Below are 114705 nucleotides of genomic sequence, written 5' to 3'. Positions count from 1 at the left end.
CAGGACGACCTTGATGTCGAGCCAGAGCGACCAGTTCTCGATGTAGTAGTTGTCGAACCGCGCCCGGTCGGAGATCGGCGTGTCACCACGCAGACCACTGACCTGGGCGAGCCCGGTCAACCCCACGGGGACGCGGTGCCGCATCGCGTAGTTCGGGTACTCCGCGGAGAACTTCTCCACGAAGTACGGCCGCTCCGGCCGCGGCCCGACGACGCTCATGTCGCCGCGCAGAATGTTCCACAGTTGGGGAAGCTCGTCCAGGGACGTGCGGCGCATGAACCGGCCGATCGGGCCGACCCGTCGGTCGTTCGCGATCGACCAGTTCGTCTGCGACTCGGTCTCGTCGACCGGGCGCATCGATCGGAACTTGACGACGTTGAACGGCTTCCCGAACCGGCCGATCCGCTCCTGGTAGAAGAAAATCCCGCGACCCCCGTCGATGAACGTCGCAAGCGCACACAGCAGCAGCACCGGGCTCAGCAGGAACAGGGCCAGGCCGGAGAACGCCACGTCGGAAGCCCGCTTGATCGCCCAACGCGGACCGGAGAGCGAGATGTCACCGACCTTCACGATCGGGATCGCCCCGATGTGGTCGGGATACCCGCCCTGCGAGCGGGAACCCCACAAGCGCGGCACCTCCCACAGGTCGCAACGCGAGCTGTGGGGCAGCAGGAGAGTGTCCATCAGTTCCGACTCCCGGCAGTCCGGGTCGGCGATGACCAGCACCTCACACTTCAGCACCCGGACCAGCTTCTCCAGCTCGTTGAGGCTGCCGAGCAGCGGAAGTACAGCCGAATCCTGCTGTGCCGTCACGTCGACGCAGCCCACGAAACGCAGGCCGTACCGCGGGTAACGACGCAGCAACCGGGCCAGCTCCAAGGCGACCGGGCCGCTGCCGATGATGATGGCGTTGTGCTCCACCCAACGACGCTTGCGCACCAGGATGGTGAGTGCCCGGCTGAGCGCCCGACCAACGATCACCAGGCCGGCGGAGATGGCGACGCCCCGCATGAAACCGCCGACATACTCAACCGAGGAGTGACGCTCCGCAGCGATGATGGCCACCACTGCGGCGGACGCCAGTAGGCGCCCGACGATGCTCGGCAGCTCATCGAGGATGCTCACGTGCCGGCGGGCCTGGTAGAGCCCGCCGGCCGCGAAGATGGCCATGGTGAGCCCGGCGTTGACGAGGGTGCCGCGCCAATAGTCCTGCGATATCAGCAAAGGAAATAGCAGCGCCACGATGTCGATCGGAACCGTCATCATCCAGGCCCGTAGCAAGCGCGTCCGCGATGACGTCCGGGTTGCCGCGTACGGCAGGACCGCGGTCGTTTCCAGACCGGGCCGGGGCACCGGTGCGGTCTTGGGTGTCGTCGCCGGCTCGACCGAGCCGGGTTGTTCGCCCGTCCATGGCGTGGGTGTGCCGGGACGACTCGTCGTTGAATGACCTGACATGGTCAACCTTCCCCGTTGGTCCTTCGCGCTGGGCACTATCGAGCCGAAGGGCGAAGGAAGGATATGACCAGGTCAGAACCGCCGCCATAGACGAAAGGGCGAATCTGGTCGTCTACTTTGCTGCGGCGGCAATTTCCTCCACCGAGTCGCGACGCACCGCGTCGAACACACGCTCGGCCTTCGGCTTGTCAACGAAAACGACGCTCTCGGTGCCAACCCGGCCGGTGCCGCCCGTGGGGCAGGTGAGGAAGGCGAGCTGGCCGCTGCGCAGGTGCCGCAGCTGCATTGCCAGGTCGACCAGGGACATCGACTCGTCCACCGCGACGGCGTCGGCGGTGGCCCGGACGAATGAGTTCAACTTGGTGGGGCTGGCCAGCGTGCCCCCGGAAGCGGCCTTGTCCAGGATCGCCTTGATGACCTGCTGCTGGTGCTTGATCCGGGTGAAGTCGCCCTCGGCGAACGCGTACCGCTCGCGGGCGTAGTCCAGCGAGGCCGCTCCGTCCATGGTCTGCCGGCCCGCGACGAACTCCCGTCGGCCGTCCGGGTTCAACGAGTGCTTCGACGTGAAGCCCTTGTCCACGGTGATGTCGATGCCACCGAGCGCGTCCACGATCTCCTTGAAACCCGCGAAGTCAACGATCGCCACGTGGTCGATGCGGACGCCGGTGAACTTCTCCAGGGTCTGCACCATGAGCGGAACGCCACCCCAGGCGAACGCCGCGTTGATCTTGGCGTCCCGCCCGCCCCGCCCCTGTGGCGACTTCGGCACGCTGATCCAGCTGTCCCGGGGGATCGAGATGAGCTGTGCGCTCTGCCGGTCCTTCGGAAGGTGGGCCAGGATGATGGTGTCGGTCCGGGAGCCGGACTCATTCTCCGGATCGCGTGAGTCGCTGCCGAGGATCATGATGTTCATGGCACCCTTGGCGTCCTCGACCACCTGTGGGCGGTCGGCCTCCGGGACACCCTCGAACGCGTCGACGCGTTCGATTCCCGAGTTGATCGAACGGAAGTACAGGCCTCCGGCGACCATGCCACCACCACCGAGCAACGCAAAGACCACGAAGGTGATCAGCGCGATCTTCCGCCACCGGCGACGCCGCGGACGCGTCGCCTCAGTCGGCTCAGGTGGTGGCTGCGCGTCAATAAACTGGGTCTCGGGCTCCGCGTACTCCTGGCGATACTGCATGCCGCGATGCTACTGATTGCGGGTTACAGCCATGTACCCCCATCCGGGCCAAACGGTGCAACATCCTGACCGAAAGACTTTTCCTACGAACGGTGGCCTGAACCTGCTGTGAAGCATCGGTGGACGCTACACAGCTCCGCCGAGCCATCGCCCGCACTCGACTCGCCCCCCGTCGCCGCGTTCCCCAAGCGGCTCGCCCGGGTGGCCCGCCACGACGCCAAGGTGCTGCGCATCTCGGCCCGTTGGCTGGTCACCTCCCGCGAACATCACAACTACACGTACGAGCTGACCACACTCAGCCGCCACCACCTGGCCTGGTTCGTCAGCGTGGTCTGCGACGGGCCGGTGCGGCAGGTCCGTGGCTGGCTCGACGAGGTCGAGTCCGACCAGACGCTGCGGCGACACATCGAGCAGGCGACCGCCCCGGCCGCGCGTCGGGGCCTCGTCGACCTGGCGATCGGCGACTCGATCGCCTCGATCGGCGCACTGGAACGCCACGTCGACCTGTTTCTGAACGACAGCGACCACAGCCGCACCCACGAGAAGCGCGAGTTCGACGCCGTCGAGTCGAAGCTCGCCCCCGGGGCGACCCTGCTCACCGACAACGTCACCAGCACCAACGTGCTCGCCGAGCGCACCGACCGGCGGTTCCTCGCCTACCGGGAGAGTCCCGCCAACCACTGGTACCCGGGCGACGGGATCGGCGTGGCATGGTGACCGGGTGCGGCTGACCTCGATTCACACGTACCCGGTCAAGGGTTGTCACCGGGTCGACCACGACGGCGCGTTCGTGCAGCCGTGGGGCCTGGCGGGGGACCGACGCTGGATGGTCGTGGACGCCGACGGCGTCGGCGTCACCCAGCGGGAAACCACCCGGCTGGTCGGTCTGCGTGCCAGCGTGCGCCCTGGGGGCCTGTCGCTGCGCGCCGACGGGCAGCCCGACCTCGACGTGCCCGAGCCGACCGACGGTGAGCCGGTCGGGGTGCGTACCTTCCGTAGTCGCACGTTCCCGGTCCCGGCTCTGCCGGCCGGTCCGGCGGCCGACGACTGGCTCGGCGCGCTGCTCGGCCGACCGGTCCGACTGGTCTGGTTGGCCCAGCCGACCCGCCACCTGGCCGCCGAGGCCCGCGAACACGACACCGGCGACCAGGTCAGCTTCGCCGACGCCTACCCGCTGCTGCTGGCGAACGCCGCCTCCCTCGACGTCCTCAACGACTGGCTGGCCGAGGCGGGGGAGGAGCCGGTGCCGATGACCCGGTTCCGACCCAACCTGGTGGTCGAAGGGGCGCCGGCCTGGGCCGAGGACGACTGGGTCGGCCGGTCGCTGCGCATCGGCGACCTGCGGTTCCGCGCCGCCGGGCCGTGTGACCGCTGCGTGGTGACCACGACGGACCAGGAGACCGGGGTACGCGCCAAGGAACCACTGCGCACCCTCGGACGACACCGCAACGTCAAGCAGAAACTCCTCTTCGGACTGCACCTGGTGCCGCTCGACAGCGGCCAACTGGCGGTGGGTGCGCCGATCAGCACCGCGCCCTGACCGGGGTCGTCGACCGGCGATCGGTACGCGCCGATCACCGTCCGTCGATGTTGTCTTAGCTTTGGCTTAGCCGGCTTGTCCGCCCGCGCCCGGGTCCGGCAGCATCGCCGTCGTGACGGACGGAAGCGTTGTCGACATCGACATCGACATCGACCTGGACCATGCTCCCGAGGCCCGGCCCGCATCGTCGTCCAGGCCGATGCCCTGGTTGGTCGCCACCGGCGTCACCGTTCTCGCGGCCGCACTCGGGGTCACCCTGACCCTGCGGTCCGGCTCCGCCCCGGCCTGCGCCGCCGGTCGGACGCTCGCAGCCGCGCCGCCCACCGGTAACGCCACGCACAGCGGCAAGGCGAGCTTCTACGACTCGAACGGCGCCGGCGGCAACTGCTCGAATCCCGCTGCCCCAGCCAACCGGCTCTACGTCGCGCTCGGCCCGACGGAATACTCCGCAGGTGCCGCCTGCGGTGGATTTCTCGACGTGACCGGTCCGAAGGGCACGGTCCGAGTGCTGATCATGGATCGGTGTCCAGAGTGCGCGCCCGGGCATCTCGACCTGTCCCGCGAGGCATTCGCCCGGATCGCCGACCCGGTCCAGGGTCTCGTCGCCGTGACCTACCGGGCGGTGGTCAACCCGCCGCTGCCCGGACCACTCACCTTCCGCATCAAGGAGGGCGCGTCGCAGTGGTGGTTCGCCGTCCGCGTCGGTAACCACGGCAACCCGTTGCGTTCCGTCGAGGTGCGGCAGGGTGACAGCGGTCCGTGGCGGTCGGCCGCCCGGCAGGAGTACAACTACTGGCTGCTTGCCTCCGGCGCCGGGCCCGGCCCGTTCAGCGTCCGCGTCAGCGACGTGTACGGAAACCGGGCCACCGTGGACGGCATCCGCATGGCACCCGGGCAGGTACAGAACAGCGCGGTCCGGATGTACGCGCGCGGCGCCGTCGCGGCCACCCCGCGCCAATCCGCGACGACCCGGCCGCCGGGCAACCGGCCCACCGGTACGCCGACGCCGGCCCGTCGTCCGGTCGAGGTGGCGAGGGCGAGCGCCGCGGCCACCGACCCACCGGCCACCAGCCCGGCCGCGGCGAACGCCCGTTGGTGCGCAGCCTGACCGCTCAGTCGACAGGCGTCAGGTCGAGCCACATCAGGATCTCGTCCCGGTCGTCGTCGGCCGCCAACCGCAACGCGCCCGGCAGGCGGCCGATCTCCCGATACCCGAGGCGGCCGTAGAACTTGTCCAACCCCAACCCGTCGCGCAGCGTGACGTGCAGCGCCTCGTGGCCGAACTCCCTGCCCAGCCGGGCGGCCTCGGTCATCAGCGCCGAGCCGTAGCCGGCGCCCTGGGTGTCCGGATGGACCATCACCCGCTTCAGCACGCACCAGTGAGCCTTGAGCGGGAAACGGTTGTCACCGAAGATCAGCATGGCCACCAGCCGGTCGCCGGAGTATCCGACCAGCAGCCGATCCGGTCCGTCGGCAATGCCGGCGAAGGTCGGGTCGGCGGTGGCCTGGACGTCGGCGGCGGTCACCGGCGGGACGAACCCGACCGCGCCGCCAGCGTTGCTGACATCCGCCCAGAGGTCGACGATCTCGGCGCGCAGCTGTGGGGTCAGATCGGGGTCGAGGACGAAGCGCAGACTCACGCTCGCCATCCTGACTCAGCGACCAGGCCCGCGACCCGCGACAGTGACGCGCCCGACAACGTCGCTCGTCGAGCCGCGTTGCCTGGTCAGGCCGACGATAAGTGGGGCCGACGGGATTCGAACCCGCACTGGTGCGGACCTAAACCGCATGCCTCCTGCCGTTGGGCTACGGCCCCTTGATGCTGTACTCCACCAACGTCCACGGCCACTCGCGTTGCCGAGGCAGTCGCCTACCTATCCGGAAGCCGGTCGGAGTAACCGCATCAGGATCGTAGACCACCCCAGGCTCGATCCGGGCGGGCCGTCGTTGACCAGCGTACGTGGAGGTCTGGCTGTGACAGTTAGGGCACAACAGTCGGAGATTGCGTGGCCGGTTGTCGAGGAAATCGCCATTGATGTGGTCCACGTGCAGCGTCAGCTTGCAGCCTTGCCACGTTGACCCGGTGCCGCAAACCTCGCAGCTCTCGGGGAGACCGATTGTTGCCAGGGCGCGTTTGAGGCGGATCCCGGGGATTCGGCGAGAGCCCTCCGGCAGCACGACCAGCAGCTCTGTGGGGGACATCCGTCGCCAACGAACCCCTCGGTTGTGTGCCTGGCCAGTGAAATGCGACGTGTCGATGTTGAAGCGTTTGAGCTGGCGACTGATGTGTGCGTGCGAGCCGCCGCTGACGTGTACGCCGAGCAGCCGCATCACCTCGGTGATGTTCCGTGCGGCGGCTGCCGCGGCGGCGAGCGCTTCGGGAGTGTATTTGTATCGGACCACTGACAGAACGTATCGGCCCGGTACGACAGGTCAGTCCAGGCCGAGGTCGCGGCGGAGCTTGGCGACGTGCCCGGTGGCCTTGACGTTGTAGAGCGCGCGCTCGATCTTGCCGTCGGCGTCGATCACGAACGTCGAGCGGATCACGCCGGTGACGGTTTTGCCGTACAGCTGCTTCTCGCCGTACGCGCCGTAGGCGGTCAGCACCGCCTTGTCCACGTCCGACACCAGCGGAAAGGTGATCGCGTCGCGCTCGCGGAACTTCGCCAGCTTCTCCGGCTTGTCCGGGGAGATGCCGACGACCTCGTAGCCGGCGGCCTGGAGCGAGGCGAGCGAGTCGCGGAAGTCGCAGGCCTGCTTGGTGCAGCCGGGGGTCATCGCGGCGGGGTAGGCGTACAGGACCACCTTGCGGCCTCGCAGGCCGGCGAGCGAGAGCTGGTCGCCGGTGTCGGTGGTGAGGGTGAACTCGGGCGCGGGATCACCGGGGGAGAGACGGTCGGGCACGGTCATGGCCCGACGATACCGCCGGCCCGGTGGCTGACGTCGCCGGCAACGCGCGGTGGTGGCGCACCCGTCACCGACCGGCAGAGTGATCATCACCTCGCGTTGTTGCCAGAGTCTGGCAACAACGAGGTTTGGGAAATAGGCTGACGCACGCTGGCCCGGCCGGGCCCGCTGACGTGTGGGAGGTCGCGTGGAAACACTGGCGATGCACATCTCGAACGGGATCATCGACGGTCCCGTCGCGGCGATCTTCGCTGCGCTCGCTCTTGCCGCGCTCACCGCCTGCGTCCTGCGCGGCCGGCGCGACCTGGACGACCGGCTGGCCCCGATGGCGGGCCTGGTGGCCGCGTTCATCTTCGCCGTCCAGATGCTCAACTTCCCGATCTTCACGGCCGGCGTGAGCGGCCACCTGCTCGGTGGCGCGCTCGCCGCCATGCTGGTCGGCCCGTGGGTCGGCGCGCTCTGCGTGTCCGTGGTCCTGGTCGTGCAGGCACTGATCTTCGGTGACGGCGGCGTGGCGATGCTCGGCCTCAACATCACCAACATGGCGCTGATCGGCACCGCCGCGGCGTACGTGCTGATCGCGGTGCTGCTGCGGGTGCTGCCCCGCACACGGGCCGGGCTGGCCGTCACCGCGTTCGTCGCGGCCACGCTCAGCGTGGTGGTCGCGTCGCAGGGGTTCGTCCTGGAGTACTGGCTGGGCGGCACCACCGACCTGGGCAACAACCTGACCGGCCTGGCCGGCACGATGGCCGGCGTCCACCTGCTGATCGGCATCGGCGAGGGCCTGATCACCGCGACCACCGTGCTCACCGTCGCCAAGGTGCGACCCGACCTGGTGTACGCGCTGCGCTCCCTGCGCGCGCCCGCCACCCCCGCTGTCCCGGTCGCCGGAGGTGTTCGATGAAGAATCGCTCGTGGGCCTTCCTGGCCGGTGGCCTGTTGGTCGCCCTGCTGCTCGCCGGTGTGGTCAGCAACTACGCCTCATCCCACCCGGACGGGTTGGATTCGTCCCTGCTCAAGGGCTGCACGGTCGACGCCGACGACAACATCGTCGGCGGCAGTTGCCCGGCTCAGCAGGCACGGGACCACGAGTTCGCCGACAGCCCGCTCGCCGACTACGGCGTGCGGGGTGTGCAGAACAGCTTCGTCTCGACCGGCCTCTCCGGGGTGCTCGGGGTGCTTGTCACCTTCGCGATCGGCGCTGGCGGCTTCTGGCTGCTGCGCCGTCGGGGCACCACGCCCACCGGCGGCGACGCGACGACGTCCGCCGAGGGCGCGACGCCCGCCGCGGACGACGCGGCGACGTCCCGCGCCGGCACGGCCGGCTGAGCAGGGGGTACGCGTCATGGGTGCCGGTCACGGGCACGTGCTGTACCGCGAGTCGGACTCTCCGGTGCACCGGCTCCCGCCCGAGGTCAAGATCGTGGCGATGGTGGTCTTCACCATCGCCGTGGTGGCCACCCCACGCACGGCGTTCTGGGCTTTCGGCGCGTACGCCGTGCTGGTGGCGGCGGTGGCGGCGCTGGCCCGGGTGGGGCCGCGGTGGTTGCTCAGCCGGGCGCTCATCGAGTTGCCGTTCGTGCTGTTCGCCGTCGCGCTGCCGTTCCTCGGCAGTGGCGAACGGGTCGACGTGTGGGGCCTGCGGCTGTCCGAGGACGGGCTGCACGGCGCGTGGAACATCCTGGCCAAGGGCACCCTGGGCGTGCTCGCCTCGCTGCTGCTCGCTGCGACCACCAGCACCCGGGACCTGATCGTGGGGCTGGACCGGTTGCACTGCCCGCAGGTGCTCACCCAGATCGCCACGTTCATGCTGCGCTACCTCGACGTGCTGGTCGGCGAGGCGCGGAGGATGCGGGTGGCCCGGATCTCCCGGGGCGACGACCCGCGCTTCCTGTGGCAGCTGCGCGGCTTCGCCGCCGGGATCGGGGCGTTGTTCCTGCGCGCCTTCGAGCGTGGTGAGCGGGTCTATCTGGCGATGGTGTCGCGGGGTTACACCGGGCGGATGCCCGCCGTGTGGCAGGGCGATGGCGCGGCGAGCGTCGGTCAGTGGCTGGTCGCGGCGACCGTGCCGGTGTTGGCGGCCTCCATCGCCGCCACGGCCCTCGTGCTGACATGATCGGTGTCGTGCAGACCGCTGTCTCCCTGGACGTTCGTGGCGTTCGGTACGCGTATCCGGACGGGCACGTGGCCCTGCACGGGGTGGACCTGAACGTGTCGCGCGGTGCGCGGGTGGCGCTGCTCGGGCCCAACGGCGCGGGCAAGACCACGCTGGTGCTGCATCTCAACGGCATCCTCAGCCCGACCGAGGGCAGCGTGAGTGTCGGCGGGCTGACGGTCACCCCGGACCGGGCGACCCTGGCCGAGGTGCGTCGCCGGGTGGGCATCGTCTTCCAGGACCCGGACGACCAGTTGTTCCTGCCCACGGTGGCGGAGGACGTGGCGTTCGGGCCGGCGAACCTGGGTCTGCGCGGGGCCGAGCTGGCCGCCCGGGTGGACGAGGCGCTCGCCGCGGTGGGGATGGGTGAGCACCGGGACCGGGCCCCGCAGCATCTCTCGTTCGGGCAGCGCCGGCGGGTGGCGGTGGCCACCGTGCTCGCCATGCACCCGGAGATCCTGGTGCTCGACGAGCCGTCGTCGAATCTGGACCCGGCGGCCCGCCGTGAGCTGGCCGAGATCCTGCGCGACCTGCCGGTGACCCTGCTGATGGTCACGCACGACCTGCCGTACGCGGCGGAGCTGTGCGAACGTTCGGTGATCCTCGACGGTGGCCGGATCGTCGCCGACGCCCCCACCCTCGACCTGCTGAATGACGCCCCCCTGCTGACCCAACACCGCCTGGAACTCCCCTACGGCTTCACCCCACCCCGGTAACCCCACCCCATCCTGGTTGATCATGGGGTTATTGCCCTCATCCCGGCGTGTCGGGGGCAATAACCTCATGATCAACGCGGGCCGGTGGGGGCCGGTGGGGGCCGGTGGGGCGGGTCAGGTGCGGGTTGGGGTTGGGGTTGGGGTTTTGGCGGCCGCGTGGAGGCGGAGGACGCCTGCGGCTGTCGCTCCGGTGCCGGTGATCAACACCAGCGCGACCATGACCCGGGCGATCTCGGGTGACCAGGGCACCGGGGCGATGGACCGGGCGAACACGGCGGCGTTCGCCGCCCCGGCGAAGAGCGCCAGGCAGGCCCCGGCCAGCGCCACCGCGAAGTCGGCGGCCGGGCGGCGGGCCAGCGCGTACCACCCGGCGGCGATCGCGCCGACGCCGGTGAGCAGTGACCAGATCTGCCCGGACAGCAGCCCGAGCGCCACCGGGCCCAACCCCTGGGCGCCCGCGTCCAGCTCCCGCCCCACCGGGTACACGACGGCCACCACGCCGCCGGCGACCAGCAACGCGCCCAGCGCGGACAACGCGCGGGCACCAGCCGGTGCCGCGGCGGCGAGCAGGCCGAGCGCGCCCACCGCGAGCAGCCCCACGATGGTCACCGCCCACCAGGTGTACGCGTCCGGCGGCGGCACCCAGTCCAGCGTGCCGTTGATCATCACTGGGTCGGCACCGTCGCGTAGTGGGACCGCCCAGTCCCGGACCCGGTGCTCGCGGTTCGGCGCGGCGCGTACCTCCGCGGGTGGAGCCGACTCCTGCCACAGCGCGCGCTGGTCGTGCCAGCGCACGGTGGTCCCGTCGGCGATCCGCCGCCAGGTCGGCGGGGCGGCCGGGTCGGCCTCGGCCGGGAGCGCGGTGTCGCCGGCGATGGTGCGGTTCAGGTAGGTGGCGGGGGAGCGGCTGTTCTCGAAGACCCCGTCCGGGCCGACCCGCAGGTACGGCTCGCCGGAGTAGCCGATGACCTCGACGGCCCGGCCGGTGCGGTTGCTCAACTCGAGCCGGGCGCCCGCCTCGACGACGCGTACCGCCAACCCTGGCCGCGCCGGCGCGACCCCGGTCGCCCGGGTGCGGTAGTCGGTGCCGTCCGGTGCGTCCGCGCCGTGCGCGGCGGCGGGCGCCGCGGTGCTCAGGGTGACCACGCAGGCTGCGGCGGCGATCAGGCCGGCGCGGGCCAGCAGGGTACGGATCACTTGCCGGCCGCCGCCACGGCTGCGGTGAGAGCTTCCGGGGTGGGGTTGTCGAGCGGCTGACCGTTGACCATGACGGTCGGTGTGCCGGTGACGTTGCTCCGGCTGGCCTCGTCGGTGACGTGTTCGGTCCAGTTCTTGTACGTGCCGTCCTTGACGCAGCCGCCGAACGAGCCCCGGTCGAGGCCCACACCGGTGCCGATGTCGATCAGCTGGTCGTCGGGGAGCCCGGCGCTGCCCTCCGGCGGCTGCCTGTCGAAGAGCGCTTTCGCGTACTCGCGGAACTTGCCACCGGCAGCGGCGCAGCCGGAAGCGGCCGAGGAACGGGTGGAGTACTCGGTGGTGGAGAAGCGGTTGAGGTACGCGACCGGGTGGTAGACCACCTTCGCCTTGTTCTCGGCCACCAACTGTTCGAGGGTCGCCCCGGTGCTTCCCTCGAACTGCTTGCAGACCGGGCATTGGAAGTCTTCGTAGATGTCGACGGTGACCGGCCCACCACCGGTGACGATGCCGGTGCCGGCCGCGTTGGCGCCAGGCGGGGTGGTGAAGGTGTCGGAGCGCTGGTTGGACCAGACGGCCCAGCCGACGACACCGGCGATGATCAGGACGACGACCGCGGCGGCGGAGACCCAGATCGTGCGTCGGCGCCGCCGCTCGCGGGCGAGCTGCTCGCGGACCACCCGGGCGGCGTCCCGCTGCCCCTTACGACTACTCATCCTCGTCCTCCACAGCGGGTTCGCCGGACAACCAACCGTCCACCGATACCGGCGTACGCGGCCAGATCAGCAGAAATCCGGCTAATACCAAGAATCCCAGGTCCCGCAGGATCTCCGGGAGGTAACTGGGGGCCTGCCCCTCGGCCAACTGCCCGCCGCTGCCGAAGCAGCCGCAGTCGATGGCCAGCCCTCGCGCCCAGGCCGAGGCGATTCCCACGATGAAGACCACCAGCAGCGCGGCCGACACCCCGGCGACAAGCCGGGTGGCCAGCCCGAGCAGCAGCAGCACGCCCAGCGCCAGCTCGACGAAGGGCAGGGCTGCGCCGATCACCGTCGCCACGTCGTACGGCAGCACCTGGTACGCGTTGACGGCCCGCCCGGAGGCGGCGAGGTCACCGACCTTCGACGCGCCGGCGACGAGCCAGACGGCGGCGAGACCGAGTCGGGCCGCGGTGCCGAGCCAGGGCCGGACGACAGGCCAACGGCCGGCCCGGGTGGGAGGTGCAGTCACGCTCATTTGTCGTCCCGTCTCCGCCGGAAGTTCCGCGCTCAGCCGGTCAGGGCGTCGCCGACCGCCTCGACCAGCTCGTCTCGGGCCCGAGCGACCCGGGAACGGATGGTGCCCACCGGCACCCCTTCGACGGCGGCGGCCTCGGCGTACGACAGGCCGAGCAGTTGGGTCAGCACGAACGCGGCACGCCGCTCGGCGCTGAGCCTGCGGACCAGGTCCGCGGCGCCGAACTGGCCGGCCGGGTCCGGGTGCGGGCGGTCGGTGTACGCGTTCGCCGCCAGGCGCTCGTCGAGCCGGCGGCGGCGGATCACCGTGCGCAGGTGGTCCGCGCAGGCCCGCCGGGCGATGCCGAGCAGCCAGGTGCGGGCGCTCGATCGACCCTCGAACGCGGGCAGGGCCCGAAACGCCCGCAGGTACGTTTCCTGGGTCAGATCGTCGGCGCTGTCCGGGTCGACCAGGGCGGCGGCGAACCGCCAGACCTCGACCTGGGTCAGCCGGACGAACGCCGCCTGGGCGGTCGGGTCACCGTCACGCGCGGTCAACGCCCACTCGGTCGCCGGGTCCCGGGTGGCAGCGTCGGCCGGCTCTACCGGACCGGCGGCACCGGTGTCACGCGGGACAGGGATCACGACAAACCAGGTTACGCGTCGCCTGGCGGGGCGTCCGGGTCCTTCGGGCCTTGGATGGTCTGCGACACGTCGGGAACTTTTCCCCGAGGCGAGCCGACTACCTTCCCATGACACGCGATCCCTCACGCGCGGCACTGGCGGCTGAGCAGAGTTGAGCCGTTTGCCCGACTCGGGTCGCCGAGATCCACAGCGGTCGGCGACCATGGCTGGCATGACTGTCGCCCCCCGCCGCTGGCTCAGCAGGCTGGCTGCCGCCGCCGGCCTCCTGATCACCGTCGTTGCCTTGTTGATCGCGCCAGCCACCCCGGCCAGCGCCCACGCGGTGCTGGAGAGCAGCAGCCCGGCCGCCGCCGCGGTCGTGTCGAGCGGGCCGTCCGAGGTGGTCCTCACGTTCAGCGAAGCGGTCCGCAAGGTTCCCGGCAAGATCCGGGTCATCGCCCCGGACGGCTCCCGGGCCGACCGGGGCGAGCCGTCGTTCGCCGGCACGGCGGTGACCATTCCGGTGGACCCGGGCGGTGCGCGCGGCACCTACCTGGTCAGCTTCCGGGTGATCTCCGCCGACAGTCACCCGGTGTCCGGGGCGTTCACCTACTCGGTCGGCGCACCCTCGACGCCCCCCGTCGACGACGGCGCGGACAGCCGCGCCAACCCGGTGGTGGACACGGCGGTGAAGGTGGCCCGTTTCCTCGGCTACCTCGGCCTGGTGCTGCTGGTCGGGCCGGCGCTGGTGCTCGCCGCGCTGTGGCCACGACGGCTCTCCCGACGGGGACCGGCCCGGGTGGCCTGGGCCAGCCTCGGTCTGGTGGCCGTCGCCACCCTCGCCGACCTGTGGTTGCAGGTGCCCTACACGGCCGGCGGTGGTCTCTTCGAGGTCACCGGCGGGGGGTTCGGCAGCGTGTTCGGCAGCGCCTTCGGTGCCGCCCACCTGGTCCGGCTCGGCCTGCTGGCAGCCTCCGTCTTCCTGCTCCGGCCGCTGCTGGCCCGGCCTGTCGGCCGCGCTGACGCGATCATCCTGGCCGTGCTCGGCGGCGCGGCCCTGCTGACCTGGCCGCTGGCCGGGCACCCGGCGGCCTCCCCGGCGCCGGCGGTCTCCGTGGTGGTGGACGCGGTCCACCTGGGCAGCATGGCGGTCTGGCTGGGCGGCCTGCTCATGCTCGCCGGGTTCCTGCTGCGTCAGGCGGACGAGCGGGAGTTGGGCGCGATCCTGCCGATCTGGTCACGCTGGGCGGCGCTCGCCGTCTCGGCGCTGCTGCTGGCCGGCACCGTCCAGGCGTTGATCGAGGTGGCCACCCTCAAGGCGCTGTTCAACACCACCTACGGGCGGTTGCTGCTGGCCAAGATCGTGCTGTTCGCGCTGGTGATCGCCGTGGCCGCGTACTCCCGGCAGTTGGTGCGTCGGCGCATCGCGGCGCAGCGCCCGGCGCCGGTCCGCCGGGCGGTCTGGGTGGAGTTGGCCGTGACCGTGGTGGTGCTGGCCCTGTCCGCCACGCTCGTGCAGACCACGCCCGCCCGGACCGCCGTGGCCGGGCCGTCGGCCGCCGAGGCCGGCGAATTCAGCACCAGGCTGTCCAGCCCGCTCTATTCGCTGGAGGTCGAGCTGAGTCCGGCCGAGCGCGGCAACAACACGGTTCATCTGTACGCCTACGGCAAGGACAACCTGCCGCTGCCGGTCGTGGAGTGGAAGGCGACCGCCGCGCTGCCGTCGGCCGGGATCGAACCGATCGACGTCCCGCTGCTGCCGTTGACGGACAACCACGCCTACGGCGACATCAGCCTGCCGTCCGCTGGCGACTGGCAACTGAAGATCACCGCCCGCACGACCGACATCGACCAGGCCACGGTGACCGCCACCGTGCCCATCCGTTAGAGAGGCTCGCGAAAGCCATGACCCGATTCCGGCGTACCGCAACCGCCGCTGCCGCCCTGGCGTTCACCGCCGCCGCCACCGCTGTGCTCGGCTTCGCCGGACCGGCGTCCGCTCACGTCACGGTGAACCCGAAGGAGGCGACGCAGGGCGGCTACGCCCGGGTGGCGTTCCGGGTGCCCAACGAGAGTGACACCGCCTCGACCACCAAGCTGGAGGTGACGCTGCCGGCCGACGCCCCGCTCGGTTCGGTGTCGACCATGCCGGTGCCCGGCTGGACGGTTGCCACGGAGAAGCGCAAGGTGGACCCGCCGATCGAGGTGCATGGCAGCCAGCTCACCGAGGCGGTTTCCAAGATCACCTGGACGGCCACCGGCGACGCCGCGGTGAAGCCGGGCCAGTTCCAGGAGTTCCCCGTCTCGATGGGGCCGCTGCCGCAGGTCGACTCGATGGTCTTCAAGATCCTGCAGACCTACTCGGACGGCGAGATCTCGCGCTGGATCGACCCGCCGACGCCGGGTGCCGAGGAGCCGGAGCACCCGGCCCCGGTGCTCGCCCTGGCCGCCGCCGCGGCACCGGCTGGTTCGGCCGCGCCCACCGCTACCGGCACGGCCGTCGCGTCGTCCAAGGACGACGATGACGACGATGGCAACGGGCTCGCGGTCGGCCTGGGTGTGGCCGGTCTCGTCGCCGGTCTGGCCGGCCTGGTGCTGGGTGGGTTGGCGTTCGCCCGGAGCCGCCGAGAGCCGGTCGTCAAGGCCTGACCCCCGCCACACACGTTGGCCCGCCGGACCATCCGGCGGGCCAACGCGCTTTCCGCGGTCGGGGCTGACCGTGCCGTGGATATCCCCTGATCAGAGCGCCCACGTCGGTAAGGTCGGCCGGGTATCTGGCTACGGAAGGGGACGGTGCGAATGCGTTTCGTGCGGGCGATCGTCGGAGTACTGCTGTTGGTCGTAGGGATTCCGGCGCTGCTCGCCGGTGGCGCGTTGTGGTTGGTGACCCGACACGCCGACCCCGATGGGGCCTTCGCCGCCCGCTTCGAGACGATCCGCACGCCCGGTCACGCGGTCGTGGTCACCGACCTGGACCGGTTGCTGCGGCAGGCGGCGCCCTTCACGCGTACCGGCCAGACCCAGCTGCGACTGGACGCCCGCACCGCGGACGGCCCGGCCTTCCTCGGACTGGCGCCCACCGCCGAGGTGAGCCGCTGGCTGGAGTCGGTGCCACACGCCTCGGTGCGCCGGGTGACGCTGGCCCAGGGCCCGCTGCCGGTCCGGCTGGATCCGGTCGGTCCCACCGCCGGCGGCCCGGCTGGTCCGGCCGGACCAACCGCTGGCAGCCCGGCCGCCGCCGGGCCGGTCAGCCCGCTGGAACGGGCGTCCTGGACGCGCCAGGGGGTCGGCTCGCTTAAGTGGAGTGCGGACGACCTGGCCGGGGAGCCCATGAGCCTGGTGGTGATGCGCCCCGACGGCGGCGCCGACCTGGCCCTGGACCTGCGCGCCGAGTTGCGGGCAGGGTGGACCGGCCCGGCCACCTGGGGTCTGCTGGCCGCCGGCGTCCTGCTGGTGGTGTGTGCGCTGCTGCTCCTGCTCCGACCACTGCGTCCGCGCGAGGTGATCTTCGTGGTCGAGCCGGATCAGGTGCCGGTGCTCGCCGGGCGGCTCGGGGTCACCTCGCTGAGTGACCTGGGCGCGCGGGATCCCGGGTCGATCTCGCGGTTCCCGGCCGTACGACAGCTCACCTCGGTGGGCTCTGCGGCGGGGGAGCGGCCTCGGTCCGCGATCGGCGCCGAGCCGGGCCGGCCGACCACCCTCGCCGACCTGGACGCGCCGGTCCGGATGCCCCGAGCACCGGCGGCGACACTGAGTCTCGCCTGGCCCCCAGCCGGCGCGGAGACCACGGCCCGGCCGGTGGCGTTGGACGAAACGGCGAGCGGCCCTCCGCGCTGCCGACGCGGAGGGCCACCCTCACCGGGGGATCGGTGCTACCCGAGCGACGCTTGAGGTAGATGAGGCCAGATTAGCGCCGATGGCGGCTACTGGGGAGATCTGTCCATTTGGTGCGATTTTTCCTCAGGCTGCCTCGAGCGCAGCGGCCCCAGGCGCAGGCTGCCCGAGCGCACCGGCAGGGCCACCAGCAGCAGCACACTGAGCAGCACGTAGCCGTTGCGCAGGACGAAGGCCGCCGGGTTGTCGGTGCGGACCGGTTCCACGCCCCAGTCGTGGAACGTCACCATGCCGTAGATGATCAGCGCGGCGGTGCCCAGCGCCAGCCCGGCCAGCCACCGGCGTCGGCGTGCCTCGTCCGGGCGGTTGGCACTCAACGCCGCGTCCGCGAGCAGCACCACCGCCGGCACGAACCAGTAGATGTGGTGGGTCCAGGTGATCGGGCTCGCCAGGGCGCCGACCAGCCCGGTCAGCGTCAGACCCGTCAACAGGTCACCGGCCCGAGCCGCACGGGCGGCCCGCCACAGCCCGTAGACGGCGACCACGGCGACCAGCAGCAGCCAGAGCAGCCAGAGCAGTCGGTCCGGCTTCTCCGGTGCGGTGAACCGGCTGATCAGTCCGAACAGTGACTGGTTGCCGACGTAGTCGGTGCGCCCCACCCGGTCGGTGGCCCAGAGTTCGTGGGTCCAGAACCGCCACGAGTCACCCGGGGCGACCGCCGCCGCGAGCAGGGTCGCCGCCGCCGCGGTCACGCTCGCCACCGCCGCGGCCCGCCACCGCCGGGTGGCCAGCAGGTACACGATGAAGATGCCGGGGAAGAGCTTGAGCGCCGTCGCCAGCCCCACGCCCACCCCGGCCCAGCGCCGCGCCTGCGGCACCGCGTACAGCAGGTCACCCAGGATGAGTACGACCAGCAGCATGTTGATCTGGCCGAAGGTGATCGTCTCGCGGGTGCTCTCCACCGCCAGCACCAGCAGTACTGCGGCGACCAGGGTGAACGCTCGCGGCAGGTCGTGTCGGGCGATGATCGGTGTCACCAGCCATCGGGTGGTCAGCACCACGGCCAGCACGGTGAGCACCGTGAAGATCGCCACAGTGGCACCCAGCTTCAGCAGCCCGAACGGCCACAGCAGCAGCGCGCTGAATGGCGGGTAGGTGAAGTACAACTCGCCCTGCACCCGGTCGGGTTGGACGTAGTCGTAGAGCGGGTGGCCGGCACGCCACCAGTCCACCGCCGACATGTAGATCTTGAGGTCGAGGAACTTGTGGTTCAGGCCCGGTAGGTAGAGCGCTGGCAGCACAGCGATGAGGGCCACCACCGCGACCAGGCGACGGACCGTACGGCCGCCGGGGTCGTCGTCGGTGACGGCGGGCGGTGCGACGGGTTCTGCTGGCACCCCGAAACCCTAGCGGGCTGGTCCGCTGAGAGCGCGCAGCCGCGAGGTGTGGGCTGCGCGTAGGCTGTCCCGGTGGCTGATCTCCTCGTTTGGATCGACTGTGAGATGACCGGGTTGGACCTCAGCAGGGACAAGCTGATCGAGGTTGCGGCACTGGTCACCGATCCCGACCTCAACGTGCTGGGTGACGGGGTCGACGTGGTGATCCACGCCGATGAGGCGGCACTGGAGGGGATGCCCGAGATCGTCCAGACGATGCACGCCAAGTCCGGGCTCACCGAAGAGGTCCGTCGTTCGGCGGTCACCCTCGCCGAGGCGGAAGACCTGGTCCTGGAGTACGTCCGCACCTTCGTCAAGGACCCGCGCACGGCCCCGCTGTGTGGCAACTCGATCGCCACCGACCGGGGCTTCATCGCCCGGGACATGCCCCGCCTCGACGCGCACCTGCACTACCGGATGATCGACGTCTCGTCGATCAAGGAACTCTGCCGTCGCTGGTACCCCCGGGTGTACTTCGGCCAGCCGCAGAAGGGCCTCGCACACCGGGCGCTGGCCGACATCCAGGAGAGCATCCGGGAATTGGAGTACTACCGGCGCACACTCTTCGTCCCGCTGCCCGGCCCGGACGTCGAGACCGCCAAGGCGATCGCCGCCGAACTCTGACCCGGGCAGCCGTCACCGGGAGCAGGGAACCCGCTAGACGTGGTGCGCGGCGGTGTGGCTATTATTGGTCCGCACCCCGCCCGGGGCGATCGACCGGGCGACGGCGGCATGGTGGCTGTAGCTCAGTTGGCAGAGCACCGGGTTGTGGTCCCGGTTGTCGTGGGTTCAATTCCCATCAGTCACCCAGTTGGTCTCACGACTCAGGCCCCCTCTCCGGAGGGGGCCTGAGTCGTTTCAGGGGCGAGGTAGGGGCCTACGCGAAAGCCCCCTCCGAGGAGGGGGCTTTCGGAAGGTGGCTCAGGCGGTCGGGGTGGGCGTCGGCGTGGCGGCGCCGTCCGGGGCCGGGGTGGCGTCCGGGTCGGCCGGCGGCTCGTACGGGAGGGCGCTGCCCTTGACGTACTCGTCCCAGCTCATGTTCCAGTCGGTCCAGCCGTTGCCGTTCTGCAGCTTGCGCTCGGTGCCCTTGACCGTGATCGGGTCGCCGATCTGGGTGTTCTTGAACAGCCAGTCGCCGTTGGCCATCGACACGTTCACGCAACCGTGCGAGACGTTCACGCTGCCCTGCTGGCCCTCCGACCAGGGCGCCGCGTGGATGAACTCGCCGCCCCAGGTGAGTCGCTGCGCAAAGTCGATGTTGGTGCGGTAGCCCTCCTCGGGGCCCAACTCCTCCATCGTGTCGAACACGGTCTTGCGCAGCTTCTCGATGACCACCATCGTCCCGCTGGACGAGGGGGTGGACTTCTTGCCGAGACTGACCGGGATGGTCTTGACCACGGAGCCGTTACGGGTCACCGTCATCCGCTTGGTCTTGTTGTCCACCGTCATGATCAGCGAAGCGCCGATCTTGATGTCCACCGCGAGGTCGGCGCGGCCGTACCAACCCGCACCCATCGGCAGGCCACCGGCCTGCACCCGGTAGGAGATCTTGCTGTCGGCCTTCCAGAACTCCTTCGGCCGGTACCGGATCTCGGTCGGGCTGACCCAGTGCCAGATGCCCTCCTGGGCCGGTGTCGAGGTCACCGTCATCCGGCGCTGTACGTCGTCGCGGTAGTCCTCCGGAATGCCCCGGCTGAACTTCACGATCAGCGGCATTCCGACCCCGACCACCTGGTTGTCGCCGAGGAAGCTGCTCACCCGTACCTGATTGCCCGGCTTGGCCATGGTGGTGAAGGTGCTGGTCGCGGTGGCCGGGCGATCATCGTCGCCGGTGGCGGTCACGGTCGCCGTGTAGCTCGTGCCATACGCCAGCGCGCCGGCCGGCAACCAGGTCTTGCCATCCGTGGCGAGGGTGCCCTCGACCGCCTTGCCGGCCGCGTCCTTGAGCTCGACGGTGGTCTTCACGGCATCCTTCGTGGTGAAGGTGATGCCGGTGGACGCTGGCACGTCCTTGGCATCGGCCGCAGGCTCGCTGATGGTCGCCGCCGCCTTCGGCGGCGGGCTCTCATCGCCGCCGTGCCACGAGGACGGCTTGCCGCCGTCGCCGTTGGTACAGGCGGAGGTGAAGGCCAGCGCCACGGCGAGGAGGCCCGCCGCGAACACGCGCCGTCGCCCACCGGGCCTGATCAGCTGGTCCTGGCTAGCTCGCATGATTCCCTCACAGTCGTGGTCGCTGCCCCATCGTCTCCTACTGACGCGCCAGAGCCGGCCCCGGTTGCCGAGGGTGAACCGAAACACGCCGACCATCGTGCCGGAATTTTGCTACTATCCGGCGTTTCGTGAGCGTGGCTCGTCTCCGTACCGGGGCTGAGGGGTCGCCGCGGCATTGTCGCGTCGCGGGAGTGCAAGGGTACGCGCCGGCCCGGCCATCGGCAGGGCCGGCGCGAGGAGACCGACGGCTCAGAGCGCCGGGCCGGCCCCACCACTGGGCACCGGCAGCGCGCTGCCCTTGATGAACTGCGACCAGCTCAGGCTCCACGCCGTCCAGCCGTTGCCGGCGGCGAGCCGGCGCTCGGTGCCCTTGATCGTGATCGGGTCACCGATCCTCGTCTTGCCGAACAGCCACTTGGCGTTCGCCATGGACACGTTCACGCAGCCGTGCGAGACGTTCTGCCGGCCCTGCACGTGCTCCGACCAGGGTGCGGCGTGGATGTACTCGCCACCCCAGGTGAGCCGCTGGGCGAACTCGATGTCGGTGACGTAGCGGTTGGCCGGGTCCGGGTCGTCGCGGGTGTCGAAGGTCGTGGCTTCCTTCTTCTCCATCACGACCATCGTGCCGCTGGACGACGGTGTGCTCTTCTTGCCGAGGCTCACCGGAATGGTGCGTACCAGCGCGCCGTTCTCGAACACCGTCATCTTCTTGTTGGCGTTGTCGACCTTCATCACGAAGGACCGGCCGATCTTGGCGGTGGCCTTCCGGTCGACGTCGCCGTACTTGCCGTTGCTCAGCGGCATGCCAGCCAGCGCGATCCGCACCGTGATCGTGGTGCCGGGCTTCCAGTACTCGGGTGCCCGGTAGTAGGCCTGCGTGCCGTTGTCGACCCAGTGCCACGCCCCCGGCTGCGGCGGGTCGGTGCGGACGAACATCCGCTTCTGCACCGCCGCCCGGTCCTTCTTCGGGATCCCCGGGTGGAACTCGGTGACCACCGGCATGGCCACGCCGTAGCTCTTGTCGTCGAAGAGGTACAGGCCGGAACCAACAGTCGACTTCGGCTTGGCCATCGTGGTGAAGCTGCTGGTGCCCTGGCTGCTCGTGCCGTCGGCAGCGCTCGCCGTCACCGAGGCGGTGTAGCGGGTGCCGTACTTCAACGGGGCGGACGGCACCCAGGCGGAACCGTCGGTGCGCAGCTTGCCCTCCACCGCGCCCCCGCCGTCCGCCGTCAGGGTGACCGCGGAAACCTTCCCGCCGTCCGGAAGCTTCGCGCTGATCTCCGTGCTCACCGGCCGGTTGTTCGCGCCGTCGGCCGGGCTCAGGGTGAGCGGGGGCCCGCTCGGCGTGCTCGACCCGCCCGGTCCCGAGGGCGCGGACGCGTCTGGTGCGGCGCTCGCGTCTGACGACGACGCCCCGCCAACGAATTCCGGCTTCTTCTGCTTGTCGCCGCACCCGGTCAGTGCCAGCGACGCCACCAGAGTCAGAGCGCCCAGCACCGCCCCGGCTCGCGTGAACCGTGTCATCCCCACCTCTGTTCTCGCGTACCTGGCGGACATCGTGCCGTATCAACGCCGCAACTCACCCCCCTGTCCTGAGCGCGATGGTGGTTTTGTGCACTCTTGCCCGCAAAGCTCGACCGAAGGGTGGAGCCGGGTAACCGGATTGGAGCCCTCCTCGCAGGGGTGCTAGTGTTCTCTCCGTTGCCGAATGAGCGCCGCTAGCTCAACTGGCAGAGCAGCGGACTCTTAATCCGCGGGTTCGGGGTTCGAGTCCCTGGCGGCGCACCAACGAGCAAGGCCCCGACCTGGCAGAACTCTGCCGGTCGGGGCCTTTTTCGTGTACGTCGGTGGTGGGTGGTCGCTCGGTGGGTGCTCGGAAGCCGCACCTCTGGATGTCTTACGAAATCTCCCGGATCTGACTCCAGCCGGCCTTACAAAGTCACCCGCAAAAATCAGCGCTGCTCGCCTGATGCTCCTGGCGTCCGCGTCCGGGTGCGGGTCTCCCACGCCCAGTGGGCGATACCGACGCGATTTCGCACCTTCAGCTTGCGTTGGATGCTCGCGAGGTGCGTCTTGACGGTTCCGGGGGTGATGTACAGTTTGGCGCCGATCTCGGGGTTGGTCAGGCCGTCAGCCACCAGGAGGACGATTTCCCTCTCCCGGTCGGACAGTGGCGGCTCCGGCTTGCGGGCGGGCTCGACGGCGGTGCGGGAAAGCTCGCGCAGCAGCCGGACCGTCACGGTGGGGCTGATCAGCGCGTCGCCGGCCACCGCGGCACGGACTGCCTCGGTGAGCAGGGCGGGCCCGGCGTGTTTGACGAGGAATCCGCTGGCGCCGTGCCGGAGCGCGGTGTGCACGTACGCGTCGAGGTCGTAGGTGGTCACCACCACGACGCGAGCGGAAACCGGAGCATCAGCGGCGCAGAGTCTCCGCGTCAGTTCGAGTCCGTCCAGCCCCGGCATGCGAATGTCGGCGATGACGACGTCGGGACGCAGCCGCCGAGTCAGGGCCAGTGCCGTCTCACCGTCGGCGGCTTCGCCGACGACCTCGATGTCCGCGGCGGCAGTCAGGATGGTACGGAACCCGAAACGGACGGAATCCTGGTCATCGGCGACGAGCACGCGGATGGTCATGACGCGGTCCGCAGCACGTCGGCGGGCAGGGCGACGTGCAATTGCCATCCGGCCGGCGATCGGGGTCCGTAGTCGAGCGTGCCACCGAGCATCTCCACTCGCTCGGCCAGGCCGGCCAGCCCGGTGCCGCCGTGACGTCGCACGGGATCGCGTCGGCTCTGGAGCGGAACAGGGCTCTGGTGGTCGGCATCCGGTCCGGAACATCTGTTCGTGACGACCAGGGCGACGCCGCCGGCGCTGCGGTGCAGGCGGACGTCAACGGCCGCGCCGGGGCGGGCGTGGCGGCGCACGTTCGTGAGTGCTTCGACAACCACGCGGTAGACGGTCGTGCTTGCCTCGGGCAGCAACGAGGATTCGAGCCCTGGATCGAGGGCGACCGTGACGGGTCCGTCCCAGGCGGCCGCGTACCGCTGGATCAGCTCCGGCAACTCGGTGGCATCCGGCAGGGGCGTACGGGTCGCGCTGGCGGCGTCCTCGAGTTCCCGCAGCAGCCGGATGGTGCGATCCATGGCGTTCAGTGCTCGGGTGCCATCCGCCTCGATGGCCCCGAGTACGTCGGCGACGTCGGCGGCACGCTCGCTGAGCAGGATTCGCGCCGCCTGCGCCTGGATCACCATGGCGCTGACGTCATGGGCGACGAAATCGTGGAGATCGGTGGCGAGTTGGACGCGCTGCGCCCGGCGAGCCTGCGCAACCGCGCGTATCCGAGCCTCGTCGAGGCGGCGCAGGTACAAGCCGGCGGCAATGCCGGCGAAACCGGCCAGCGACCAGAAGACGCACACCGCGACACGGTCCCGCCACCCCAGCGCGGCGGCGCCGGTGATCGGAACGGCCAGGACACTCTCCGCGAGGATCGCCACGGCGACCGTCAGGGTAGAGACCCGTGACGTCGCCGTCCGGCACAACAGTGCGAGGTCGACGATCAGGACTGCGGTGGTCAGCAGGGGCCAGGGCCCTGCGGGCATAGGAGCGCCCACGTGGTGCCACAGCCCCGTCGCGCCGAGCGACAACAGGGACACCACGCCGGTGCTCACGCCGATCAGCCGGCGGGTGCGCGGCCACATCGCCGCGTGCCCAGCGAGCGTCGCGGCGGCCAACGCGGCGGCGAGCGCGAACGGCGGGTGGCTGCGCGATCCCCATACGCCGGCCGGCACGACGACACCGAGGCAGGCGCCGAGCGCCACGGTCGCCCGCACCGTACGTCCACGGAAATGCCGCCCGGAACGGGCTCCCGGCGCGTTCAGCGAGATCACGGGCCCACCGTAGCCGCGCCGCGCCGACAACCGGTATCTACCGATCGGCAGATGGTGACCGGCTCCTGAACCTGGAGATCCTGGCGTCATCACGCCGGCCGCGAGAAGCGTGGCCGGCTCACCCAGGGGAGGGCAACGATGAACGAGGCACCGACGGACGACGCCCCGGCATTACGGCACCATCGATACGTCGCCGGCTGGCCGGAGGTCGGTGTCCTGGTCGGCTCCCTACTGCTGATCGGTGTCGGGTTCCTGTGGTGGCTACGCCCGAGCAGCTACCCGTTCGGCCCGCAGGACCGGTTCGCGGACCTGTCCCTGATGACCTACGTACCTGCGGATACGGCTGTGGTGCTCGCCCTGACAGCCGGCGCCGTCGGAGTGGCGCTGGCCGGTCTGCTGCTCGACGGCCGGACGGGCGCACCGATCCGGGTCGGCGGGATCGCGGTGGCGGCCGTCGCGGCGCTCGTACTCGGCTTTCTGGTACCCGACATCCAGGTTCTCACCATCACTGGGTACCTGATGACTCTGGCAGTGCCGGCCGCGATCGTCGCCGCGCTGACCACGCGTCTGGTCAGGCGCGCGAGCCCACACCACGGCAGCGCGGCGGGCGCCGCTGGGATAGCCGTCGGAGCGGCGGCCTTCGTCACTCTGCTGCTGTGGCTGAACTACATCGCACGCGACGCCGAGCCCATCGGATACCGGCCGCTGGTCGTGTTCGGCTCCCTGGCGATCGGCGCCTGCTGGGCCGTGGTGCTGGTACGCCTCCTGCGGCACCATCGGCGCCACTGCCAATCCTGCGGACGGCCGGGAGCCCTGTGGACGACACCGGCCTCCGCGTCATCGTGGGGTCGCATCCTGACCTGGTCCGCCGCGCTGTGCCCACTGCCGTACGTGGTGACCCGGCTGAGTTGGCTGACGCCCTGGCCCATCGGTGAAAGCGCCGAGACCCTCGCCGAACACCCCGGTCTACGCATCTTCGGACTGGCCCTCGCGGTCGCCGGCGAGGGTGGTACCTGGCTGACCCTCGGATTGATCCGGCCCCGTGGCGAGGTCTTCCCACGCTCGCTGCCCTTTCTCGGGGGTCGGCCGGTACCCGTCTACGCCGCGGTCGTGCCGGGACTGATCGTGTCCCTCATGATGTGCATAGCCGGTCATTCGCTGGTACAACAATCCTTCGGGGCCGGCACCGACCTCTCGGACCATCTCCTGGTCCTGCTGATGCCCTTCCCGCTCTGGGGGCCGCTGCTCGCCGCAGCCACCCTCGCCTACTGGTACCGGCGACGCCCCGAATGCCGCGTCGTGGGCTGCCGGCGACTATCCGGCCATGGCACGGCGGCTGATGCCGGTCGCCGAAGCGGTGGTGGCAGCCGCCGCGATACGGCCGGATGACCGGGTGCTCGATGTGGCCACCGGTACGGGCGACGCGGCGATTCTGGCCGCACGGTGCGGGGCCCGTACCGTCGGGGTGGATCTGGAGCCCGCGCTGTTGGAATTGGCCCGGCGTCGAGCCGTGGATGACGGCCTGGCGGTCGATTGGCGGGTCGGCGATGCGAGCCGGCTACCGCTTCGAGACGACTCGGCCGACGTGGTCCTATCCGTGTTCGGCGTGATCTACGCGAATGACCACGAGGCGGCGGCCCGAGAGCTGAGTCGGGTGGGTGCCCCATCGGGCCGGGTCTCGCTGGCTGCTTGGACACCGGGCAGCCTATTGCCGGCCATGGGGCAGGTCCTCGGCGAATATCTGCCGCCGCCTCCGGCCGCAGGCGCCCCACCGAGCCGGTGGGGCGACCGCAAGTCGGTCGGACGGCTCCTGGCAGCCGCCGACCTGCGGATCACATCGGCGGTCGTTCACCGGTTGGGCTTGAGCTTCGCCAACGCCGACGCGGCGACCAGCCTGCTCATCGACACCGCAGGGCACGTCGTCGGCGAACGGGATCGGCTCGTGGCGCAGTGCCGGTGGGAGGCATTACGCGCGGACCTGCGCTCGTTCGTCGACGACCGTGGGGTAGCCGACGGCGGTCGTTTCCGGCTGGAGCTCGAATACCTGCTCAGCCGCTACCGGAGCATGCTGACGGGCCTGCGAGATGGTCATCGGGGGCGGTCGCTTTTCTGCTACCTCGACGTGTCCCTGCCCGAAACCCTGCGCCGGCACCTCGCGCGCCCCCGGTCCCGATCGTCCCGTAGCCCGCCTCGCTGCAGTGAATTTGGGTACCACGACGGGGATGTTGATCTCGTAGGATGCCGGCCATGATCGCCTCGCCGACTGCCCTCACGACGGACCCGGCCGTTGCCAACCCGGAGCTGGTGCCGCTGCGTGAGGCGGTGCGCGCAGGTGATTGGCCCGCCGTACAGGACCAGCTCGCCGCCTGGGTGGGTGACGCCCGAACCCGGGCGATCTTCACCGTGTCACAGAAGGCCCCGACCGGTTTCCTGGAGTCCGTCCTCAGGGCCAACCCGGCGGACACCGCCGCAGCGGCGATGCTCGCTGATCGGCTCACCGAGAAGGCGTGGGCGGTACGAACCCGCAAGATGGCACGGGACGTCAGTCCTGAGCAGTTCAAGCGGTTCCACGAGATGCTCGCCGAGGCGGAACGGGTAACGGCGGACTCCGTGGCGCACGACGGCAGCGACCCGGCGGTGTGGACGGTGCGGCTCATGATCGCCCGCGGCCTTGAGATGGGGGAGGCGGAGACCCGGAGGCGGTACGAGCAGGTCGCCGCGCGGGACCCACACCACCTGTCGGCGCAGAGCCAGCTGCTTCAGCAACTCTGCCCGAAATGGGGTGGGTCGGTCGAGGCCATGCACGAATTTGCCCGGCAGTGCGCCGCAGCGGCGCCCGACGGTGCCCACAACGCCGTCCTGATCGCGGAAGCGCACCTCGAGCACGCGTTGTCGCCGTCCGGAGGCGGGCAGGCGTACCTCAGACGGCGTGAGGTGGTAGCCGAACTCCAGGAGGCGTTGGGGCGCACCGTGCTCCACCCGGCCTTCCAGCGCACCGCAGGATGGGTTGGCGTCTACCACTCGTTCGCCCTGCTGTTCGGTCTGATCGGTGACCGCAAGACCGCTCGGCCGCTGTTCGAGGCGACCGGGAACCTGGTCAGCGAGTCGCCCTGGAGATATTTCGGCGACCCGGTCGACGTCTTCCAGGAGCACCGCGCCCGGGCATTGCGGAAGTGGCGGTTGTGGTGATCGAGCGGACCGAGGTGGACGGCGTCCCCACCGTCGTCGCCCCCACGAGCGGCCCCGCCCGGGCCGGCCTGCTGTTCCGGGTCGGCCAAGCTGACGAGACGCTCGCCAGACGAGGCATCACCCACCTGCTCGAACATCTGGCACTGCACCCGCTCGGCCAGGCGGATTACCACTACAACGGCTCGACGGGGAACGTCGTCACCCACTTCCACCTCCAGGGCCCGGTCGATTCCGTCACCGACTTCCTCGCCAGCGTCTGCCGGTCCCTGCAGAACATCGACGACGCGCGGATCGCGATCGAGAAGTCCATCGTGTCGACCGAGGAGAGCGGTCGTGTCACAGGTCCTCTCGATGAGATGCCGCTGTGGCGCTACGGAGCCCGTGACCACGGCCTGGTCAGCTTTCCCCAATGGGGCCTGCACAACGTCACCGCGGGCGATCTGCGGGAGTGGGCTGCTCGGTACTTCACCAGGGGTAACGCCGTCCTGTGGTTCGCCGGCGCGGAGCCTCCCTCGGGGCTGAAACTCGACCTGCCGGATGGTGCCCGCCGTCCCGTACCCTCGCCGTCGTCGGCGCTGCCCAGCACGCCGGCGTTCTTCGCGGGCAGCTCACACGCGACGGCGCTCGACGCGGTGGTCCGCGATGGCGCGGCCGGCAGGGTGCTCGCCGGGGTGCTGGAGCGCCGGCTCTTCCGCGCGCTACGTCAGGAAGCCGGCCTGTCGTATACGGCTGCCACCAACTACGACTCACGTGGCGACGGATTCGCCGTGCTCAGCGCCCTCGCGGACGCGCTGCCCGGCAAGCAGGACGCCGTGCTCGGCGGCTTCCTGGACGTCTTGGCCGCCCTGCGGGTGGGCCGGATCGACGACGACGACATCGCGTCGGTGGTGAATCGGGCGACGGCCGCTCTCGAGGGTGACGACGCCGACGCTGCCCGCCTTCCCAGCGTCGCGTTCCAACTGCTGACCGACCAGCCGGTCCTGGACCGCGACCAGCTCGTCCGCGAGCTGAAAGCGGTCGACGCCGCGGCGGTCAGGGAGGCGGCTGCCGAGGCACTGGCGTCGGCGTTGCTCATGACGCCCCTCGGGACCACGGCCGAGTGGGCCGGTTTCACGGCTGCACCGACCGGGTCCGCCGCCGCGCCGGCACCCGCCGCCGGCGACAAGCACCACGCCTCTGGCGCCGATCCCGAGGAACGACTCACGGTGGGATTAGAGCACGTCAGCCGGGTGCATCCGGACCGGCGAGCGACGACGGTACGGTTCGACAACTGCGTCGCGCTGCTCGCCTATCCCGATGGCGGGCGCCTGATGGTCGGCAACGACGCCGTGTCGGTACGCATCGAGCCGACGATCTATCTCGGCGTGGATACCGCAGCCATCGATGCTCGGGTCCCCGCTGAGCGGCGAGTCGCCATGCCCGCTCGGGAACCGGGTCAGATTCCTCAGCCGCGACGGCCGGGGGCGATGGGGACCCAGGCACCTCTCGTGCGGGCACGACAGTTGGACGTCAAGCAGAAGGTGACCCTCGGCGTCTTCGCCGTCCTCACCGTGGTGATGGGTGGCGTGGCCCTGGCCGTGTCGATCGCCATGGCCGTCGGGGCTATGCCGCTGCGCCCGCTCCCCGCTATCGGTGCCTGGATTGCCGCTGGCTATTTCGCTCGCAAGCTTCGTACGCAATGGACCGATGCATGATTCATCGGCATTCCTAGGAGCCAGGCCCCGCGGATCTCCGGGTTGCGGACCACCGCCGGCCATGCGCCCCGCGTGAGTCCAGCTCTGTGGGCCGTGGCGTCATCGATCGGCGTACGTCCATGGTTGCGCGGATCAGTGGACGCCTGACGTACGACACGAGGAGAGCCGCATGCGGAGCTGGCGCCTCCGGCTACGGGCTGTCGTACACCCGTTTTCGGTACGGCCAGCCCCGCACCCGCTGCCCAGACCGCGAAGGTCGCGTGGTTGTGCTGGGCGTGCCGGCGAATGACAGGCGGGTGAGACCGGACAACAAGTGGGTAATGGTGGGTGATGAAGTCAACCTGGAAGCCCCACGAGAAGCACGGCGGCCTGTCGGACAAGGACAAGCGCGAGCTGCCGGAGAGCGTCTTCGCGTTCCCCGACAAACGCAAGGAGCCGATGACCGATGCGGGTCACGTCCGCAATGCCATCGCCCGCTTCGATCAGGTGCAGGGCGTCACCGACAAGGACCGCGACCTGGCCTTCCAGAACATCCTGGCCGCTGCGGCTCATTACGGCGTCGATGTCGCGGAGACGAACTGGCACCAACTCGGTCGATTGCCGCACACGCCGAACCCCGCTCACTGAGCGAATCACACCGGGGCCCCGACCCGGTTCGGTCCCTGGACGGGTCCGAGAGCCAAATCGGAGACGTGTTAGCGTGCTCGTCGTTGTCAGCGAGCGCCGCTAGCTCAACTGGCAGAGCAGCGGACTCTTAATCCGCGGGTTCGGGGTTCGAGTCCCTGGCGGCGCACCAACGATCAAGGCCCCGACCTGGCAGAACTCTGCCGGTCGGGGCCTTTTTCGCGTCCCGGTCCGCTGCTGTCAGCCGGCGAGCACGCCGGGAGCGGGGTACGGCTCGCGAAGCGTGAACGCCGCTGCCGAGGGGCCGTCGCGGCCCAATAGGTCGAGTCGCTCGGCAGCCTCGCCGAGGGTCGGCAGGACGTCGGCGGGGAGCCACCACAGCACCAGGTGCGGCCCGTCGAGGGGGACGAACCACTCCCGGCGCCGACGCATCGGCTCCAGGTGCACCGTCCGGTACACGAAGGCGTGTAGCGATTCGACCGACTGCCACACCGTCAGGTTGACGATGACGTCCGTTCCGAAGGGCCGCAGCGCGGTCGCGTCGCCGGCCTCGTCCTGGAGTCGCCAGACGAAGCCGGGCGAGTCATCGGCGAGGCCGTTGATCTCGGGCAGCCGGGCGACGAAGTCGGCAAGCTCGGGGCTGTCGAGCGGGGCGCGCAGCCGGGCGATGTTCAGTTGCGCGAGGTGATGTTCGGCCATGTGGCCAAACTACTGTCTATGTCAAGCTTCATTGTCTTTAGAGCGGATCGCCACGCAGCACCCGGTCGGCCCCGGGTCGAGCCGCACGACATGACCCTCACCCAGCACGCCTTCAAGCAACGCAAGATTCAACCCGCAGACCAGCCCGGCATGGGACTGGGCCACCGCGTCGAACGGGCAGTTGCGTAGCCGGATCGTCCGGTCGGCGTCCTCGAACGGCTCGTAGCCCAGCTCCACCAGGCGCGGCATTGCCGCACCCCCGGCGAGCTTCGCGCCCTGCTCACGGGCAGCCGCGTAGGCCGCCGGCTCCGCGCCGACCCGCTCGATCGCGCTCGCCAACATGCCGGCCAGCAGCCGGTAGTCGCGCGGCGGCAGCACGACTGCGTGCTCCACGGACGACCGGCGGTACAGCTTCGCCGGCCGCCCGGCCCCCGGCCCGCCGGCGCGCGCTGCGAAGGTCACCTCCAACAGGCCGACCGAGGCCAGCTTGTCCAGATGAAACGCTGCGAGGGTACGACCGATGGCCACCGCCTCGCCCACCTCGTTGCGGCTCACCGGCTCCGCTCGCGCGACCACATACTCGTACACCGTCCGGCGAACCTGCTCCCGCAGTGCACCGATCGCCTCCAACGACATGGCTTCGACGCTACCCGCCGGATGGTCCTCCGCCCCCGAGCGAGCCAGCCCCGCCGCCGCGTCCAGGCGGCGTGGCCTGATCTCGTCCCGTTGTCGGGAGGTGGGAAGCGACCCGGTATGGTGCTCACCGTTGTCAGCGAGCGCCGCTAGCTCAACTGGCAGAGCAGCGGACTCTTAATCCGCGGGTTCGGGGTTCGAGTCCCTGGCGGCGCACCAACGATCAAGGCCCTGACCTGGTGGTTCACACTGGGTCGGGGCCTTTTTCGGGTACGCGGGCGTTGGGTGGTCGCTCGGCGGGTGTCGGGTCGGGCGGGGGTGGACCCGGCCGGCCGGGCCCACCCCACGTGTCCTGTCCCGGCGGGCTGGCAACCGGCCCGCCGCTCCGACTACTCGGACTTGCCGAACGCGTCGACGCCGGTCAACTCGGCCGACAGAGCCCAGAGCCGCTCGGCCGCTTCCCGGTCGGCGGGGCCATCGAAGGTCCTGACCACCGCGCAAGCCTGGCAGTAGCCGCCGCCCGCATCCGCCAGTCGCGGTGACGTCGCGGCCCAGACCTGGGTCGCGGCGCCCTGCTCGGGTGCCCGGAACTCGGGCAGCAGTGCGGTGCCGTTCTCGTCGATCCAGCCGGCGCCGACCATCTCCTCCTTGGAGAGGTGCCGCTGCAACGGGGTGAGGATGTAGCCGGGGTTCACCGAGAAGGCCCGCACCCCGGCTGCCCGGCCCAGCCGGTCGAGTTCGGCGGCGAAGAGGATGTTGGCCGACTTCGACTGGCTGTACGCCGCCCACTTGTCGTAGCCGTTCTCGAAGTGCACGTCGTCCCAGTTGATGCGCGGGGTCTCCCCGGCGCCCGAGGCGAGGACGACGACGCGCGCGCCGCCGTCCGCGGTGAGCGCCGGCCAGAGCCGGTTGACCAGGGCGTAGTGCCCCAGGTGGTTGGTCGCGAACTGGGCCTCCCAGCCCTCGCCCACCCGGGTCAGCGGGGCGGCCATGATGCCCGCGTTGTTGATCAGGATGTCGATGGGGCGACCCGCGTCGAGGACGCGGTCGGCGAAGTTCCGGACGCTGCCGAGGTCGGCGAGGTCGAGCTCGTCGACCTCCACGCCGGCGACCCCCGCGAGCGCCTCCCGCGCGACGTCCGTACGGCGGGCCGGAACGAGGACCCGGGCGCCGGCGGCGGCGAGAGCGCGGGTGGTCGCCAGACCCAGGCCGGAGTATCCGCCGGTGACAATGGCGAACCGACCGGAGAGGTCGATGCCGGCGAGTACCTCGGTCGCTGTGCTGTCGATACCGAAACCCAGGTCGTCAGGCTGATCAGAAAGAGTCATGTTCAACTTTCCGGTCGGGCACCGTTGATGCTGGCGCGTGGGGTCAGGCGGGGTTCTCGACGCGGTAGAGTCGCTGCGTCATGCGTGGGAACAGCAGCCCCTGCAGAATGCCGATGCCAGCGGCCACCGCCGAGGTGAGCGTCACCAATAGGTGAAGCACCGTGAATCGTAGTCCAAAAAGGATTCCGTGGTGACGATAGGCGTAGCCGTAGGTGCGCTTGTCGAGCCCGATGCCGATCCCGGTCAGCACCGCGGCGGCGAGGAGAGCCCAGGGGCCGAGGAGCACCGACGAGACCAGCGCGATCACCGCCGCGAGAAGGACGGCACTGCCCAGTGCCCGATATCCGGTGCCGGCACCACCCGGGAGCTTGTTCAGCCGCAGCCAGTTCGGCGCGCCGAGCCGGGTACGGTTGAACACCTTGGTCAGCATCACCCGCAGCGTGCCGTCGTGGTCGTGTCGTCCCCGGATGGTGGGTACGGCTTTGACCTCGTACCGGGCGTTGAGCCGGAAGCCGTAGTCCTGCTCCTCGGTCCAGCGGAGTCGGTCGTTGAACTCGCCGATCTCCAGGAACGTCTCCTTCTTTATCGCGAACAGAGCCGAGTGCAGACCCGGGATGGCGCCCTCGACCTCGCAGAACCAGACGTACTGCTGGATGGCACGGTAGCGCTTGACCAGGCTGTCGGGGAACATCGGCTCGGCCCGGTACATGCCGCAGATCGCGCCGAGTCGCGGCTCTTCCCGCAGGTGGTCGACCGCCCGCTCGACCGCGTCGGAATCGAGCGCGACGTCCGAGTCCACAAAGAACAACACCTCGCCCTTGGCGTGCCGGGCGCCCAGGTTCCGCGCCGTGGAGACGCCGCTGTTGACCGGCACCTGCAGCACCGTGACGTCGAGCGCCCTGGCGATCGCCACCGAGTCGTCCGTACTCGCGTCGTCGGCCACGATCACCTCGACGGTCGGGTACGTCTGGTTCTTCGCCGCTCTGATGCACTCGCCGATGGTGCTGGCATAGTTGTAGTTCGGAATGATCACGGAGACGAGTGGCTGCTCATTCATCGGGCTTCGACCTTTCTTTGTCTCATCGGTGTTGTCGTGCCGCGGTGCGTCCGCGAAGGCTGCTGAAGAGAACCTCGTACGCATCCAGCGACGCCGCCACGGAGAAACGCGCCCGTGCCGCCCGGGCCTTCTGCTCCTTCCAATGCCGCGGCACCGCCGCCAGTTCGGAGATGGCCCGTTCCAGCGCCTGTGGATCCCGGGGCGGAACCACTCGGCCGAATCCGGTCGCGGCCACGGGGTAACGGTTGCCGGGAAGATTGGTCGTCACCGACGGGATGCCGCTCATCATCGCCTCGGCCAGTACGGTGCCGAACGAACTGGCGACCGCCGGCAACGCGAACACGTCGACCGAGGCGTAGAAATCGTTGACCTCTCGGCCGCGCAGCTCGCCGAGGATCCGTACCCGACTGTCCCGGTCGATCTCGGACTGCACGGCCGTCAGATCGCCACCGGTCACCTCGTGGTAGTTGCCCGCGATCAACAGCCGGGCGTCGGGGTCGACGATCCGCTGGAACGCCCGGACCAGGTAGCCGATGCCCATGTCCGCCACGATCCGGCCCAGGAAACCGACGTGCAGGCCGCCGGTCTCCCGGTAACGAGGCTCACCGCCCCGCCGGTCCAGGCACGGTGGCGCGATCGGGGTGAAGTTGCGGTTACGGATGACCGGCCATAACCGCGAGGCGTGTGCCTGATCGTGGCTGCTCGCCACCACGGCGGCCGAGCGGCGGATGGCCGCTCGGGAGGCGACGTCCGAGGCGCGCGCGAAGGCCCGGCCCGACCAGCCCGCCGGCAGGTGCGGGTCGCTGTGCAGCATGCTCACCACCGGTACGCGGCGGGCCAGCGGCACCAGCAGGGCCGCCTCCGGCATCGGCAGGTTGAGGTGCAGCACCGACGAGCTGCGCGCCACCTGGCCGGCCAGGATCGGGTAGCGAGGGGCGACGAACGCCCGGCCCGCCCGCATCAGCACCGGGGAGCGGTAGATGTCCACCCCGCCGACGGTGTCCCGCAGCGGCAGTTCGGGATCGTGCTGGGCGGTGACGACGGCGACCCGCCAACCCCGATTGGCCATTCCCTCGGCGATGCTGCGTGCGGTCTGCGTGAATCCACTGACGTACGGCTCGTAGTGGGTGGCCGCTAGTGTCAGATCGTATTTCCTGTCCGGCATGGGTACCGCATTCTCTGAGGTATCGCTACGGCCGACTACCTAATCCCTGAGCACATTAGTGGTTCGCCTGTGGCCATTTTCTTGGCGATTTCTTGGGAGCCGGTGAGTCGGCATTCGTGTGCTCTGGACCCATCGCCGCCGCCGTGGGCACGGCAGGAGCTGCCGTCGCCGGGCGCCGCCGGATGATCGCCGCGGTCACCAGCAGGCCGACCCCGGCGGTGGCGAGTTCGCTCAGCGTCACCACGACCCGGCTGACCAGCGCCACCACCCCGGCCACCGGAACCGGCAGGATGACACTGAGCGCGGCCGTCACCACCACCTCCCGGACGCCGATGCCGTCCGGGGCGAAGACGGCGATCACCCCGGCGACCGCGCCGAGGCCGAACGCGCCGAGGCAGAGCGGCAGCGCACGCAGCGGCGGCGCCCCCATCGCCACGGCGAGGACCCACAGGTGGGCGCCCCCGATCACCCACGCCAGCAGTTGGGCGACGACCGCCTGCCGGATGCCGGTGCCGCAGATCGCCGTCGACGGCTCCGGGCGGCGGCGCAGCCGGCCGAGCAGGGTGGCCGCCCCGCCCACCAGACCGGGGCGGACCAGGACCGCGACCACCGGCAGGACGGCCAACAGGAGCCAGCCGGACGACGCGCCGAAGACCTCCGGCCCGGCGGCCAGCCCCACGGTGGCACCGGTCAGCAGGCTCACCACCAGGGCCAGCAGCCAGGCCGCGCTCATCCGACCCGCCGGTACGCCGATGGCCCTGCCCATCTCGACGCTGACCAGGAAACCCATCACCTTGCCGGGCACGTATTTGACGAGCTGTCCGAAGTAGAAGATCCGGGCCGCGTCCACGGCCGAGACCCGCTCGCCGACGCCGGCGAGCATGGCCCTCCAGGAGACCATCGTGGCGATCAGGCCGGCGGCATTGGCCAGGACGGCCAGCGCCGCCATCGTCACGACGAAGCCGGGCCGCTGCCCGCGTAGCGTGCCGGCCACCGTGGACCAGTCCTGACCACGCAGCGCGAGCACGATGAAGACTCCGGTGACCGCCAGCAGCAGGCCCACGAGTACCCGGCGGGCCACCGGACGCCAACGCTTCTGGGGCATGGCGGTCACTGTTACGGCGATTCCCGGGAAGGCCTGCGGTGCGTCCAGTTCTTTTGTTGACACGCGGCACCTTCTCCGATCATGGAAAGGAATCGAGCTGGTGACTCACGCTAACCGCGAACCGCTTGCTTCTTCCTTGTCCGACAGTTCGCCGGTCATTTCTCCCTCGGGCCCGCCGAAGCGTTCCCGGGCGTACAGCCGCAGCAGTTCACCCATTCGGTAACTGCCCGGCGTCGAGGTCTCCAACAGTTGCGCGTCGACCAGACGCTCCAGGATGCGTTCGGTGTGTGCCTCCGAGCGGGCGAGCACCTGGGCGGCGGTCGACCGGCTGAGTTCCGTCATCGGCGACGTGCCCAGCAACTTGAACGCCTCGGCGATGGCGCGCTCGGAGCGGTCCGAGCTGCCGGAGAGACGGTCGTAGGAGCCGGCCATGCTGGCCCGTAGGCCGACACCGTCGAACTCGAGATTGTCCAGCCGGCGGCGCTCGTCGGCGAGCCGGTCGCGCAGCTCGGCGAGCGGCCATCCGGGGCGGGCCACGAGGCGGGCGCCGACGATGCGCAGCGCCAGCGGCAGGCATTCGCACCACTCGGCGATCGCGGTCGCGGCCTCCGGCTCCGCCGCCACCCGTTCGGCGCCGACCCAGTGGCTCAGCAGCGCGATGGCGTCCGGGACGGTGAGTGGTCCGACGCGTAGCTGGCGCACGTCGCTGAGCCCCGCCAGGGGCTGACGGCTGGTCACCAGCGTCCGGCAGCCGGCGCCGCTGGGCAGCAACGGGCGCACCTGGGCGGCGTCGACGGCGTTGTCGAGGACCAGTAACAGCCGCCGCCCGGCGACGACCGAGCGGAACAGGGCCGCGGCCTCGTCGACCTGCTCCTGGTCGCAGCTCATGCTGACCCCGAGGGTGCGCAGCAGCCGGGCGAGTGCGTCGACCGGCGTCAGCGGCTCCGCGTCCACGCTGGTGCCGCGCAGGGCGATGTACAACTGGCCGTCCGGGTACCGCCTGGTGAGCTTGTGCGCGGCGTGGATGGCCAGGGTGGACTTCCCCACCCCGGCGGCCCCGTAGATCGACACGACCGGAGCCGATTCCCTTGTGCTGGCGGGGTTCAGCCAGCTCAGGATCGGCGCGAGGTCGCCGTGCCGGCCGGAGAACCGGACGATGTCGGCGGGTAGCTGCCGCGGAACGTGCCGGATCGGGGTGGAGACCGGGCCGGCGTTGCCCGGGTACGGCTCGTCGAGTTCGCCGCGGAGGATGGCGACGTGCAGGTTGCGCAGCTCGGGGCCGGGCTCCGCGCCGAACTGCTCGACGACCTGCGCGCGGGTGTCGACGTAGTACTGCAACGCCTCGGGGGTACGTCCCATCGCGCAGAGCGCCCGCATCTGCAGCGACACGAGCGGTTCGGCGAGCGGGTACGAGCCGAGGATCCGGGCCAGCCGCTCGGCGACCGCTTCCGGGTTGCCGAGTCGTAGCTCCTCGGCGCCCCAGGCGCCGGCCAAGCTGATCAACTGCGATGCCACGCTGCGCCTGACCCGGTTGGCCCAGTCACTGGCCAGGGTGGCGAGTGGATCCCCCCGCCACAGGTCCATCGCCTCGCGCAGCGCGGCGATCGGCTTTTCGTCGCTGATCCGCGTCGCCGCGCGGCCGGTGTCGATGAGACGGTTCAACCGGTGCAGGTCCACCTGCTGGCGCTCGACGTCCAGCACGTAGCCGTCCCCGTGGCGACTCAGGCCGATGGGTCTGCCGGAGCCGTCGTCGACCTGCGCCAGGGCCCGGCGCAGCCGGGCGACGTGGGCGTAGAGGGCGCTGCGGGGCGCCTCCGGAGCCGCCGGCCCCCACACCCGTTCGGTCAGGGTGTCGATCGACACCGGCGTGCCGGCGTCCACGGCCAGGGCCGCCAGGACCGCGCGACGCTGACGTGGCCCCACATCCAGCGGGCCACCCGCTGACTCCACCTCGATGGGTCCCAGTAGTCGGATCCTCACATGCTCTCCCCGTCATCACGTCTGACGCAGGCCGGCGTACTAATGGACGCCGGCGGGTGTCCGGTACCTCTGTCGGAAGCGGGCGTCGAGCACGTAGCGCAGGCCACCACTCAACGCGCCCGCGGAAATCGCGAGACTGTACAGAAAACTGAGTAGGGCGCTCGGCGGGACCATCCGCCAGCCCGCGGTGCGTCGGACGTAGCTCAGCAGGGGGAGGTCGACGCCGATGAACCACGTCAGGAAGGCGACCGGGACGACCGCCAGGTAGGGGGAGAACAGCACCAGGGGGAGGCTGGTGGTGGCCAGGAAGGCGGCCGCGACCTCGGCGGGCCGGTGGGTGGCCTCCCGCTCGGGCTTCAGCTCGCGTTGCTTGAGGACGAGGGGAACCAGTGAGCCAGCCCGCCGGTAGAGCTTCCGCAGGATCGAGGACAGTTGGTCGTCGTCGTCGTGGTAACCGACCACGGACAGGGTGCGGGTGACCGGGTAGTGCTCCGCGATCCGGAGGCTGAACTCATGGTCCTCGTTGGCGTACTGGCCGAGCAGCCGCTCGTCGAACGCCCCGATGTCGTCGATGACCCGGCGGGGTACGGCGCCGCTGGCGAAGTGGCCGGTCCGTGCCGGCCCGAGCTTGCGGGTGGCGCGGTAGTGGCCGTAGAGCACCTGCACCCACTCCACCACGCCGTCGTCGACCAGGGGGCGGTCGCCGTAGACACCCCAGACGGCTCCGTAGGACGGGTTCTCCTCGAAGATCTTCACGGCGTTGGCGACCGCGTCGGGGGCGAGGGCGACATCGGAGTCGAGGAAGAAGAGGATGTCGCCGCTACTTGCGGCTATGCCGCGGTTGCGGGCGGGGCCGGCGCCGACATTGTCGGCCAGTTCGATGAGCGTGCAGCCGAGCTTTCCGACGATCCCCGGCGTCTCGTCGGTGCTGGCGTCGTCGACGACGATGACCTCGATCGACGGGTGGGTCTGGTGCAATGCCGAGAGCACGCTCAGGGCGATGGTCTTCCGGCTGTTGTGGCAGGGGATTACCACTGACACCAGTGGCGTCTTGGCGGGCTTCATCGATGCTCCTCGGGCAGGAATTCGGCTGCGCTGGGAGGTGGACGACACCTACTCGTCGGTTTCTCGTCGTCGAGAAGACCCGTCGACCACCTTAGTGCCTGATCGACATCGGCAGACAATAGTCGATCGGTTTCATGCTCGTTAAATGCTCGGGATTGCCCGCTGCCGCGTGTTTCGCGTCAATGTGCCGCTCATCTCGGTCAGGGTGCGGAGATGACGAACTGCTGGGCCTTGTGGTCGGACAGACCCTTGGGGAGGGTCAGGTCATAATTGTGCACCTTGATGTCCGGAGTGGTGAAGAGCCAATCGATACGCCACATTCGTGGCTTGTCGCCCACGGGCCAGGTGACCGGGTAGAGCGAGGAGAGCGCCCTGCTCTGGTCGACCAGTCGGTCGGAGACCATGTCGAGGAGATTCATCGACGGTGAGGTGTTCAGGTCGCCGGCCATCACCGCCCGGTTCGGGTTCTTCTTCAGGTCGGCGGCGATGGCCCGGTAGCTGGCCTGTCGGATCTCGAAGTTGAGCCGGTCGATCTCGAACATGTTCCGGTCGTCGTCGCTACGCAGCAGCAGGATCCGCACCGGCGGCTGGAAGATGTGGGAGTTGTAAAACGACACGACCTGGCCGTTGACCCGGATGTCGGTACGCAGCGCCTGTGACCTGTAGAACAGCGGTCGGTCGACGAGGGCCGGCGGCACCGGTTTCAGATCGTCCGGCAGGTACGGCTGCGAGTCGAGCCATGCGTGCCCGACCACCGGCAGCCGGGTGAGCGTGATGTTGCGCCCCTCGCGGACGATCGTGTAGCCGGGGAACGCGGCGTTCAACTGCGCCGTCTGGTCGATCTCGTACGCCTGCGCGAAGACGTCGACCAGCGAGTCGTCGACGTTGGCGTACTCGTGCAGCAGGTAGACGTCGGCGTCCATCTCGCGCAGGAAGTCGTAGAACTGCCCCGTGGTGGTGCGCTGCTCCCCGCCGTTGCGCCGGTCCTGGTCCCAGTACTCGGTGTTCCAGGTCACCACCTTGACGGCGTCGGCGGGCGCCGGTGGCGGGGTGTAGAACACCGTCGCGAAGTTGATTCCGCTGTAGCCGATGCCGAGCACGAGGGCGAGCAGTGCCGCCCCGACCAGCCGCCTGCGCATCGGCCGCGCCAGCCAGGCGATGGGCAGCAGCACCACCGGGACCGCCGCCCAGGCGATCGGCGGGAGCAGGTCCACCGGTCCCCACACGTACGTCCGGGCGCTGAGTAGATGGTGCAGCACGACGACGACCAGCCAGCCCACGCAGGACACGGCCGCGAGGCGCACCCCCCAACGGGCCCGGCGGGACCGGGTAGAAGGCTCCGGCGACAACTCCGGATCCTTTTCGTCCATTATTGCGGTCGTTCTTGCCGCCGCTTCCGTCATGGCAACTCCTTTACGTGGCTCCGGTTCCCGCCGAGGTCGGTACCGGCCGGGAAAAGGTATCGATCGGCACCTTGCTCGAAGCTTGTTCCGCACACCAAGGAGGGGGCAATCGTCACTCACTAGCGTCACGAGTGCTAATACCGGATTCACCACCGAGGAAGGAGCCGCCGGATGGGCACGCGCAGCCTATCGACGATCGCACGGAGCTGGCGTCGGCAGGGCGGGCGGGATCGGTCCGGTATGCGACTTGCCCGGCATTTGGCGGGCCGGCCCGATTGGTCGGTAACGGTGACCGGCGGATGGTCGGTCGGTGAATATCCGATAAAGGCGAATTCCGGAAACGTGGCCGCTGTGCAGTCGTGACACTGCCGTCGAGAGCGCGGCATTTCTTCGAAACGGGAGGTGGAAGTGCACGTTGTGGTGACCGGAGCCGCCGGCATGTTGGGCACCGCGCTGTTGGCGCGCCCCTGGCCGGGAGTGACCTGGACCGGAGTGGACATCCGTCCACTCGCGCCCCGGGTGCGAGGGCGGGCGACCTTCGTCCGGGCCGACGTCCGGGACGTCGAGGCGATGACCCGCGCCTTCCGCTCCGCCGACGTGGTCATCCACTCCGCCGCCGCGTTGCCCAGCCACCGGGCGGCGGAGATCCGATCGGTGGACGTGGAGGGCACCGGGTCGGCGCTGGCCGCGGCGCGGCGGGCCGGTGTGGACCGGTTCGTGCACATCTCGTCCACCGCCGTCTACGGACTGCCCCGGGACTGCCCCACGCCGGAGGACTACCCGTGCGAACCGGTGGACCCCTACTCGGCCGCGAAGCTCGGCGCCGAGACCGCCGTGCTCCGGCATCGCGAACAGGGCCTCTGTGCCCCGATCGTGCGGCCCAAGACCTTCCTCGGCGAGGAGCGTCTCGGTCTCTTCGCCATGCTCTTCGAGTGGGCTGACGAGGGCCGGCACTTCCCGCTGATCGGCGGCGGCGATGTCGCCACCCAGATGCTCGACGTCGAGGACCTCTGTGCGGCGATTCAGCTGATCTGCGAGGCGCCCGACGACATGGCCAACGACACGTTCAACATCGGCGCGCGTGAGTTCCGCACCCTACGGGAGGACTTCCAGGCGGTCCTGGACGCCGCCGGCCACGGCAGGCGGGTCCTGGCCATGCCGGTGGGGCCCGCCGTCGCCGCGCTGCGCGTACTCGCCGCGACGCGCCTCTCCCCGGTCTACAAGCGACTCGTGCACAAGCTCACCCGAGACTCGTACGTCTCGATCGACCGGGCGACGCAGCGGCTCGGATTCAGTCCGCGGTTCAGCAACGAACAGGCGTTGTTGAAGACGTACGAGTGGTGGCGGGCGAACGCCGCCGGGGCGCGGCGCAGCGCCGGACGTACTCACCGCGATCCCTGGAAGCAGGGCGCCCTGAGCCTGGCGAAGGCGCTGTTCTGACACTCCATGGAGCAAGGAGAGGTCCGCCATGAATCACGCCCTGGAAGTCCCGAACCCCACCTCGCCGGACCTGCCCGTGGTCTCCGTCGACCCGGCGGCCGCCGTACAGGCGCTGAAACCACTGGCCCGCCTCACCGGACTGTTCGTCCTGCTGCGGCCCCGCCAGTGGGTCAAGGGCGGCCTGGTGCTGGCGGCACCGCTCGTGGCGGCCCCCGGCGCCGCGGTGACCCATCTCGTGCCGCTGCTCGGCACGCTACTGAGCTTCCTGTCCGCCGCCTCGGCCGTGTACGTCTTCAACGACCTGAGGGACCGGGAGCGCGACCGGGTGCACCCGGTCAAACGAAACCGTCCACTGGCCAGCGGGCGGGTGAGCACGACCGCCGCGGTCGTACTCCTCGTCGGCCTGCTCGCCGGCACCGCCGCCCTGACCACCCTGCTACCCGCCCTGGCCGGCGTCGTCGTCGCCGGCTACCTCGCCCTCAACCTCTGGTACTGCCTGGCGCTCAAGCACCAGCCCCTGGTCGACGTGTCGGTCGTCTCCATCGGATTCGTCCTGCGGGTGCTGGCCGGCACCATCGCCGTCGGCGCGGCCGTCCATCCGGCGCTGCTGATCGGGGTCTACTGCGCGTGCCTCGCGCTCTCCCTCGGCAAGCGACGCCACGAACTCGCCGCCCTGTCGGCGGCGGGTGGTGAGGCCGGCGAGCACCGGCCGGCGCTGCGCGCGTACTCGGTCCACTTCCTGGACCAGGTCGTGGTGGTGAACCTGGTGGCGGCGCTGATCGGCTACGTCGGCTTCGTCTGGACCCAGACCCCGCCGTACGGGCCGGTCACCGCGGGGCTGACCTTCCCGTTCGCCGCGTTCGCGGTACACCGCTACCTGCAGATGATCGCCATGGGCGGCTCCGGTGGTGATCCGGTCGAGGACCTCGTCCGGGACCGCGCGCTGCTGGTCAACCTCGGCCTCTGGGCCGCGGTGCTGGCGCAGGCGATGGTGGCCAGCGCCTGGCACGTCTGGTAACCGATCGACACCTCTTGGAGAAGCGCGTGAGCAGCAAGGACTCCCACGAATACGACCTCTGCGTCGCGGTCAACTACTACTCGCCCTACGTCAGCGGGCTGACCGAGGTGGCCCGGGTGCTCGCCGAGGGCCTCGCCGGGCGGGGCTGGCGGGTGGCGGTGGTCGCTGTCCGGCACGACCCGGCGCTTCCGCTGCGGGAGAGCCGCAACGGCGTCGACGTCTACCGCAGCCCGGTGGTCGCCTCGATCGGCCGTGGCCCGGTCAGTCCCGGCTTCGCGTCCCTGGTGCGCCGGGTCGCCCGGCGTTCGCGGGTGGTCAACCTGCACCTGCCGATGCTGGAGGGAGCGCTGATCACCGCCCTGCCGCTGCGGGTACCGGTGGTGACCACGTACCACATCGACCTCTGGCTGCCGCCCACCCTGGTGACCCGGGCGGCGATGGCCGCGGTGCGGGTGTCGTCGCGGGTCACGCTGCGCCGCTCGGACGCCGTCGTCGTCAACAGCGACGACCAGGCGCAGTACTCGGAACTCTGGTCGATCCTGCGGTCCAGCCAGCGGTCCGCGATCCCGGCGCCCTGCCTCGACCGGCGCGGCGGGGAGGCGGCATACCGGGAGACCGGTGGCCCGCACATCGGCTTCCTCGGCCGGATCGTGCCGGACAAGGGCCTGGACTACCTGGTCGCCGCGTTCGCCGAGATCCCGGATCCCGAGGCGCGGCTGCTGGTCGGCGGCGACTATCTGACCGTCGCGGGCGGTAGCGTGATCGACCGGATCCGGGCCGCCGCCGAACGGGATCCCCGGATCCGGATCCTCGGGCTGCTCCGCGGCCGGCAGATCAACGATTTCTACGCGTCCATCGACGCGTTCGCCCTGCCCTCCGTCGCGGAGTCCTTCGGTATCGCGCAGGCCGAGGCGATGATGTGCGGTATCCCGTCGGTCACCACCGACCTGCCCGGTGGCCGGTATCCGGTCCTGGCGACCGGGATGGGGAAGGTCGTCCAGCCGCGGGACCCGGCCGGACTGCGCGTGGCGCTGCTGGACGTGCTCGGCTGGGACGCCGACACCCGACGCGAGGGTGCCAAGCGGGCCCTGGAGGAGTTCGGTGTGGACGGATGTCTGGACCGGTACGCGGCGCTGTTCCAGGTCCACGGGGCGCGGGCCGGCGCATTGATGTGAGCGGTGTTCCGGTCAGTAGAATGGCGGCCACGTTCCGTCACGGAGGTGCAGATGCAAAGCAGGGATTTCGGTCGTCTCGGCACTGTCAGCGCGCTCACTCTGGGCGGTGGCGGGATCGGCGGTGTCTGGGGGGCGACCGACCACGCCGAGGCGGTGGCGACCGTGCGGGCGGCCGTCGACGGTGGCGTCACGATGCTCGACCTGGCCCCGACCTACGGTGACGGCTACGCGGCCGAGAACGTCGCCGGTGCCGCCCTGCGCGGCATTCCGGCCTCGGACGTCCTCGTCACCAGCAAGATCGAACTGCCCGAGCAGGACGGTGGTGATCTCCCGGAGAAGATGGTCCGCAGCCTGCACGCCACCCTGGAGCGTCTCGGCCGCGAGCAGTTGGATCTCTTCCTGCTCCACTCCCAACTGCACCCGCAGGGCTGGACCGGTCCCACTCCCCGGACCCTCGGCTGGGACCTGTACCGCGACCAGGTGGTGCCGACCTTCGAACGGCTGCGGGACGAGGGCAAGATCCGGGCCTGGGGGTTGACCGGTGTCGGCCACCCGCAGGCCGTGATCGACGCCATGCACCAGCAACCGCGCCCGGATGCGGTCCAGGCGGTGGTGAACGCCCTTGACCTCAGTGGCGACATGTGGCTGCTCGGCGCGTCGGCCGAGCCTCGCAACGACGAGATCCGCCGAGCCGCGGTCGACGACGGCGTCTCGGTGATCGCTATTCGTGCCGTGGCGGCGGGAGCGCTCACCGGGGAGATCGACCGGTCCGTGGAGGACGACGCCCCGGTCGCGGTCGACTTCGCCCGGGCGGAGCGGTTCCGCGCGCTCGCCGCCGAGTTCGGCGAGTCGCCCGCCTCGTTGGCCCACCGGTACGCCCTGAGCGTCCCCGGTGTGGCGACCGTGGTCCTCGGCGTGAAGAACCGCACCGAGTTGGCCGAGTGCCTCGCCGCCGAGGCCCGTGGCCCGCTGACCGAGGTCGAACGGAAGGCCCTGCTCGACCTGCGGAGCTGAGCGAACGTGGGCCGGAGTGACGCGTGCTGCTCCGGACGCGGTCCCCGGCCCGCCATCCCGCCGAGCCGGGGACCGTGTCGGACAGGTGTCCGTCGGGGGCAGCCCGCTCGTCGGGGGCGAACCGGTACGGTGCTCCCGCTGCCGACGAGCGCCGCTAGCTCAACTGGCAGAGCAGCGGACTCTTAATCCGCGGGTTCGGGGTTCGAGTCCCTGGCGGCGCACCAGCATCAAACTGCGCGTCCTTCCGTAGGGGAAGGGCGCGCAGCTTCATTTTCGGCCCGTGGGGACCGGCCTTCCCGGTTGCGACTCCGACCGGGGCTGACCCGCTCGCGTTAACCGACGAGGCCCGGCAGTCGGATGGTGAAGAGCGTTCCCCGGCCCGGCTCGCTCTGCACCTCGATCGTGCCGCCGTGTGCCTCGGTCAGGTGGCGTGTGATCGCCAGGCCGAGCCCGCTGCCGCCGGTGACCCGGCTGCGCGACTCGTCGGCCCGCCAGAAACGGTCGAAGATCTTCGGCAGGTCGGCCGGGGTGATGCCGCTGCCGGTGTCCCGTACGGAAATGGTCGTGCCGTTCGCGCCGACGGTGACCGAGCCGCCGGGCGGGGTGTGACGGATGGCGTTCGAGATCAGGTTGCCGACCATCTGTCGCAGGCGCACCTGGTCGGCCTGCACCACCGGCTCTCCCACGACGGTGAGTTCCAGGTGTACCCCGGCGGCGAGCGCGCTGCCCCGGTGGCTGTCGACCACGTGCGTGAGCACGTCCCGCAGCTCTGTCGGCCTCAGGTCGATCCGCAGCGTGCCCGCGTCGGCGGCGGCCAGGTCGCCGAGGTCGTCGATGATGTGCTGCAGCAGCAGCGCCTCCTCGTGCAGCAGCGCCAGCAGTTGGGCGTCGGTCGGGGCCAGGTCGTCCTGGGCCGCCTCCAGCCAGATGCGGATGTTGCTGAGGGGGGTACGCAGTTCGTGTGCCACGTCGTTGACCATGGTCCGGCGTTGCGCCTCGGCCCGGTCCCGACGTTCCGCGGAGTCGTTCAGAGCGCGCGCCAACCGGCCGATCTCGTCGCGGGTGGACACCGGGGCGGGCGTGCGCCGTTCGGCCGCGTCGGCGAGGTTGCGCAGCGGTCGCACCAGGCGCCGGCCGACCAGCACGGTCGCCGTGACAGTGGCGAGCAGGACCGCGCCGGTGACCGCCACGATTCGCCCGATGCTGCCGCCAGACAGGCTCAGCGTGGTGCTGCCGTTGCCCGGCGCGGTGACGAACAGCAGCGCGCGGGGTGCCACGTACGGTCGGAGTTGGGTTCTGCGCCCTGATTCGACGCAGCCCTGCACGACGCCGACCGGCCCGGCCGGCTTGAGCAGCGACGGCGGCATCACCTTGATTTTTTCGTGCGCGGTCCGGACAACCGCCGACTCGCCCAGATATGCCGTGAAGGTCGGCGTGATGCGCAGCTGGGAGGCGCGGTCACCCAGGTTGAGACAGTCGGCGGTCAAGGTGGTCAGCGTCTGGAGTGCCTTCTTCTCGGCTGGACTGACCAGGCTGTCGAGCTCGAACCCGCAGCCCTCGGTCACCGACCGGGTCAGTGGCTGCTCGGCCTCGGCGCGGACGGTGGTGAGGACGACGCTCGGGCGGCCGGTCTTCGCGATCTCGATGGTGCCGTCGTAGCCCATCTTCTTGAAGCAGGTCAGGGTGTTCTTGGCCACCTCGTTCAGCACGTACCGGTCACCGTCCGGCACGACGTAGGGCCCGACGGCCCGCTCATCGATGTGCTCGTCGCCGCCGGTCAGGCCCAGGTCGACGTTGAGCGGATCCACCACGGCCGACGGGCGGGTGTTCCGCAGCGCCGGTCCGGCCTGCGAGTCCAGGATGATCGTGTGGTCGTCGGTGGTCAGCGTGATGCGGCGACCCAGCTCGGCGGCGCGCGAGTTCACCAGGGCGGCGGCCCCGGACCAGTCGTGGTGGGTGGCCGCGTAACCGACCAGCGCCTGGTAGACGGCCCGTTGGTCGGCGACCGCGCCGCCCTGCTCGTAGTTGATCGCCCGGGTGGTGGTCGTCGCCGCCAGCCAGGCGGTGGCCGAGATCGCAGCCAGCGCGATCACCACGGAGGAGACCAGCAGCCGGGTCACCAGGCTATGCCGCAGCGGCACCCGGTTCTTGCTCACGGCGTCGCGCCCGGAGCCAGCTTGTAGCCCACACCGTGCACGGTGAGCAACTGCTCGGGGCGTCTCGGGTCGGCTTCGATCTTGCGGCGCAGGTTCATCACGTGTACGTCGATGGTGCGTTCGGTCGAGCTGCGGTCGATGCCACGGGTGTGGTGCAGCAGTTGTGCCCGGGTGAAGACCCTGCCCGGCTGCTCGGACATCGCGGCCAGGATGGCGAACTCGCCACGGGTGCACTCGATCCGCTCGCCGTCGACCGTCACGTGGTGCCCGACCGAGTCGATGCTGAGCCGACCGATCTGCCGGATGCCCCGGGCGGTGGGCTCGGGGGCGCCCCGGGACGCGCGGCGCAGCAGGGTACGGGTGCGGGCCACGAGTTCCCGCGGGCTGAACGGCTTGGTCAGGTAGTCGTCGGCGCCGAGTTCCAGCCCGAGCAGCAGATCACTCTCGGCGCTGCGCGCGGTGAGCATGAGCACCAGCACGTCCGACTCCTGCCGCAGCGTGCGGCATACCTGTAAGCCGTCCAGTCCGGGCATCATCACGTCCAGGATCAGCAGGTCGGGCCGGTCGCGGCGGGCGGCGTCCAGCGCCGCCCGCCCGTCGTGCACCACGATCGTCTCGTGGCCGGCGGCCACGAGGTAGCGGCGGATCCCCTCCGCGTGCCGCGGATCGTCGTCAGCGACCAAGACCATCGCACACATGCCGGCGATGGTAGGCCGCCGCTGCGGCAGCGAACCGATTTCCAGCCCGACCTGACAGATTCCTAACGGCAGCTCAGACGCTGGACAGTGATTCGGTGGGGTCGAGCGAGGCCGCCCGCATCGCCGGATAGACCCCGGCCAACACCCCGATGACCAGCGCCCCGCCCAGTCCGGCGGCGGCCGAGGCCGCCGGGATGGTCACCGGCCAGTGCTGGAGGGTGGCATAGCCGGCGACCGCCACCGCTCCGGTCAGCACCCCGGCTGCTCCGCCAAGCGCCGACAGCACGATCGACTCGGTCACGAACTGGATGCGCACCTGGCCCCGGTTCGCGCCCAAGGCCCGGCGCAGACCGATCTCGCGGCGTCGCTCCAGCACCGAGATGTACATCGTGTTGGCCACCCCGATGCCGCCGACGAGCAACGCGATTCCGGCCAGTCCGAGCAGCAGCGAGCTGAAGGTCTGCTGCACCGCCTGCTTGGCGGCGAGCCCGTCCGAGGGCCGACTGACCAGTACGTCGCTCGGATGCTCCGGGTTGGCCGTGGCGGCCAGGACGGAGCGCACCGCCACCACCTGGGCGTCGGTGGTCTGCACGTAGATCCGGGTCGGGTGCCCGTCGAAGCGCAGCCAGTGGTTGGCCGCGTCCCAGCCGATCATCGCCGAGCGGTCGATCTCGGGCGCCAGTGGCACCGGGTCGAGGATGCCGATCACGGTGAACCGCCGCCCGCCAAGGTGGACCTGGAGCGGCTGGGAGAGGTCGACGGCGGTGAAGCCGAGCCGCTGGGCGGCGACCGCGCCGAGGACCACCGTCGGTAGGCGTTCCATCGCGGGATCCAGGAAACGGCCGGAGCGTACCCGGCCGTCGATGGCCGCGAGCAGGTTCGTCCTGGTGGCGACGACCGCAATAGCGTTGTAGTCGCCGGGGCCGGTCCGGTCGGAGCGGGCGACGTTCAGCCCGAAGTCGGCGGTCGCGCTCGCCACCGTCACCGGCGCGATCCGGGACACCATGTCCACCGACTCGACGGGCAGCTTGACCGGTGGCTCGCGGTTGGGCGCCGGTGTGACCTGCAGTCGGTTGGTGCCCAGGGCGGCCAGTTTCTCCTCGAGTGCCCGCTGGCTCGACGCGGGGATCCCGGTGACCAGGATCAGGGTGGCGATGCCGATGGCGATGCCGAGCGCCGACAGGGCGGCCCGCGCCGTGCGTGTCCGGATGCCGAGCAGGCCCAGGCCGATCAGATCGGCCGGGGCCAGCCGGACGGGTGCGGCATCCCGGTCCACTCCCGCCGCCTGCCGGGTACGCCTCATGTCGGCTCACCGTTCGCGGAGTCGGACACCAGGCGGCCGTCCAGGATGCGGAGCTGTCGGGGCACCCGGGCGGCTACCTCGTGATCGTGGGTGATCAGCGCGATCGTGGTCCCGTCCCGGTTCAACTCGGTCAGCAGGTCCAGCACGGCCGAGCCGGTGGCCACGTCGAGCGCCCCGGTCGGCTCGTCGGCCAACACCAGCGCGGGCCGGTTGACCAGCGCCCGGGCGATCGCCACCCGTTGGCGTTCGCCGCCCGAGAGCGCCTGTGGGTGGTGGTCGGCGCGGTGGGCCAGACCGACGCGCTCCAGCGCCGCCAGGGCCAACGCCCGGCGGTGCCGGCGGTGCACACCGGCGTAGAGCAGGCCGGTCGCGACGTTCTCGGTCGCGGTCAGCCCGTCGGTGAGGTGGAACTGCTGGAACACGAAGCCCAGCCACCGGCCGCGCAGGCTGGACAGTTGTCGGTCGGACATGGTGGTGACGTCCCGTCCGCCGATCAGCACCCGACCCTCGGTGGGCCGGTCCAGCGTGCCCATGATGTTGAGCAGGGTGGACTTTCCCGACCCGGACGGCCCCAGGATCGCCACGAACTCGCCCGCGTCGATCCGCAGCGAGACGTCGCGCAGCGCCGTCACGTCCTCGCCGTAGCGCCGGGTGGCACTGTCGATCTCCAGCACCGCGGTCACGACGTCGTCACCACCCGGGTGCCGGCGGTGATGCCCGTACCGCTGATCTGCACCATGCCGTCGGCGAACAGGCCCACCTTCACCGCGGTCAGGGCACCGTCGGAGAGCTGTACGCCGTAACCGCCACTGCTGAGCGCGAGCAGTGCGCCGACCGGGACGGCGAGTACGTCGTGCGCGGTGGTGCCGGTGAACCGGACTTCGACGGATGCCGAGCTGATGTTCTGGATTGCCGAGGCATTGTCCACGGCGACGACCACCTGCACCTTCGGGCCCTCGGGGCCCGGGTCGTCGCCGTCCGAGGGGCCGGCCTGGACGTTGCTGCTCACCGAGTTGATGGTGCCGCTGGTGTGTGAGCTGTCCGGAAGAGTGATCTGCACCTTCTGCCCGGCACGGAGGTCGTCGGCCCGGCTCGCGTCGATCTCGACGGAGACCGCCTTGGTCTGATCGCTGATCGCCATCAGGTTGCCGGTGGCGTCGTCGCCGAGTTGCGCCGACGCCGCGCCCACACGCACCGCACCGGGCAGCACCAGGACGTCGCCGAGTGTCACGGTGCCGGTTGCCGGACGTACCCCCTTGGCCGCCTGCCAGCGTTTCACGGCGTCCCTGAGCGATCGGGTGAAGACGGCGTCCTGGCTGGTCACGACGGTCTGGTACGCCCCCGTACCGGAGGCTGTCGGCGTCGAATCCGGCTTGTTGGCGTCCCCGTTCGCACCCTGGCCGGTCGCGGTCGGTGCAGGTCCACCCTGGACGGTCACCCGGGTTCCCGGTGCGGGTTGGGACCCGATCCGGTAGCCGAGCGCCCGGAGGTTGTCGGCCAGCACTCTGACGTCGCGGCCGACCATGCCGACCACGTCGATGTCGCGGAACATCGGCGACGGCCCGTAGAAGAGGATCACCGGCCGGTCGCCGGAACGATACAGAATGTCACCCCGGGCGATGGTGCTGCCGGGCCGGGGCAACCAGGTGAGCACCCCGGGCGCGACGCCACGCAGGGTGCGCTGCTTGCGATAGCCGACCGTGCCGCTCTCGGCCCAGTAGTCGGAGAGGTCGGTCCGGACCACCTCGGCCGTGGCCACCTTCGCCGCGGCCGGCTGCGCGGCCGGAGAGTCGTCGCCGGCGCGGGCCTGGACGGCGTAGACCACTCCGCCCAGCGCGAGCACGCCGCACGTGATGGTGATGATGAGGGTTTTCGTCCGCACGGTCGGCTACTTCTGCGTGAAGGCCGAGATCTCGCACTGACGCTGGATCTCCAACCCCGCGTCGCTGTTCGCCTTCTCGAGGTTGGCCTTGGTCTCCGGCGCGACCCAGATGTTGGCGTTGTCGGTGCCCCCCTGCCGGATCTCCATCGACAGGCCGTGGTCCCTGACGCACTGCAGTTTCTCGCGCAGGTCGTCGGCGAAGTTCGGGTTCTGATGAGGGTCGAGCTCCGGAGCGCTCAGCGGCTCCTTGTCGGCGCACGCGTCCACGGCCGGCTGATACTTCTTCTCGTCCCTCTTGTAACTGAGAAGCGGACCGCCGTTTCCGCCCGAGGCTGGCGCCGAGGGCACACCGTGCTGCACCCAGCACGCGTAGTAGGCGTCGTAGAGGCGGTCGATCTCCTGCTTGCTCGCGCCGAGGGCAAGCTGACGGTCGGCGCCGCTGTTCGAACCGGCTGGGCCGGCACTCGCCGACATGGTCGCGCCCGGGATTGCGGCCACCTGCGGCTCGGACGCCTCCGGGTCGCCGCCGCAGGCCGCGAGCGACACCAGCAGGACCGCCAGACCGGTCATCTTCACATTTGCTTTGCGCATGTCGGTCAGCGTGGTCGCCGCATGTCAGCTAATCGTTAGGTTCGGTGATCACTCGGCCCCGGATTCCCCCGAAGAGGCCGTACCCCGGTCGTGGCGTCCTGGCCGCGGTTGCTGCCTCCGCAGACCCGGCCGATTCGCCCACCCCGGTGTTGGTGGCCCTACGTGACGCCGTGGCGGCACTTCCCCGCCAGCGGGACGGTCGGTACGAGCAGTGGGTGGCGCGGGTGACCAGCGCCGTCGAGCCGTTGCACTCCGGCGGCCCGAGCGTGGACCCGACCGCCACCGGGCGGGTGATCGTGGCGCACCTGCCGGGGCTCGACCGTATCGATGAGGCGCTGGACCGTCTCGAACGGATCGAGGAGCAGTTGGCCGCGACGCAGCGCCGGCTGGCGGCTCAGCGGAGCCAGCGGACGCGCTCTTCGACGCCACGGATCGCTTTGCGCCACAGGATGCTGGCCTGCCCTCCCTGCAGGGAGGCAAGTTGGCGACGCGCGCTCCAGCCGGCGATCGGCCTGTCCACGATGCGAAACAGATCGTCAAGATGATCGAGCGGCGACCCCACGGTCAGCAAATTCAGTACGTCGTCGATGCTGAACGCCACCGCGAGCTCTCGAATGAGATCGCGGTTGTTGATGAACAAGGCCGGGACCCACTGGGTCGGCGAAAATCGCAGGCTGTGCGCGATGAGGTCGAACTCGTAGCAGTTCTCGTCGTCAGGCTCGGTCTCGGCACCGCCGATCCGCTCCAGGACGCCTTCCCAGTCGGGGATGCCGGCCAACTCGTGCGCTTCGGTCCTGGCCAGGTACTTACGCATGGAGGCGACGGATCTGAACAGGAGCAGACGCCCCTGGTCCCCGAGAAAGGCGGCTTCGGTCCGTTGGTCGTCGAGGTAGGCGCGGAGCGTGTATCCCCTCTCGCCGGACCGAAGCGCGATCGCGATGGGGTGAACAGTTGACGCCAGGCTCGATGGCGTTTCCGCTGGGCTCGTACCCGGGTAGCCCGGGTGTGTCCACCGAGCCCTGGGATGCTCCCGTTCGCGGGTCTCGCGTTCGCGAGCCTGGCGTTCCCTGCGCTGGCGCTCCGGATCCTTGCGCTCCCGGGCCTCGCGCTTCCGGTCCTCACGCTCCCGATCCGCACGCTCCCGGTCCGCACGCTCCCGGTCGTGCCGTTCGCGGGTCTGGCGTTCGCGAGCCTGACGCTCCCGGTCCTGCCGTGCGCGGGCCTCACGCTCGTGGGCATCTCTCAACTGCTTGTAGGCGGCGTTGATCCGCTGCATCTGCTGCGTGACTTCCGCGCGGACGCTCGCGGAACTCGACTGATGGCGGTCCGGGTGCCAGATCTGCACGAGAAGGAGGTAGCGTTCCCGAATCTCCGCGACCGACGCAGCACGCGTCACTCCGAGAAGGGTGTACGGATCCGGTCCGTCAGAGGGCATGACATCCACCGGATCTCATGGATGATCGGGTCGCACACACCGCGGCGATGGTAACAGCACCATCGATGCCTGTTTGCCCACAGCACTGCGCGGGAGCCATGAACTGCACGCGTCCGCCCCGTTGCAGAGATCCGCCCCACGCGACTCCCGTCCGCCGGCCGGTGGCGCCATCAATCGTCACACGTCTATAGTTGCGCGGATCCCTTAATCATGGCCGTAGTGACGCGGCCGGGCCGTCGAAGCGCTTCGACGATCCGTCGTTCAGGCCCGTCAGCCGGGTGTCGAGCCTGGTCACGCTGGTCTCGGCGCCCACCGGGCGCCTGTCGTACGACATGAGGAGAACCGCATGCGGAACTGGCGCCTCCGGCGCGGAATCACCGCGCTCGCGCTCGCCCTGCTGGCCCTACCGGCCGTCCCCGGCACGGCGCTCGCCGATCCCACCTACCCGTTCCGAAATCCACACCTGCCCGTGCACGCCCGGGTCGACGATCTGCTCGGACGGCTCACCCAGGACGAGAAGATCTCGTGGCTGCACCAGTACCAGCCGGCCATTCCCCGGCTGGGCATCGGCTTGTTCAAGACCGGCACCGAGGCGTTGCACGGGGTGGCCTGGTCGACCGACATCGACAACAACGGCGCGGTGGTGAAGGCCAGCGGAACCGTCTTCCCTCAGCCGGTGGGCATGGCGAGCACGTGGAACACCGACCTGATCCGGCAGGTGGGTTCGGCCGTCGGAGACGAGGCACGCGGCTACCACGCGCAGAACCCGCGAGTCTGGGGGCTCAACCTCTGGGCGCCGGTGGTCAACCTGCTGCGCGACCCCCGCTGGGGGCGCAACGAGGAGGGCTATTCCGAGGACCCGGTGCTCACCGCCGCGATCTCCACCGCGTACGGCTCGGGGATGACCGGCGGGGATCCCAACCATCTGAAGAGCGCCCCGACCCTGAAGCACTACCTGGCCTACAACAACGAGGTCCGGCGCGACGTGACCTCGTCGAACGTGCCGCCACGGGTGCTCAACGAGTACGACCGGGCCGCGTTCGAGCCGGCCATCGCCGCCGACGCGGCGACCGGAGTGATGGCCGCGTACAACCTGGTCAACGGCCGTCCAGCCACGGTGGATCCCGACCTGGCCACGGTGGTACGCGACTGGACCGACCAGCCGCTGATGAACGTGACGGACGCCTGGGCGCCGAACAACCTCGTCGCCTCGCAGGGGTACTACGCCACCCAGGCCGAGGGGAACGCCGCGATCGTCAAGGCCGGCCTCAACAGCTTCATCACCGACGACACCAACGCGCAGCCGACCGTCACCGCCATCAAGCAGGCGCTGGCTGCCGGTCTGCTCACCGAGCGGGACATCGACGCGCGGATCCGGGAGATCCTGAACGTGCGGTTCCGGTTGGGTGAGTTCGACCCGGGCGGTGGCCGGTACGGCGGCATCACCCCGGACGTCATCAACAGCCCGGACCATCAGCGGCTGGCCCGGCAGGCCGCCGGCGAGGCGATGGTGTTGCTGAAGAACTCCCGGCAGGCGCTTCCGTTGGACCCGGCCCGGACCCGCAAGGTGGCCGTGCTCGGGCCGTTGGCCGACACCCTCTACTCCGACTGGTACGGCGGCGACCTGCCGTATCAGGTGACCGCGCTCGATGGCATCCGCGAGCGGCTGGGCGACTCGGCCAGCGTCAACGGGCTCGACGGGGCGGACCGGATCGCCCTGAAGGACCCGGCGACCGGCCGGTACGTCACGGCCACCGGCACCACTGACGCCGACCCGGTCGCCGCCACCGGTGACAGCGCGTCGCTCGCCGCCCAGTTCGACGTGGTGGACTGGGGCCAGGACGTGCTGACGTTGCGCAACGCCGCCAACGGCCGTTACCTCGGCTACAACTGGGGGCCGTTCCTCACCCGCGACGAGCAGCCCAACGGCTGGTACGTGCAGCAGCAGTTCAAGCTGGAGCCGCAGGCCGACGACAGCGTGGTGTTGCGCTACGTCGGCTACGAGACCAAGGAGAGCTGGTTCGGCGCCAACACGTACGTCACGGTTGGCGGCGACGGTGCCCTCACACTCGGCGCGTCCACCGCGGCCGACGCCACCCACTTCAGCCGCGAGGTGGTCAGCAGCGGGATCGACCGGGCCGTCGCCGCGGCCAAGGCCGCCGACACCGCCGTCCTGGTCGTCGGCAGCAACCCGTTCATCAACGGGCGCGAGGCGCACGACCGGACCTCTACGGCGCTGAGCGCCGGCCAGGAAGCGCTGGTCAAGGCGGTCGTCAAGGCCAACCCCCGTACCGTGCTCGTGCTCCAGACCAGCTACCCGGTCACCATCGGATGGGAACAGGAGCACGCGCCGGCCATCGTCTGGACGACCCACGCGGGGGCCGAGACCGGGCATGCCGTCGCCGACGTCCTGTTCGGTGACCGCAACCCGTCCGGCCGGCTCACCCAGACCTGGTACCGCTCGGACGGGCAGTTGCCGCCGGACCTGCTGGAGTACGACATCATCACGTCCGGCCAGACCTACCTGTACAACACCGCGAAGCCGCTCTACCCGTTCGGCTACGGGCTGTCGTACACCCGGTTCCGGTATGGGCAGGCCCGCACCGCCGCCCAGTCGGTGGCGGCCGACGGCACCATCGCGGTCAGTGTCGACGTGACCAACACCGGCAGCCGGGCCGGGTCCGAGGTGGTTCAGCTCTACACCCACCAGCGCGCCTCGCGGGACAAGACGCCGATCCGCGCGCTCAAGGCGTTCCAGCGGGTCGAGTTGGCACCCGGGCAGACCCGGACCGTGACGCTGCGACTGCCCGCCGCCGACCTGGCGCACTGGGACGTCACCCGCAGTCGGTGGGTGGTCGAGAAGTCCACCTACGACCTGCTGGTGGGCGCGTCCGCCGACGACATCCGGGCCCGGACGGCGGTCGCGGTTCGCGGTGAGACGATCCCGGCCCGGGACCTGTCCCGGACCACCAGGGCGGAGAATTTCGACAGGTACGCGGGGGTCCGGCTGGTCGACGAGACGAAGGTCCGGGGTACGGCGGTCGGTGCCACCGCGTCCGGTCAGTGGATCTCGTTCGCCGGGTCCGCCCTGCGCCCCGGCGCGGACACCTTCACCGCGAAGGTCGCCAAGGCCGGCGCGGACGCCGGCACCATCCAGGTCCGCCTGGGCTCGCCCACCGGCCGGCTGCTCGGCACAGCCACCGTGCCCAGCACCGGCGACGACTACCGGTACGTCAGCGTCAGCGCCGAGTTGGCCCGGACCGCCGGCACCCACGACGTGTACCTGGTGTTCGACTCCGCACTGCGGCTGGCCGACTTCTCCATCAGGTAACCGGAGCCCCGGGGCCGGGTCGACCGCCGACCCGGCCCCGGGCCTGTGGTTCCGTCAGCTCGCCGGGCAGGTCAGCGTGGGTGTGCTGAGCGTGCCGGTGATCGACAGGCGGGTGAGACCGGACAGCAAGTGGGTAATGGCAGGTGATGAAGTCAACCTGGAAGCCCCACGAGAAGCACGGCGGCCTGTCGGACAAGGACAAGCGCGACCTGGCCTAGCTCAACTGGCCGAGCAGCGGACTCTTAATCCGCGGGTTCGGGGTTCGAGTCCCTGGCGGCGCACCAAGATCAAGGCCTTGACCAGGTGGTCCACGCCGGGTCGGGGCTTTTTTCGTGTGCGCAGGCTCAGCAGGTCGGCGATCACCGCGTTCTCGCCGCGTTTGTCCGGGACCTGACGTTGCCCCAGGACCACCCGCTGTGATGGGTGATCGCGGGTTCGGCTTCCCGCCCGCCGTGCTCACCGCATCCGTCCGGCCTGGGGGACGAACTGGTCGATGAAGCCAGTCACGTCGCGGAAGACCTGTTCCCGGTTCGTCTCGTGGAACAGGTCGTGGTAAGCCCCGCGGTACCGCCGCTGGTGCAGCTCCTCGCCGCCGATCAGTTCGATCCCCGTCCGCGTGTCCTCGAGACGCGTCAGGCCGTCCTCGTCACCGTGCAACCACAACGTCGGCAGTGAGCCGAGGCTGCCCGCCTGGTTTGCCGTCGTCAGGGCTCGGGCGATGGCCTCGAGAGTCGCCCGGTGGAACGGCCCGTGCCACACCAACAGGTCGTCGTTGAAGTCCTCGCCCACCTGGCTGTCCCGGGACAGCATCGGTCCGATGTCGTACGTCTGCGTCGGGATCTCGTCGAACGAGAGCAGCATCGTCGCGGTCTGCCAGGTGCCGAGCACCGGTGCCACGAGGAGGAGAGCGGTCAGGGCGTCTGGGAAACGCTGGGCGTACCGGGTGGCGATCAGGCCACCGACCGAGTGGCCGATGACGATCTGTGGCTTACCGGGGTGTTCGGCCAGTGCCCGGGCGGCCACGGTGCGGACGTCCGTGACGATGTCTTCGAGGTCCTTGAAACACGCACGCTCGCCGTCGGAAAGCCCGAACCCCATGTGGTCGGGGGCGTACACGGCGGCACCGTGCGCGACGAGGCGGTCGGCGACCTCGGCGTAGCGGCCGGTGTGCTCGGGGTAGCCGTGCGCCACGATGGCCACGTAACGAGGGTCCTCCTGGTCCCACGTTCGCACCGAGATCGTCGTCTGGGTGCCGGCGAACTTCCAGAACCGGGGCTGGGTCATGTGGTCTCGTCCTCCTGCTTGTCAGGTCTGGCGGGGGATTGCCTCCGGCGGAAGCCTCAAAGCAGCTCGACGCGGTACTCGCGCATCCAGTCGTTGATGCGCAGCAGGGACTCGAAGCCCAGGCGGAGGAACTGGAGTTGGGTCGGCTCCGCCTGCTCGACCAGGGCGTAGGCCGCCCGGGCGCTGGCCTCTTCCATCAGGGGCCGGACCGGCGCGTTCCGATCCGCCATCAGGTCACCGAGCTTCTGCCGCATCGCCTGGTCGTACGCCGGATCCGCGATGGCCGGGTACGGGGTCTTCCGGCGGTCCAGCACGAAGCTGGGCAGGGTTCCGGCCACTGCGGCGCGGAGCAGGCTCTTTTCCCGCCCGTCGAAGGACTTCATCGACCAGGGCACGTTGAACACGTACTCGACAAGACGGTGGTCGCAGAACGGCACCCGGACCTCCAGGCCGACCGCCATGCTCATCCGGTCCTTGCGCTCCAGCAGCATCGGCAGGAAGCGGGTGAGGAAGAGATAGGACACCCGGCGCATGCGCGCATCGACCTCGTTCTCGTCGTCGAGCACCGGCACCTCGCGTACCGCCTCACCGTACCGGGAGGTCCGGTAGTCCTCGAGCGCCAAGCGGCGGGGCAGGTCCGGGTCGAGGAACGACGGTCCGCTGACGTCGACGGGGGCGCTGTGGTGCATCCAGGGGAACGTCTGCGCGGTCGTGGCACCCGGGTCGTGGAACCACGGGTACCCGCCGAAAAGTTCGTCCGCGCCCTCGCCCGACAGGGCGACGGTCGAGTGCCGGCGCACCGCTCGGAACAGCAGGTAGAGCGAGGTATCCATGTCGGCCAGCCCGAGCGGGAGGTCGCGGGCGCGGAGCACGGCGAACCGAGCGGCGGGGTCGGTCAGGTCGGCGGCGTCGAGGGTGATCGTCTCGTGGGCGGCGCCGACGGTGGCGGCCAGCTTGGCGGCGAACCACGCATCCTCGGCAGGGTCCTCGACCGGCCGGCCGGGTTGGGTGAAGCCCACGGCGAAGGAGCGCAGCGGACCTTCCCCCCGCTCGGCCAACCCCTCCGCCGCGTACGCGGTGACGGTGCTGGAGTCGAGTCCACCGGACAGCAGCGAGCAGAGCGGCACGTCTGCCACGGTCTGCCCCGCGACGGACTCCCTCAGCAACTGTCGCACCGTCTCGATGGTCGTCGCCTGGTCGTCGTGGTGTGCCGTCGCGGGCAGCCGCCAGTACGCGGTCTCCGACATGCCCGTCCGGTCGAACCGCAGCGCGTGGCCGGGCCGGACCGACCGCATCCCCTCGAAGATCGCCTGGCCGGGCGTGGTCACCCAGGTCATGAGTTCCTGCAGCCCGACGGTGCCGAGGCGGGCGTGAGCCTCGGGGTGGGCGAGGATCGCCTTCGGCTCGGAGCCGAAGAGCAGGCCCTGGGGTGTGGGGTAGTAGTAGAGGGGTTTGACTCCCAGCCGGTCCCGGACGAGGAGGAGTCGCTGGTGGCGCTCGTCCCAGACGGCGAACGCGAACATCCCTACCAGCCGTTCGGCTACCCCTTCGCCCCACTCCAGGTAGCCCCGCAGGACGACCTCGGTGTCGCTGCGGCTCCGGAAGCGGTGCCCGCGGGCGGTGAGCGCGTCGCGCAGCTGGGGGAAGTTGTAGACCTCGCCGCTGTAGCTGATGACGGCCGACGACTCGTGGCCCGGGTCGTCGACCATGGGCTGTGTGCCGCCCGCCAGATCGATGACGGCGAGCCGCCGATGCCCGAGAGCGGCGTGCCGACCTAGCCAGGTGCCGTCGGCGTCCGGACCGCGGGCGGCCATCGTGGCCGTCATCGACCTGATCGTGGTGAGTTCCGCGCGCAGGTCGCGCCCGAAGTCGATCCATCCGGTGATTCCACACATGGTGATCTCAGCGTCCATTCGTGGCGGGTTTGAGGAGGGCGGCCGTGTCGGGATCGGAGACGGAATCGCCGGCCGAGCCGTCCGGCCAGCTCGGCACCCCGTTCAGCGTCTCCTCCGGCACCTTGCCGGAGCGTGCCAGGAGCAGGAAGTACCGGCCGAGCTCGTGCAACTGCCCCAACCCGGTCAGTCCTCGGTCCCAGCAGGCGATCTCCAGATCGGCGCCGCCCCAGCGGTCCCGGAAGAGGGTCTCGACCAGGTCGTGACGGATGTGCTCGACCCGGAACTCGCCGTTGCGGCGCATCGTCATCTCGTTGAGTGCGCCGGCAGCCGCGGCACAGGTCCGGGCCAGCCGCAGCAGGGCCCGCTGCCCGGCCAGCAACGGCGGGATGCGGTGCCCGGTACGGACACCGGGTTCGGTCCGGAAGGAACGCACCAGAGCCCGGACGACGAGTTCCCGGTCGGGAAGGGTGGCCTGTTCCGCTGCCGACAACCAGTCACGCAAGCCGGTCGTCGGCGCGTCGTCGGGGCCGAGTATCTTGCGGGCCCGGGCCGCGCCCAGTGCCCGCTCGACGAGCGTGGCGGCGGCGTCGCCCTCCGGCGCGCTGCCCCGCGCGATCGCGTCGAGCGTCGCCCGGCGGTGCAACGACGGGTACGTCGGCAGGAAGAGCTGGAGAAACGCCAGTGCGTGGTGGTCGGTCACCACCCGGCCGCCGAGTTCGGCGCCCTCGTTCTCCCAACGCCAGTCCGCGAGATACACCGTGTCGAGGTTGGCGAAGCGGGGGTCGTCGACCGGTGCCGCGTCCGCCGGCCCCGCATCGCGCACCAGGCGCAGCGCCCGCAGCGCGTCGAGCCGCTTGACGTCGCCCTGGTCCGGGCGAGCGTCGAGCCACTCGCGCATCCGGCGGGCGGCAGCCGCCAGGTCGCCCCGCTCAGCCACCCGCCACAGGGCCGACCAGCTTCGGCGGGGGAACGGCAGCTCGCGGACCAGCGCGAGCAGGCCGCCGGCCTCATCCGGGTCGATCGCCTCGCCGGTGGCCGCATGGAGGCCGTACCGGATCGAGACCAGGGCGTCGGAGAGCTGCGTGTGGCCGTCGTCGGCGTCGAGGTGGGCGACGGCGACCTCGTCGTCCGCGGTGACCGTGCCGTCCGCGTACCACTCGAAGACCTGGCCGACGCCGATGACACCGTAGGGGTGCAGTTCGGCGGCGCGCAGCGCGCCCATGCTGCTGGCCCCGACGACCCGGACCCCGTTGCGGACCAGATGCAGGATCTCCTTGTGCCGGACGGCGGGCGCCTGGAAGAAGAGCCCGTCCAGGATCAGGACGGTGCTTGCCGGGTCGGGCCGGAGCCGCAGTAGGTCGCCGTGGCGCACCGGCGGGTGCAGCACCGCGTCGGGGACGATCTGGCGGATGTCGTCGGCGCCGATGGTCGGGCCGGCGAAGATGTGGATCACCATGCTGATCAGGACTCCTCCGCTCGAACGGGCCTCGGGCATTCGTCGCCGGTGCCGAAGCGCAGCCCAGGGGCGATCACCCGGACCACGGACAGCGGCTCGTCGTCCGTGGACAACGGCACCTCCAGCACCGGTTGGCCGGTCTGCCGGCGGACCTGTCGCAGGCACCACCGGTACTCCTCGTCGACGGAGTCGAACCGCGCGGTCCGCAACGTGGCCAGGATCTGGTCCCACGAGCGGAGCCGGTCGGGTGGGGTGACCGGCCGTTGGGTGTCCCAGCGGTGGGAGCGGTAGAGGGTGCCTCGAACGTCGTCCCGCGTGCCGTTGATGACCGTCAACCGGCTCTGCGCGGCCTCGGTGATGGCGCGGGAGAGGGCCGTCGCCGGGTCGGTGTGGCAGCCAGACCCCGAATAGATCGACGGATCCTCGGGGGACCAGAGGTAGGCGACGAAGCAGGGGAACGCGGGGTCGCGGGTGTTGTCGACCAGCTCCAGCCATGCCCCGGCGGAGGTGATCTGCGCGATCAGGTTGCGGCAGCCCGGGTCCGTGACCGTGTCGGGTGCGATGTGGGTCCGGGTGGACACCGGCCGGTCGCCGAGGTCGAACGTGCAGTCCCGCTCGATGAGTTCGAACAGTCCGTGCAGGGCTGCCTCCGCCGGGCAGTTCCCACTGGCCAGGCCGTTGCTGGAGACCCGCAACAGCGGTACGGACCAGACCGGTGCGGCGAGCGAGGAGATGGCCACGGCGGTACGCGGCACCAGCGTCCTCCGGTCCTCACCGGCCACCAGGGCCGGCACCCAGTCCAGCGGGGTGTCCGGCGTGAGCAGGCTCCGGGCGGCGCGCTGCAGGGACATGACGTCGTACGGCAGGCGCAGGGACGAGGCGGCCACGCCCACCGGCCCCGGCGGTGTCGCCGGAAGCTCCTCGGCGTACCACAGCTCGATGGCCTCCATCGCCGCCGAGACCTTGGCGGCGACGTCCGTGGCGCCCTTGCCCTGGCTGACGCTCAGCGTGCTTGCCATCGGCCGGACGGCGACCCACACCGGGATGCCGAGAACGTCGAGGCCCGTCACGTCGGCCACCCGGGTCAGCCCGCAGCGTCCGAAGAGCCGCTCGGCGAGCCGCCAGGTCTCCCCGGGATGGCGGGTGCGGTGGGTACCGGCGAAATACCGCTTCGCGTTCCGGTCGGCAGTGACCGGGCCCGCGTCGAGGGTGGATGACTCACTCATATCCTGCTCCTCCGCCGGGGGGTAGGGATGTTTCGATCACGTACTCGGCCGTTCGCGTCCCGGGGCCCAGCGCTGCGGGATCGGGCAACGGTTCGGTGAAGGTCAACACTTCGGTGCTCCCCTCCGGCCAGCACCTTGGCTGGGACAGGTCCGCGTACACGGGCTTGCGCACGGCGCCGCCGGATCGCGATCGGGCCTGTCCCACCCACTCGTCGGAGGCACGCCCCCGGACCACGTCCCACGGGTCGGGCAGGGTGACCGCCCGGACGAAGGACCGCCGGGGCACCCCGGTCTCGGCACACCATCGGTGCCATGCCACCGTCCTGGCGGCGTCGTCGGCACCTGCGGGCAGTGCCGCCGGCGGTACCTTCCACGTTCGGCGGGCCAGCACCAGCCGGCCGAGGACCAGCCGGGGATAGTGGCGGATTCCGGGGGCCCCGACGCCGCCGTCGACCTGGTCCCAGAACGCCAGCGTGCTGCCCGTTGCCGGGCCCAGCCTGCGCAGCCACCGGAAGAACGGTGGCGCCAGCGCCGTCAGCGTGGCGTTCTGGGGGACCGGGAGTAGCGACCGTCCCGACAGCGTGCGGCTGTGCACCAGCAGCCGACCGTGCTGCGGGTCAACCCGTACCGTGCAGTCGCCCGGGTCGATCCGGACCTCCGGGTCGCACTCCAGGGCGTGGCCGGGAAAGGCCAGACTGTACGACAGCAGCCGGGGCCGCTCGTTGGCGGTCGCGCCGAACCGCGCCGTGACGTCCACCGCCAACGCGTCCGGCTCTGCGGCATCCGCCGCGCCGGCCCAGTCTCGCAGCAGTCCGATCGGCGCGTCGTCCAAGCCGGCGGCGATCCGGGCGGCGTACCGGCCGTACCCGCAGCCGAGGCCGTTGAGCACGACGCGGTCGCCGGCGAGCTGGACGGGCCAGGCCGCGCAGGACCACTCCGGCAGCTCGGCGGGCAGGGCATCGGCGATCCGGTCCAGCTCCGCACCGTCGAGGCGGATCTCGTCGGCGCCCGCTGAACGGACCGCGAGCGTCTGAAGCCGGTGGGTCAGCTCGGCACGCAGCCCCAGGGTCCGCCGCAGCAGCGGATGGCTCGACTCGGCGACCATCGTGTCCATCGCGGCGCGTCCGGACTCGAGGAACCACCGGTACGCGGTCAGCAGCGGAACGGGGTCGGTGCCGAACCGGTCCCGGAAACACAGCATCCCGGCGAGTTGGAAAGGCAACTCGGGGCCGAGCAGCGGCGCGATCAGCTGGACCCGTCCGAGGTCTGCCAGGATCTCTTCGCCGAGCGCCGGAGCGGGCTCGTCGACGACCCGTACGAGGTCCTCGGTGACCAGCAGGCGATCCGTTCCCGTGGTGCTGATTCCGCAGGCGGTGGCGAGTCGGTCGAGACCGGCCCGGACGGGTGCGGTCAGGGCGCCCGGTGCGGGCGGGGGATCCACCTCGATGTCCCGCAGCAAGCGCAGGGCCGCGCCCAGCTCACCGGCGCCGTCGTTGGTGGTCGTCGGCAGTGCCGCCAGGACGCCGTCGAGGACGTGCCGGCCGTGTCCGGCCGGGCGCAGCCCCGCCTCGAGCAGGCCGCAGCGCAGCAGCGCGGCGAGCTGGTCCGGGACGGTCCCGTCGGGAGAGAGGTCGCAGAGCCGGCGCGGGGGACGCAGGCGGCGCAGCAGGCCGGCCAGCCGGTCGGGGCAGGCGGCGGTGCGGATGGTGTCCGCCGGTCCGCCGGTTACCAGCCAGCTCACCCGCCCTTCGGCGGGTTCGTCGATGGTGGCGGTGGGATTCGTCGTCACCCACAGCTGGTCCGGTGCCACCGACCGCAGGCCACGACCACGTACCCAGTGCTCGACCCAGTCGAGCGCCCGTCGGTCCACCCGGACGTGCCGGTGCGGTGGCTGGTGGCCAGATCCGGGAATGAGTAACGCCGCCTCGGTGAGCCGGGCGAACGGCGACGGCTTGGTGGCGGTCCGCTGGAGCAGCCGGAACACGGTGAGCAGCAGCCGCCGGTCACGGGCAGATCCCGGCCGGTGCCGGCGTTCGCGACGATGGATCTCCGCCAGCAGGCCGGGCACCGAGAGCTCCACTGAGGCGGCGAAGTCCGGGTCGTCGAGTCTTTCGTGGAGGGCCGTTCGGGTGCTCCGGTCGAGGTCCTCCAGGGCGGTCCGCAGCTCGGCCCACCGCTGGTCGAGTTCCGAGCGGGCCCGTTCGTACGCGGCGACCGAACCAACGTCCCACGCGTCCTCGGTGACACTGGTCAGAGCGCGACCGTTGTAGGCGTCCCGCCGGGCGCGGAGCAGCCGACGCCGCTCGGCCGGCGCCGCCAGCGGCACGAGGACGCTGAGGGCTTCCGCCGCCGCCGCGCCCCGCGCGCTGCAGGTGACCTCGGCCTCGGCGACCCGCCCGGCGGCGGTCCAGGCCCGATCGCCGGCGAGGTCCCACAACACCTGTGGACCCAGCTGGCAGCGGCGGCGGACCACCACCGGCCCGACTCGCACCCCACGCGTCGGCGCGGGTGCCCGCCCTAACGCCATGTCGCCTCCAGCGGTAGCGTCTCCAGGCCCCGGTGCAGGAAATGAGAGGTCCAACGTGGGGTGCCGGTGAGGCGGACCGCGGACCATCGCCGGGCCACGACGGTGAGCAGCACGATTCCCTCCAGCCGGGCGAGGTGTGCGCCCAGGCAGACGTGCCGCCCTTCGCCGAAAGCGACGCCGGCGAGCGGCCCGGCCGGCTGACCGTTGGCGACCAGCTCGTGGTTGGCGGCACCCAGCATCACCCGTAGCCGGTCGCCCCGCCTGATCAGCTGGCCGGCCACCTCGACGTCCCGCATCGCCACCCGCGCGGTGAAGGTCAGGGGGGACTCGGTGAGCAGGACCCGGTCCACCTCTGCCTCGGCGGTGAGCCGTCCTTCGCGCAGGCCGTCCAGCAGCTCGGGGGTGGTGGCCAAGCGCAGCAGCAGACCGCTGATCATGTTGCGCGAGGTGTCGTGCCCGGCGAGGTAGAGGCTGAAGACGTTGGCCACCGCCTCGACATCGGAGAGCGCCAGCGGGGTGCCATCGGCGGCCCGGATGGCGGCGAGCACCGACTCCGGTGCGGGGTCGGCGAGCCATCGCCGGACCAGCACCGTCAGATCGTCCAGCGCGGCGAGCGCGTTGCGGACGGCGCTGTCGCTGGCCCGACCGCTGGCCAGGCCGCCGCCCTGACTGATCGTCCGGCACAGCTCGCTGACGTTGGCCCGCTCGGGCTCCGGCACGCCGACCAGATCGCCGACGACGGCGACGGGCAGCCGGCCGCTGATCGCCGCCACACCGTCGAACCGGCCGTCCGGGCCGATGTCGGCGAGCAACCCGTCGACCGCCCTCTCGACGGCCTCCCGCCGGGCCCGTACGGCCCGGGGCGAGAAGGCCGGGCCCAGCGTACGGCGCATTCGGTCGTGGTCGGTGCCTTCCGCGGACAGCAGCAGACTCCGGACGAAGTCACCGTGTTGGGCGCCGTCGCCCCACTCGGAGCGCGGATCCGCCCCGGGCATCCGGAAGTGTTCGTCCCGTAGCACCGTCCGGGCGGCCTCGTGGCCGACGACGAGCCAACACCCGCCGGACTCGCTCCACACCAGGCTGCCTCGCTGGTGCAGCTGCTGGTAGAGCACCTCCGGCCGGCGCAGCAGATGGGCCGCCACCATCGACCGTTTGTCGGTCTGCGCCGGGTGCTCGGTCGCTGAGGTCACAGCAGGGCCTTCCCTCGGTCGTTGAAGGCGGCCTCGGTCGAGGCCCGGATCAGCACCTGCGCCGGCACCACGGGACTGGGCAGTTCGGCGCAGGCCAGGCGAATCTGTTCTTCGCCGACGTCACCGACGGCGAGCACCGTGATGCGGTCGACCGGGCCGGTGCGGTCCACCGAGACCCGGGCGTCGGTGACGCCCGGGAGGGCCCGGACTGCCGCGGTGACGGTCGCCGGGTAGACGGTCACCCCGTCGATCTTGATCAGTTCGTCGACCCGGCCCTCCAGCAAGTAGCCGGTGCCGTCCGGAGCGGGACGCACGAGGTCGCCGGCGCTCACCGCACCGTCGGGACGGGCACGCGTCCGGCCGCCGACGGCGGCGAACCGCGTGTCGGGCCCCCGGGTCCAGAGCATGCCGACTCCGTCGGGGCCGATGTCCTCCAGCCACACCTGCTTGCCCGGCAGCGGCGTACCGACGTTGTTGGTCGCGTCCACCGCGCGACGAACGGTGAGCAGGCCGGTCTCCGTGGAGCCCAACATCGTCAGGAACCGGCAGCCGGGCAGGCCCGCCGAGATCCGTCGAGCCCGCTCGGGGGTTAGGCCACCCCCGGCCGGTACGAACGAGGTCCGGTCGTAGCGCGCCCCGGTCGGGGCGGCACCGGCCGCCATCGTGGCGAGCGCCGGCGCGGCCAGGCAGATGCCGGGCCGGTCGGCGAGTTGGCGCGCGGCCAATCTCCACTGGTGCGGTCGGAACAGCAGCAGGTCCCGGCCCAGTAACAGCGCCGGCAGCATGACGACGTAGAAGGCCGCGGCGAAGTCCAGGCTGGAACAGGCGGCGAACACCTCCGCCCGTTCGTACTCGGGCATCCCCTGGGTGTACAGGCGGACCGCGTCGGGCAGGGCGTGCGGTCGGCCGAAGAGCAGCCGGGGCTCGCCGGTGCTCCCCGAGGTGGCGGTGGCATACGTCGGCCCCTCGACCTCGGTCGGCGGCGCCGACTGGGCCCCCGCCTCCCAGACGAGGTCCCGCACCGTCCGCCCGGTACCCCACCGGGCCGGGTCACCGAGCACCCAGCGTGGGGCGGGTGTGGCCAGCCCGGTAGCCACGAGCCCGACCAGGGATCGGACCGAGCAGTCGGCGGGCACCACCCAGCCGTGTGGTGGCGTCCGGATCAGCTCGGCGGCGAGATCCGTCGCCTGCCCGACGATGTCCCGCCAGGGAACGCGCCCGTGCTCGTCGATCACCCCGCGGTCGGAACGGGCGAGCAACTCGACGGTGGGCCTCAGCCACGGTGCGTCGTTGCCCACGACAACCACCCCCTGATCGTGGTAGGGGCGGCGGCGTGGTCCGGAACGGCGTGGCCGTTCTGCTCCAGCGTCGCCGCCGCCATGACCCGCTCGACGGAGCTGAGCGGGCGGTCGAGGTCGTGCTCCTCGAGGCTCTCGGTGAGCATCCGGGCCAGATCCTGCTGGGGCTCGTGGGCGGGACACCGCACCGCCAACCGCCGCGGCATGTTGAACCTGATGTGTCGGATGCGCTCGATCTCGCCGTCGACGAGTGTCGCGCCGGGCGCCGCCCGCTGCATGGCGTCGAACAACTCGACGGCCTGGTGCCGAGCCAGTCGGGCACCCAGACAGCGGTAGGCGCCCCAGCCGAAGGACAGCACCGCCCGCCCCGCGATCCCGTCGGTGGGCTGGTTCGCCTCGGCCACCCGTACACTGATGATCTGGCCCGCCCGGACATGCAGGCCGCCGAGCGCGATCGGCGCGTGGGCGATCCGCTCCAGGGTCTTCAACGGCGGTTCGTTGCGTAGCGCCTCGTCGAGCAGGGCCTCCCGACGGGCCGGGTCGGACGCGTCGGGAGAACCGAGGATGAGCACCGCCGCGTTGCCCAGCATGCCGGCCACGGTCTCCAACGAGGCCTGGACCAGCATGACGAGGTTGGCCTCGAAATCCTCCTCGGTGGTCCCGCCCGTCCACCCGGCGTGCCACGCGCCCAGCACGCTTTCGGCGGGCGCGTGGGGCCGGGCCTGGCGTATCGACCGCCGGATCTCCGTCAGCGCGGCGTGTCCCTCGACGACCGCGGCCGCCGGGTCGGGCAGTCGGGCTGCGTACGCGACGAGCGCGAGACGCTGGCTCAACTTGTGCAGTCGGTGGAACTCGCCGGGCGACAGGCCCAGCAGGTGAGAGCCACATTCGATGGCGTACCGGAAGGCGACCCCGGTCATGAACTCGCCGCCGCCCGCGGCGCAGAACTTCCCGACCACCTGATCGGCGATGGTGCGCAGGGCCGGCACCATGGCGTCGACGGCGTCTGCGGTGAAGAAGCGACCGAAGGCGCGGCGGAGGCTGGCGTGCCGCTCCGGCGAGGCCTGAAGCATGATCCGCTCGGCGAACGCCGCGAGTTCCTCCGCCATCGGCCGTACCTCGTCGGCCAGGCCCTGGGTCAGTGACGCCATCACCGCGGTGGACTCCACCACGCCCAACCGGTCGTCGCTGAGCAGCCGGACTGCGGCTTCCCGGTCCGCGACCACCCAGCCGAGGCCACCGGGCAGGGGACTGACCGGCTGCGTCACCGGCTCAGGGGAATGGGTGTGGCTCATGCCGGACCTCCTCGCCCGCCGTGAGGATGGGATCGACCCCGTTGCGGAGCCGGAAGCGCGCGATGGCCGCACTCGTCGGCATCCGCCGGTGCGAATGCCCGAACGTCATCGGCGCGCTGCCCGGGACGATCGCCTTGACGCATCGCAGGCCCAACCGATGGAGTTCGCTGGTCGTGTGGTCGACGACGAACACCTCCTGGCCGTCGGCCCGGGCCACGTCGAGCATCGCGGCGAGGTCCGCGGCGACGTCCCCGCAGGGCACGTGCGGTGCCGGCACCGCCGCGGGGCGCGTCGCGGGGGTGAGCAGGAAGTCGAACCTGCCGCGTGCCTCCGGAAGACCGGCGACCAGTGCGTGGTCGGTCATGTGCCGGACCAGCGCCGGACGGGCCAGGGCCTGGGCTGAGGGGCGTTGCTGTCGGTACATCATGGTGATCGCCGGTGCCGCCGCCGCCATCTCCTGGACGGCGCCACGCAGTGCGCCAGCCACCGTGATCCCGCAGCCCGCCGTGACCAGGGTGGCCGGTGCGGTGGGGTCGTCGGTCAGCGAGACGAGCAGCACCACCGGTACCCCGAACAGGCCGACGGCCTGGAAGGCGCGCAGCTCCCGTCCGGTGTGATGGCGCAGGCCGCAGAGCGCGGCTTCGGCCTCGGCCACCTGGCCCAGGTCGATCTCCGGCAGCGGGGTACGCGAATACCAGGCGGTCAGGAAGGCGTCCCGTTCGGCGAGCTCCAGGAGCGCCGCGAGCAGCGCCTCCTCCACGCCCGCGCCCAGCGCACAGCCGTTGGAGTTTTCGTACACGAACGCCGGCCCTGTCTCGGGCCGCTGGGTCGCGCCGTAGTACGCGACATGGAAGGGCAGGTGGACGGCCCGGCCGGTCAGCACGGAGTGAGCCGACGCCCAGCCCGTCGGGGTGTGCGGGTCGAACCGGGTGTACTCGAAGCCGGGCTGGTCGTAGGCGTCGTCCTCGTGCAACAGCAGGGTACGGGGGTCGACGGCGTCGGCGAGGTCGGCGAACGCGGCGAACCGGGCGGGATCCCGTCCTCCGCAGTGCCATCCCGCGTAGCGTTCCAAGCCTTCCAGCACCGCACCCGCCCGCGCGGTGACGTAGTCGTCGGCCCGCCCGATGGCGATCTCCTCGAAACCCCACCGGGTCGGCACCTTGACCTGCACGGACGGCAGGGCGGCGTCACCCGCGAGAATCGGCGTCCGGGTGACGCCCGACCACGAGTCGACGTACTCGGACTCCAGCCGGTCGGCGAACTCGGTGACCGGGAACCGTCGGGTCGAGGCCGGGCCGGTGGCGGGCAGCGCCGTGCCGAGGTCCGGCAACGGCGGCGGAATGGCCGTCGCCGTCGCCGTGCAGTGCGGCGCCCGACACAGCGTATGGGCGATGGCCGGGTGCCAGTCACCGGCCAGGCCGCCGTCGTCGAGCACGAACGCCGCGTCGCGGCTGCGCGGTGCCTCGCCGTCGGCCAGCCGTTGCGCCTCCGATCGCAGCAGGGCGGCGACGACGTATCCGGCAGCCGTCGGCCAGTCCGCCTCGTCCTGCCGCCCGGACAGCGGCCGCCATGCCGTCTCCGCGTCGGTCACCGCCCCCTCCGGCTGGTTGGTGACCCGTACCCGCAACGCGAGGCAGTGCGGGCAGTTCGGCCGGTCGGGTTCCACCAGCGGACCCACCACCAGCCGTCCGCGGCAGCCGTAGACCGGCAGCAGCGGCACCCGCTGCCGGGGTAGCCCCCGCAGGTCGGCGTCCCAGGCGAGAGCGACCAGCACCGCGAGCCGGGCGTCCGACCCAGGCGGCGGCGCCCCGTCGGGGCCGACCAGTCGGACGAGGTCACCGGCGAGGGAGGAGATCGAGGATCTCAGCTCGGCGGGCCTGCCCCGCAGGGGATGTTCTGCCACTGTGCTCATCGCTGTCCGCCGTCCTGCTCTGTCTCGACGCCGACCAGGTGTGCGGACACCAATGCCGGCAGTGGGACCGGCCGCGTCCGCAGGCCAAGCGCTGCGGTGTGCCGCTCGAGGTGCGTGCCGGCGTACGGCGGTGTGGCGGGCACGATTTCGCCGACCCACCCGGGATGCTGTCGGCCGGCGAGCGCCGTCAGCAGCGCACGCTGCTCGGCCTGTCCGGGATCGAGCCCGGTCAGGGGTGTCCCGCCGGGGGTCCACGCTCGCCACATCCCGCTGGGATGCGCTTGGTGGTGCACCGGCGGCAGTTCACCGGCGAGGCTGCTCAGCCGGTTTCGCTCCGCCGTCGGTCGGTCCACCGTCCGGCCGGACCAGCCGTCGGTCAGCCAGGTGTCGGCCCAGTGGGTGAGGGCACGGGCCGTCGCCGCGGTGCTGTCCGCCCCGACGCCGACTCCCGGGCCCGATCCGGCCGGCAGGTACCGCTCGACCGCCAGCGACAGGGACTCGGTCCGGGCGTCCGCCATCGTCTCCGCCACTACGAGCGGCCCGTCCCCAAGCGCGGCCGGCTCCGTCCGTCCCAGCGGGTTGAGCACCAGCTGGAGCATGGTGAGCGGCAACTGCGGCAGCCCTTCGGGGGAGCAGGAGGCGAGCGGGCCGAAGCAGCGGGCGCTCAGGACCAGGTTGGGGAAGGCTGCGGTACGCGGCGCGGGCTGGCCGGCGTGCTCGTGCCGGTCGGTGGCCGGGCAGCTGGGGTCGACGTCCACGGCCGACCGCCAGATCTGGAGGGTGTCCAGGTCGATCACCGCCGCCTCGGTCAGCGGGCGGGTGTCGCCGTCGACGAGGACTCGGATCACCTCCTGGCTCAGCACTCCCGCAGCCAGCTGCGCGGCCGCGCCGAACCCGTCGCCGACCGGTAGCGCGACCGATCGGTGGGCCAGCCGTCGCCAGGCGCACCGGGGGCACGCCGACGCGTGGCCGGCCAGTTGCCCCTTGAGGAGCAGGGCGCGACCTCGGGTCAGCCCCAGCCACGTGCCGATGCCGTCGGCGGCCTCGCGGTCCGCCAGGGCCAACCCCGCGTTCGCCTGCTCGGCGGGGAACATCCCGACCAGGTGGCGCCCGGAGAGTTCGGCCGCCGTGGGGCGGTCGGGTTCGGCCGGCACCACGACGTCCCGGAATCCGGCCTGCGCCAGCGCGTCCGCCGCCAGGATCGCGTACCGGGTTGGCCCGGCCACCACCATCCCCGCCGTCGTCGCCGGGTCTGCGCGGTGTTCGCCGGCCCGGGGTCGCTGGTGCAGGACCTGTCGCTGCTGCAACAGATCGATCAGGCTGCGGAGGTACCGGGCCTGCGCCGGGGCCAGCGAGTCGAACAGTTTCTCCGGTGTCAGTCCCCGGTCGAAGAGCGGCCCCAGGCGGGCGAGCCAAGCGGCGACGTCGCGCCCGCGCAGTACGAACGAGCCCTCGGCGGTTCGGAGCCACACCCCGTCCCGCACCGGTAGGTAGTAGACATCGTCGCGAAGGATCAACTGCGGTTCGGTCACCTCGTGCCTCCCCGGGCCGGGACGGTCGGTCACAGGTACGCCTCGGCCGGACTAGACGGTGGCCGCGCTGAGCTGTTCCTGCAGGGCGTAGCGGTCCATCAGGTCCCAGTGCGCGACGAGCATGCCGTCGCGGACCACGAAGATGTCCACCACGCTGATCGAGAACTCACGACCGCTCGGCGGCACGCCCAGCACCTCGCCGACCTGCCGGCCGCTGTACGTCATCCGGGCCGCGACCCGGTCGCCGTCGATGAGCAGGTCGTCGAGCTCCAGGCGGGTGTCCTCGACGGTGGCCAGCCAGTCGGCCACCGCGTCGCGCATGCCCTGCCGACCACGGGGCCGTGCGGGATTCGGATGCTGGTAGTCCGGTGCGATGCATTTGTCCAGGTGGCTGAGGTCCCGCTCGTTGAATGCCGCCAGCACGTGCCCGATGAGCGTGGTGATCGTGGCCCGATCCATGGGTGCGCCCTACTTTCTCAGGTGGTCGTCAGGGGGTCGAAATGCCGGCCAACTCGGCTCGGCGGGGCGGGTTCTCCTCGGCGACCTGGATGCCGAGGCAGGTCGCGCTGATCAACTCGTGGGCGTCCGCGTTGCTGTAGGGGTGCATCGTTCCTGCCCGGACGTCCCGGAGGGCGCGGTCGTAGACGGAACCGGCGCGCAGCGCGGCAGAGCCGACGAGCTGGACCACCCGGTCCACGACGGTCACGGCGTGATTCGTGGCGAGCACCTTGGCCGAGACCACCCGCGACATTCCCTGTTGGATCGTCATCCCGGTCCAGAGGTCGTTACCCATCACCTCCTCGGCCGTCCGGCATAGGAGCGCCCGGGCCGACTCGATGAGCAGCGTGCACTCGGTGAGCGTGGTCTGCACGAACGGCCGCGACTCCCAGCCGCGTTGACGGACATCGGTGAGGCAGTGCTCGAAGGCACCCACGGCGACACCGAGGTAGACGGCGCCGAACGTCGGCATCGCCCAACCCCACAGGGTCTGCAACAGGCTGCCGTCCAGGCTGCCGACCGGGAAGGTCAGGAAGATCGCTTCGTCGGGAACGAAGACGTCCCGCAGGGCGATGTTCTCGCTGCGGGTGGCCCGCATGCCGGAGGTGTTCCAGGTGCCGGCGAGAATCTCCACCCCCGGCGTGTCGATGGCGATCCGGAAGACCAGCACAAGCGGGCCGTCGGGGTGCTCCTCGTGCACGGCCATCGAGGTCATGTGGGTCATCACGGCCGAGCCGGTGCCGAAGGTCTTGAGGCCGGACACCACGAAGCCACCGTCGACCCGCCGCGCTCGGCTGCCTGTGCTGCGGACCAGCGAATGACCCGGTTCCGCCGTGGCGCCGCCCAGAATGACGGTGCCGTTGGCGATGTCCCGCAACATCCGTTCGGTGGCCTCGTTCGGCGCGGTACGCCAGTTTCGCGCCATCTGTCCGGCCATCGACAGGTGCATGTTCACCGTCAGCGCGGTGGAGGCGCAGCCGGCCGCCAGCCTTTCCTGGGTTATGACCATGTCCCGCAGATCTCCGCCCATACCACCCAACTCCTCGGGCACGGTCAGGCCGAGATAGCCGGACTTCCTCAGGGCGTCGAAGTTCTCGTGTGGAAATTCCGCCGACTCGTCGTACTTGGCGGCGCGTCGCTCACACGACTGGGACAGCTCCCGGGCGATCTTCAACTTTTCTTTACGGTGGGACATGGCTTCGCCACTCACTGTAAATACTCCTTCGGCTGATGGTCTGCGGCCCGATTTCCTGATGCCGCTTCTCCGGAACGCTCCGCAGTAATCAGCCACGTTCGTGCCGCACCCGGTGTCGGTCTCGGTGGGGTCTTCGGAACGCGTCGTCCGGCCGCTTCCGGAAGATCGGCCGGTTCGCGGACCTGAGACCGAAAGCCGTGCCCCGTCAACCAGCCCTCCGGATCGTCCACTCCGGACTGCCAGGCGCGGCCCTCGCGGCGCATGTCCGCCAGCCACTGCTGCATCCACGGGGCCCGGTACAGGTCCGTGTTGACGTGCTCCAGGCCCAGGACGCTGCCCTCGGCGGACAGTTGCGAGACCCTGCCGAGCACCGCCTCGACCTGCTCGTCGGTGAGGTAGTAGAGAAAGCCTTCGATCAGCCATGCCGTCGGCTCGCCGGGGTCGAAGCCGGCGGCGCGCAGGCGGGCCGACCAGTCGCCGGTCATGTTCGCCGCAACGGCGCGTCGCCAGCAGTTGGCCCGGCTCAGGCCGAGCTCCCTCAGGAGCGCTTCCTTGCGCGCGTGAAGGTCGGGCAGATCGATCTCGAACAGCCGCAGTTCGGCGGGGAGGTCGAGTCGGTAGGCCCGGCTGTCCATTCCAGCAGCGACGATCACCAACTGCCGCAGTCCGTCACGGACGGCGGCCAACAGGAAATCGTCGAAGAACTTCGTCCGCACCGCGAGTACGTCGAATCGCGGCGTCGGATTCTCGCGGAGGTCGGCCAGCAAGGCAGGATCGGTGCGGGCGACGAACTCGACCGCCAAAGAATCAATAAACAGCGGATCGGTGCGGAGCGTCTCGGCGGCCCGTGCGACCGCAATCCAGTGCGCGGTCATACTTGTCTGCTTCATTGTTCCCCGAAATTAGCTGTCGATTTCTCGCTGGCGGTCCGGTTCTACGGCGTTAATGTGTCTGTGGCCGTCGGTAGGCGCTGCCGTCGACAATTTGATGGAGGCTGCGCAGAAGTGTCTGCTCGAGAATTCGTGTCTGATGCTTGCGGACCATCGACCAATAGAGGTCGCCGCCTCGATTCAGAGTGCGCAGCACAACTCCCATAACCGCTGTGGAGTCCGTCACCATGAAGGACATCCGGTGGTGCAGGAAGCGGTCGCTGTCCCCGAGCAGAACCTCGCGCTCGTCCACCGCGATCACCCGGTACGGCCCGAGGCGGTTGCCCACCACCGGCCGTGCCTGAGCCTTCTTGCGGTTCATGCTGTTCGGGCTGACCCCGAGGGGGCGAAGGATGACCCGCTGCACCTTGATCCAGGCATCTACCAGCGGCAACAGTGCGTCCGGGGTGTCGCTGGGGCGGGTCATCGCGATCCTCGCCAGCTCTTGGGGGTCGACCGTTGCGCCCTCCGGAAGGTCCACCGCGACCGCCTCGGCGTTGGTGTGGGGAGCTTCGTCCCGGAAGGCGGCCAGCGCCGATCCGGCCGGAATTGGAATTTGGTAAGCCCGCATTGCACCGTTCCCCCATCAAGCGAAAAGGGTACTCCCGGCCCCGGCCGCCGAGGCGCAGGAACTGCTGCGCCTGCTTGGGCGGAAAGCCGTTCCCGACCTCGATGAATAGGCCAACATCTAAAGGTTGGTGGCCACTAGGATCGCCATTATCGGCTATCGGAAGCGCCTTGGCCGTGGCTGAAGCATAGCATGACATAGGTGCGGGTCAAGGCTTATCGGGTTTAGCAGGTGATCTTCGAGATAGGTCGTGAGTACCGTGAGAGATGGTGTAGACATACATCGAGCTCGACGTGTAGCGTCGGTTCTGTCCTCGGGAGGCCGAAGGTGGCCGGTACCCCAGTCGACGTATAACGCCTGATGAGGCGCTATCCCACTCCGTCAGGCCGGCTGGCATCTCTGCAGGGTCGGGGACAGCTATCAGTCGAGGGCTTCGGGTGAAGTCCACATTACTGAAGGGGTAATGCCGTGAGCATTTCCGCGCAAACCCAGGTCGAGTTCGGCGTCGAGGAGCTGACCGGTCTGGACATCGACACTCTGGAGATCAGCGACTACCTGGACGAGTCGATGCTGGACACGCACGACCTGACCGAGACGATGATCGCCTCGGCGTCCTGCACCACCTGCATCTGCACCTGCAGCTGCTCCTCGTGACCTAGTCACTGAAGCCGAGCCCGCCCGCCGGTCCGGTCCGGCAACGGCCGTGCCGCTGTCCGGGCCGCGGGCGGGCTCGGCGCCCGCAAAGAGCTTGCCGGAGCGTCGCCGTCCGTCCGATCCGGACGCGGTCGCCCGCAACTGAGCTGTCAATCCGGTGTTCTGGGAGGACATCCCAATGCGACCTGTCGTGCTGGTGCACGGGCTGCTCGGTACGCCCGAAGCACACTTCGGCGCCTGTGAACCGTGGTGGAGGCACCCGGTGGCGCCTCTCAACCTGCCCGGGCACGGTCGGCGCCAGGAGGTGTCGGGAGACCAGACCGCCGTCGCCGTCAACGAGCTCTGCGAACTCATCGATGCCCAGCCGGAACAGCCACTGCTCGTGGGGGTCTCCTACCTGGGGGCCACCGTCGCGTTCCGGGCCGCCGAGAAGGTGGCCGGCTCCGTACACGGGCTGGTGGTCTCGGGTTGCTCCTTCGCCATGCCGCCCGAGGCGCTCGAGCGCTGGTTGACCGCCTTCACCCGAATGGCGCGCGAGCAGCAGCCGAGTCAGGAGTACTTCACCCAGTTGCACGGCGACAGGTGGCCACAGCTGATCAACTCCACGACCGAGGAACTACGGCGGGGGCTGCTCCGCGTCCCGGACCGAGCTGATCTCGAGCGCCTCGATCTGCCCGTGTTGCTGGTCAACGGCGCGTTGCTGGAGGCCGAGCGGCTGGCCGTCCAGCCGGCGGCGCAGTCGGGGGCCGATGTCGCGGTCGTCGCCGGCGCGGGGCATCTCGTGCCCCGAGACTGCCCCCGGTCGTTCGTGGCCGCCGTCGAGGAGTTCGGCGCCCGGATCGACCAGGAACGTACCGTGTTCCACGAACGTCGTCGCGCGGGTGCCCGGAAGCCGTCCACGGCGGCGCCCGCCCCGGCGGCGATGCCCGTGGTCGCCGACAGCTCGGTCGTGGCACCAACCCGGACGGAGCCCACCCCGACGCCGGCCCCCGTCGGGCACGAGCTCGCTAGTTACGGGGTCGCCCGGGTGTGTGCGCTGCCGCTGGCCGCGATCACCGGTCTGTCGTCGCGCCGGTTGGCGGACCGGCTGGACGAGGCCGACCGGTTGGACGCCCGGTGGCACGCCGAGTCCCGGCGAGTCGCCGAGGCCCTCACCGCGGTGGTGCCCCGCCTGACCGACCGGGGGCAGCGCAGACGCACCCTCGACATTCGCCGCCTGCTGCACCGTGGCGCCGACCTGACCGACGCCCACCTCGCCGACCTGGCCGCGCTTCCCGACGCGGCCGGGGAGATCGACGGCCTGCCTCAACTACGGGCCCTGCACGCCAGCCGGACCGAGATGATCAGCGAGCTGGCCGACGGGTACGAGCAGGCGCGACGCATGGAGCAGACGCTCCTCGCCGAGGTCGGCCTGCGGCCGGAGATCGTTATGAGCGCCCAGCTCACCGGGGCGAACGTGGCGGAGAACATCCGTCGCTTCGCCCGGGACGTCGCGGCCGGCCAGGCCGGGGACAAGCGGTCCCGGACCACCGAGTCCACCCTCGTCAACCTGATCTCGCGGAGCACGCTGAAGCCCTCCCCGTTCGGCCAACTGGTGCACACCCGACCCGTGCTGTTCACCGACGACGCGAAGACCGCCCAGGCCGCGCAGCCGGCGGCGCCGGAGCCCGGTGCGCTGCGGTCGGTGTGCCGACTGCCCCGCCAACTCGTCGCCTGGGTCGAGCGCACCCTGTGCCGGCATCCGGACCTGCGGCACGCGATGGTCCTGCGCCGGGCCCCCATCGTGGCGCGGACCAAGGGCGGAGTCGCGTTGCTGGTCCGCGGGCGGGACGGCACCGACCAGCCAGCCGGAGCCGAGCGGGTCGTCCGGGTCGAGGAGGACGACCTGCTCTCCGTCGTCCTCGACCTGCCCGCCGACGAGCCGATCAGCGTGCCCGAACTGCACCGGCGGTTCGTCGCCCGGTCCGGTGTCAGCTCTTCCGCCGGTCAAGCCGGCATCGAGGAACTGGTCACGTCGGGCGTACTCGCGGCGGATCTCGGCGTCGGCGAGCAGGAACCGGCACCGCTGCAGCAGCTCACCCGCCTGCTGCCGGCCGACGGTGAGCCTCGGCTGCGGGCGGTCGTCGGCCAGCTGTCCGACATCGAGGCCGGCTTCGGCACGATGGGCGCCGAGCAGCGGGAAGCGGCCCTCGCCGACCTGCGCCGGTGCACCGCCGAACTGGCGGAACTCTGCGACGTGCCGCCCCCGCCCCTGGATGTGGCACGGAGCCTGATCTACGAGGACCGGGTGACGACCCGGCCACGCAGGGAGAGCCGGTCGGACTGGCAACGCCACCTGCCCGCCCTGTCCACCCTGCACGGCCTGGCGCCACTGTTCGACGACGACGCGCACGTACGGGCCATCGTCGCCGACGTCGTCCAGCAGGCGTTCGGTCCGGGACCACACCGCCTGCTGCCGCTCTACTCGGCGCTCACCACACCCAAGATGCGTGCCCTGCTGATGCGGCGGCTGCGTGAGCTGTCCGCGCCGGTGCCGATGGAACTACGCCGGCTGCAGGACGCGGTCCTGGCCCAGGCGGCGGTGCACGACGGGGCCGAAAGCGTACTCGACCGGCGGCTGCTCACGGAGGCGTCGGCGGCGCTGCCCGGCTGGGTGGCCCGGTGGGACCGGGTGGGCTGGCAGGTGCAGCGGGTGCGGGCAGCCGAACCGCTTCTGGTGGTCAACGACATCTCGGTGGGCTACGCGCGGCCCATCTCCCGGTTCTGCGCGGCGTACGAGCTGGCGGACGAGGCGTCGGTCGAGTTCACCGCGCGAGTACGTGCCGACATCGCGCGCCACGACGACCCGGACTCCCCGTTGGTCGACCTGTGTGCGGTGCTCGGCATCAACTCCAACATCCATCCGCCCCTGCTCGGCCGTTACCTGCGCTACCCCTGCAGCACCCCGGGGCAGTGGGATGGGAACAGCGGCATCTCGCTGGAGGACTGCTGGGCCGAGGTCGACGCCTCGGCCGGTCGCCTGCGCCTGCGGCACGGCCGTACCGGTCCGGTGCTGCGGCTGGTCCCGCTGAACTTCCTGCTCAATGACCTAGCCCCGCAGTTCTACCGGTTCCTCAACTTCTTCGGCACCGGGGTACTGGCGAACGTCGGCTGGTGGGAACGGGTGGACCAGCGTCGGCCGGGCCAGGCCGGCATCCGCCGTTATCCGCGGGTACGGCTGGACGACGTGGTGCTGGCGCGGCGGGCCTGGAAGGTTCCGGTTTCCGAGCTGCCCGACGTGCGCGGACTCAGCCGACTCGACGCGCACCGGGCGGTGCGCCGCTGGCGAGCCGACGTCGGCCTGCCGGAGCAGGTGTTCTGCCGCAGCATGACCGTGCCCGACCCGCTCGTGGCGCGGACCATCGACCAGCAGGAGAGCTGGAGTCGACGGCTGCAACGGTTTCCCTCCTCCAGTGAGCGCAAGCCCGCTCTTGTCGACTTCGCCAGTGTCACCAGCGTGAGTTCCTGGCTTCGGACCGTTGGCCGGGGCACCGAGGACCTGACCTTCCAGGAATGCCTGCCCGAGGCCAGGGCCGGCCGGACGGGCGACCCGAGCGGGCACGTCACCGAGTTCACCATCGAGACGACGGCGGAGGCAGGGTGAGTACCGCACCGGTGTGGCTGTCGGGTCATGTCTTCTACCACGACGACGCGGACCGACTGTTGACGGAGCTGCTGCTGCCGATGCTCACCGAGCTGCGGCAGCGGGGGTTGACGCATCGCCAGTTCTACCTGCGCCACTGGGAACGGGGCCCGCACGTCCGGGTTCGGATCCAGACCCTTCCGGCGCACCGGGATCAGGTCCGCGAGGAGGTCGAGCGGCGCGTCGCCGAGTATCTGGCGAAGCATCCGGGGGCCACGGACACCGACCCGAGCAGACTGACGACTGCGCTGCACCGGTTGAACGTGCTGGAGAACGGCACGGGTACCACCGTCCTGGACGCCGAGCCGCCGAACACGCTGCGGTGGATCGACTACCGACCCGAGCTGGCCAAGTACGGCGGCCCGCAGGGGGTTGCCGTCGCCGAGGACGTCTTCGACACCAGCAGCCTGCTGGCCGGCGAGGTGGTCCAGCGGGTGGGCGAGGGGCGGGTACGGCTCGGCGTGGCATTGCAGTTCCTGCTGCTGGCCGCCCGCGCCCTGGGGTTGACGGAGGCGCAACGAACGGTCTTTTTCCGGCACTACCACGAGCGGTGGCGCTCATACGTGCCGGACGTGGCCCTGATCGACGCCTGGGCGCAACAGTACGACACCCAGCGCGACACCTACCGACGCATGCTCGACGACCTGGAACACGGTCGCCCCCTCGGCCGGGGTCTCGGTCGTCGGTGGGAGGACCTGATCGCCGACGCCGTCGGTCGGCTTCGTCCGCTCGTGCAACGGCGGGAGGTGTGGCCGGCCGAGGTCGACCCCTCCGCACCGCCCTTCGTTGGCCTGGCCGCTCTGGTCAGCCAGTACCTCCACACGACGAACAACCGCATGAACGTACGCCCCCAGGGGGAGTGCTTCGTGGCATATCTGGCGCACCGCACTGCTGTTGACCGCGGCGCCGATGTCCCCGAGCTGTCCGGGCTGGCGGCGGGAACAGGAGCTGAGCAACCATGACCGCAGACAGGTTCGGCGACGTGACGGTCAACGTTCCCTGGTCCAGCCAGGAGGACCTCCTGCTCGACGTCGCCGCCCCCACTCTTGACGAGTCCGTCGAGCGGGGCGAGACGGAGTCCTGGTTCTACCTGCGCGAGACCAAGGAGGCCAAGTCCTACCTCCGGTTGAAGTTCCGTACCCAGAGCCCTTCGGTGGAGGCGCGGCTGCGGGCCCGGATCAGCGAGGCCGTCGGGGAGGCGGGCCGGGAGAACCTGTTCGAGTACCGCCCGTACAACAAGGAACACGACTGGCTCGGTGGGGCGGGGGCCCTGGGCCTCGCGGAGTCGTTCTGGACCGAGACCACCCCGCTGGCGTTGGAGTCGCTGCGGGCGACTCGGGGCAATCGGGCGCTGCGTATGGCACTGGCCCTGGACATGCTGGCGTGCAGCGGCGTCTTCCTGGCCTCCCGGCTGCCGGAGAGCGTGAGCCGGTTCGGCTACCGGGCCGGCTACCTGTCCTACCTGGCGACGTTCGAGGGATACCTGCTACTGATCCGCGACCCCGAGGCAGCCCGCGCGCGGCACGCCCGGCGGTACGACCTCAACCGGGACGCGTTGCGCCCGCGAATCCGCCGGCTCGTGGAGATCATGCAGGATCCGGACGGCGACCTGGACGGCCTGCCCGAAGCCACATTGCGGTACATGAACAGCCTGCGGTCTCACCTGCCCCCCCTCCAGCAGGGCTTCGACGAGGGCCGGTTCTACCTGTACGCGACGCCGCGCAAGGACGACTTCAACAAGCTGACCCCGGCACCGGACGGGTTGTACCGTCGGCCTGACCTGCCGTGGCTCGCCGACGCCCCCGAGGCGCCGGTGGCCGGGATTCACCGTGCCATCGCCGACAACCCCTACTACCAGGGAATGATCAGGGAGGACCGCCGGTTCCAGGCGTCCCGGGTCGCCCAGGCGTACGGCCACTGGCACCTCTTCCGGCTCGGCTTCCTGCTGTCCGACCGCTACACGCTGTGTTACCTCGTGGCACGCGCTTTCGAGGAGGAGTTTGGGCTGGACGCGGCGGAGCTGATCCGCTCGGTCAAGCCAGAGGCCGAGGTCAGCTGATGCCGACCGGTTCAGCCACCCGAGACCAGCATGGCTCGAAGCCACGCCGCCAACCCGACGCCGGCCCGGCAAAGACGGGTGTGCGGCCGTTCGACCGGGACGAGGTGGGGGCCTTCGTCCGTCGGCTACGCGGCAGCTTCGACGACATATACCCGGGTTCGTGGCAGATCGACTGGCAGAACATCCCCAGCCCCTTCCGCTGGTACGAGACAGCGGATCAAGTTGACCTGCCGCCGATGCCGCGCCAGCTCGTTCGGGGCGGGACGGAGCAGGCGGTGACGGTGGCCCGGCGGGGACAGCTGTCCTGGCTGGGCGCCCTGCTCCAAGCCAGCTACGGAGTGGCCGGTATCCGCTGGTACCCGGAGGGAACCGCCAAGAGCAGCCCCGAGCAACCTGTGCCGGTGCACCGCGACTCCCACTACCAGCTGCGCCGGGCCGTGCCGTCCGGCGGGGTCACCTACCCGGCCGAGTGTTACGTCTGCACGGACGGGGACGCGGAGCTGGCCGCCGGCGTCTACCACTACAACGCGACCCGGCACGCGCTGGCCCGCCTGGCAACGGGGCGTCCACCGGCGGGGCTGGCACCGCCCGACGGCGGTGTCCGGATCGTGCTCACGATCCCGTTGTGGAAGAACTACTTCAAGTACGGCGACTTCTCCTATCGACTGGCCGCATTGGACAGCGGCACGGTGGTGGGCCAGTTCGCGCTGACCGCCCGACGGTGGGGCTGGACCTGCCGCGTCTCGCTCGTCGGCACCGAACAGCCCTTGCTGCGCGGGCTTGGCCTGGACCCGTCGGTCGAGGCGGCGCCGGTCGTGCTCGATGTCCGGCCACCGGCTACCGACACCACGGGAGGCGGCGGCTCCCTGCCCGGCGACGGTACCCGGCCGGCCGCCGTCCCCGGCCTGCCGTGGCGCGGGGCGATGGAGATGCCGGATCGCTCCTCGGGGGCCCGTCGGATGCACGCCGCCTGCCTGGCCGTGGCCGGCGAGACGGTCGACCTGCCCCCGATCCCGCTGGACGGCCTTCCGGCTGACGCCCAGCTGCCCGCTGTGGCGAGCGCTCCCCCCTCGGTCGCCGACGCGTGGGCCCGCACCGCACTCGGCGAGCAGTACCGGGGCACGCCGGTGGGCATCGGTGACGTGGCCACCTGGAGCGCCGAGGTCCTGGCCCCGCTGGACGGGTCGGTCCCCACCCATCCCCGGTGCCTGCTGATAGCCCGGTCGGTGAGCGGACTGTCGACCGGTGCGTACCTGCTGCACGGTGACGGTCGCGGGCTCACCCGGACCGCCGAAGGCGACTTCGGTGCCCTCGTGCAGCGGTGCCTCTTCGGTTCCTACATGAACTTCGCGCAAGTTCCCCTGATCGCGGTCATGGTCGGCGCGGCAGACGTCCATTGCGGCCCGAGCGGGGCGCTCGCCTACCGTGCCCAGCACCTGCTCGCCGGCGTGCTCGCCCAACGGTTGTCGGTGGCCGCGACCCGGGACGGGCTGTCTGGGCATCCGGTGCTCGGCTTCGTCTCGGGCCCGCTGGACGACGCGCTGGGGTTGGCCACGCGCGGGCTGACCTCCCTGCTGCTGGTCGGGGTCGGCAGGTACCGGCGGGCGCTGTATCTGGAGAGCAGCACCCATCCGGTGGCCACGGGCGGCGGAGGTGACTCGTGAACACGCTGCTCCGCCTGCGCGCGGATGCCTACTACGTGTCGGTGCCCGACGGGGTGTGGATCCGCACCACCGACGGCTCCTTCACCCTGCGCGGCTCGGCGGTGGCCCGGTGGGTGGAGCGGATCGCTCCGTTGCTGGACCGTGGAATATCGGACGAGCACCTGCTCGGGTTGCTCCGGACGGAGCAGGCCAGCTATGTCCGCAACCTGATCGCGATCCTGGAGAAACGCCACGTGGTGCGGCGGCACCGCATCGACGAGTTGACCGACGACTCGCCCCTGACCCGGACTTTCGGCCAGCAGATCGAGTACCTGCGGCACGTCGACCCGGATCCGGCGGCCGCGTTGGCCCGGGTCCGCAGTTGCCCGGTGTCTGTCGTCGGGCCGGCGGAACGCGCCTCCCTCATCGCTGCCGCACTGGTCGAGACGGGCTTTGGCGACGTCGTCCTGCGTGACGCCGAGCCCACCGCGGAACTGCGGGACCTGGTCGACGACCTCCGAGCTGCCGGGGTGTCGGTTCGGTTGCGGGGCCCGGCCGATTCGCCGACCGGCGGCGAGCGTCTGGTGGGCCTGTTCCCCGCCTCGGAAATCGACGACGCGTGGCGTTTCCTCGACCGGTCCGAGACCCCGGCCTGGGCGGGCGTCGTACGTGGGCAGGCGATGCTGCTGAAGGGGCAGGTCCCCGGCTCCGGGCTGGCCTGCTTCCGGTGCGCCTGGCGCCGGCTGGTCCATCCGGCCGTCGGGCTGCCCGAGGTCGCGAGTCTCGGGCACGTGCCCACCGCGACCGGCGCGGCGGTGCTCGCCCAGGAACTCTTCCAGCACGTCAGTGCCGAGTTCAGTGCCCGCCTGGCCGAGGGGGTGGTGGTCGACCTGACCCGGCTCAGCATCTGGCGCACCGCCGTGGATCCCGACCCGTCCTGCCCGAGCGGGTCGCACGCCACCGACCCGACGACTCCCGTGGTGCCGGCACGTCGCTGGCAGTTCCCCGGGACGATCTCCGCCGCCCGTTGCTTCGGGCCGCTGATCAGCTGTTCCCCGCGTGGGCTGGACCAGGGGCCGGTAATGGCACTGCGGCTGCGGGTCAACCCGGCCGATCGCACGGCTCCGGCCGCACAGGGCGAGGAGCGCGGGGTGGTGGTCGCGTCGGCTGAACAGCCGGCGCGCGAGGAGGCCGCCCTAATGGCGGTGGAGACGACGGTGCCGGTGCCCGACCGGGCGGTGCTCGGCGTCGGCCCGACCGCCGCAGCGGCACTGGGCCGGGCACTCTGCCGCTGGGCCGCCGACCGGTTGCCCGACGGGTGGTCGGCGGGCCCCGCTGACCGGGCCGGCGGGCCCACGTCCGACGACGACCCGGACGCCGGCGTCCGGTACCAGCGACATCCCAGCGGGTTGTGGCGGGCGCTGGTTGACGACGGTGGCCGTTGGGTGGTCGGGACGGACCGCGACGAGGTCGCCGAGCGGGCGCGGTTGATCGCGCAGGCGCGGCGTCAGTTGCCGTCCGTCGACCGGGACGCGCTCATCCCGGCGGCAGGTGGCCGGCCGGTCGAGGACCGGTTCGTGCGGGTCTGCGCGGAACGGCTCGGTCTGGTCTGGCAGGAAGTAACGCTGCCGCCGCTGGTGTCTTCGCAATTGGTCGGTCTCGCCGTCGCTCCGCGCCCGCCGGCGGGGTCATGACCGGCGCGCACACCGATCACCGAACCGATGGGATGGATGGTGCACCTGTGAGTAGGGGATTGGTAACTCTGGTCAACCCGAACAAGGTGCATCCACCGATCGCGCCGTACGCCCTGGACGTGCTCACCACCGCGCTGGAGCACGCCGGCTACACCGTCGAGGTGGTCGATCTGACCTTCCGCCGTGACGATTGGGATGTCGTCGTCGCCGAGTACTTCTCCGTGCGGCAACCGCTGCTCGTCGGAGTCACGGTCCGCAACACCGACACCACGTACGCGTTGGAGCAGCGGACCTTCGTCGACGAGCACAAGGAGATCATCCTGGCGATCCGGCAGCGGACGACCGCTCCGCTCGTGGCGGGCGGAGTGGGCTTCTCGACCATGCCGTTCGCCCTGGTCGACTACTTCGGGGTCGACTTTGGGGTCAAGGGGCCGGGCGAGGTGATCATCTGCGAGCTCGCCGACGCGCTGGTCGAGGGACGCGATCCGCGGTCGGTCGGTGGCCTGCTCGTCAACGAAGGCGGCGGGCGGGTCGTGTCGACCTCGGCCCGGTTGCCGGTCGCCGGCACAGTCCCGATGGCGCCGGCCGGATACAACGAGGGCCGCCTCTGGCAGGTCAACCGCGTCGACAGCTACCACCGCCGATCCGGCGATCCGGCTAAGGTGGACAACCTTGCCTACTACCGGTGGAGCGGGATCGGCAGCATCCTGACCAAGAGTGGGTGCGTCTACCGCTGCTCGCACTGCGTCGAGCCGGACGCGAAGGGCACCCAGTTCGCCCGGCGCAGCATTGCGGCAGTCGTGGACGAGATCGAGTCCCTGGTCGCCCAGGGCGTGCACGACCTGCACACCACCGACAGCGAGTTCAATCTCGCCATCGGCAACAGCAAGGCGCTGCTCAGGGAGATCGTCCGCCGGAAGGACGCCGACCACTCCGGACCGCTGCACCAGCTGCGGCTGTGGATCTACTGCCAGCCGGCCCCGTTCGACGAGGAGTTCGCCGAACTGCTGGCCGGCGCCGGCTGCGCCGGAGTGAACGTCGGCGCCGACCACGTCCGTCGGGATCTCCTCGACGGCTGGAAGGTCACCGCCGGTGGCTCGCAGTTCTACACCTTCGAGGACACCGTCCGGCTGGTGGAACTCAGTCACCGCTACGGGATGCAGACCATGGTCGAGGCGCTCTTCGGCATGCCGGGCGAGACCCGCGAGACGATGCGGCGGTGCGTGGACGACTTCATGTCGCTCAACGCCACCGTCACCGGGTTCAGTCTTGGGCTGCGGCTCTTCCCGTACACCGCCCTCGGGGTGCGGATGGCCGAGCAGTGCGCGGGGGTGCGGACGGTGCCTGGCCTGCAGTCGAACACCGCCCGAGAGCCGATCGTGCTCCGGCCACTCGCCATGTGCTCCGGCCCGGTCGAGTACGAGCGGCAGTTCATGTTCGACGACGACGGCAACTTCCGCCTGGTCTGTTACTTCTCGCCGGACCTGCCGGAGGATCCCGCCCGGGTGTCCGATCCGGCCGGACGGTGGCGGCAGTCGGTGCAGTTCCTCTGGGACCACATACCGGCCCGGGAGCACTACCGGGTCATGCTGCCCACCGTCGCGGGCATGAGCGAACACGACAACAACTACGCCGACAACCCGTTCCTGCTCAGTCTCTGCCGGCTGGGCTACTCCGGAGCCTTCTGGTCGCATTGGCGGGAACGCCACTCGATTCTCCAGGAGGCCCACGACCGCGGCGTACTCGAGGCGGTGAACGGTTGATCGTGGGGGGCTCGACCGCGGGAGAGGCAGGCATGAGGGAGATGGCCCGGTGGCCGTGGACGTGAGTGGACGGTTGGCGGTGGTCAGCGGAGCCGGCCGGGGGATCGGGCGACACCTGGCGCTCGGCCTGGCCGGGGCGGGCATGAACGTGGCGCTGCTCGGCCGGCGGCCCGCCGGGCTGGACGACACCGCACGGGAGTGCGCCCGGTTCGGCGTGGAGACTTTCACCTACCCGGTCGATGTCCGGCGATCCGCTGCGGTGCGGGCGTTCGTCGACGAGGTGGTGGGCAAGCTTGGCGCGGTCGACCTGCTGGTCAACAACGCCGGCATCGCCGACCACGACGAGAGCCCCCCGTGGGAGGCCGACGCGGACCGGTGGTGGGAGGTGCTGGAGACGAATCTGCGCGGGTCGTTCAACCTCTGCCGGTTCGTGCTGCCGGCGATGATCGGTGCTGGCGTGGGCCGGATCGTCAACATCAACTCGAACGTGGCGACGAAGCGGGACATTCGGTACTCGGCCTACGGCACGTCCAAGGCGGCCCTGCTCGCGCTCTCGGACACCCTCGCCGGGCCGCTCCGCGCACACGGGGTGTCGATCTTCGATATCTCGCCGGGCATGATCCGCACCGATATGTCCGAACGGATGACGGCGTGCCTGGAGCGGAACCAGTGGGTGAGCGTCGAGCTGATTGTCGAGGCCGTCGTCCGGGTGGCCCGGGGGGAACTCGATCCGATCAGCGGTAGGTACCTGCACGTCGGGGTCGACGACCTGACCGAGTTGGTGGCCCGTGCCCGAGTTGGTCTCCCCGAGGGCGCCCGAACGCTGCGCCTGCTTCCCCACGGTGCCGACGATCCGTTGGCCTGACGCTCACGTGGAGGTTCTCCGTGCCCGTCCGTTTCCGAGCCGACCTGGCGGCCCTGCCGTCGTACGCACCCGGCACGATGCCGCCCGTCGAGATCAACCTCGCCAGCAACGAGGTGCCCGCCGAACTGCCCGAGAGCGTCCTCAAAGCGATCAACGACGCGGCGACGAGCAGCGGTCGGTATCCTGACCCGTCGTCGTCCGCCCTGGTGGCCCGGCTGGCCGACCGGCTGGACGTCGACCCGCACAACGTCGCCGTCGGCTGCGGCTCGGTGACTCTCTGTCATGACATGGTGCAGGCCACCTGCACGGCCGGCGAGGCGGTGCTGTTCCCCTGGGTGTCGTTCGAGGCGTACCCGGTCATCGCCCGTATCGTCGGGGCCACCCCGCAGGCGGTGCCGTTGGCCGAGGATTGGTCGCTCGACCTGCCGGGGATGCTGGCCGCAGTGGGGCCGATGACTCGGATCGTCTTCCTGTGCACCCCCAACAACCCGACCGGAGCGCAACCGGAGACCGCCGCGCTGCGGGAGTTCCTGGCTGCGGTGCCGCCGTCGGTGCTGGTGATCCTCGACGAGGCGTACCGGGAGTTCGTCGTCGGGAATGCTCCCGACGGGGTGGCGTTGGCCCGGGAGCAGTGGAGCCAGGGCCGGGACAACGTGGCGGTCCTGCGGACCTTCTCCAAGGCGCACGGCTTGGCCGGCCTCCGGCTGGGCTACCTGATCGGTCCCGAGACGGTCACGGCGACCCTCGGTAAGGTCCAGGTCCCGTTCGGGGTGAGCAGCGTGGCCCAGGCCGCCGCGCTCGCCTCGCTCGACGCCGAGGACGAGGTTGCCGAACGGTGCCGGACGATCGTCCGCGAGCGAGAACGCGTACGTCGGCTGCTCGGCGATGCGGGCCACCAGGTGCCGCCGAGCCAGGGGAACTTCCTGTGGCTGCCGTTCGGCGACGACTCCGCCCAGTTCGCCGCCCACTGCCGGGACAGCGGAATCGCCGTGCGGGCCTTCGGCGCAGCCGGGGTGCGGGTGACCATCGGCACCACGGCCGAGAACGACGCATTCGTCGCTGCCGCGCGGAGCTACGAGCAGCGGCCGGCCGGGTCGGCCGGCCGGACGAGCAGGAAGGATCAGTGTGATGGCCTCAGCTGAGTGGACGGAGGTCGAGCGGCAGTTGGCCGCCGCCACCAACTACTGGGTATGCACCGTACGGGCGGACCTGCGTCCGCACGCCGTACCCGTCTGGGGGGTGTGGTGGCGGGGTGCCCTGGCCTTCTCCTCGGTGGGTGCCAGCGTCAAGGTGCGCAACCTCCGGCACAACGACCGGGCGTCGGTGCACCTGGAAAGCGCGAGCGACGTGGCCATTCTGGAAGGCCACGCCACCGAGGTGACCGACCGGGAGGAGCTGGTCGAGCTCGGTGAGTGCTTCACGGCGAAGTACAGCGCGCTGAGCGGGGGCGCCTACGATCTCGTCGCCGCCCACGGCATGGGGATGACGGTCTGGGCCGTGCGGCCGACGTCCGTGCGCAGTTGGCGGGCCGGCGGCGCGTTCGCCTCGTCGCGCTGGACCTTCGACGATGCTGGTACGGCGGTGCTGACCCGCTCGTCGTTGGCGGCGGACGCCGAGGTCGGCTCCGGGTAGACCCCCGGCCCCGCCGGGTGGGCCGGGCATGGGCGGCGGGCCCGGTTCAGCGGCTCCGGCGTCTGGTGCCCGCCGACCCTCCGGTGCCCGCCGACCCCGCAGGCCTGCCGGTGCGACGCGCCGGCGCGTGCTGCTCGGCCGACGGAGCGCTTGGCGAGCGTCGCCGGTCGGCGAGATTCCAGTGGAAACGCTCGTACAGTGCGATCCCGGCGCAGACGGAAACATTCAGTGATTCCGCAGCCGGGTCGATAGGGATCGACACGGAATGGCGGGAGATGCTCTCGAAGGAACTCGACGTGCCGGTCTTCTCGCTACCGAGCAGCAGGGCGAGCTGCTCGTCGGCGTCGCGTAGGTCGCTCACCGCGAGATCGCCCTCGGCGTCGAAGGCGATCACCGGGATGCCGGTGCGCCGGAAGTGGGCGATCGCCTCGGCCCGCGACGCGAGCACGATTGGGAGCGAGAAGACGTAGCCTCGGCTGGCCCTGATCAGGCGCCGGTCCGCAATGGTGGTCAGGTCGCTGTCCACCAGTATGATGCCGCCGGCGCCGAGCGCGAAGGACGTCCGCACGATGGCACCGATGTTGCCGACGATCTTCACGCCGTCCAGGACGATGATGTCGCCGGTCGTGCGGGCCAACTCGTCGAGGCTCCACTGCCTTGGGACCCGGGCTATCCCGAACGCCTTGGGCTTCTTGTCGGTCTTGAACAGCTCATTCATGAGCGACACCGCAACCAGGCGAACCGGAATTCCCGCCCGCTGGCAGGCGGTAACCACCTCGTCGGGGAGGGGGCTGGTCTCCACCCCATAGACCTCGATGAACTCCAGGCCGGCGTGAATTGACTGCACGAGGGGTTCGGCATCCTCGATGAGCACACTGCGCACGACGGAGCGTGAATGTTTGGTGACGTCGATGATTCGTTGCACGGCCGAATCCGACCGGTCGCTAATGACAGCCATATCTACCACGATAACGACGATAACACAAGCGTTACGGTCGTCTCATTCGTGGTTTCGGTGCGGTTCGAGACGGTAGTGCCATCCGCGGGTGTGCCAGATGGCGGCGGACGCCCCCAGAAATCGGACCGCCTCCGTCGGCGCTGTGAACCGGACGGAAGACCCGGGCCCGCTACTTCTGGTAGCCGTGGTTGTCGCAGGTCCTGCCCGTGTTACTGGTGCAGGCGTGGGGCGCTATTCGTCTAGCGCGGTGGCGAGACGTACAGCCCGGTTCTGCACCCCATCTCGCCCGGCTCCAGCCAGATCCGGTCGTACCCCGGTGTTTCGATGGCTCCGCCTGGAGTTCGGACCAGGAGGAGGCAGTCCCGTTCGGCGGGAACGCCCACCGCGGCGACGAGGGCGTTCTCGTGAATGGTCGTGTCGACGGTGACGTGCTTCTCGGGAAACGCGGCCCGCACCCTGCCCGCAAGGGTGTCGGGCGTGGCGGTGCGCAGCGCGGCGGTGAGACGGTCGTGCGCGTCGTCGGGCAGCGTGGGAATCGGCGCGGCGGTCGGCACCGGAGGGGTCGCCACGGTCGGGCAGTCGATCTCCTCGAATGACGTGTAGCGATAGAGCTCCAGCCGGTATCGGTAGCACCGGGTGGCCTGGCCGGCGGAGTTGCCGGGGTCGCCGAAGCTGGTCCCGCTGCTCTCTTCCACCGTCGCCAGGAAGCGGACGTCGATGGTGGCCTGCTCGCCGCCGGTGGTGCGGCCGGACCAGGCCACCGGCTCACGTCGAACGTCGGACGTGCCGCCGTTGGCCGCTTCGAGGATCTCGGTCGCGGCGATGTACTCGGCGTCCCGTGCCCGACTGCGATGGCCGAGGCTCTGGTTGAGGGACTTCGCTTCGGTCGCGGCGGCGTCCCGTGCCATCGAGTCGCCGTCGCGGTACTCCGCGCATCCGGCTGATGCCAGGCAGAGCGCCACCGCCGCGCAGGCCAGAGCAGTGGAGTTGAGGCGTCGGCGGGTCCGGTGCGGATGGGTCACGGCGTCGAGCATGCCGGCTGACGGTAGCGGCAGCATGAGTGCTCGTACTCATGTCCATTCATCGGACGATGCTAACCGGGCCAGGGTGGCGGACCGGGTGGTCTGCCGGTTTCAGGGGGATTTCGGCATCGACGCTCTCCAATCAACCGTTGCATTCATCACACGTGTAACCTACGCTTCGGGGCAGACTTTCGTAGCGATTGGCAAGAGAGTGCGGTCGGGCGACAGAAGTCCCCCGCCGGCCCTTAGTGGCGTCGCTGTTCCGTACTCGTCGCTCGATAAGCGCATTGAGCATTGCATCGACGACAAGTGAGAGGAACGGCTCGTGAAATCAGTCAGATCCACCGCCCGAACGTCATTGTTGGCGGTCGCGGCGCTCGTCTCCGCCGCGCTCCCGGCCGTGCTGACAATTCAGCTGCCGGCTTCCGCCGCAGTCCAGGCGACCTACTACGTCGCCCCCGACGGCAACGACGCCAACCCGGGAACGATCCAATCGCCATTTCGGACTGTGCAACGCGCCAGAGACGTCGTTCGCACGGTGAACGCGAGTATGACCGGCGACATCAACGTCTACCTTCGCGGTGGGAGTTATCCGGTCAGCAGCACTGTCGAATTCGGTGCGGGTGACTCCGGCACCAACGGGTTCCGGGTCAGCTATGGCGCCTACCCCAACGAGAAGCCGGTCCTCGACGCTGGTGTCCAGGTGACCGGGTGGACCCAGCACAGCGGCAACATCTGGAAGGCGCCGCTCGACCGCGCCAACAAACTGCGGGCGCTCTATGTCAACGACAAACGGGCGTACCTGGCTTCGAAGACGATCAGCTCGGCGGGCTGCTACGGGACGTACAACATCACGGCCGGCCAGGCGGCGTGGGCCTGGGAATCGGGCTCGCAGTGTGATGGCGCCAAGTACAGCCTGGCCGACTTTCCCGCCGTCGCCCGCAACCAGGACGATATCGAGATCGAGACGGGGACGACCTGGACCACGGCCATCGTGGGTGTCCGCCAGGTGACCACGAGTTCCGACGGCGCGAACCGGGTTGCCCTGTTCCAGCAACCAGGTGCGGCTATCGCCCAGGGTGCGTTCAACGGCAACGCCCAGGTTGGCGGCACCCACAAGGTCATGAACGCCTACGAGTTCCTGGACACGCCCGGCGAGTTCTACTTCGACAAGGCCAGCCGGACGGTCTACTACTACAAGGCCAGCTCGGAGAACATGTCGACGGCGACGGTCTATGCGCCGAACAACGTGACCACCGTGCTGCGGGTCGCCGGCACCTCGACGAGCAGCCATGCGCGCAACATCACGTTCTCCGGCCTGACCGTGCGGCACTCCGACTGGAACCTGGTCAACGTCGCCGGCTCGGCTTTCAAGCAGGCGCAGCAGGGCAATCTGAGCGCCAACGTGTACGCGAAAGGCAACTTCCACGTCTACTACTACCGGAATGTCGACGTGACCCCCGGCATTGTCCAGGTGCAGAACGCCGACGGGATCCTTCTGCAGCGCAACCGGGTCGAGCACACCGGCGCCGACGGGATCAACATGGTCAACGACGTGCAGGGTACGCAGTTGATCGGCAACGTCACCAACGACATCGCCGGTTCGGCCATCACCGTGGGCCATCCTCAGCACGTCTATATCGGAGACGGCACGTCGACCAACCGCGAGAAGTACTCCGCACAGGTCGAAGGACTGCCGAAGAACATCGACATCAAGAACAACTACCTCTACGACAGCGCGGTCCTGTTCGACGGGCACAGCCCCATCTCGGCGTACTTCGCCGACACCCTCACCATCCAGCACAACCGGATCGAGAAGACCCCGTGGTCAGGCATCACGCTCGGTTGGGGCTGGTGGAACTTCGACGGATCGTCGGGCTCGATCGTGCCCAACCGACCCACCACGACGGCGCGAAACAACACCATCAGTTACAACCACATCATCGACACGGTGCAGCGCCTCAGCGACACCGCTCCCATCTACACGCTGGGCAGTCAGCCGGGGACGACGATCACCAACAACTACTTCCAGGGCGTTCCCGCCGGCCACAAGTACGGTCTTCACCCGGACGAGGGCTCGGCGTACATCACGTTCCGCGACAACGTCCTGAGCATCGACAAAAACGTCACCTGGATGATCAATTCTGACGACTTCGGGCGGAAACACGACCTGAGCATCACGCAGATCTACGGCCCGATCAACAAGGTCTCGAACAAGAACCTGCCGAACAGCACGGTCGCCGACATCCTCGTCTCCTCCGACTACGTCTGGCCGGCGGCGGCCTACAGCATCGCGGCGAACTCCGGCCTTGAGGACGCGTACCGGGACATCATCCCGGCGAGCAACTTCTCCGCACCGAACTACGTCCTGCCGGCCAGCACCTTCGTCACCAGTGCCACGGCGTCGATCCCGATCCGGAGCACCGGCGACGCCACCAAGTCGGTCTGGTTGGCCCCGTCCGGCACGACCACCTTCACCGCCGGAGCGACGATGACCAGGGCGGGCGGCACGGCCACCTCCATCGCCGTGCCGGCGACCCAGGGTGAGTACCGGCTCTACGTCGTCGACGCCCAGGGCAACCGGTCGGCCGAGTCGACCTCGATCGTCCGGCAGCAGCAGGGTGGTGGCAGCGGTACGGGGAACGGACAACTCGTGGGTGGCCAGTCCGGCCGCTGCGTCGAGGTGCCCAACTCGTCGACCACCAACGGCACTCAGACCCAACTCTGGGACTGCTCCACCGGCGCCAACCAGCGGTGGACCCAGACCGCCGGCAAGCAACTGACCGTGTACGGCAACAAGTGCCTGGACGCCTCCGGGGCGGGCACGGCCAACGGCACCGCGGTCATCATCTGGGACTGCCACGGCGGCACGAACCAGCAGTGGAACGTCAACACCAACGGCACCGTCACGAACGTCCAGTCGGGGCTCTGCCTCGATGCCAACGGCGCCGCCACCGCCAACGGCACGAAGGTCATCCTCTGGTCGTGCAACGGTGGCGCGAACCAGCGGTGGAGTCTGCGCAGCTGACCGACCACACCGGGGCCGGGTCGACCAGGCCCGGCCCCGACGGCTGGACAGCTAGGCTGACGACAAAGTGAGCCGGCCCACTTTGGAGAGTCGCATGAAGATGCGCGTCATCCTCACCATCGTCGGCGTGATCACCGCAACGCCGGCCCTGGCCCTGTTCTGGCCGGGCCTCCTGGAGAGCAGCTACGGGTTGGCTGATCCCGACCGGTTTCTCGCCCTGACCGTCGTCGACAGCGGGATGCGGGCCGACATGAACCTCATCTCGCTGGTGTTCGATCCGCTCGCCATCGTCATCCTGGCCGTCGTGATCGTGCTCCACTTCCGCGCGGCGCCCCCGCCGCCGCACCAGCCTGAAGCCCGGTACCTGCGTGGTTCCTCCGATCGGCTGTCGTCGCAGGGATAGCGTGCAGGGCATGACCGACAGCATGCAGGTGGTGGGTTACCGCAGGAACCTGCCCATCGACAACCCCGAGAGCCTCGTCGACGCCGAGATCAGTGTCCCAGCGCCGGGTCCGCACGATCTGCTGGTACGCATCGAGGCCGTGTCCGTCAACCCCGTCGACGTCAAGGTGCGGGCCGGCGTCGACCCCGGAGGTGAGCTGAAGGTTCTCGGCTATGACGCGGCCGGCACCGTGAGCGCCGTCGGCCCGAGCGTCACCCGGTTCCGCGTTGGCGATGAGGTGTACTACGCCGGGTCGATCGCCCGCCCGGGCACCAACGCCCAGTTCCACCTGGTCGACGAGCACATCGTCGGGCACAAGCCGGCCAGCCTGACCCACGCGGAGGCGGCGGCGCTGCCGCTCACCACGATCACCGCCTGGGAGACGCTCTTCGACCGGTTCGCCCTCACCAAGGACAGCACGGGCACCCTCCTGGTCGTCGGTGCCGCCGGTGGTGTGGGCTCCATGATCGTGCAGCTTGCCCGCGCGTTGACCAGCCTGACCGTCATCGGCACCGCGTCCCGCCCCGAGACACGCCAGTGGGTCACCGACCTCGGCGCCCACCACGTCGTCGACCACCATGCTGGTCTCGCCGACGCGGTCCTGGAGGTGGCCCCCGACGGCGTCGACTACCTGTTCACCGCCTTCTCGGACGGCCAGGTCGAACAGTTCGCGCGCGTCCTGCGACCGAACGGCCAGATCACCGCCATCGACGATCCGGAGGGGCTCGACCTGTTGCCGCTGAAGTCGAAGAGCATCACCTGGCACTGGGAGTTCATGTTCACCCGGCCGCTGTTCCTGCCGACCGACCCGACCCAGCACGAGATCCTCGAAGAGACCGCCCGGCTGGTCGACGACGGCACCCTCCGCACCACCCTCACCAACCAGCTCGGCCCGATCAACGCGGCGAATCTGCGCCAGGCCCACGAGTTGATCGAGACGTCCGCGACCATGGGCAAGATCGTCCTTGCGGGGTTCTGACCCCTGGTGTGTCCACCTAGGTCGCTCGGCCGATCGTCCGCGCGGTTGGACTGAGAGCATCTAAATGTTACGAACCGTCGTTCGAGCCGCGTGATATCTATCGCCACATTTTTCCATCGCAGCCGTAGGGCTTCCGGGACTAGCGTGACGACGGTTTAAAGATCATCGTGGGCGGCCGGGCACCCCCGGCCGGACCCGCGAGAACCGGGTAACCACCCGAAGGAGGTTCCATGGCACGCACCCGCATGGCTGGGGCGCTCGCCGCTGTTCTCGTCCTACCGGCTCTCACCGTCGTCGCCGCGACGTCGCCGGCGTCGGCCGAAGCCGCCGCGCCGAAGGCCGCGCCGCAGAGCGACATGCGTGAGCTCACTCGGAAGGACCTCACGCTGGACGGTCGGCCGATCGAGACGCCCCCGCGGTACCAGGCGCGGACGGGCGCACGGATGCAGGCGCAGGCGGCGGAGACGCCGGCGGTCGGCACGGTCCGTCAGTGGCTCGGCCTCGACGACATCGAAGGCTCGGTCTACCGCAAGGACTACACGTTGCGGGCCGTGGGTGAGCACATCGAGGTCTGGGTCGCCAACGACCTGTCCTTCCCGGCCGGTGACTGCCGCGCTCAGGTGCCGTCCTCGACGCAGGTCACCGACGCGCAGGTGCAGCACCTTGTCGACGAGTTCGACACGAACATGTACCCGAAGGAGACCAAGGCCTTCAGCACCCCGCCGGACCGGGACGGCAGCAACGCCCAGATCGGGCCGGACGAAGACGGCAACGGTGGGGTCTACACCGGCGCTGGCAACAAGACCGTCACGCTCGTCGACAACGTGCGGGACGACAACTACTACAGCTTCCCGGCCGCCCCGACCTACATCGCCGGGTTCTTCTCCGCGCAGTTCAACGAGCTGCTCGACCGTAACGTCATGACCATCGACGCGTTCGACTGGCTGCACCGCATGACGCCGAACCCGCCGGACGAGCCGACCGACGACCTGTGCACCAGCCGTGGCGCCCGGCCGAACAGCTACGAGGGCACGTTCGCGCACGAGTGGCAGCACCTCGCGCACTACTACACGGACCCCTTCGAGACCACCTGGATCAACGAGGGTCTGTCCGACTTCGCCATGTCGCTGACCGGTTACAGCGACTCGAAGGCCACGGTCTTCGACCGGGGGGTGGAGAGTCACCTCTACTGCTACCAGGGGTTCGGCGAGGTGCAGACGCCGTACAACACGAACCCGCGCGACTGCGGTGGCCCGGAGAACTCCCTCACCCTCTGGGATGAGAGCCCGAACCCGAACGCGGTGCTCGCCGACTACGGCAACGCGTACTCGTTCATGATGTTCCTGTACGACCGTTACGGTGCCGACTTCATGTCGCGGCTGCACCGCGACGGTGAGCGGCAGGGCATTGCGAGCCTCGACGCCGAGCTGGAGACCGTCAAGGTCCACGACGTCTACCAGGTCATCCACGACTACCAGTCGATGACGCTGCTGGACAAGATCGTCGGCGACTCGCGGCTCGGGATCACCCTCGGTGTCTCCAAGAGCCGGGTGACCACGCCGAGCCTGCGCTCCACCGTCAATCTGGCCAGCACGACGGCGAACGGTACGCCGGGCGTCGCGCCCAACGGTGCCGACTACGTGCAGCTCGGCGCGGCCAAGGGCAAGCTGCTCAGCGGCCGCGACCTGCGTTCGGTGAAGTTCGAGGGTGCGAAGACCCTGCCCGCTCTCCCGCTGGCATGGACGACCACCACGCAGGATCCGGACCGGCCGGGCAACGCCGTCCTCTTCTCCGGCAACGCCAACAGCCTGGACTCGGCCGCGGTCACCCCGGTCACGGTGCCGACCACCGACCCGACGCTGCGGTTCGTCGCCAAGTACGGTGCCGAGCTCGGCTTCGACTACGGCTACGTGACCGTGTCGACCGACGGTGGCGCCACGTACACGGCGATCCCCGGTGACCACACCGTCGAGGGGCCGCTCGGCCCGGGGCTGAACGGTACGACCGTCGGCTTCGAGGCCCGCTCGTACGACCTGTCGGCGTACGCCGGAAAGAACGTGCTGCTCGGCTTCCGTTACGTCAGCGACGGTGGCGTCAACGAGGGCGGCCTGCTGCTCGACGACATCACCCTCGGCGGCAAGACGCTCAGCGACGGCAGCAGCCTGGCCCCGTTCGACTCGCCCACGGAGATCCGACCGACCGCGGTCAAGAACTGGAACCTGCGGCTCGTCGGCATCGACGAAAAGCACTCGATCGCCTTGCAGTTCGAGTCCAACGGCAAGTCCGATGTGACGATCGGCAAGCTGGAGCTGGCGGTGCTGGACTTGTTCCCCAAGGTCGTGGCCATCGTGGCGTACGACGACCCGACCGAGCAGGTGACGCAGTACGCGCCGTACAAGCTCACCGTGAACGGCGTGGTGCAGCCGGGGGGTAGCAGCTCGCTGAGCTGACCCGTACCCCGGTCGCGGGGGCACTCGCCGTCGAGTTCGACGGTGGGTGCCCCCGCTTCGTCTCTGCCGGGATCGTCCTCCACCTCAGGTCGCCTTGAGCGATGCGAGGACTTCGAGGTAATGCGGGTTCTTCATGACACCCAGCACGTTGCCGAACGGGTCGACGACCGCTGCGGTGATGAACCCCTCGTCCCCGTGCGGAGTGATCGGCTGGTACTCCGTGGCACCCATCGCCAACAGTCGCTCGACGGTGGCGTCGAGGTCGTCGACGTACCAGTGCATGACCACGCCGCCCGGCCCGGTCGCGGCACCGGGCGGTGCGAACTTGCGGTCGATGATGCCCAGCTCAGCCTGGTAGTCGCCGATGCGGAACTCGGTGTAGGCCGGGCGTCCGTCGGGCCCCGGGCGCATGAAGTACGCCTCGACGCCGAGGAAGTCCGCATACCAGGCGGTGGCTGCCGCCACGTCGTCCGCCCAGATGTTGAGTGTGGCAAATCCTCGCAGGCTCATCGGGTGTCCTCTCGTCGGCGTGTTCGGTGCCGACGTTATCGACGATTGTGGAAGGTCGGCTTCCGCAATGGCGGGTGTGTTCGAAGAAGTCGGCCCTCACCACACGGTCGCGAACTTCCCGGCACCGACCGGCGCCTGCACGCCACTGCCCCCGACCGCCGACAGCCACGTCGGATGGAGCGGCTTCCAGGACGTCTTCTTCTACCGGACCCCGGACTGCTCCGGGCAGGAGACGGGTGCGGGCACGCTCCTCACCTACCCCGCCGGGCACTGGACGAGCTTCCGCCATCTGAGTCGACGGCGTCGGGACGGGACGGACGGACAGCGCGAGCCCCGTCCCGAACCGGAACACGGCCGAGCCGACTACCACGGCGATTTCCGGGTACCCGCCGTCGTCGCTACGACGAACGGCGGGAGACAGCGTGGAGGCGACCTACCCGGCGGTGGAGGAGCACGGTCTGATCGGTGATCTGCAAACCGCGGCGCTGATCAGCGCGAACGGCACGGTCGACTGGTTCTGCGCGCCCCGGTTCGACTCGCCGAGCGTCTTCGCCGCGCTGCTGGACCACCGCAGGGGCGGCCACTTCCAGCTCTCGCCCGACGGCATCGAATACGCCAGCAAGCAGCTCTACCTGCCGGGAACGCCGATCCTCATCACCCGCTTCCACAGCGCCGACGGCGTGGGGGAGCTGCTGGACTTCATGCCCGTCACCGGTGCGCGTGCCACCGACCAGCATCGGCTGATCCGGCTGGTCCGGATGATGCGCGGAAGCATGCGGTTCCGCTTCGACTGCCAGCCCCGGTTCAACTACGGACGCGACCCGTACGAGCTGGAGGTGCACCCCGAGGGTGACGTCTTCCGGAGCCGAACTCTGAGCCTCACCCTCACCTCCCTGAAGAACGCGGATCGGTTGGTGGACGCGGGGAGCATCCGACGCGACGAGGAGGGCGTGTCCGCGCAATTCACGCTGCACGCCGGCGACATCGGCGGTGTGGTCCTGGAGACGGCCTGCCCGCACGCACCCCGAGCGCTCAGCACCGAGGAGGCATGTGAGCTGCTCGCGCAGACCCGCGACAACTGGCGGCGGTGGGTGGGCGGTTCCCAGTACCGGGGCCGCTGGAGGGAGATGGTCGAGCGGTCGGCGATGACGCTCAAGCTGATGACGTACGCGCCGACCGGGGCCCTGATCGCGGCACCCACCACGGGGCTACCGGAGCAGATCGGCGGGCAGCGGAACTGGGACTACCGCTACACCTGGGTCCGAGACGCGTCCTTCTCCGTGCACGCGCTTCTCCGCCTGGGCTTCACCAGCGAGGCCGAGAAGTATCTGCTCTGGCTCGACGCGCGCATCCGTGACGCCCGGGACGACGACGTACCCCTGCAGGTCATGTACCGGATCGACGGCTCACCGGACCTCCCCGAGGAGGTACTGGGCCACCTGGAGGGATACCGCGGCTCGGCCCCGGTGCGAATCGGCAACGGCGCGGCGGGCCAACTGCAGCTCGACATCTACGGCGAGGCGCTCAACTCGCTGGAACTCGCCGACCGGCACGGGCTGATCGCGCCGTACGAGGGGTGGCGGAAGACGGCACGGTTGATGGACTGGCTCTGCGAGCACTGGAACCAACCCGAGGACGGCATCTGGGAGACCCGGTCCGGTCGGCAGGACTTCACCTACGGGCGGATGATGTCCTGGGTGGCGCTCGACCGTGCGATCCGCCTCGCGCAGCGCCGCGGGCGCCCCGGCGACACCGTCCGCTGGACCACCGAACGTAACGCCATCTACGAGCAGGTCATGGAGCGGGGTTTCCACTCCGGGCGCCGCGCCTTCGTGCAGCACTACCGATCCGACATCCTGGACGCCTCGCTGCTCGCGATGCCCGGCGTCGGCTTCATCTCGCCGACCGACCCGATGTGGGAGTCGACGCTACGGGCGATGGACGCCGAGCTGGTCTGCGACAGCCTGGTCTACCGCTACGACCCGAACGCCTCGCCGGACGGCCTCGCCGGCACCGAGGGCACCTTCAACATGTGCACCTTCTGGTACGTACAGGCACTCGCCCTGGCCGGCCGGATCGACGACGCGCGGTTGACCTTCGAGAAGATGCTGACCTACAGCAGCCCACTTGGCCGCTACTCCGAGGAGATCGCCCCGACCGGTGAGCAGATCGGCAACTTCCCGCAGGCGTTCAGCCACCTCTCGCTGATCAGCACGGCGGCCCACCTCGACGACCTGCTCAACGACGAGCAGCGCTGACCGCCCGGGTCAGAACAGCGTCAGGGGCTCGACCGGTATCGGTTCGGGCAGCGCGTCGAGCTCGGGTACGCGTGCCCGTACCTCGTCGTGGAACCGGCGGGCGAGCACGGGCGCCTCGGCGTTGTCCGGGGTGTGGATGAACATCGTCGGCGAGCGTCCCTCGCGTAGCCAGGCCACGATGCTGTCGATCCAGCGCTGCCACCCCTCGGTGGTGCGCGCCGAGTCGTCGCGGCCGAGGTAGCGCACGATCGGCCGGTCGGTCAGCGCGCGTGACCGGAGCGGCACGCGCGGCTTCTTGGTCCAGGCGTCCCGCTCCGCGTCGCTGGTCGGTGGGCTGGCGAAGAAGGCGGTGGTGTCGAAGGGGATCCACTCGGCCGACGCGTCGGCGAGGGTCGCCTCAAGCAGCCGGGCCGCACTGGAATCGGTGAAGAACGCCTGGTGGCGGACCTCCACCGCGTACCGGTGGGACTGCGGGAGTTGATTCAGGAACCGGCTCAGGGCCGGGATGTCGGCGGGGCCGAACGAGCCGGGTAGTTGGATCCAGAGGGCGTGTGCGCGTGGGCCGAGCGGCTCGATCGCGTCCAGGAAGGCGCGCATTGGCTCGCTGACGTTGGTGAGCCGACGCTCGTGCGTGATGACCTTGGGAAGTTTGACGACAAACCGGAAATCGGGGTCCGTCTGGGCGGCCCACGACGCCACGGTGTCCCGGGCCGGGGTCGCGTAGAACGTCGTGTTCCCCTCCACGGCGTCGCACCAACTGGCGTAGTGCCGCAGGCGCTCCGCGGCCGGCAGCAGGTGACCCTGCCACGACCTGTGCGTCCACATCGCGCATCCCACGTGAAGACGCATGACCGCCCTTCCCGTCGGTGAACCGCGCCTGAACCGGAGCCCACCGTATACGCGACACCGAACACCGGGCGCGACCGGACCGACGGTGCGGCAGATAGGGTCCGGCCCCATGCGTGTGCTGTTCGCCAGTCTTGCCTCCGTCGGTCACACCTATCCGCTGATCCCGCTGGCGATGGCCGCCCGGGACGCCGGTCATGACGTCCACTTCGCCGCCGGTCCGGCCGTGCACGCTCCGCTCGCCGCGAACGGCCTGCGGCCGTTCCGACCCGGCGACGCCTTCTACGAGGTGTACGCCGAGGATCTCGAACCGGAGTTGGCGCGGCTCCGCCCCGACCTGGTGGTGCACGAGTGGGGGCTGCCGGGGGCGGCCGTCGCCGCTCGTCGGGCCGGCATCCCGGGCCTCTGGCACGGGTTCGGCCGGATGTTCCCCGACGGCATCGGCCTCGAACTGCCCACTGGGAACGCCGAGGCAGCCGGCCGGCCGCACGTCGACATCTGCCCGCCCTCCCTCCAGGACCGGGACTTCCTCGCCACCGAACGTCGGATCGAGTTGCGACCGGTGCCGTTCTCGGCACCGTCCCCGCTGCCGGTATGGGCGAGCCGCCGTACGTCCCGACCGTTGGTCTATCTGACCCTCGGCACCGCGTTCGGTACGCCGGAGCTACTCAACACGGCCATCGCCGGCTTGGCGACGTTGGACGCCCAGGTGGTGGTCGCGGCGGGCCGCGTGCCTAAGGAGCAGCTTGGCGAGGTGCCCGGCAACGTCAGCGTGCATTCTCTGGTGCCGCAGGCGGAGCTGCTGCCGCACGTGGACGTGGTGGTGCACCACGGCGGGAGCGGCACCACCCTCGGCGCGCTCGCGGTCGGCGTACCGCAGCTGATGCTGCCGCAGGGCGCCGACCAGTTCGCCAACGCCGAGGCGGTCAGCGCCGTCGGCGCCGCCCTGGGGCTGCTCCCCGACGAGGTGAACGCGGACGCGGTCGCCGAGCGCACGCGACGGCTGCTGCCACGGCACGGGGCGGCACACCGCGACGCGGCCCGGGCGATCGCCGAGGAGATCGACGGGATGCCCTCGCCGGCGGCGGTCGCTCGCCGCCTACCCGAGTACGCCCGGGCCGGGTAGCCCTACCGTCGCTCTCCCACGGACAGGTCGAGGGTTGCGAGCTGCGCCGGGTCGGCCACCACCTCGATGCCGATGATCCGGTCGGTGATCCACTCCAGATCGCCGATGTGGGGGTATCCACGGCGCGTGACACCCCCACGTCGGCGACCTCGTGTCGATCACGATCACGGGTCAAGGCCGAGCAGGGCGAGGAGGCGTACGACGTCTCGCAACGGTGCATCCAAAGGCGGACATAAGACCCTACCGGGTCTGAATGGCCGGCACGTTGCGGTATCTGCGGCTCGGGGCGTTCGTCAACTTGTGGTTGACGGCTGCTCTTCGTCAACCTATGGTTGACGCATGACAGATCCTCTCCAGATCAGCAACACCGTCAAGCTCGACGACCTGATCCAGGCGATCAAGACGGCGCACACCGACGCGCTCGACCAACTCACCGACGCGGTCATCGCCGCCGATCACCTCGGCGAGGTCGCCGATCACCTGATCGGGCACTTCGTCGACCAGGCCCGACGCTCAGGCGCTTCCTGGACCGACATCGGCCGCAGCATGGGGGTCACCAAGCAGGCCGCCCAGAAGCGCTTCGTGCCGAAGGCGACCGACGCCGCGGCGCTCGACCCGAACGCCGGCTTCGGTCGGTTCACCCCCCGCGCCCGCAACGTGGTGGTGGCCTCGCAGGAGGAGGCTCGGGCCAGCGGGAACATCGAGATCGGCCCCGAGCACCTGGTGCTGGGCCTGCTGGCCGAACCGGAGGGGCTGGCGGCCAGGGTGATGGCCGGTCGGGGCGCCACTGGAGAGGCGGTTCGGGAGGCGGTCGGTGCCGTCCTTCCGCCACGCGCCGAGCAGGTCCCGGACCTCATCCCCTACGACGCGCGCGGCAAGAAGGCGTTGGAGCTGACCTTCCGGGAGGCGCTGCGCCTCGGGCACAACTACATCGGCACCGAGCACATCCTGCTCGCCCTGCTGGAGCAGGAGGACGGCGCCGGCGTGCTCACCAACCTCGGCCTGAACAAGGCGGCGGTCGAGGCTGACCTGTCCGCCGCCCTCGCCGCGGCAGTCAGCGCCGCCGCGACGGATGGCGACGTCGGGTAGTCGGTCAGGAAACGTCGGGAAAGCCGTACCGCAGGGCGTGCTCCGGATCGGCAGGGTCGATCTGGCGTACGCCCGCGTCGGCGAGCCGCTTGTTGACGTCGTCGAGCTGCTCGCGCACCAGTCGGGCCTCCTCCTCGGTGACCCGGCCCCGGTGCGGCTTGCCAGCGTGCTCCAGCGTGCCGTAGTCGATCTTCTCGGCGCTCTTGCGGGCCTTGGGCGGGCGGACCCGCTCGGCCGTCTTCAGCAGTTGCGCCATCGGCACGTCGGTGGCCATCGCGTCGAACTCGCTGGCGGTCAACACCACCCGGCGGGGCTCGCCGCCGCCGTGCCGGTCGTGGATCTCCACCACCGCGACGTCGAGGGCGGCGTCATCGATGTTCTCCACCTCGCCCGGGGTGGCGTCCAACTGCACGGGCCCGGCGACCAGGTCCGGGTGCTCCAACACGACGACGCGGACCACCTCGTCGTCCTGCTGCAGAACCGTGCCGGTGAAGTCGGAGACGTGGATCGTCTTCTTGCCCATGCGCGGAGCTTCTCCTGTCGTAGGCCGGGATGCCGGACCACAAGAAATTACCCGACAGGTGTGCGAAAGCCGCCGCTGGACCTCCCCGGTGTGTCGCCGAGCGCGTGAGCTTCACAGGCTGCCCTACGCGTTGTTGAGATCTCCACCTGGTCGAACGCGGCAACGATCTCGCGGGCCTGCCGACGTACGGCGAACGAGTGCAGTGCGGCATTGATGGTGGCCACCTTGGTGTCGGTGCCGAGCACGTCCCTCGCGGCGTCCAGCCACTCGTCGTTCACGTCCACGGTGATGCGAGTCATGGCGTGACGTTCCACCAAGACACCACATCCACCGGCGAGCTGGTGTGTCAGTGGGTGTTCAGACGGTGCCTACTGGAACTGCCGGCGGACAGCCTGTTCAGCCTGGCCCACGACAGGATGTCGGCGCCGCCGACGGCCCGGGGGTTCCGGTAGCGCGGCTGAGGTGGGAGGCCTCCGGCGGTCTCCGCCGCCTGCCAGAGTCGCTCGGGGTCCTGCTGGTAATGGTGGTTCGGCTGAATCGGCATGCTTTTACCGTCCCAAACAAAGTTGTACGGGTAGGGAAATACATATGACGGTCGATTGGTGTGCCTCGTTCCCGAACCTCGCTCAGCCCTGAGGGATCGTCCGCCCGGGCCGCCTGCCCGGCGTACGGTGATCCACGACAGGCACGGCGAGGGGGAGGTGGACATGCTCGATCGGCGGCTCCACCTGCACCTGGCCACCTGGCTCGGCCAGTGGCCGGCCGGGCCGGGGCTGCACGTGGTCGCCTCGCAACGGCGGGCGGAACCGGCCTGGGACGGCAGGCTGCGCCCCGCGGTCGCCGTGCAGGCCGGGCAGAGCGCAGTGCTCTCCGTGGCGCCGGAGCGGGTGGCGGCGATCCGCTCGCTGGTCCGGAGTACACCGGACCGGCTGCTCGCCGCGCTCCCCGAGGCGGTCGGGCTGCCCGACTGGTGTGTGCACGACGGCCTCTTCCGGTGGAGCCGGGCACCCGCGCCGCTGCCGGACGTGGGGGAGTGGACCGAGTCGACGGCTCCCGGGTTGCCGCCCTGGTTGCGGCTCTTCGACCGGCCGGTGTTGGTGGTCCGTGCCCCGGACGGCACCTACCTGGCCGGTGCCGGGATAAAACGGCACGACGCGTACGGGCAGGAGTTGGCGGTGGGGACCGCGCCGGCCGCTCGGGGCCGCGGCCTTGCCCGCCGGCTGGTGGCACAGGCGGCGCGGCGGGTGCTCGACGAGGGAGCGGTGCCCACCTACCTGCACGAGCGGGACAATCACGCCTCGGCCCGGGTCGCCGAGGCCGCCGGGTTTCCGGACCGGGGCTGGCGCGCGTACGGGGTCTATCCACGTTGAGTGGCGATGGGCACGGACCGTGGATCCCGGGCCGGATCCACGGTCCGCAACCTCTCCCCAGGCCCCGGTTCCGGGCGTGCCGCCTCGCGCCTCGGGCGAGTCGGTACGCGTCGATCACGCTACGTATCGAAAAGGCGTGGGGCAAGGTGTGAGCTGTCGGTTCGGAGTGTCGAAAGGTGGACTTGACCTGCGGCTGGACCGGTTGATGCTGTCGGTCGGGTCAGTGACGTAGCGTGCGGATCAGGTCGAAGACCTGTCGGGTCACGGGGCGGAGGACCCGTAGCCGGGACAGCGCCACCAGGCGGTCGATCAACGGCACGACGCCGTCGATCAACTGGCGGGTCTTGGTCTGCCCCGGAGACCGGTCGTGCACCCAGTAGAGGATCACTCCCATGTACGCCAGCCAGAGCAGCTCGGGCAACTGGGGACGCAGCTCGGCGTCGACCTTGGCGGTCGAGCCCGTCAACACCTCGCCGAAGAGTTTGATCGCCGCCTCTCGGGGCCCGGAGGACTCCGCCGAGAAGGGGCTGAGCGGCGACGTCGGCTCCGCCGCCGTCTTGAAGAAGGTCGCCGCGAACTCGTGCGACGGGGTCAGCACGTCGATGCCCGCGTGCAGCACCCCGGCGAGCCGGGCACCGAACGCGTCCTCCCGGTCGAGCACCGGCTGGGCGGCGGCGCGGTGCTCGACCTGGGCGTGGGCGTAGAACTCCTGAATCAGGTGATCCTTGGAGCCGAAGTAGTAGTAGGCGTTGCCGACCGCCACGCCGGCCTCCTGCGCGATCGCCCGCATGGTGGTCTGGGCGTAACCGCGCTCACGGAACAGTCGCATCGCGGTGTCCCGGATCAGTTGCCGGGTCTGCTCACCTCGGGCGGTGGCAGGGTCACCGGCAGTGGTCGTCGGCGCAGGCTGCTCGGTCATCGGGGTCACCGTATCCCGCCAGTTCGTCCGTCGGCTCGGCCCACGGGTCGCGGACCCGTTCCCGGATCGCCGACGCGGTGGCCACCACCTGCCGCGCGAGCGGCAACAGGTGCGGTCGAGCCAGCCGCTCCGCTGCGGATCGGTGGTCGGCCAGCGCCCACAGGCAGGCGAACCAGGCGCCGTCGCCCGCGTACACCTCGCCGGTGTCGGCCACCACGGTCAGGTCGCGCAGCGTCGCGTCGTGGTCCAGGCCGGGAAAGCGCCGCCGGGCCTCGGCTGACCCGGCCGGCACGAATTCCAGGGGTACGAGTTGGGCGCGGGAGGTCAGCCACCGGCGGGCGGCCCGGCAGAGTGGGCAGTTCGCGTCGAACAGGACGGTGAACCCCCGGATCCCACCGACGGCGTGTGCGGCGGGATCCGGGAGCCGGCCGAGGTCGTCGGCTGGTGGGACGGTCATCGGGTCGGCGGGTTGGCCGGTGGCCCGGCGCTCGGCTGCGGTCCACCAGGCTGGGGTCCACCTGGCTGTGATCCGACCAGTTGCGAGCCGTACGGGCCGGTGGGCATCGGGAGCCGGCCGATCGGCGCGATGGGCGGGTGGGTGGCGAGCTGGCGGAGTCGATTCCGACGGTAGCGGCCCAGGGCGAAGACGTTGAAGAAGTGCAGCGCGCCGAGCACCAGCAGCACCAGGCCGATCTTGAGGGACAGTTCCTCCATCGCCTGGCTGGTCGACCGCACCGGGTCGGCGTGCTTCATCGCCACCGTGACGTAGCCGAGGTTGAGCAGGTAGAAGCCGACCACCAGGAGGCTGTTGACCGCCTGCGCCAACCGTTCGTCGGCGAACACCTCCTCCAGGAAGATCAGCCCGTTGCGGGCCAGTGCCCGGGCCACCCAGATGGTGAGGCCGATGCTGACCGCGAGGTAGACCACGTACATCCAGACCTTGATGTCCATGCCGGACGCCTCCCTTGAACGTGTTCAACTACCGACGGCGTCAGCGTAGGGCAGTTTTTGAACATGTTCAATAGATGACCCGCGACAGTGGACCGTGTGATCTCGCCGACCGCTGCGGCTCAGCGCGCCAGACCGAGCACCTCGGCCGCAGCCCGGCCGTTGGCGTGGCTCGCGCCGTACGTGGTGACGAAGGCGCGCACGCCCGCCGGGCGCCACTGTGCCGGCCAGCCCATCTCCACCACGATCACCGGATGCTCGGCGGACAGGTCGGCGATCAGCTCCGGGCCGCCGGGCAGTCGGTGCAGGTGCCGTCCGACCAGCACGATGGGACGGTCGGCGGCCAGCTCGCGCAGCCTCGCCGCGTCGGTCTCGGCCGCGATCACCCGGATCTCCGGCACACCGTCGAGGTGTGGGCCGAGACCCCAGGGCACCCGGCCCTCGGCGATCGTCGACTCGGTGTGCAACTGCACCACCAGTGGCCGGTCCAGGCCGGTGAGCACCCCGTCCACCCGGACCGCTCGGCGCGCTGCCGCGTACCCCAGCTCGGTGTCCTCGGTGACCGACGAACGGACGGCGGCCCGGGTCCAGGCGGCGAGCTCGGCGGCGCGGCCGGCCGCCTGCTCGACCCGCGCGGTCGCCAACCGGCCGTCGGTCAGGGCGTCGACGATCTCGGCGGCCACCCGCTCGACCAGGTGGGCGTCGACCTTCGCGCCGATGCAGAGCAGATCAGCACCAGCGGCCAGGGCTCGGACCGCGGCCGGCCCGACTCCGCCGGCCGCCACCGCGGCGCCCTTCATCTCCAACGCGTCGGTGATGACCGCGCCGGTGAAGCCGTAGTCGGTGCGCAGCAGGTCGACCAGGACGGCCCGGCTGAAGGTGGCCGGGTCGGCGCCGGTCAGTGCCGGCACCCGGATGTGCGCCGTCATCACGGCGCGCGCCCCGGCCGCGACGACCGCCGCGAACGGCGGCAGGTCCCGCTGGCGAAGCAGGCTCAGCGGCGCGTCCACGGTGGGCAGCTCGTGGTGGGAGTCGGTGACGGTGGCGCCGTGCCCGGGGAAGTGCTTGGCGCAGGCGGCCACGCCGGCGGCCTGCAACCCGGTCACCGCGGCGGCCGAGTGGGCGGCCACCCGCACCGGATCCGCGCCGAAGGACCGGGTGCCGATCACCGGGTTGTCGTCGGCGGTGTTGACGTCCACCGTCGGGGCGAGGTTGACGGTGATGCCGAGCGCGGCCAGCTCGGCGCCGATCGACTGATAGACCCGTCGGGTGAGCGCCACGTCGCCGATCGCGCCGAGGGCGGCGTTTCCGGGGTACGGGCTGCCGGTGGCGTGTGCCAGCCGGGTCACATCCCCACCCTCCTCGTCGATGGCGATCAGCACGTCCGGCCGGCCGGCGCGCAGCGCGGCGGTGCTCGCCGCCACCTGCGCGGGGTCGTGCACGTTGGTCCCGAACAGGGTGTGCCCGGCCAGCCCGTCGGCCAGCAGGTCGACCGCCCAGTCCGGCGGGACCGGTCCCGGGTACGCGGCGAGCAGCGTGCCCAGCGCCAGCCGGCGCAGTCCTGGATCCAGCCCCACGTGATCTCTCCCTTCGGTGCCCCAGCGGGTACGAAACGTCGTACCCGTGGTGGTGTTCGCCCTGCCGAATCGGCCGAGCGCCCCGCCTCCGGGCGGCCGATACGCTACGGCTACCCGTTCGCAGGTTGGTTTACAGTTAGCAAAGTTTACTAAAACTAGAGGACGTGTCATGAGTGCGACCCGGCTGCCCGGCACCCCCCGTCTGTTGCGGGCGCTCAACGACCGTGCGGCGCTGGAGCTGCTCCTCGAGCGCGGCCCGTTGACCCGGGCCCGCCTCGGCGAGCTGACCGGGCTGTCCAAGGTCACCGCCTCGCAGCTGGTCGAGCGGCTGGAGGAGCGTGGCCTTGTCACCCGGGTGGGCGAGCAGGCCGGCGGGCGCGGGCCGAACGCCCAGCTCTACGCGGTCAGCCCGGGCAGCGCCCACGTGGTCGGCGTGGACGTCGGGCCGGACCGGGTGGTGGCCGCGTGTGCCGACATCACCGGTGCGGTCATCGGCCGGGTGGAGCAGTCGACCCGGGACACCGACGACCCGGTGGGCGTGGTGCACAACGCCGTGGTGCAGGCCGCGAGCAGTGCCCAGGCGCAGCTGAGCAGCGTACGGCGGATCGTGCTCGGCACGCCGGGCCTGGTCGACCCGGGCACCGGCGACATCACCTTCGCCTTCAACCTGCCGCGCTGGCACAGCGGGCTGCTCGCCGCGTTGCGGGACGACCTGCACACCCCGGTGGTCTTCGAGAACGACGTCAACCTCGCCGCGGTGGCCGAGGCGCAGTCCGGCGCCGCGCAGGGGGTTGGCGACTTCGTGCTGGTCTGGGTGGGCGCCGGCGTCGGCCTGGCGATCATGCTGGGTGGTCGGTTGCACCACGGCAGCAGCGGTGCCGCCGGTGAGATCGGGTACCTGCCGGTGCCCGGTGCGCCCATCCCGCGCGACGTCTCCCGTCGGGCCAAGCCGGCCTTCCAGCAACTGGTCGGCGCGGACTCGGTGCGGGCGGTGGCCCGCGAGCACGGCTACCCGGCCGCCGAGGCCGCCGAGGCGGTTCGCGCGGCCGTGGCGGCCGGCGCCGACGGCGGCCCGATGCTCGACGAGTTGGCCCGCCGCCTCGCCCTCGGTGTGGCCAGCACCTGCGTGGTGCTCGACCCGCCGCTGGTCGTGCTCGCCGGCGAGGTGGGCCAGGCCGGCGGCACCGCGCTCGCCGAGCGGGTGCAGCACGAGGTGGCCGCGATCACCCTGGTCCAGCCTCGCGTCGTGCCGACCGGGCTGACCGAGGAGCCGATCCTGCACGGCGCGCTGCGGACAGCCCTGGACGCCGTACGCGACGAGGTGTTCGGCTCCACCGTCGGCTGAGCCCGCTGCGGCGGTCATGTGAAGGAATATTTCACCGCTGATCGGCGGGTTGCAAGCTCTTGCCGTACGCCGCGTCGGTCCGCGGGGCCGCCCGAAGCGAGCTGGGCGACCCGACGGACCGGCACTCAGAGCAGGTCGCGGCGACGGAACACGGCGAACGCCGCAGCGGTCAGCCCGCCGGTCAGCACGAGCAGCACCAGCAGCGACGGCCCCCAGGTCAGGCTGTAGAAGCTGTCGCAGTAGTCGTTGCCCGCGTTGCCGGCGCAGATCTGCGGATCCCAGAACCTCGCCTCGCCGGTGAGCCACGCCCCGATGTGGCTGGAGAGCATCAACTGGTCCGGCCGCCGGGCATCGATGATCTCCATGACCAGCCGGCCGCCCAACTCCCACACCACCGCGTACGCCGCCGCCGCCCCCAACGCCGCCGACGTGTGCCGACCCATGGTGGCGATCGCGAAGCCCAGCGCGGACGTCAACAGCACCAGCACCATGCCACGCCCGTGCACCGCGGCGAGCGAACTCCAGAAGTCACCGTCCAACCGGCCGGGCAACCCGGCGGTCTGCCCGATCACCCAGAACGTGGCGAGGTAGGCAACCGACGCCAACAGCGACAGGACCAGCACCGCGCCGAGCAGGGTGCCCAACTTGGCCGCGAGCACCGTCAGTCGGCGCGGTCGCCAGAGCAGCAGGTTCACCACACCGCCGGAGTTCAGGTCAGCGCCGATGTAGGAGGCGCCGACCAGGAACCCGAAGAGCACCAGGAACGCGATGAGAAAATAGAGCAACGGCCGCGCCTGCTGGGCGAAGGTGAACACACCCGGCAGGTAATCAGCGGCGATCGGCAGTTTCTCCTGTCGGATCGGGTCGATCTCGGAACAGTCCGCGGGGAGGTAGCGTCCCGTGTCCTGCGGCGGGAGCGAGCCGCTCTGGCGGGCCAGACACTCCTGGTACGACACCTCCATGCTCTGCCGTGCCTGGGAAGCCTGCGCCCGGGCCGAGTTCAACTCGTCCGCGTTCGGCTTGTGGGAGCCAGCCAGGGTGGTCGCCGCCGTGATCGCGAACGCCAACGCCAACAGCACGACCATGAGCTGTACGAAGCGACGCGCGGACAGCCGCTCAATCTCGGCACGAACCAGGTTCACGCGTCCACTCCCCGATCGAGATTGATCACAGCTTCGCCCTGATCGGCGTGCGGCAGCCCCGAGCCGTCGACCTGCCGGGGCACCGACGAATGCTCGTACGCGCCCGTCAGCTCCAGGAAGACGCTCTCCAGGTCCGGCCGGAGCGGCGTCAACTCGCCGACCCACAGCCCCTGCTCGCCGAGCACCCGGCTGACCACCGTCGGGTCGCTCACCCCGCTCACCATCAGCGCCTCGCCGTCGACGACCGCCGTCAGCTCGGCCGCCTGCAGCAGCTCGACAGCGCGCCCCGGCTCGGCCACCCGCACCAGGAACTCGTGCCGGTCGTAGCCCGCCAGCACCTCGTCCACCCGGCCGGCCGCCACCCGCCGCCCCCGCGAAATGATCGTGACGTGGTCGCAGATCAGCTGGATCTCGCCCAGGATGTGACTGGACACCAGCACGGTCACCCCGGTCGCGGCCAGCGACCGCATCAGGTCCCGCATCTCCCGGATGCCCGCCGGGTCCAGCCCGTTCGCCGGCTCGTCCAGGATCAGCAGCCGTGGGTCCTTCAACAGTGCGGACGCCACCGCGAGGCGCTGCTTCATGCCCAGCGAGTAGCCCTTGACCCGCTCGTCGCCCCGGTCGCGCAGGCCCACCAGCTCCAGTGCCTCGTCCACCCGTGCGATCGGCACCCCACCGGCACGGGCCAACAACCGCAGCGTGCGATGCCCGGTGAAGTTGCCGAAGAACTGCGGGCTCTCGACGATCGCGCCGACCTGGCCAGCCACCCGCGGCAACAGCTCCGGCGACGGTTCGCCGAGCACGCTCATCCGCCCGCCGTCGGCGCGTACCAGCCCCAGCAGGGCGCGCAGGGTGGTGGTCTTGCCAGAGCCGTTGGGGCCGAGGAAACCGTGGATCTGGCCCGCCTCGACCAGCAGGTCGAACCCGTCCACCGCCACCCGTCGGCCGTTTCGCACGCTGTGGAAGGTCTTGCGCAGACCCTCGATCTCGATGACCGCGCTCATCCGCGCGGCTCCGTACCTCGACGGGGCATGGGCCGTCCTCCGGGTGTGGTGATCAACGACACGGCGCTTCACCCTATGGCCGAGGCGCTGCCCATGGGGGGCACCTCGACGCTGCGTGGTTGGATGGTGTGGTGACTGGTGATCTGATCCCCGGCGTTACCGGCGCCGCGCCTGCCGCCGCCCCCGTGGACCCGGATCTGGTGGTCAGCCTCGACGGCGTCGGCGTACGCCGGTCTGGCACCGCCCTTCTCCAGGACCTGACCTGGCGCGTCGAGCTGGACGAGCGGTGGGTGGTGCTCGGCTCCAACGGCGCCGGCAAGACCACCCTGCTCAACCTCGCCGCGGGCCGACTGCACCCCACCACCGGCGTCGCGCACGTGCTCGGCGAGCGGATCGGCCGCACCGACGTCAACGAGCTGCGGACCCGGATCGGGCTCACCACCGCCGCGCTCGCCGAGCGACTGCCCGCCGACGAGCAGGTCACCGACGTGGTGATGACCGCCGCCTGGTCGGTGGTCGGCCGCTGGCGGGAGAACTACGAGCGCGGGGACGAGGCCCGGGCGCGGGCGCTGCTGAGTCAACTCGGCGTCGGTGGCCTCGGCGAGCGCCGCTACGGCACCCTCTCCGAGGGTGAGCGCAAGCGGGTGCAGATCGCCCGTGCCCTGATGACCGACCCGGAGCTGCTGCTGCTCGACGAGCCCGCCGCCGGGCTCGACCTGGGTGGTCGGGAAGACCTGGTCGCCCGGCTGGCCGAGCTGGCGTACGACCCGGACGCTCCGGCGATGGTGCTGGTCACGCACCACGTGGAGGAGATCCCGCCGGGCTTCACCCACGCGCTGCTGCTGCGGGAGGGCGGAGTCGTCGCCCAGGGGCTGCTCGCCGAGACGCTGACCGGCGACAACCTCTCCAAGACCTTCGGTCTTCCGCTGGTGGTCGAGCGGTCGGGCGACCGGTACACCGCCCGGGCCGCCTGAGCGCCGGAGCGGGCGGAGACGACAGTGCCGCAGACCCGGGTTGCCGTGGTGGGCAGCGCCAACATGGATCTGGTCGCGATGGCGCCCGCGTTGCCGCGGGTGGGCGAGACCATGCTCGGCACCGACTTCGTGATGGTGCCCGGCGGTAAGGGCGCCAACCAGGCCGTCGCCGCGGCCCGCGCCGGCGCCTCCTGCGCGTTCCTCGGCGCGATCGGCTCGGACGCCTTCGGCGTCACCCTGAAGGCGCGCATCACCGCGGCCGGGGTGGACACCAGCCAGCTACGCGTCGTCTACGGCACCTCGGGGGTCGCGCTGGTGATGGTCAACGCCCAGGGTGAGAACGCCATCATGGTGACTCCCGGTGCGAACGACGCCCTGGTCGGGCTCACCGAGGAAGAGCTGGCCACGGTGCGTGCGGCGGACGTCCTGGTCGCCCAACTGGAGATCCCGGTGCAGACCGTGACAGCCGCCGCGGTGGCCGCCCGCGCCGCCGGCACCAGGGTCATCCTGAACGCCGCCCCGGCCCGGGATCTCCCGCCCGAGCTGCTCGCCGCCGTGGACGTGCTGGTCGTCAACGAGGGCGAGGCGCAGGCGCTCGCCGGTCGCGGCCGGGAGGAGCCCCGGGCGCTGCTCGAGCTGACCCCCCGCGCCGTGCTCACCCTCGGCGGCGAGGGCGCCTGGTACGTCGACCGGGACGGCGCCGAAGTGCACGTGCCGGCGGTACGGGTCGACGTGGTCGACTCCACCGCCGCAGGCGACGCGTTCACCGCCGCGCTGGCCGTCGGCTGGGGCGAGGGGCGCGACCTGGTCGACGCGGTGCGCTGGGCGTCGGCAGCCGGCGCTGCCTGCGTACGCAGGCTCGGCGCCTCGGTGGCGCTACCCCGACGCGCCGAGATCGACGAGCTGTACGCGCCAGCCTGAGCGCGCCCGCGCTTGACGGGTAAGTCCCAACTCAAGACGGGGCTGCGTCGCGGCGAAGGGCGCTGGCCCTCCGCTTTGGCTGCCCGCCCTGTCGATGTGCTGTTGAGCGGTATACCTCAGAGGTATGAATATGACTC

The 114705-nt window shown here is 70.4% G+C and carries 99 protein-coding genes, 6 tRNA genes and 2 pseudogenes (1 of these 107 cut by a window edge); 48 read left to right on the top strand and 59 right to left on the bottom strand.

Annotation, left to right across the window (positions count from 1 at the left end; all coding sequences use genetic code 11):
- On the bottom strand, positions 1–1266 hold the 5' portion of the coding sequence (locus C7C45_RS21560; RefSeq protein ID WP_208641245.1) for a sugar transferase. The gene continues 39 nt to the left of window position 1, outside the view; only the first 1266 of its 1305 coding nucleotides appear in the window; the start codon lies at positions 1264–1266; its stop codon lies off the left edge, out of view.
- A 301-nt stretch (positions 1267–1567) separates the two neighbouring features.
- A complete protein-coding gene (locus tag C7C45_RS21555; protein ID WP_110565486.1) occupies positions 1568–2641 on the bottom strand; it encodes an LCP family protein in 1074 nt (357 codons plus the stop codon).
- A gap of 108 nt (positions 2642–2749) precedes the next feature.
- Here C7C45_RS21555 and C7C45_RS21550 point away from each other — a divergent pair, with 108 nt between their 5' ends.
- The 3 genes from C7C45_RS21550 to C7C45_RS21540 all read left to right on the top strand — a co-directional run bounded on the left by C7C45_RS21550 (position 2750) and on the right by C7C45_RS21540 (position 5289).
- The gene (locus C7C45_RS21550; RefSeq protein WP_244200488.1) at positions 2750–3358 is read left to right on the top strand and encodes a class I SAM-dependent methyltransferase; all 609 of its coding nucleotides are present in this window, start codon (positions 2750–2752) and stop codon (positions 3356–3358) included.
- 4 nt (positions 3359–3362) lie between these two features.
- On the top strand, positions 3363–4181 hold the full coding sequence (locus C7C45_RS21545) for an MOSC domain-containing protein (RefSeq protein ID WP_110565485.1): 819 nt from the start codon (positions 3363–3365) through the stop codon (positions 4179–4181).
- A 112-nt stretch (positions 4182–4293) separates the two neighbouring features.
- Positions 4294–5289, top strand: a complete 996-nt coding sequence (locus tag C7C45_RS21540) for an expansin EXLX1 family cellulose-binding protein (protein ID WP_244200487.1) — start codon at positions 4294–4296, stop codon at positions 5287–5289.
- A 4-nt stretch (positions 5290–5293) separates the two neighbouring features.
- Here C7C45_RS21540 and C7C45_RS21535 read toward each other — a convergent pair whose 3' ends face one another.
- The 4 genes from C7C45_RS21535 to bcp all read right to left on the bottom strand — a co-directional run bounded on the left by C7C45_RS21535 (position 5294) and on the right by bcp (position 7091).
- A complete protein-coding gene (locus C7C45_RS21535) occupies positions 5294–5821 on the bottom strand; it encodes a GNAT family N-acetyltransferase (RefSeq protein WP_208641244.1) in 528 nt (175 codons plus the stop codon).
- Positions 5822–5923: 102 nt separating this feature from the next.
- A tRNA-Leu gene (locus C7C45_RS21530) sits at positions 5924–5997 on the bottom strand.
- Entirely contained in the window at positions 5988–6584 is a 597-nt protein-coding gene (locus tag C7C45_RS21525) for an HNH endonuclease signature motif containing protein (RefSeq protein ID WP_208641243.1), read from the bottom strand. The genes C7C45_RS21530 and C7C45_RS21525 overlap by 10 nt, the downstream gene beginning before the upstream one ends.
- A 30-nt stretch (positions 6585–6614) precedes the next feature.
- Complete coding sequence (bcp, locus tag C7C45_RS21520; RefSeq protein ID WP_110565533.1) at positions 6615–7091, bottom strand: thioredoxin-dependent thiol peroxidase; 477 nt, start codon at positions 7089–7091, stop codon at positions 6615–6617.
- Positions 7092–7275: 184 nt separating this feature from the next.
- On the opposite strand from bcp, the gene C7C45_RS21515 reads away from it, so the two are divergent.
- Genes C7C45_RS21515 through C7C45_RS21500 form a run of 4 tightly spaced genes read left to right on the top strand, consistent with a single transcriptional unit; the run spans position 7276 to position 9959 of the window.
- Positions 7276–7992: an energy-coupling factor ABC transporter permease gene (locus C7C45_RS21515; RefSeq protein WP_110565483.1), complete on the top strand. Its 717-nt coding sequence runs from the start codon at positions 7276–7278 to the stop codon at positions 7990–7992.
- Positions 7989–8417, top strand: coding sequence for a PDGLE domain-containing protein (locus C7C45_RS21510; RefSeq protein ID WP_110565482.1), 429 nt, complete (start codon positions 7989–7991; stop codon positions 8415–8417). Before C7C45_RS21515 ends, C7C45_RS21510 begins: the two co-directional genes overlap by 4 nt.
- A 16-nt stretch (positions 8418–8433) precedes the next feature.
- Positions 8434–9204 carry a cobalt ECF transporter T component CbiQ gene (gene cbiQ, locus C7C45_RS21505; protein ID WP_110565481.1) on the top strand — a complete coding sequence of 257 codons (771 nt, stop codon included), beginning with the start codon at positions 8434–8436 and terminating at the stop codon, positions 9202–9204.
- On the top strand, positions 9201–9959 hold the full coding sequence (locus tag C7C45_RS21500) for an energy-coupling factor ABC transporter ATP-binding protein (RefSeq protein WP_110565480.1): 759 nt from the start codon (positions 9201–9203) through the stop codon (positions 9957–9959). Before cbiQ ends, C7C45_RS21500 begins: the two co-directional genes overlap by 4 nt.
- Positions 9960–10073: 114 nt before the next feature.
- Here the strand turns inward: C7C45_RS21500 and C7C45_RS21495 are convergent, their stop codons facing one another.
- From C7C45_RS21495 to C7C45_RS21480, 4 genes are read right to left on the bottom strand one after another with little or no spacing between them, the layout of a single operon-like run.
- Positions 10074–11156 (bottom strand): hypothetical protein, encoded by a 1083-nt coding sequence (locus C7C45_RS21495; protein ID WP_110565479.1) that lies wholly within the window; start codon positions 11154–11156, stop codon positions 10074–10076.
- Positions 11153–11869, bottom strand: coding sequence for a DsbA family protein (locus tag C7C45_RS21490; RefSeq protein ID WP_110565478.1), 717 nt, complete (start codon positions 11867–11869; stop codon positions 11153–11155). Before C7C45_RS21490 ends, C7C45_RS21495 begins: the two co-directional genes overlap by 4 nt.
- On the bottom strand, positions 11862–12386 hold the full coding sequence (locus C7C45_RS21485; protein ID WP_110565477.1) for a MauE/DoxX family redox-associated membrane protein: 525 nt from the start codon (positions 12384–12386) through the stop codon (positions 11862–11864). The genes C7C45_RS21490 and C7C45_RS21485 overlap by 8 nt, the downstream gene beginning before the upstream one ends.
- Positions 12387–12418: 32 nt before the next feature.
- Positions 12419–13009, bottom strand: coding sequence for a sigma-70 family RNA polymerase sigma factor (locus tag C7C45_RS21480; RefSeq protein WP_110565476.1), 591 nt, complete (start codon positions 13007–13009; stop codon positions 12419–12421).
- Between the two features lie 202 nt (positions 13010–13211).
- Here C7C45_RS21480 and C7C45_RS21475 point away from each other — a divergent pair, with 202 nt between their 5' ends.
- From C7C45_RS21475 to C7C45_RS35875, 3 genes are all read left to right on the top strand, one after another.
- Positions 13212–14876, top strand: coding sequence for a copper resistance CopC/CopD family protein (locus tag C7C45_RS21475; protein ID WP_110565475.1), 1665 nt, complete (start codon positions 13212–13214; stop codon positions 14874–14876).
- A gap of 17 nt (positions 14877–14893) precedes the next feature.
- Entirely contained in the window at positions 14894–15637 is a 744-nt protein-coding gene (locus tag C7C45_RS21470; protein WP_110565474.1) for a YcnI family copper-binding membrane protein, read from the top strand.
- A gap of 150 nt (positions 15638–15787) precedes the next feature.
- Positions 15788–16879: a hypothetical protein gene (locus C7C45_RS35875; protein WP_425271155.1), complete on the top strand. Its 1092-nt coding sequence runs from the start codon at positions 15788–15790 to the stop codon at positions 16877–16879.
- A 32-nt stretch (positions 16880–16911) separates the two neighbouring features.
- On the opposite strand, the gene C7C45_RS21460 is transcribed toward C7C45_RS35875, so the two are convergent.
- Positions 16912–18219: a glycosyltransferase family 87 protein gene (locus C7C45_RS21460; protein WP_110565473.1), complete on the bottom strand. Its 1308-nt coding sequence runs from the start codon at positions 18217–18219 to the stop codon at positions 16912–16914.
- A 72-nt stretch (positions 18220–18291) separates the two neighbouring features.
- Between C7C45_RS21460 and orn the strand changes: the two genes are divergently transcribed.
- On the top strand, positions 18292–18882 hold the full coding sequence (orn, locus tag C7C45_RS21455; RefSeq protein WP_110565472.1) for an oligoribonuclease: 591 nt from the start codon (positions 18292–18294) through the stop codon (positions 18880–18882).
- A 111-nt stretch (positions 18883–18993) separates the two neighbouring features.
- Positions 18994–19066, top strand: a tRNA-His gene (locus tag C7C45_RS21450).
- A gap of 113 nt (positions 19067–19179) precedes the next feature.
- Here C7C45_RS21450 and C7C45_RS21445 read toward each other — a convergent pair.
- Entirely contained in the window at positions 19180–20469 is a 1290-nt protein-coding gene (locus C7C45_RS21445; protein WP_110565471.1) for a L,D-transpeptidase, read from the bottom strand.
- A 249-nt stretch (positions 20470–20718) separates the two neighbouring features.
- The gene (locus tag C7C45_RS21440) at positions 20719–21993 is read right to left on the bottom strand and encodes a L,D-transpeptidase (protein WP_110565470.1); all 1275 of its coding nucleotides are present in this window, start codon (positions 21991–21993) and stop codon (positions 20719–20721) included.
- Between the two features lie 188 nt (positions 21994–22181).
- Here C7C45_RS21440 and C7C45_RS21435 point away from each other — a divergent pair.
- Positions 22182–22257 (top strand) — tRNA-Lys (locus tag C7C45_RS21435).
- A gap of 164 nt (positions 22258–22421) precedes the next feature.
- Here the strand turns inward: C7C45_RS21435 and C7C45_RS21430 are convergent.
- Entirely contained in the window at positions 22422–23102 is a 681-nt protein-coding gene (locus C7C45_RS21430; protein ID WP_110565469.1) for a response regulator, read from the bottom strand.
- Complete coding sequence (locus tag C7C45_RS21425) at positions 23099–24355, bottom strand: sensor histidine kinase (protein ID WP_146247365.1); 1257 nt, start codon at positions 24353–24355, stop codon at positions 23099–23101. The genes C7C45_RS21430 and C7C45_RS21425 overlap by 4 nt, the downstream gene beginning before the upstream one ends.
- Positions 24356–24493: 138 nt before the next feature.
- Here C7C45_RS21425 and C7C45_RS21420 point away from each other — a divergent pair, with 138 nt between their 5' ends.
- The 7 genes and pseudogenes from C7C45_RS21420 to C7C45_RS21395 all read left to right on the top strand — a co-directional run bounded on the left by C7C45_RS21420 (position 24494) and on the right by C7C45_RS21395 (position 30034).
- Positions 24494–25744 (top strand): hypothetical protein, encoded by a 1251-nt coding sequence (locus tag C7C45_RS21420; RefSeq protein ID WP_110565467.1) that lies wholly within the window; start codon positions 24494–24496, stop codon positions 25742–25744.
- A pseudogene (locus C7C45_RS35135) lies at positions 25680–26024 on the top strand (class I SAM-dependent methyltransferase); the annotation flags it as partial. The gene C7C45_RS21420 and the pseudogene C7C45_RS35135, both read left to right, overlap by 65 nt.
- A gap of 381 nt (positions 26025–26405) precedes the next feature.
- A pseudogene (locus C7C45_RS35130) lies at positions 26406–26573 on the top strand (kinase); the annotation flags it as partial.
- Positions 26574–26602: 29 nt separating this feature from the next.
- Positions 26603–27544, top strand: a complete 942-nt coding sequence (locus C7C45_RS21410; protein ID WP_146247364.1) for a hypothetical protein — start codon at positions 26603–26605, stop codon at positions 27542–27544.
- Entirely contained in the window at positions 27541–29238 is a 1698-nt protein-coding gene (locus C7C45_RS21405) for a peptidase M16 family protein (RefSeq protein WP_110565532.1), read from the top strand. The genes C7C45_RS21410 and C7C45_RS21405 overlap by 4 nt, the downstream gene beginning before the upstream one ends.
- 330 nt (positions 29239–29568) lie before the next feature.
- Complete coding sequence (locus C7C45_RS21400; protein ID WP_110565464.1) at positions 29569–29865, top strand: DUF6582 domain-containing protein; 297 nt, start codon at positions 29569–29571, stop codon at positions 29863–29865.
- 93 nt (positions 29866–29958) lie between these two features.
- Positions 29959–30034: transfer RNA gene (locus tag C7C45_RS21395), tRNA-Lys, on the top strand.
- Between the two features lie 68 nt (positions 30035–30102).
- Here the strand turns inward: C7C45_RS21395 and C7C45_RS21390 are convergent.
- Positions 30103–30561, bottom strand: a complete 459-nt coding sequence (locus tag C7C45_RS21390) for a DUF3291 domain-containing protein (RefSeq protein WP_110565463.1) — start codon at positions 30559–30561, stop codon at positions 30103–30105.
- A 21-nt stretch (positions 30562–30582) separates the two neighbouring features.
- The gene (locus tag C7C45_RS21385) at positions 30583–31197 is read right to left on the bottom strand and encodes a helix-turn-helix transcriptional regulator (RefSeq protein WP_110565462.1); all 615 of its coding nucleotides are present in this window, start codon (positions 31195–31197) and stop codon (positions 30583–30585) included.
- A gap of 140 nt (positions 31198–31337) precedes the next feature.
- Here C7C45_RS21385 and C7C45_RS21380 point away from each other — a divergent pair.
- Positions 31338–31413, top strand: a tRNA-Lys gene (locus tag C7C45_RS21380).
- A 170-nt stretch (positions 31414–31583) separates the two neighbouring features.
- On the opposite strand, the gene C7C45_RS21375 is transcribed toward C7C45_RS21380, so the two are convergent.
- From C7C45_RS21375 to C7C45_RS21345, 7 genes are all read right to left on the bottom strand, one after another.
- Entirely contained in the window at positions 31584–32522 is a 939-nt protein-coding gene (locus tag C7C45_RS21375) for an oxidoreductase (RefSeq protein ID WP_110565461.1), read from the bottom strand.
- A gap of 43 nt (positions 32523–32565) precedes the next feature.
- Positions 32566–33579 (bottom strand): glycosyltransferase family 2 protein, encoded by a 1014-nt coding sequence (locus tag C7C45_RS21370; RefSeq protein ID WP_167454778.1) that lies wholly within the window; start codon positions 33577–33579, stop codon positions 32566–32568.
- A 22-nt stretch (positions 33580–33601) separates the two neighbouring features.
- Positions 33602–34744: a glycosyltransferase family 4 protein gene (locus C7C45_RS21365; RefSeq protein WP_110565459.1), complete on the bottom strand. Its 1143-nt coding sequence runs from the start codon at positions 34742–34744 to the stop codon at positions 33602–33604.
- A gap of 55 nt (positions 34745–34799) precedes the next feature.
- Positions 34800–35849 carry a lysylphosphatidylglycerol synthase domain-containing protein gene (locus C7C45_RS21360; protein ID WP_110565458.1) on the bottom strand — a complete coding sequence of 350 codons (1050 nt, stop codon included), beginning with the start codon at positions 35847–35849 and terminating at the stop codon, positions 34800–34802.
- A 105-nt stretch (positions 35850–35954) separates the two neighbouring features.
- Positions 35955–37829, bottom strand: a complete 1875-nt coding sequence (locus C7C45_RS21355) for an AfsR/SARP family transcriptional regulator (protein ID WP_110565457.1) — start codon at positions 37827–37829, stop codon at positions 35955–35957.
- A gap of 39 nt (positions 37830–37868) precedes the next feature.
- The gene (locus C7C45_RS21350; protein ID WP_110565456.1) at positions 37869–38894 is read right to left on the bottom strand and encodes a glycosyltransferase family 2 protein; all 1026 of its coding nucleotides are present in this window, start codon (positions 38892–38894) and stop codon (positions 37869–37871) included.
- A gap of 200 nt (positions 38895–39094) precedes the next feature.
- The gene (locus tag C7C45_RS21345; RefSeq protein WP_146247363.1) at positions 39095–40297 is read right to left on the bottom strand and encodes an endonuclease/exonuclease/phosphatase family protein; all 1203 of its coding nucleotides are present in this window, start codon (positions 40295–40297) and stop codon (positions 39095–39097) included.
- A 408-nt stretch (positions 40298–40705) separates the two neighbouring features.
- Here C7C45_RS21345 and C7C45_RS21340 point away from each other — a divergent pair, with 408 nt between their 5' ends.
- The 5 genes from C7C45_RS21340 (at position 40706) to C7C45_RS21320 (ending at position 45168) form a co-directional block, all read left to right on the top strand.
- The gene (locus tag C7C45_RS21340; protein WP_110565454.1) at positions 40706–41737 is read left to right on the top strand and encodes an NAD-dependent epimerase/dehydratase family protein; all 1032 of its coding nucleotides are present in this window, start codon (positions 40706–40708) and stop codon (positions 41735–41737) included.
- Between the two features lie 28 nt (positions 41738–41765).
- On the top strand, positions 41766–42755 hold the full coding sequence (locus tag C7C45_RS21335; protein WP_110565453.1) for a UbiA prenyltransferase family protein: 990 nt from the start codon (positions 41766–41768) through the stop codon (positions 42753–42755).
- Positions 42756–42781: 26 nt separating this feature from the next.
- Positions 42782–43930: a glycosyltransferase family 4 protein gene (locus tag C7C45_RS21330; RefSeq protein WP_110565452.1), complete on the top strand. Its 1149-nt coding sequence runs from the start codon at positions 42782–42784 to the stop codon at positions 43928–43930.
- 51 nt (positions 43931–43981) lie between these two features.
- Positions 43982–44944: an aldo/keto reductase gene (locus tag C7C45_RS21325; RefSeq protein ID WP_110565531.1), complete on the top strand. Its 963-nt coding sequence runs from the start codon at positions 43982–43984 to the stop codon at positions 44942–44944.
- Positions 44945–45092: 148 nt separating this feature from the next.
- A tRNA-Lys gene (locus C7C45_RS21320) sits at positions 45093–45168 on the top strand.
- Positions 45169–45276: 108 nt separating this feature from the next.
- Here C7C45_RS21320 and C7C45_RS21315 read toward each other — a convergent pair.
- The 8 genes from C7C45_RS21315 to C7C45_RS35545 all read right to left on the bottom strand — a co-directional run bounded on the left by C7C45_RS21315 (position 45277) and on the right by C7C45_RS35545 (position 53343).
- Positions 45277–47100 (bottom strand): sensor histidine kinase, encoded by a 1824-nt coding sequence (locus C7C45_RS21315; protein WP_244200485.1) that lies wholly within the window; start codon positions 47098–47100, stop codon positions 45277–45279.
- The gene (locus C7C45_RS21310) at positions 47097–47798 is read right to left on the bottom strand and encodes a response regulator transcription factor (RefSeq protein WP_110565451.1); all 702 of its coding nucleotides are present in this window, start codon (positions 47796–47798) and stop codon (positions 47097–47099) included. The genes C7C45_RS21315 and C7C45_RS21310 overlap by 4 nt, the downstream gene beginning before the upstream one ends.
- A 73-nt stretch (positions 47799–47871) precedes the next feature.
- Positions 47872–49101, bottom strand: a complete 1230-nt coding sequence (locus C7C45_RS21305; RefSeq protein ID WP_110565450.1) for an ABC transporter permease — start codon at positions 49099–49101, stop codon at positions 47872–47874.
- Entirely contained in the window at positions 49098–49784 is a 687-nt protein-coding gene (locus tag C7C45_RS21300) for an ABC transporter ATP-binding protein (RefSeq protein WP_110565449.1), read from the bottom strand. Before C7C45_RS21300 ends, C7C45_RS21305 begins: the two co-directional genes overlap by 4 nt.
- The gene (locus tag C7C45_RS21295; RefSeq protein WP_110565448.1) at positions 49781–50983 is read right to left on the bottom strand and encodes an efflux RND transporter periplasmic adaptor subunit; all 1203 of its coding nucleotides are present in this window, start codon (positions 50981–50983) and stop codon (positions 49781–49783) included. Before C7C45_RS21295 ends, C7C45_RS21300 begins: the two co-directional genes overlap by 4 nt.
- Before the next feature lie 6 nt (positions 50984–50989).
- Complete coding sequence (locus C7C45_RS21290) at positions 50990–51553, bottom strand: hypothetical protein (RefSeq protein WP_244200484.1); 564 nt, start codon at positions 51551–51553, stop codon at positions 50990–50992.
- 415 nt (positions 51554–51968) lie between these two features.
- A complete protein-coding gene (locus C7C45_RS21285; RefSeq protein WP_280101385.1) occupies positions 51969–53009 on the bottom strand; it encodes a DnaJ domain-containing protein in 1041 nt (346 codons plus the stop codon).
- Between the two features lie 208 nt (positions 53010–53217).
- Positions 53218–53343, bottom strand: a complete 126-nt coding sequence (locus C7C45_RS35545) for a hypothetical protein (RefSeq protein ID WP_280101384.1) — start codon at positions 53341–53343, stop codon at positions 53218–53220.
- A 12-nt stretch (positions 53344–53355) separates the two neighbouring features.
- On the opposite strand from C7C45_RS35545, the gene C7C45_RS21280 reads away from it, so the two are divergent.
- Positions 53356–56340, top strand: coding sequence for a glycoside hydrolase family 3 protein (locus tag C7C45_RS21280; protein ID WP_110565445.1), 2985 nt, complete (start codon positions 53356–53358; stop codon positions 56338–56340).
- Between the two features lie 456 nt (positions 56341–56796).
- On the opposite strand, the gene C7C45_RS21270 is transcribed toward C7C45_RS21280, so the two are convergent.
- The 14 genes from C7C45_RS21270 to C7C45_RS21215 all read right to left on the bottom strand — a co-directional run bounded on the left by C7C45_RS21270 (position 56797) and on the right by C7C45_RS21215 (position 75058).
- Complete coding sequence (locus C7C45_RS21270; RefSeq protein ID WP_110565444.1) at positions 56797–57624, bottom strand: alpha/beta fold hydrolase; 828 nt, start codon at positions 57622–57624, stop codon at positions 56797–56799.
- A gap of 56 nt (positions 57625–57680) precedes the next feature.
- Positions 57681–59537 (bottom strand): asparagine synthase (glutamine-hydrolyzing), encoded by a 1857-nt coding sequence (asnB, locus tag C7C45_RS21265; protein ID WP_244200483.1) that lies wholly within the window; start codon positions 59535–59537, stop codon positions 57681–57683.
- Positions 59527–60975: a TfuA-like protein gene (locus tag C7C45_RS21260; protein ID WP_167454776.1), complete on the bottom strand. Its 1449-nt coding sequence runs from the start codon at positions 60973–60975 to the stop codon at positions 59527–59529. Before C7C45_RS21260 ends, asnB begins: the two co-directional genes overlap by 11 nt.
- Before the next feature lie 5 nt (positions 60976–60980).
- Positions 60981–62201 carry a YcaO-like family protein gene (locus tag C7C45_RS21255; RefSeq protein ID WP_110565442.1) on the bottom strand — a complete coding sequence of 407 codons (1221 nt, stop codon included), beginning with the start codon at positions 62199–62201 and terminating at the stop codon, positions 60981–60983.
- Entirely contained in the window at positions 62194–64728 is a 2535-nt protein-coding gene (locus C7C45_RS21250; RefSeq protein WP_167454775.1) for a lantibiotic dehydratase, read from the bottom strand. Before C7C45_RS21250 ends, C7C45_RS21255 begins: the two co-directional genes overlap by 8 nt.
- Complete coding sequence (locus C7C45_RS34180; protein ID WP_167454774.1) at positions 64719–65918, bottom strand: cytochrome P450; 1200 nt, start codon at positions 65916–65918, stop codon at positions 64719–64721. The genes C7C45_RS21250 and C7C45_RS34180 overlap by 10 nt, the downstream gene beginning before the upstream one ends.
- Positions 65915–67216, bottom strand: a complete 1302-nt coding sequence (locus C7C45_RS34175; RefSeq protein ID WP_167454773.1) for an AMP-binding protein — start codon at positions 67214–67216, stop codon at positions 65915–65917. The genes C7C45_RS34180 and C7C45_RS34175 overlap by 4 nt, the downstream gene beginning before the upstream one ends.
- A complete protein-coding gene (locus tag C7C45_RS34170; RefSeq protein WP_167454772.1) occupies positions 67192–68511 on the bottom strand; it encodes a cytochrome P450 in 1320 nt (439 codons plus the stop codon). Before C7C45_RS34170 ends, C7C45_RS34175 begins: the two co-directional genes overlap by 25 nt.
- Positions 68489–70423, bottom strand: coding sequence for a TOMM precursor leader peptide-binding protein (locus C7C45_RS21240; protein WP_110565440.1), 1935 nt, complete (start codon positions 70421–70423; stop codon positions 68489–68491). The genes C7C45_RS34170 and C7C45_RS21240 overlap by 23 nt, the downstream gene beginning before the upstream one ends.
- Complete coding sequence (locus tag C7C45_RS21235; protein ID WP_110565439.1) at positions 70420–71955, bottom strand: hypothetical protein; 1536 nt, start codon at positions 71953–71955, stop codon at positions 70420–70422. The genes C7C45_RS21240 and C7C45_RS21235 overlap by 4 nt, the downstream gene beginning before the upstream one ends.
- Before the next feature lie 51 nt (positions 71956–72006).
- On the bottom strand, positions 72007–72414 hold the full coding sequence (locus C7C45_RS21230) for an ester cyclase (RefSeq protein WP_110565438.1): 408 nt from the start codon (positions 72412–72414) through the stop codon (positions 72007–72009).
- A 28-nt stretch (positions 72415–72442) separates the two neighbouring features.
- Positions 72443–73663 carry an acyl-CoA dehydrogenase family protein gene (locus C7C45_RS21225; RefSeq protein ID WP_146247362.1) on the bottom strand — a complete coding sequence of 407 codons (1221 nt, stop codon included), beginning with the start codon at positions 73661–73663 and terminating at the stop codon, positions 72443–72445.
- Complete coding sequence (locus tag C7C45_RS21220; RefSeq protein ID WP_167454771.1) at positions 73660–74523, bottom strand: SAM-dependent methyltransferase; 864 nt, start codon at positions 74521–74523, stop codon at positions 73660–73662. Before C7C45_RS21220 ends, C7C45_RS21225 begins: the two co-directional genes overlap by 4 nt.
- Before the next feature lie 67 nt (positions 74524–74590).
- The gene (locus C7C45_RS21215) at positions 74591–75058 is read right to left on the bottom strand and encodes a DUF2867 domain-containing protein (RefSeq protein ID WP_167454770.1); all 468 of its coding nucleotides are present in this window, start codon (positions 75056–75058) and stop codon (positions 74591–74593) included.
- Positions 75059–75613: 555 nt separating this feature from the next.
- On the opposite strand from C7C45_RS21215, the gene C7C45_RS21210 reads away from it, so the two are divergent.
- The 10 genes from C7C45_RS21210 (at position 75614) to C7C45_RS21165 (ending at position 89137) form a co-directional block, all read left to right on the top strand.
- Complete coding sequence (locus tag C7C45_RS21210; protein WP_244200482.1) at positions 75614–75799, top strand: thiocillin/thiostrepton family thiazolyl peptide; 186 nt, start codon at positions 75614–75616, stop codon at positions 75797–75799.
- Positions 75800–75977: 178 nt separating this feature from the next.
- Positions 75978–79442, top strand: coding sequence for a lantibiotic dehydratase (locus tag C7C45_RS21205; protein WP_110565434.1), 3465 nt, complete (start codon positions 75978–75980; stop codon positions 79440–79442).
- A complete protein-coding gene (locus C7C45_RS21200; protein WP_167454769.1) occupies positions 79439–80443 on the top strand; it encodes a lantibiotic dehydratase C-terminal domain-containing protein in 1005 nt (334 codons plus the stop codon). The genes C7C45_RS21205 and C7C45_RS21200 overlap by 4 nt, the downstream gene beginning before the upstream one ends.
- Complete coding sequence (locus tag C7C45_RS21195) at positions 80440–81540, top strand: lantibiotic dehydratase C-terminal domain-containing protein (protein WP_110565432.1); 1101 nt, start codon at positions 80440–80442, stop codon at positions 81538–81540. Before C7C45_RS21200 ends, C7C45_RS21195 begins: the two co-directional genes overlap by 4 nt.
- Positions 81540–83204, top strand: coding sequence for a nitroreductase family protein (locus tag C7C45_RS21190; RefSeq protein WP_110565431.1), 1665 nt, complete (start codon positions 81540–81542; stop codon positions 83202–83204). Before C7C45_RS21195 ends, C7C45_RS21190 begins: the two co-directional genes overlap by 1 nt.
- Entirely contained in the window at positions 83201–84877 is a 1677-nt protein-coding gene (locus tag C7C45_RS21185; protein WP_110565430.1) for a hypothetical protein, read from the top strand. The genes C7C45_RS21190 and C7C45_RS21185 overlap by 4 nt, the downstream gene beginning before the upstream one ends.
- Before the next feature lie 47 nt (positions 84878–84924).
- The gene (gene tsrT, locus C7C45_RS21180; protein ID WP_110565429.1) at positions 84925–86640 is read left to right on the top strand and encodes a tryptophan 2-C-methyltransferase; all 1716 of its coding nucleotides are present in this window, start codon (positions 84925–84927) and stop codon (positions 86638–86640) included.
- Between the two features lie 49 nt (positions 86641–86689).
- Positions 86690–87505: an SDR family NAD(P)-dependent oxidoreductase gene (locus tag C7C45_RS21175; RefSeq protein WP_110565428.1), complete on the top strand. Its 816-nt coding sequence runs from the start codon at positions 86690–86692 to the stop codon at positions 87503–87505.
- Positions 87506–87525: 20 nt separating this feature from the next.
- Complete coding sequence (locus C7C45_RS21170) at positions 87526–88647, top strand: histidinol-phosphate transaminase (protein WP_110565427.1); 1122 nt, start codon at positions 87526–87528, stop codon at positions 88645–88647.
- Positions 88634–89137, top strand: coding sequence for a pyridoxamine 5'-phosphate oxidase family protein (locus C7C45_RS21165; RefSeq protein WP_110565426.1), 504 nt, complete (start codon positions 88634–88636; stop codon positions 89135–89137). The genes C7C45_RS21170 and C7C45_RS21165 overlap by 14 nt, the downstream gene beginning before the upstream one ends.
- 46 nt (positions 89138–89183) lie before the next feature.
- Here C7C45_RS21165 and nshR read toward each other — a convergent pair whose 3' ends face one another.
- Together nshR and C7C45_RS21155 are read right to left on the bottom strand one after the other, a co-directional pair.
- Positions 89184–90095, bottom strand: a complete 912-nt coding sequence (gene nshR, locus C7C45_RS21160) for an NshR/TsnR family 23S rRNA methyltransferase (protein WP_244200481.1) — start codon at positions 90093–90095, stop codon at positions 89184–89186.
- 239 nt (positions 90096–90334) lie between these two features.
- Positions 90335–91129: a hypothetical protein gene (locus tag C7C45_RS21155; RefSeq protein WP_244200480.1), complete on the bottom strand. Its 795-nt coding sequence runs from the start codon at positions 91127–91129 to the stop codon at positions 90335–90337.
- 526 nt (positions 91130–91655) lie between these two features.
- Here C7C45_RS21155 and C7C45_RS21150 point away from each other — a divergent pair.
- The 4 genes from C7C45_RS21150 (at position 91656) to C7C45_RS21135 (ending at position 98016) form a co-directional block, all read left to right on the top strand.
- On the top strand, positions 91656–94145 hold the full coding sequence (locus C7C45_RS21150) for an RICIN domain-containing protein (protein WP_425271153.1): 2490 nt from the start codon (positions 91656–91658) through the stop codon (positions 94143–94145).
- Positions 94146–94245: 100 nt separating this feature from the next.
- The gene (locus tag C7C45_RS21145) at positions 94246–94548 is read left to right on the top strand and encodes a hypothetical protein (RefSeq protein ID WP_146247361.1); all 303 of its coding nucleotides are present in this window, start codon (positions 94246–94248) and stop codon (positions 94546–94548) included.
- Between the two features lie 10 nt (positions 94549–94558).
- The gene (locus C7C45_RS21140) at positions 94559–95566 is read left to right on the top strand and encodes a zinc-binding alcohol dehydrogenase family protein (RefSeq protein ID WP_110565525.1); all 1008 of its coding nucleotides are present in this window, start codon (positions 94559–94561) and stop codon (positions 95564–95566) included.
- Between the two features lie 230 nt (positions 95567–95796).
- A complete protein-coding gene (locus C7C45_RS21135) occupies positions 95797–98016 on the top strand; it encodes a M6 family metallopeptidase (protein ID WP_110565422.1) in 2220 nt (739 codons plus the stop codon).
- An 84-nt stretch (positions 98017–98100) separates the two neighbouring features.
- Here C7C45_RS21135 and C7C45_RS21130 read toward each other — a convergent pair whose 3' ends face one another.
- Positions 98101–98526 (bottom strand): VOC family protein, encoded by a 426-nt coding sequence (locus C7C45_RS21130; RefSeq protein ID WP_110565421.1) that lies wholly within the window; start codon positions 98524–98526, stop codon positions 98101–98103.
- 422 nt (positions 98527–98948) lie between these two features.
- On the opposite strand from C7C45_RS21130, the gene C7C45_RS21125 reads away from it, so the two are divergent.
- The gene (locus C7C45_RS21125) at positions 98949–100784 is read left to right on the top strand and encodes a glycoside hydrolase family 15 protein (RefSeq protein ID WP_110565420.1); all 1836 of its coding nucleotides are present in this window, start codon (positions 98949–98951) and stop codon (positions 100782–100784) included.
- A gap of 9 nt (positions 100785–100793) precedes the next feature.
- Here C7C45_RS21125 and C7C45_RS21120 read toward each other — a convergent pair whose 3' ends face one another.
- Complete coding sequence (locus tag C7C45_RS21120) at positions 100794–101609, bottom strand: DUF72 domain-containing protein (RefSeq protein ID WP_208641242.1); 816 nt, start codon at positions 101607–101609, stop codon at positions 100794–100796.
- A 133-nt stretch (positions 101610–101742) separates the two neighbouring features.
- On the opposite strand from C7C45_RS21120, the gene C7C45_RS21115 reads away from it, so the two are divergent.
- Both C7C45_RS21115 and C7C45_RS21110 read left to right on the top strand, forming a co-directional pair.
- The gene (locus C7C45_RS21115) at positions 101743–102756 is read left to right on the top strand and encodes a glycosyltransferase (protein ID WP_110565418.1); all 1014 of its coding nucleotides are present in this window, start codon (positions 101743–101745) and stop codon (positions 102754–102756) included.
- Positions 102757–103095: 339 nt separating this feature from the next.
- Entirely contained in the window at positions 103096–103845 is a 750-nt protein-coding gene (locus C7C45_RS21110; RefSeq protein ID WP_110565417.1) for a Clp protease N-terminal domain-containing protein, read from the top strand.
- A gap of 4 nt (positions 103846–103849) precedes the next feature.
- On the opposite strand, the gene C7C45_RS21105 is transcribed toward C7C45_RS21110, so the two are convergent.
- Genes C7C45_RS21105 through C7C45_RS21095 form a run of 3 tightly spaced genes read right to left on the bottom strand, consistent with a single transcriptional unit; the run spans position 103850 to position 104912 of the window.
- Entirely contained in the window at positions 103850–104368 is a 519-nt protein-coding gene (locus C7C45_RS21105; protein ID WP_110565416.1) for a hypothetical protein, read from the bottom strand.
- Positions 104369–104415: 47 nt separating this feature from the next.
- Complete coding sequence (locus C7C45_RS35125; RefSeq protein ID WP_244200479.1) at positions 104416–104667, bottom strand: type II toxin-antitoxin system VapB family antitoxin; 252 nt, start codon at positions 104665–104667, stop codon at positions 104416–104418.
- A 47-nt stretch (positions 104668–104714) separates the two neighbouring features.
- Positions 104715–104912, bottom strand: coding sequence for a DNA repair protein (locus tag C7C45_RS21095; RefSeq protein WP_110565415.1), 198 nt, complete (start codon positions 104910–104912; stop codon positions 104715–104717).
- A 163-nt stretch (positions 104913–105075) separates the two neighbouring features.
- On the opposite strand from C7C45_RS21095, the gene C7C45_RS21090 reads away from it, so the two are divergent.
- The gene (locus C7C45_RS21090) at positions 105076–105738 is read left to right on the top strand and encodes a GNAT family N-acetyltransferase (RefSeq protein ID WP_110565524.1); all 663 of its coding nucleotides are present in this window, start codon (positions 105076–105078) and stop codon (positions 105736–105738) included.
- A gap of 220 nt (positions 105739–105958) precedes the next feature.
- Here the strand turns inward: C7C45_RS21090 and C7C45_RS21085 are convergent, their stop codons facing one another.
- The 4 genes from C7C45_RS21085 to C7C45_RS21070 all read right to left on the bottom strand — a co-directional run bounded on the left by C7C45_RS21085 (position 105959) and on the right by C7C45_RS21070 (position 109182).
- A complete protein-coding gene (locus C7C45_RS21085; protein ID WP_110565414.1) occupies positions 105959–106657 on the bottom strand; it encodes a TetR/AcrR family transcriptional regulator in 699 nt (232 codons plus the stop codon).
- Positions 106620–107114 (bottom strand): thiol-disulfide oxidoreductase DCC family protein, encoded by a 495-nt coding sequence (locus C7C45_RS21080; protein WP_110565413.1) that lies wholly within the window; start codon positions 107112–107114, stop codon positions 106620–106622. The genes C7C45_RS21085 and C7C45_RS21080 overlap by 38 nt, the downstream gene beginning before the upstream one ends.
- The gene (locus C7C45_RS21075; protein ID WP_110565412.1) at positions 107111–107608 is read right to left on the bottom strand and encodes a hypothetical protein; all 498 of its coding nucleotides are present in this window, start codon (positions 107606–107608) and stop codon (positions 107111–107113) included. The genes C7C45_RS21080 and C7C45_RS21075 overlap by 4 nt, the downstream gene beginning before the upstream one ends.
- A gap of 119 nt (positions 107609–107727) precedes the next feature.
- Positions 107728–109182: a glycoside hydrolase family 3 N-terminal domain-containing protein gene (locus tag C7C45_RS21070; protein WP_110565411.1), complete on the bottom strand. Its 1455-nt coding sequence runs from the start codon at positions 109180–109182 to the stop codon at positions 107728–107730.
- 169 nt (positions 109183–109351) lie between these two features.
- Here C7C45_RS21070 and C7C45_RS21065 point away from each other — a divergent pair, with 169 nt between their 5' ends.
- Positions 109352–110527, top strand: coding sequence for an ROK family transcriptional regulator (locus C7C45_RS21065; RefSeq protein WP_110565410.1), 1176 nt, complete (start codon positions 109352–109354; stop codon positions 110525–110527).
- A 125-nt stretch (positions 110528–110652) separates the two neighbouring features.
- Here C7C45_RS21065 and C7C45_RS21060 read toward each other — a convergent pair whose 3' ends face one another.
- Both C7C45_RS21060 and C7C45_RS21055 read right to left on the bottom strand, forming a co-directional pair.
- Positions 110653–111669 carry an ABC transporter permease subunit gene (locus C7C45_RS21060; protein ID WP_110565409.1) on the bottom strand — a complete coding sequence of 339 codons (1017 nt, stop codon included), beginning with the start codon at positions 111667–111669 and terminating at the stop codon, positions 110653–110655.
- Positions 111666–112673, bottom strand: a complete 1008-nt coding sequence (locus tag C7C45_RS21055; protein WP_110565408.1) for an ABC transporter ATP-binding protein — start codon at positions 112671–112673, stop codon at positions 111666–111668. The genes C7C45_RS21060 and C7C45_RS21055 overlap by 4 nt, the downstream gene beginning before the upstream one ends.
- A 131-nt stretch (positions 112674–112804) precedes the next feature.
- Between C7C45_RS21055 and C7C45_RS21050 the strand changes: the two genes are divergently transcribed.
- Positions 112805–113647 carry an ABC transporter ATP-binding protein gene (locus C7C45_RS21050; RefSeq protein WP_110565523.1) on the top strand — a complete coding sequence of 281 codons (843 nt, stop codon included), beginning with the start codon at positions 112805–112807 and terminating at the stop codon, positions 113645–113647.
- A gap of 24 nt (positions 113648–113671) precedes the next feature.
- Positions 113672–114568, top strand: a complete 897-nt coding sequence (locus C7C45_RS21045; protein ID WP_110565407.1) for a ribokinase — start codon at positions 113672–113674, stop codon at positions 114566–114568.
- Positions 114569–114705 lie beyond the last annotated feature (137 nt).

Origin of the sequence: Micromonospora arborensis (assembly GCF_003205615.1) — a bacterium.
GTDB lineage: Bacteria > Actinomycetota > Actinomycetes > Mycobacteriales > Micromonosporaceae > Micromonospora > Micromonospora arborensis.
Note: the sequence above shows the minus strand (reverse complement) of the source record. Positions and strands in the feature narration are given on the sequence as shown.

What these genes read in the sequence shown, in the direction of transcription:
- C7C45_RS21120 (WP_208641242.1), bottom strand. Translation starts at nt 101,609, where the DNA reads ATGTGGACGCACAGGTCGTGGCAGGGTCACCTGCTGCCGGCCGCGGAG.
- C7C45_RS21365 (WP_110565459.1), bottom strand. Translation starts at nt 34,744, where the DNA reads ATGCCGGACAGGAAATACGATCTGACACTAGCGGCCACCCACTACGAG.
- C7C45_RS21510 (WP_110565482.1), top strand. Translation starts at nt 7,989, where the DNA reads ATGAAGAATCGCTCGTGGGCCTTCCTGGCCGGTGGCCTGTTGGTCGCC.
- bcp (WP_110565533.1), bottom strand. Translation starts at nt 7,091, where the DNA reads ATGACCGTGCCCGACCGTCTCTCCCCCGGTGATCCCGCGCCCGAGTTC.
- C7C45_RS21250 (WP_167454775.1), bottom strand. Translation starts at nt 64,728, where the DNA reads ATGGCGTTAGGGCGGGCACCCGCGCCGACGCGTGGGGTGCGAGTCGGG.
- C7C45_RS21135 (WP_110565422.1), top strand. Translation starts at nt 95,797, where the DNA reads ATGGCACGCACCCGCATGGCTGGGGCGCTCGCCGCTGTTCTCGTCCTA.
- C7C45_RS21440 (WP_110565470.1), bottom strand. Translation starts at nt 21,993, where the DNA reads ATGACACGGTTCACGCGAGCCGGGGCGGTGCTGGGCGCTCTGACTCTG.
- C7C45_RS21400 (WP_110565464.1), top strand. Translation starts at nt 29,569, where the DNA reads ATGAAGTCAACCTGGAAGCCCCACGAGAAGCACGGCGGCCTGTCGGAC.
- C7C45_RS21105 (WP_110565416.1), bottom strand. Translation starts at nt 104,368, where the DNA reads ATGGGCAAGAAGACGATCCACGTCTCCGACTTCACCGGCACGGTTCTG.
- C7C45_RS21485 (WP_110565477.1), bottom strand. Translation starts at nt 12,386, where the DNA reads ATGAGCGTGACTGCACCTCCCACCCGGGCCGGCCGTTGGCCTGTCGTC.
- C7C45_RS21270 (WP_110565444.1), bottom strand. Translation starts at nt 57,624, where the DNA reads ATGACCCAGCCCCGGTTCTGGAAGTTCGCCGGCACCCAGACGACGATC.
- C7C45_RS35875 (WP_425271155.1), top strand. Translation starts at nt 15,788, where the DNA reads ATGCGTTTCGTGCGGGCGATCGTCGGAGTACTGCTGTTGGTCGTAGGG.
- C7C45_RS21065 (WP_110565410.1), top strand. Translation starts at nt 109,352, where the DNA reads ATGAGTGCGACCCGGCTGCCCGGCACCCCCCGTCTGTTGCGGGCGCTC.
- C7C45_RS21280 (WP_110565445.1), top strand. Translation starts at nt 53,356, where the DNA reads ATGCGGAACTGGCGCCTCCGGCGCGGAATCACCGCGCTCGCGCTCGCC.
- C7C45_RS21095 (WP_110565415.1), bottom strand. Translation starts at nt 104,912, where the DNA reads ATGCCGATTCAGCCGAACCACCATTACCAGCAGGACCCCGAGCGACTC.
- C7C45_RS21290 (WP_244200484.1), bottom strand. Translation starts at nt 51,553, where the DNA reads ATGACCGGTCTGGCGGTCCTGCTGGTGTCGCTCGCGGCCTGCGGCGGC.
- C7C45_RS21240 (WP_110565440.1), bottom strand. Translation starts at nt 70,423, where the DNA reads ATGAGCACAGTGGCAGAACATCCCCTGCGGGGCAGGCCCGCCGAGCTG.
- C7C45_RS21385 (WP_110565462.1), bottom strand. Translation starts at nt 31,197, where the DNA reads ATGTCGTTGGAGGCGATCGGTGCACTGCGGGAGCAGGTTCGCCGGACG.
- C7C45_RS21410 (WP_146247364.1), top strand. Translation starts at nt 26,603, where the DNA reads ATGATCGCCTCGCCGACTGCCCTCACGACGGACCCGGCCGTTGCCAAC.
- C7C45_RS21490 (WP_110565478.1), bottom strand. Translation starts at nt 11,869, where the DNA reads ATGAGTAGTCGTAAGGGGCAGCGGGACGCCGCCCGGGTGGTCCGCGAG.
- C7C45_RS21140 (WP_110565525.1), top strand. Translation starts at nt 94,559, where the DNA reads ATGACCGACAGCATGCAGGTGGTGGGTTACCGCAGGAACCTGCCCATC.
- C7C45_RS21305 (WP_110565450.1), bottom strand. Translation starts at nt 49,101, where the DNA reads ATGAGGCGTACCCGGCAGGCGGCGGGAGTGGACCGGGATGCCGCACCC.
- C7C45_RS35545 (WP_280101384.1), bottom strand. Translation starts at nt 53,343, where the DNA reads ATGTCGTACGACAGGCGCCCGGTGGGCGCCGAGACCAGCGTGACCAGG.
- C7C45_RS21145 (WP_146247361.1), top strand. Translation starts at nt 94,246, where the DNA reads ATGCGCGTCATCCTCACCATCGTCGGCGTGATCACCGCAACGCCGGCC.
- C7C45_RS21500 (WP_110565480.1), top strand. Translation starts at nt 9,201, where the DNA reads ATGATCGGTGTCGTGCAGACCGCTGTCTCCCTGGACGTTCGTGGCGTT.
- C7C45_RS21130 (WP_110565421.1), bottom strand. Translation starts at nt 98,526, where the DNA reads ATGAGCCTGCGAGGATTTGCCACACTCAACATCTGGGCGGACGACGTG.
- C7C45_RS21350 (WP_110565456.1), bottom strand. Translation starts at nt 38,894, where the DNA reads ATGAAGCCCGCCAAGACGCCACTGGTGTCAGTGGTAATCCCCTGCCAC.
- C7C45_RS21110 (WP_110565417.1), top strand. Translation starts at nt 103,096, where the DNA reads ATGACAGATCCTCTCCAGATCAGCAACACCGTCAAGCTCGACGACCTG.
- C7C45_RS34170 (WP_167454772.1), bottom strand. Translation starts at nt 68,511, where the DNA reads ATGAGCCACACCCATTCCCCTGAGCCGGTGACGCAGCCGGTCAGTCCC.
- C7C45_RS21090 (WP_110565524.1), top strand. Translation starts at nt 105,076, where the DNA reads ATGCTCGATCGGCGGCTCCACCTGCACCTGGCCACCTGGCTCGGCCAG.
- C7C45_RS21420 (WP_110565467.1), top strand. Translation starts at nt 24,494, where the DNA reads ATGAACGAGGCACCGACGGACGACGCCCCGGCATTACGGCACCATCGA.
- C7C45_RS21165 (WP_110565426.1), top strand. Translation starts at nt 88,634, where the DNA reads ATGGCCTCAGCTGAGTGGACGGAGGTCGAGCGGCAGTTGGCCGCCGCC.
- C7C45_RS21445 (WP_110565471.1), bottom strand. Translation starts at nt 20,469, where the DNA reads ATGCGAGCTAGCCAGGACCAGCTGATCAGGCCCGGTGGGCGACGGCGC.
- cbiQ (WP_110565481.1), top strand. Translation starts at nt 8,434, where the DNA reads ATGGGTGCCGGTCACGGGCACGTGCTGTACCGCGAGTCGGACTCTCCG.
- C7C45_RS21390 (WP_110565463.1), bottom strand. Translation starts at nt 30,561, where the DNA reads ATGGCCGAACATCACCTCGCGCAACTGAACATCGCCCGGCTGCGCGCC.
- C7C45_RS21085 (WP_110565414.1), bottom strand. Translation starts at nt 106,657, where the DNA reads ATGACCGAGCAGCCTGCGCCGACGACCACTGCCGGTGACCCTGCCACC.
- C7C45_RS21430 (WP_110565469.1), bottom strand. Translation starts at nt 23,102, where the DNA reads ATGACCATCCGCGTGCTCGTCGCCGATGACCAGGATTCCGTCCGTTTC.
- C7C45_RS21230 (WP_110565438.1), bottom strand. Translation starts at nt 72,414, where the DNA reads ATGGATCGGGCCACGATCACCACGCTCATCGGGCACGTGCTGGCGGCA.
- C7C45_RS21255 (WP_110565442.1), bottom strand. Translation starts at nt 62,201, where the DNA reads ATGAGTGAGTCATCCACCCTCGACGCGGGCCCGGTCACTGCCGACCGG.
- C7C45_RS21345 (WP_146247363.1), bottom strand. Translation starts at nt 40,297, where the DNA reads ATGACGGAAGCGGCGGCAAGAACGACCGCAATAATGGACGAAAAGGAT.
- C7C45_RS21220 (WP_167454771.1), bottom strand. Translation starts at nt 74,523, where the DNA reads ATGACCGCGCACTGGATTGCGGTCGCACGGGCCGCCGAGACGCTCCGC.
- C7C45_RS21285 (WP_280101385.1), bottom strand. Translation starts at nt 53,009, where the DNA reads ATGCCCTCTGACGGACCGGATCCGTACACCCTTCTCGGAGTGACGCGT.
- C7C45_RS21055 (WP_110565408.1), bottom strand. Translation starts at nt 112,673, where the DNA reads ATGAGCGCGGTCATCGAGATCGAGGGTCTGCGCAAGACCTTCCACAGC.
- C7C45_RS21325 (WP_110565531.1), top strand. Translation starts at nt 43,982, where the DNA reads ATGCAAAGCAGGGATTTCGGTCGTCTCGGCACTGTCAGCGCGCTCACT.
- C7C45_RS21475 (WP_110565475.1), top strand. Translation starts at nt 13,212, where the DNA reads ATGGCTGGCATGACTGTCGCCCCCCGCCGCTGGCTCAGCAGGCTGGCT.
- C7C45_RS21555 (WP_110565486.1), bottom strand. Translation starts at nt 2,641, where the DNA reads ATGCAGTATCGCCAGGAGTACGCGGAGCCCGAGACCCAGTTTATTGAC.
- C7C45_RS21155 (WP_244200480.1), bottom strand. Translation starts at nt 91,129, where the DNA reads ATGCTCGACGCCGTGACCCATCCGCACCGGACCCGCCGACGCCTCAAC.
- C7C45_RS21195 (WP_110565432.1), top strand. Translation starts at nt 80,440, where the DNA reads ATGACCGCAGACAGGTTCGGCGACGTGACGGTCAACGTTCCCTGGTCC.
- C7C45_RS21205 (WP_110565434.1), top strand. Translation starts at nt 75,978, where the DNA reads ATGCGACCTGTCGTGCTGGTGCACGGGCTGCTCGGTACGCCCGAAGCA.
- C7C45_RS21370 (WP_167454778.1), bottom strand. Translation starts at nt 33,579, where the DNA reads ATGAATGAGCAGCCACTCGTCTCCGTGATCATTCCGAACTACAACTAT.
- C7C45_RS21075 (WP_110565412.1), bottom strand. Translation starts at nt 107,608, where the DNA reads ATGGACATCAAGGTCTGGATGTACGTGGTCTACCTCGCGGTCAGCATC.
- C7C45_RS21080 (WP_110565413.1), bottom strand. Translation starts at nt 107,114, where the DNA reads ATGACCGTCCCACCAGCCGACGACCTCGGCCGGCTCCCGGATCCCGCC.
- C7C45_RS21190 (WP_110565431.1), top strand. Translation starts at nt 81,540, where the DNA reads ATGCCGACCGGTTCAGCCACCCGAGACCAGCATGGCTCGAAGCCACGC.
- C7C45_RS21310 (WP_110565451.1), bottom strand. Translation starts at nt 47,798, where the DNA reads ATGTGTGCGATGGTCTTGGTCGCTGACGACGATCCGCGGCACGCGGAG.
- C7C45_RS21470 (WP_110565474.1), top strand. Translation starts at nt 14,894, where the DNA reads ATGACCCGATTCCGGCGTACCGCAACCGCCGCTGCCGCCCTGGCGTTC.
- C7C45_RS21260 (WP_167454776.1), bottom strand. Translation starts at nt 60,975, where the DNA reads ATGGTGATCCACATCTTCGCCGGCCCGACCATCGGCGCCGACGACATC.
- asnB (WP_244200483.1), bottom strand. Translation starts at nt 59,537, where the DNA reads ATGGACGCTGAGATCACCATGTGTGGAATCACCGGATGGATCGACTTC.
- C7C45_RS21360 (WP_110565458.1), bottom strand. Translation starts at nt 35,849, where the DNA reads ATGCCCCAGAAGCGTTGGCGTCCGGTGGCCCGCCGGGTACTCGTGGGC.
- C7C45_RS35125 (WP_244200479.1), bottom strand. Translation starts at nt 104,667, where the DNA reads ATGACTCGCATCACCGTGGACGTGAACGACGAGTGGCTGGACGCCGCG.
- C7C45_RS21115 (WP_110565418.1), top strand. Translation starts at nt 101,743, where the DNA reads ATGCGTGTGCTGTTCGCCAGTCTTGCCTCCGTCGGTCACACCTATCCG.
- nshR (WP_244200481.1), bottom strand. Translation starts at nt 90,095, where the DNA reads ATGGCTGTCATTAGCGACCGGTCGGATTCGGCCGTGCAACGAATCATC.
- C7C45_RS21335 (WP_110565453.1), top strand. Translation starts at nt 41,766, where the DNA reads ATGAATCACGCCCTGGAAGTCCCGAACCCCACCTCGCCGGACCTGCCC.
- C7C45_RS21375 (WP_110565461.1), bottom strand. Translation starts at nt 32,522, where the DNA reads ATGACTCTTTCTGATCAGCCTGACGACCTGGGTTTCGGTATCGACAGC.